General features: G+C 68.1%; 84 protein-coding genes, 1 tRNA gene and 1 other RNA gene (1 of these 86 cut by a window edge). 33 read left to right on the top strand and 53 right to left on the bottom strand.

The genetic code is table 11. The annotated features are described in order from the left end of the window. Positions 1-178: 178 nt before the first annotated feature. The 3 genes from ACFQ4H_RS11465 to ACFQ4H_RS11455 form a co-directional block, all read right to left on the bottom strand. On the bottom strand, positions 179-736 hold the full coding sequence (locus tag ACFQ4H_RS11465; protein ID WP_377569930.1) for a class IV adenylate cyclase: 558 nt from the start codon (positions 734-736) through the stop codon (positions 179-181). Between the two features lie 134 nt (positions 737-870). Continuing rightward, positions 871-2,376: a hypothetical protein gene (locus ACFQ4H_RS11460; protein ID WP_377569928.1), complete on the bottom strand. Its 1,506-nt coding sequence runs from the start codon at positions 2,374-2,376 to the stop codon at positions 871-873. Beyond that, positions 2,373-3,524, bottom strand: a complete 1,152-nt coding sequence (locus ACFQ4H_RS11455) for a hypothetical protein (RefSeq protein WP_377569926.1) — start codon at positions 3,522-3,524, stop codon at positions 2,373-2,375. Before ACFQ4H_RS11455 ends, ACFQ4H_RS11460 begins: the two co-directional genes overlap by 4 nt. 145 nt (positions 3,525-3,669) lie before the next feature. On the opposite strand from ACFQ4H_RS11455, the gene ACFQ4H_RS11450 reads away from it, so the two are divergent. Next, entirely contained in the window at positions 3,670-4,968 is a 1,299-nt protein-coding gene (locus ACFQ4H_RS11450; RefSeq protein ID WP_377569925.1) for a PucR family transcriptional regulator, read from the top strand. A 123-nt stretch (positions 4,969-5,091) separates the two neighbouring features. Further along, complete coding sequence (locus ACFQ4H_RS11445; protein WP_377569924.1) at positions 5,092-5,379, top strand: potassium transporter TrkA; 288 nt, start codon at positions 5,092-5,094, stop codon at positions 5,377-5,379. A 73-nt stretch (positions 5,380-5,452) separates the two neighbouring features. On the opposite strand, the gene ACFQ4H_RS11440 is transcribed toward ACFQ4H_RS11445, so the two are convergent. Then, positions 5,453-6,691: a globin domain-containing protein gene (locus ACFQ4H_RS11440; protein ID WP_377569923.1), complete on the bottom strand. Its 1,239-nt coding sequence runs from the start codon at positions 6,689-6,691 to the stop codon at positions 5,453-5,455. 548 nt (positions 6,692-7,239) lie between these two features. On the opposite strand from ACFQ4H_RS11440, the gene ACFQ4H_RS11435 reads away from it, so the two are divergent. The 3 genes from ACFQ4H_RS11435 to ACFQ4H_RS11425 all read left to right on the top strand — a co-directional run bounded on the left by ACFQ4H_RS11435 (position 7,240) and on the right by ACFQ4H_RS11425 (position 8,908). Beyond that, the gene (locus ACFQ4H_RS11435; RefSeq protein ID WP_377569943.1) at positions 7,240-7,593 is read left to right on the top strand and encodes a hypothetical protein; all 354 of its coding nucleotides are present in this window, start codon (positions 7,240-7,242) and stop codon (positions 7,591-7,593) included. After that, positions 7,590-8,090 (top strand): roadblock/LC7 domain-containing protein, encoded by a 501-nt coding sequence (locus ACFQ4H_RS11430; RefSeq protein ID WP_377569922.1) that lies wholly within the window; start codon positions 7,590-7,592, stop codon positions 8,088-8,090. The genes ACFQ4H_RS11435 and ACFQ4H_RS11430 overlap by 4 nt, the downstream gene beginning before the upstream one ends. A 104-nt stretch (positions 8,091-8,194) precedes the next feature. Further along, positions 8,195-8,908, top strand: a complete 714-nt coding sequence (locus ACFQ4H_RS11425) for an RICIN domain-containing protein (RefSeq protein ID WP_377569921.1) — start codon at positions 8,195-8,197, stop codon at positions 8,906-8,908. 82 nt (positions 8,909-8,990) lie between these two features. Here ACFQ4H_RS11425 and ACFQ4H_RS11420 read toward each other — a convergent pair whose 3' ends face one another. The 9 genes from ACFQ4H_RS11420 to ACFQ4H_RS11380 all read right to left on the bottom strand — a co-directional run bounded on the left by ACFQ4H_RS11420 (position 8,991) and on the right by ACFQ4H_RS11380 (position 17,466). Beyond that, positions 8,991-10,253: a PQQ-dependent sugar dehydrogenase gene (locus tag ACFQ4H_RS11420; protein WP_377569920.1), complete on the bottom strand. Its 1,263-nt coding sequence runs from the start codon at positions 10,251-10,253 to the stop codon at positions 8,991-8,993. Between the two features lie 82 nt (positions 10,254-10,335). After that, complete coding sequence (locus ACFQ4H_RS11415; RefSeq protein ID WP_377569919.1) at positions 10,336-10,806, bottom strand: hypothetical protein; 471 nt, start codon at positions 10,804-10,806, stop codon at positions 10,336-10,338. A 79-nt stretch (positions 10,807-10,885) separates the two neighbouring features. Beyond that, entirely contained in the window at positions 10,886-11,977 is a 1,092-nt protein-coding gene (locus ACFQ4H_RS11410) for a hypothetical protein (protein WP_377569917.1), read from the bottom strand. Between the two features lie 121 nt (positions 11,978-12,098). Continuing rightward, positions 12,099-12,752, bottom strand: a complete 654-nt coding sequence (locus ACFQ4H_RS11405; protein WP_377569915.1) for a response regulator transcription factor — start codon at positions 12,750-12,752, stop codon at positions 12,099-12,101. Next, complete coding sequence (locus ACFQ4H_RS11400) at positions 12,749-14,098, bottom strand: sensor histidine kinase (protein WP_377569913.1); 1,350 nt, start codon at positions 14,096-14,098, stop codon at positions 12,749-12,751. The genes ACFQ4H_RS11405 and ACFQ4H_RS11400 overlap by 4 nt, the downstream gene beginning before the upstream one ends. 171 nt (positions 14,099-14,269) lie before the next feature. Beyond that, positions 14,270-15,127: an RNA methyltransferase gene (locus ACFQ4H_RS11395; RefSeq protein WP_377569912.1), complete on the bottom strand. Its 858-nt coding sequence runs from the start codon at positions 15,125-15,127 to the stop codon at positions 14,270-14,272. Between the two features lie 54 nt (positions 15,128-15,181). Continuing rightward, entirely contained in the window at positions 15,182-15,586 is a 405-nt protein-coding gene (locus ACFQ4H_RS11390; RefSeq protein WP_377569910.1) for a hypothetical protein, read from the bottom strand. Continuing rightward, on the bottom strand, positions 15,583-16,047 hold the full coding sequence (locus ACFQ4H_RS11385) for a hypothetical protein (RefSeq protein WP_377569908.1): 465 nt from the start codon (positions 16,045-16,047) through the stop codon (positions 15,583-15,585). Before ACFQ4H_RS11385 ends, ACFQ4H_RS11390 begins: the two co-directional genes overlap by 4 nt. 363 nt (positions 16,048-16,410) lie before the next feature. Next, the gene (locus tag ACFQ4H_RS11380) at positions 16,411-17,466 is read right to left on the bottom strand and encodes a winged helix DNA-binding domain-containing protein (RefSeq protein WP_377569907.1); all 1,056 of its coding nucleotides are present in this window, start codon (positions 17,464-17,466) and stop codon (positions 16,411-16,413) included. Between the two features lie 180 nt (positions 17,467-17,646). Here ACFQ4H_RS11380 and ACFQ4H_RS11375 point away from each other — a divergent pair, with 180 nt between their 5' ends. Then, a complete protein-coding gene (locus ACFQ4H_RS11375) occupies positions 17,647-18,993 on the top strand; it encodes a glycoside hydrolase family 18 protein (RefSeq protein WP_377569905.1) in 1,347 nt (448 codons plus the stop codon). Between the two features lie 115 nt (positions 18,994-19,108). On the opposite strand, the gene ACFQ4H_RS11370 is transcribed toward ACFQ4H_RS11375, so the two are convergent. Next, positions 19,109-19,999, bottom strand: coding sequence for an aminoglycoside phosphotransferase family protein (locus tag ACFQ4H_RS11370; RefSeq protein WP_377569942.1), 891 nt, complete (start codon positions 19,997-19,999; stop codon positions 19,109-19,111). A 109-nt stretch (positions 20,000-20,108) separates the two neighbouring features. On the opposite strand from ACFQ4H_RS11370, the gene ACFQ4H_RS11365 reads away from it, so the two are divergent. From ACFQ4H_RS11365 to ACFQ4H_RS11345, 5 genes are all read left to right on the top strand, one after another. Further along, a complete protein-coding gene (locus tag ACFQ4H_RS11365) occupies positions 20,109-20,732 on the top strand; it encodes a TetR/AcrR family transcriptional regulator (RefSeq protein WP_377569903.1) in 624 nt (207 codons plus the stop codon). Then, the gene (locus ACFQ4H_RS11360) at positions 20,729-21,976 is read left to right on the top strand and encodes an NADH:flavin oxidoreductase (protein WP_377569902.1); all 1,248 of its coding nucleotides are present in this window, start codon (positions 20,729-20,731) and stop codon (positions 21,974-21,976) included. Before ACFQ4H_RS11365 ends, ACFQ4H_RS11360 begins: the two co-directional genes overlap by 4 nt. 143 nt (positions 21,977-22,119) lie before the next feature. Further along, positions 22,120-23,823: a 3-ketosteroid-delta-1-dehydrogenase gene (locus ACFQ4H_RS11355; protein WP_377569901.1), complete on the top strand. Its 1,704-nt coding sequence runs from the start codon at positions 22,120-22,122 to the stop codon at positions 23,821-23,823. Positions 23,824-23,845: 22 nt separating this feature from the next. Next, a complete protein-coding gene (locus ACFQ4H_RS11350; protein WP_377569900.1) occupies positions 23,846-24,637 on the top strand; it encodes an SDR family NAD(P)-dependent oxidoreductase in 792 nt (263 codons plus the stop codon). Positions 24,638-24,700: 63 nt separating this feature from the next. Then, complete coding sequence (locus ACFQ4H_RS11345; RefSeq protein WP_377569899.1) at positions 24,701-25,546, top strand: SDR family oxidoreductase; 846 nt, start codon at positions 24,701-24,703, stop codon at positions 25,544-25,546. A gap of 76 nt (positions 25,547-25,622) precedes the next feature. Here the strand turns inward: ACFQ4H_RS11345 and ACFQ4H_RS11340 are convergent, their stop codons facing one another. The 4 genes from ACFQ4H_RS11340 to ACFQ4H_RS11325 all read right to left on the bottom strand — a co-directional run bounded on the left by ACFQ4H_RS11340 (position 25,623) and on the right by ACFQ4H_RS11325 (position 28,991). After that, positions 25,623-26,225, bottom strand: coding sequence for a DUF3592 domain-containing protein (locus ACFQ4H_RS11340; RefSeq protein ID WP_377569897.1), 603 nt, complete (start codon positions 26,223-26,225; stop codon positions 25,623-25,625). Positions 26,226-26,350: 125 nt separating this feature from the next. Continuing rightward, complete coding sequence (locus tag ACFQ4H_RS11335) at positions 26,351-27,010, bottom strand: response regulator (protein ID WP_377569895.1); 660 nt, start codon at positions 27,008-27,010, stop codon at positions 26,351-26,353. After that, entirely contained in the window at positions 27,007-28,161 is a 1,155-nt protein-coding gene (locus tag ACFQ4H_RS11330; RefSeq protein ID WP_377569893.1) for a sensor histidine kinase, read from the bottom strand. Before ACFQ4H_RS11330 ends, ACFQ4H_RS11335 begins: the two co-directional genes overlap by 4 nt. Beyond that, complete coding sequence (locus tag ACFQ4H_RS11325; protein WP_377569891.1) at positions 28,158-28,991, bottom strand: CPBP family intramembrane glutamic endopeptidase; 834 nt, start codon at positions 28,989-28,991, stop codon at positions 28,158-28,160. Before ACFQ4H_RS11325 ends, ACFQ4H_RS11330 begins: the two co-directional genes overlap by 4 nt. Before the next feature lie 279 nt (positions 28,992-29,270). On the opposite strand from ACFQ4H_RS11325, the gene ACFQ4H_RS11320 reads away from it, so the two are divergent. Together ACFQ4H_RS11320 and ACFQ4H_RS11315 are read left to right on the top strand one after the other, a co-directional pair. Next, positions 29,271-29,432 (top strand): hypothetical protein, encoded by a 162-nt coding sequence (locus tag ACFQ4H_RS11320; RefSeq protein WP_377569890.1) that lies wholly within the window; start codon positions 29,271-29,273, stop codon positions 29,430-29,432. 219 nt (positions 29,433-29,651) lie between these two features. Continuing rightward, a complete protein-coding gene (locus ACFQ4H_RS11315; protein WP_377569888.1) occupies positions 29,652-30,497 on the top strand; it encodes an SDR family oxidoreductase in 846 nt (281 codons plus the stop codon). A 166-nt stretch (positions 30,498-30,663) separates the two neighbouring features. On the opposite strand, the gene ACFQ4H_RS11310 is transcribed toward ACFQ4H_RS11315, so the two are convergent. Both ACFQ4H_RS11310 and ACFQ4H_RS11305 read right to left on the bottom strand, forming a co-directional pair. Further along, positions 30,664-32,811 carry a DUF262 domain-containing protein gene (locus tag ACFQ4H_RS11310; protein WP_377569886.1) on the bottom strand — a complete coding sequence of 716 codons (2,148 nt, stop codon included), beginning with the start codon at positions 32,809-32,811 and terminating at the stop codon, positions 30,664-30,666. 30 nt (positions 32,812-32,841) lie between these two features. Beyond that, the gene (locus tag ACFQ4H_RS11305) at positions 32,842-34,992 is read right to left on the bottom strand and encodes a UvrD-helicase domain-containing protein (protein ID WP_377569884.1); all 2,151 of its coding nucleotides are present in this window, start codon (positions 34,990-34,992) and stop codon (positions 32,842-32,844) included. 167 nt (positions 34,993-35,159) lie between these two features. On the opposite strand from ACFQ4H_RS11305, the gene drmD reads away from it, so the two are divergent. From drmD to ACFQ4H_RS11275, 6 genes are all read left to right on the top strand, one after another. Continuing rightward, positions 35,160-38,366, top strand: coding sequence for a DISARM system SNF2-like helicase DrmD (gene drmD, locus ACFQ4H_RS11300; RefSeq protein WP_377569883.1), 3,207 nt, complete (start codon positions 35,160-35,162; stop codon positions 38,364-38,366). Then, a complete protein-coding gene (locus ACFQ4H_RS11295) occupies positions 38,366-42,520 on the top strand; it encodes an Eco57I restriction-modification methylase domain-containing protein (RefSeq protein WP_377569881.1) in 4,155 nt (1,384 codons plus the stop codon). Before drmD ends, ACFQ4H_RS11295 begins: the two co-directional genes overlap by 1 nt. A gap of 18 nt (positions 42,521-42,538) precedes the next feature. Then, a complete protein-coding gene (locus ACFQ4H_RS11290; RefSeq protein WP_377569880.1) occupies positions 42,539-43,261 on the top strand; it encodes a DddA-like double-stranded DNA deaminase toxin in 723 nt (240 codons plus the stop codon). Then, positions 43,258-43,680, top strand: coding sequence for an Imm1 family immunity protein (locus ACFQ4H_RS11285; RefSeq protein WP_377569878.1), 423 nt, complete (start codon positions 43,258-43,260; stop codon positions 43,678-43,680). Before ACFQ4H_RS11290 ends, ACFQ4H_RS11285 begins: the two co-directional genes overlap by 4 nt. Positions 43,681-43,958: 278 nt before the next feature. Further along, complete coding sequence (locus ACFQ4H_RS11280; protein WP_377569877.1) at positions 43,959-46,418, top strand: N-6 DNA methylase; 2,460 nt, start codon at positions 43,959-43,961, stop codon at positions 46,416-46,418. Continuing rightward, entirely contained in the window at positions 46,415-46,627 is a 213-nt protein-coding gene (locus ACFQ4H_RS11275) for a hypothetical protein (RefSeq protein WP_377569875.1), read from the top strand. The genes ACFQ4H_RS11280 and ACFQ4H_RS11275 overlap by 4 nt, the downstream gene beginning before the upstream one ends. Before the next feature lie 108 nt (positions 46,628-46,735). On the opposite strand, the gene ACFQ4H_RS11270 is transcribed toward ACFQ4H_RS11275, so the two are convergent. The 5 genes from ACFQ4H_RS11270 to ACFQ4H_RS11250 all read right to left on the bottom strand — a co-directional run bounded on the left by ACFQ4H_RS11270 (position 46,736) and on the right by ACFQ4H_RS11250 (position 49,781). Beyond that, positions 46,736-47,233 (bottom strand): hypothetical protein, encoded by a 498-nt coding sequence (locus tag ACFQ4H_RS11270; protein WP_377569874.1) that lies wholly within the window; start codon positions 47,231-47,233, stop codon positions 46,736-46,738. Between the two features lie 161 nt (positions 47,234-47,394). Further along, on the bottom strand, positions 47,395-48,033 hold the full coding sequence (locus ACFQ4H_RS11265) for a hypothetical protein (RefSeq protein ID WP_377569872.1): 639 nt from the start codon (positions 48,031-48,033) through the stop codon (positions 47,395-47,397). Positions 48,034-48,051: 18 nt separating this feature from the next. Then, positions 48,052-48,336: a hypothetical protein gene (locus ACFQ4H_RS11260; protein ID WP_377569870.1), complete on the bottom strand. Its 285-nt coding sequence runs from the start codon at positions 48,334-48,336 to the stop codon at positions 48,052-48,054. Between the two features lie 330 nt (positions 48,337-48,666). Next, a complete protein-coding gene (locus tag ACFQ4H_RS11255) occupies positions 48,667-48,876 on the bottom strand; it encodes a DUF397 domain-containing protein (protein WP_377569868.1) in 210 nt (69 codons plus the stop codon). Then, positions 48,873-49,781: a helix-turn-helix domain-containing protein gene (locus tag ACFQ4H_RS11250; RefSeq protein WP_377569866.1), complete on the bottom strand. Its 909-nt coding sequence runs from the start codon at positions 49,779-49,781 to the stop codon at positions 48,873-48,875. Before ACFQ4H_RS11250 ends, ACFQ4H_RS11255 begins: the two co-directional genes overlap by 4 nt. Before the next feature lie 301 nt (positions 49,782-50,082). Here ACFQ4H_RS11250 and ACFQ4H_RS11245 point away from each other — a divergent pair, with 301 nt between their 5' ends. From ACFQ4H_RS11245 to ACFQ4H_RS11235, 3 genes are all read left to right on the top strand, one after another. Next, positions 50,083-50,370 (top strand): hypothetical protein, encoded by a 288-nt coding sequence (locus ACFQ4H_RS11245; RefSeq protein ID WP_377569864.1) that lies wholly within the window; start codon positions 50,083-50,085, stop codon positions 50,368-50,370. After that, positions 50,367-52,475, top strand: a complete 2,109-nt coding sequence (locus ACFQ4H_RS11240) for a hypothetical protein (RefSeq protein WP_377569862.1) — start codon at positions 50,367-50,369, stop codon at positions 52,473-52,475. The genes ACFQ4H_RS11245 and ACFQ4H_RS11240 overlap by 4 nt, the downstream gene beginning before the upstream one ends. A gap of 138 nt (positions 52,476-52,613) precedes the next feature. Then, complete coding sequence (locus ACFQ4H_RS11235; RefSeq protein WP_377569861.1) at positions 52,614-52,880, top strand: hypothetical protein; 267 nt, start codon at positions 52,614-52,616, stop codon at positions 52,878-52,880. 453 nt (positions 52,881-53,333) lie between these two features. Here the strand turns inward: ACFQ4H_RS11235 and ACFQ4H_RS11230 are convergent, their stop codons facing one another. Beyond that, positions 53,334-53,612: a hypothetical protein gene (locus tag ACFQ4H_RS11230; protein ID WP_377569859.1), complete on the bottom strand. Its 279-nt coding sequence runs from the start codon at positions 53,610-53,612 to the stop codon at positions 53,334-53,336. 59 nt (positions 53,613-53,671) lie between these two features. Beyond that, positions 53,672-54,550, bottom strand: coding sequence for an ISAs1 family transposase (locus tag ACFQ4H_RS11225; RefSeq protein ID WP_377569857.1), 879 nt, complete (start codon positions 54,548-54,550; stop codon positions 53,672-53,674). A 384-nt stretch (positions 54,551-54,934) separates the two neighbouring features. Here ACFQ4H_RS11225 and ACFQ4H_RS11220 point away from each other — a divergent pair, with 384 nt between their 5' ends. Beyond that, a complete protein-coding gene (locus ACFQ4H_RS11220) occupies positions 54,935-55,579 on the top strand; it encodes a ricin-type beta-trefoil lectin domain protein (protein ID WP_377569856.1) in 645 nt (214 codons plus the stop codon). A gap of 108 nt (positions 55,580-55,687) precedes the next feature. Here the strand turns inward: ACFQ4H_RS11220 and ACFQ4H_RS11215 are convergent, their stop codons facing one another. Continuing rightward, the gene (locus ACFQ4H_RS11215) at positions 55,688-55,828 is read right to left on the bottom strand and encodes a hypothetical protein (RefSeq protein WP_377569855.1); all 141 of its coding nucleotides are present in this window, start codon (positions 55,826-55,828) and stop codon (positions 55,688-55,690) included. A 318-nt stretch (positions 55,829-56,146) separates the two neighbouring features. Here ACFQ4H_RS11215 and drmA point away from each other — a divergent pair, with 318 nt between their 5' ends. From drmA to drmC, 3 genes are read left to right on the top strand one after another with little or no spacing between them, the layout of a single operon-like run. Further along, the gene (gene drmA / locus ACFQ4H_RS11210; protein WP_377569854.1) at positions 56,147-59,695 is read left to right on the top strand and encodes a DISARM system helicase DrmA; all 3,549 of its coding nucleotides are present in this window, start codon (positions 56,147-56,149) and stop codon (positions 59,693-59,695) included. Positions 59,696-59,724: 29 nt separating this feature from the next. Continuing rightward, positions 59,725-61,524 (top strand): DrmB family protein, encoded by a 1,800-nt coding sequence (gene drmB / locus ACFQ4H_RS11205; RefSeq protein ID WP_377569853.1) that lies wholly within the window; start codon positions 59,725-59,727, stop codon positions 61,522-61,524. Continuing rightward, positions 61,521-62,321, top strand: coding sequence for a DISARM system phospholipase D-like protein DrmC (gene drmC / locus ACFQ4H_RS11200; RefSeq protein ID WP_377569852.1), 801 nt, complete (start codon positions 61,521-61,523; stop codon positions 62,319-62,321). The genes drmB and drmC overlap by 4 nt, the downstream gene beginning before the upstream one ends. A gap of 128 nt (positions 62,322-62,449) precedes the next feature. Here drmC and ACFQ4H_RS11195 read toward each other — a convergent pair whose 3' ends face one another. The 10 genes from ACFQ4H_RS11195 to ACFQ4H_RS11150 form a co-directional block, all read right to left on the bottom strand. Next, on the bottom strand, positions 62,450-63,055 hold the full coding sequence (locus tag ACFQ4H_RS11195) for a TlpA family protein disulfide reductase (RefSeq protein WP_377569851.1): 606 nt from the start codon (positions 63,053-63,055) through the stop codon (positions 62,450-62,452). A gap of 69 nt (positions 63,056-63,124) precedes the next feature. Beyond that, positions 63,125-64,027 carry a c-type cytochrome biogenesis protein CcsB gene (gene ccsB / locus ACFQ4H_RS11190; protein WP_377569850.1) on the bottom strand — a complete coding sequence of 301 codons (903 nt, stop codon included), beginning with the start codon at positions 64,025-64,027 and terminating at the stop codon, positions 63,125-63,127. Next, on the bottom strand, positions 64,020-65,534 hold the full coding sequence (gene resB, locus ACFQ4H_RS11185; RefSeq protein ID WP_377569849.1) for a cytochrome c biogenesis protein ResB: 1,515 nt from the start codon (positions 65,532-65,534) through the stop codon (positions 64,020-64,022). The genes ccsB and resB overlap by 8 nt, the downstream gene beginning before the upstream one ends. 11 nt (positions 65,535-65,545) lie before the next feature. Beyond that, positions 65,546-66,283 (bottom strand): cytochrome c biogenesis CcdA family protein, encoded by a 738-nt coding sequence (locus ACFQ4H_RS11180; protein ID WP_377569848.1) that lies wholly within the window; start codon positions 66,281-66,283, stop codon positions 65,546-65,548. Positions 66,284-66,287: 4 nt separating this feature from the next. Further along, positions 66,288-67,283: a tetratricopeptide repeat protein gene (locus ACFQ4H_RS11175; RefSeq protein WP_377569846.1), complete on the bottom strand. Its 996-nt coding sequence runs from the start codon at positions 67,281-67,283 to the stop codon at positions 66,288-66,290. A gap of 635 nt (positions 67,284-67,918) precedes the next feature. Beyond that, on the bottom strand, positions 67,919-69,325 hold the full coding sequence (locus tag ACFQ4H_RS11170) for an ammonia-forming cytochrome c nitrite reductase subunit c552 (RefSeq protein WP_377569845.1): 1,407 nt from the start codon (positions 69,323-69,325) through the stop codon (positions 67,919-67,921). Between the two features lie 9 nt (positions 69,326-69,334). Further along, a complete protein-coding gene (nrfH, locus tag ACFQ4H_RS11165; RefSeq protein ID WP_377569843.1) occupies positions 69,335-69,868 on the bottom strand; it encodes a cytochrome c nitrite reductase small subunit in 534 nt (177 codons plus the stop codon). Positions 69,869-70,129: 261 nt separating this feature from the next. After that, positions 70,130-70,501, bottom strand: coding sequence for a helix-turn-helix domain-containing protein (locus tag ACFQ4H_RS11160; protein ID WP_377569841.1), 372 nt, complete (start codon positions 70,499-70,501; stop codon positions 70,130-70,132). Between the two features lie 169 nt (positions 70,502-70,670). Next, positions 70,671-71,366 carry a response regulator gene (locus tag ACFQ4H_RS11155; protein ID WP_377569839.1) on the bottom strand — a complete coding sequence of 232 codons (696 nt, stop codon included), beginning with the start codon at positions 71,364-71,366 and terminating at the stop codon, positions 70,671-70,673. Then, positions 71,363-73,105 (bottom strand): sensor histidine kinase, encoded by a 1,743-nt coding sequence (locus tag ACFQ4H_RS11150; protein ID WP_377569837.1) that lies wholly within the window; start codon positions 73,103-73,105, stop codon positions 71,363-71,365. The genes ACFQ4H_RS11155 and ACFQ4H_RS11150 overlap by 4 nt, the downstream gene beginning before the upstream one ends. A 532-nt stretch (positions 73,106-73,637) precedes the next feature. On the opposite strand from ACFQ4H_RS11150, the gene ACFQ4H_RS11145 reads away from it, so the two are divergent. Next, positions 73,638-74,198: a putative immunity protein gene (locus tag ACFQ4H_RS11145; RefSeq protein ID WP_377569835.1), complete on the top strand. Its 561-nt coding sequence runs from the start codon at positions 73,638-73,640 to the stop codon at positions 74,196-74,198. Between the two features lie 249 nt (positions 74,199-74,447). Here the strand turns inward: ACFQ4H_RS11145 and ACFQ4H_RS11140 are convergent. The 3 genes from ACFQ4H_RS11140 to ACFQ4H_RS11130 all read right to left on the bottom strand — a co-directional run bounded on the left by ACFQ4H_RS11140 (position 74,448) and on the right by ACFQ4H_RS11130 (position 75,865). Further along, positions 74,448-74,520, bottom strand: a tRNA-Ala gene (locus tag ACFQ4H_RS11140). A gap of 385 nt (positions 74,521-74,905) precedes the next feature. Continuing rightward, positions 74,906-75,496 carry a YqgE/AlgH family protein gene (locus tag ACFQ4H_RS11135; protein WP_377569941.1) on the bottom strand — a complete coding sequence of 197 codons (591 nt, stop codon included), beginning with the start codon at positions 75,494-75,496 and terminating at the stop codon, positions 74,906-74,908. 12 nt (positions 75,497-75,508) lie between these two features. Further along, positions 75,509-75,865 (bottom strand): VOC family protein, encoded by a 357-nt coding sequence (locus ACFQ4H_RS11130; RefSeq protein ID WP_377569833.1) that lies wholly within the window; start codon positions 75,863-75,865, stop codon positions 75,509-75,511. A 79-nt stretch (positions 75,866-75,944) separates the two neighbouring features. Here ACFQ4H_RS11130 and ACFQ4H_RS11125 point away from each other — a divergent pair, with 79 nt between their 5' ends. Next, on the top strand, positions 75,945-76,748 hold the full coding sequence (locus ACFQ4H_RS11125; protein WP_377569831.1) for an S-methyl-5'-thioadenosine phosphorylase: 804 nt from the start codon (positions 75,945-75,947) through the stop codon (positions 76,746-76,748). 109 nt (positions 76,749-76,857) lie between these two features. Beyond that, the gene (mdlC, locus tag ACFQ4H_RS11120) at positions 76,858-78,483 is read left to right on the top strand and encodes a benzoylformate decarboxylase (protein ID WP_377569829.1); all 1,626 of its coding nucleotides are present in this window, start codon (positions 76,858-76,860) and stop codon (positions 78,481-78,483) included. 107 nt (positions 78,484-78,590) lie between these two features. On the opposite strand, the gene ACFQ4H_RS11115 is transcribed toward mdlC, so the two are convergent. From ACFQ4H_RS11115 to pruA, 9 genes are all read right to left on the bottom strand, one after another. Continuing rightward, positions 78,591-79,556 carry a hypothetical protein gene (locus ACFQ4H_RS11115; protein ID WP_377569828.1) on the bottom strand — a complete coding sequence of 322 codons (966 nt, stop codon included), beginning with the start codon at positions 79,554-79,556 and terminating at the stop codon, positions 78,591-78,593. Positions 79,557-79,622: 66 nt separating this feature from the next. After that, positions 79,623-80,126, bottom strand: coding sequence for a hypothetical protein (locus ACFQ4H_RS11110; RefSeq protein ID WP_377569826.1), 504 nt, complete (start codon positions 80,124-80,126; stop codon positions 79,623-79,625). A 175-nt stretch (positions 80,127-80,301) separates the two neighbouring features. Next, positions 80,302-80,677, bottom strand: a transfer-messenger RNA (tmRNA) gene (gene ssrA, locus ACFQ4H_RS11105). A gap of 140 nt (positions 80,678-80,817) precedes the next feature. After that, a complete protein-coding gene (smpB, locus tag ACFQ4H_RS11100) occupies positions 80,818-81,294 on the bottom strand; it encodes an SsrA-binding protein SmpB (RefSeq protein WP_377569824.1) in 477 nt (158 codons plus the stop codon). Positions 81,295-81,435: 141 nt separating this feature from the next. Continuing rightward, positions 81,436-82,311, bottom strand: coding sequence for a permease-like cell division protein FtsX (ftsX, locus tag ACFQ4H_RS11095; RefSeq protein WP_377569822.1), 876 nt, complete (start codon positions 82,309-82,311; stop codon positions 81,436-81,438). A gap of 140 nt (positions 82,312-82,451) precedes the next feature. Continuing rightward, complete coding sequence (ftsE, locus tag ACFQ4H_RS11090; protein ID WP_377569820.1) at positions 82,452-83,132, bottom strand: cell division ATP-binding protein FtsE; 681 nt, start codon at positions 83,130-83,132, stop codon at positions 82,452-82,454. A 143-nt stretch (positions 83,133-83,275) separates the two neighbouring features. Then, the gene (gene prfB / locus ACFQ4H_RS11085) at positions 83,276-84,397 is read right to left on the bottom strand and encodes a peptide chain release factor 2 (protein WP_377569819.1); all 1,122 of its coding nucleotides are present in this window, start codon (positions 84,395-84,397) and stop codon (positions 83,276-83,278) included. 131 nt (positions 84,398-84,528) lie between these two features. Next, positions 84,529-85,044, bottom strand: a complete 516-nt coding sequence (locus ACFQ4H_RS11080) for a PadR family transcriptional regulator (RefSeq protein WP_377569817.1) — start codon at positions 85,042-85,044, stop codon at positions 84,529-84,531. Positions 85,045-85,455: 411 nt separating this feature from the next. Continuing rightward, entirely contained in the window at positions 85,456-87,084 is a 1,629-nt protein-coding gene (gene pruA / locus ACFQ4H_RS11075) for an L-glutamate gamma-semialdehyde dehydrogenase (protein WP_377569939.1), read from the bottom strand. Between the two features lie 338 nt (positions 87,085-87,422). Between pruA and ACFQ4H_RS11070 the strand changes: the two genes are divergently transcribed. Beyond that, positions 87,423-88,667: a hypothetical protein gene (locus tag ACFQ4H_RS11070; RefSeq protein ID WP_377569815.1), complete on the top strand. Its 1,245-nt coding sequence runs from the start codon at positions 87,423-87,425 to the stop codon at positions 88,665-88,667. Positions 88,668-88,904: 237 nt separating this feature from the next. Here the strand turns inward: ACFQ4H_RS11070 and ACFQ4H_RS11065 are convergent, their stop codons facing one another. Together ACFQ4H_RS11065 and ACFQ4H_RS11060 are read right to left on the bottom strand one after the other, a co-directional pair. Then, a complete protein-coding gene (locus ACFQ4H_RS11065; protein ID WP_377569813.1) occupies positions 88,905-89,411 on the bottom strand; it encodes a DUF6912 family protein in 507 nt (168 codons plus the stop codon). A 130-nt stretch (positions 89,412-89,541) separates the two neighbouring features. Then, positions 89,542-90,084, bottom strand: coding sequence for a rhodanese-like domain-containing protein (locus ACFQ4H_RS11060; RefSeq protein ID WP_377569811.1), 543 nt, complete (start codon positions 90,082-90,084; stop codon positions 89,542-89,544). A gap of 92 nt (positions 90,085-90,176) precedes the next feature. On the opposite strand from ACFQ4H_RS11060, the gene ACFQ4H_RS11055 reads away from it, so the two are divergent. The 3 genes from ACFQ4H_RS11055 to ACFQ4H_RS11045 all read left to right on the top strand — a co-directional run bounded on the left by ACFQ4H_RS11055 (position 90,177) and on the right by ACFQ4H_RS11045 (position 91,681). Further along, entirely contained in the window at positions 90,177-90,656 is a 480-nt protein-coding gene (locus ACFQ4H_RS11055) for an Lrp/AsnC family transcriptional regulator (protein WP_377569808.1), read from the top strand. Positions 90,657-90,686: 30 nt separating this feature from the next. Next, positions 90,687-90,914, top strand: a complete 228-nt coding sequence (locus ACFQ4H_RS11050; RefSeq protein WP_377569806.1) for a helix-turn-helix domain-containing protein — start codon at positions 90,687-90,689, stop codon at positions 90,912-90,914. A 239-nt stretch (positions 90,915-91,153) separates the two neighbouring features. Continuing rightward, positions 91,154-91,681, top strand: a complete 528-nt coding sequence (locus tag ACFQ4H_RS11045; protein ID WP_377569804.1) for an Rv3235 family protein — start codon at positions 91,154-91,156, stop codon at positions 91,679-91,681. Positions 91,682-91,765: 84 nt separating this feature from the next. Here the strand turns inward: ACFQ4H_RS11045 and secA are convergent, their stop codons facing one another. Further along, on the bottom strand, positions 91,766-92,898 hold the 3' portion of the coding sequence (secA, locus tag ACFQ4H_RS11040) for a preprotein translocase subunit SecA (RefSeq protein ID WP_377569803.1). 1,720 nt of this gene lie beyond the right edge of the window; the window shows 1,133 of its 2,853 coding nt (coding positions 1,721-2,853); the start codon falls outside the window, past its right edge — the gene reads right to left on this strand; its stop codon occupies positions 91,766-91,768.

Genomic DNA, 92,898 nt, shown 5'->3' with positions numbered 1-92,898 from the left:
GGCCACGTGGCTACCCACAGTTCCGGCGGGCTCTGACCGTCGATGGGCGCGCAAGCGGGGCAGCTCGACAGGATGCTCAGGGCAGCAGGCCAAGGGTAGCCGCCACCTGTTCGGGCACTCAAAGCCGATCTTGAGAAAAGCGACAACGATTACGCGACACTAGTTGGTCGAAGTCCGTTCAGACGCCAACTGTCAGCGCAGCACGGATCAGGGAATCGTAGGTTTCCGTACACCGCTGCAGTCCGATACCGAGTGAACCGGCGAACCTGTCCAGGTCACGTTGCACATCGACTGCTAAGCGACCATCGCCGACCAGCATTTCGATTTCGAAGAACGTACCGAGGTGACGTACCTCGTCGAGACAGAGTGACATCCCATCCAGCCGTCCGGTACGGCGGGTCTTGATGATCCGTACCGTCGGCTGGAAGCCCATCGCCAGAATCGCCGCGTGCATCTGGTCCCGTTCAACGACCTCGGTCTCATGCTCGGCACAGGCGAGTTCGTTGTCGAGCGGCCGTTTGACGCAGAAGAGATGACGACCGTCCTGTGTACGGAGACGGGCAAAGGAATGACCAGCCTTGCTCTGCCCATACGTCCAGCCTGCCGGGGCGTACGCCTGGTCGTCCTGCCGTACCGGCGCGGATAACTCGACACCATGCTGCCGTAGTGCAGCGACGATGGTGTCCGGCTCGGTGACCCGGTACTTGACCTCGATCTCCCGGATGCCGTCACCCATCGTTTCCCCCCAAGAGCAGCGCCTGCCTACAGATCGGTGCAACCTATCTCGAAAGCCGGAAAATCACTGCGAAGACACACCAACATTCCCAGCCAGCCCACTGCCGACCCGGCTTGGTCAGCAGGAGAAGCAGATCAGCTCCACTCCTCGACGGCGTCCTCCTCGTCCGGGGTGCCGTCGTCCGGTGGGCCGCCGTGCGTCCAGGGAGTCTCCTCCCGGGTCGGGAACGAACCCGGCGGCACGAACCCCTCGGAGAGGGTGGTGTAGCAGAGTCGTTCGCCCACCTCGGGCACGCTGCCGGGCGGCGGGGTCAGCGACCGTCCCATCCCACCGGACAGTTCCAGCACCACCTCGGTCTTTGCCGGGTCACCGGTCGGGTTGACGAAGACGACCCGCGCCTTCTGCGTCGGCCGGGTCGGTGAATGCAGCGTCGCGCCCGGTACGACCAGCACCGGATCGGTGGTGTGCAGCATGATCCGGGGCCGCAGCACGGGTCGCTTGCCGGTGTCGTCGATCCGGGTCGGGTCGGCCAGCGTCACCTCACCGACGAACGCCTCACCGGTCAACCGGTGGTCGGCCATGACCAGCGGATCGTCGTACGCCCGCTGCACCGCGTACGTGGTGAGCGCTCGTTCCAGCCGATGCAGGCGTTGCGCCGCCGCCACCGCCCCATCGCGCCGGGGCTGTGGATACCCACCCTCGTCGACGTACGACGCGTAGTCGGTGAACGCGTCCCGGTCCCCGGCCCAGCGCCCGGCCACCCGGGCGCCGGCCGGCAGTGACCGCAGCAACTCCACCGCCTGCCACATCAGCCGCCACGTCGGCAGCAACTGGTCACGTAGCAACTGCTCGAGCGCGGTACGGGCCATCCGCTCGGCGACCGGATCCTCCTGCGCCGCCTGGTACGCGGCGATCGCCGGGGCCAGGTGCATGTTGTCGAACGCCGGATCGGTCGCCGGACCGGCCGGCGGCCAGACCGAGGGATCCTCGGCCGCCTCCGCCGCGACCGCGCCGGAGACCCCTTCCGGTGGTGCGATCCAGGCCAGTAGCGAAGCCAACTGGGCGTCCTCCAGCGCGCTCTGCCCGGTCGCCCAGTGCAGGGTGAGCGCGTCGGTCATCGCCACCAGCGCGGACGAGCCCGGGTGTTCGGCCCGCTCGGCGAGGAAGGTCAACCAGCGACCGAGCTGGGGCACCGACGCGTGGACCGGAAAGTCCCCGTCGGTACGACGGAACCGGGTGGATCGCCCGAGGAGCCGTACGAAGGTGATCCCGGCCGGGTTGGGCACCAGTAGTTGCGGCGCGTCCACGTACCGGTAGCGCACGTCCCTGCCCCGGTCGACCGGCACCGCCTCGGCCACCCCGCGATGGCTGTCCAGGTAGGGCAGGATGGTGGCGGCAAGCTCCGCGACGAACGCGAACCGCTGGTCACGGTTCCGTGGCTGCGGCACGATCAGCAGCCGCGCCGCATCGGGTGCCGTACCGACCATCGCCGCCAGTGGCGCGTTGGCCTCACCGGCCATGGCCAGCGGTACGAGGACCAGTGGACGCTCGGACAGGTGCAGATGCCGGACGGTGGCGATCGGTTGGGCCACCCCGGACGCCGCCGCCTGCGCGCGGGCCAGCGCGGTGAGCGTACTCATGCCGGGGTGCCCTGTCGCTCGCTCAGCACTTCAGCGCGCAGCCGGGCAGCGGCCTGGAGCAGCGCGGCGGCCTCGGTCTGGTCCTCGGCGGGCGTCAGCTCCCCGCTGGCCAGGGCCAGCACGGTGGTTACCCGGTCGATTCCGCCGAGCGCCTCGCGTACCGACTTGCCCAGCCCGGCCGTGTGTCCCCGCGCCTCGTGTCGGCAGAACCGCGCCAGTTCGCAGGCGGCCAGGCACTCCGGGGCGTAGCGGGCTTCGACCTCACGAAGCGCCCCTTCCAGCACCTGCTGGGGCCGGGTCGGCACGCCATCGGCATCGGCGGCAAGCTCGAAGGACAGGTCCGCCGGCAGCATCGCCAGCAGTTCGTCGACCCGCTCCATCCGGGCGAGCTGCCGCCGTAGCATCAGCAGCTGCTTGCGTACGTCGATCAGCGCGGCCATCGGCTCGTTGGAGAAGTCACGTGGGCAGACCAGCACCACGTCGGACGAGACGGTCTCCGGATCATGGCCGGCCTCGGCCAGCATCTCGCGCATGGCCAGCACGTACACGGCTGCCTGGATGGCGGCACCGGACACCTTGGTGGCGTCGGCCTGCCCGTCGACCACACCGAACGACTTGATCTCGACCACGTGGAACCGGCCGGCGACCTGGAACGCGATCAGGTCAGGTTCGAGGTAGACCCGCTGCCCGCCGACCGAGAGCTGGAGCAGCGGATGGTCGAAGAGGGCGCTGGATCCGGTGGACTCGGTCAGCAGATCGCGGGACCGGCTGTGCCGGGCGGCCTGCGCCGTCGGGCTCTGTGGTCCCAGCCGGTCCGTTTCGTCGGCTCGGCCAAGGTCCGTATAGGAGGCCTCGCTGATCGGCAGCCCCAGCAGCTCGCGCAGCAGCCGCAGCAGCTCGGCACAGCCGTCCGCTTTCACCTGCGCCTCGAACGTGTTACCCCGGGTGATCGCGAACTGCGACTGACCGAACTGCGCCGGAAAGCCCACGTGGGTGGCGATCCGTTGCTTGTCCACCCCGGCGCTGTCGAGGATGGCCCGCCGACGGCATCCCGGGTTGCTGGTCAGCGCGGCGATCGTACGGGCGTTGTGCCGGCACGGCGCGGCTTCGCCCCGGACCCGGTCAAGCCGCTGGTCGACGCTCGTCACACGTTCCCTTCGACTCACCCGGTTCCCTCCGACGTGCCACAGATCCTGTTACCTGTGCAAGGTACAAGCTTGCTTGTTGCCGATGGTCGGCAGCTGCCGGGGTATGTTGCGGGCGTGTGTTGTCCGGCCGATGGAGGTGTACGGGATGGCTGAGCAGCGTGGCCAGCCCGCTCGCGGTACCGGTCAACCTCCTCGCGGCACCGGTCAGCCCCCTCGCGACACGGGCCGGGGCGGCGGTGGACGGCGGTCCGGTCGGTCGACCGGCGACCTCTCTGCCGTGGCCCGGGCCGCCAGCCGCGACGCCGGCGGGGTGGCCGAGGAGCTGCTTGGTGACTTCCTGCCACAACTGGCGGAAGCGGCCACCTCCGGTCGCCGGCTGGATCGAGCCGCGCTGGACATGATCGGAACCGCCGGACGCCGCGCCGCCGAGCAGGGGGTCCCGGTCGGCCGGGCGGTGGAACTCTATGTCTCCGCCGCCTGGCGACTGTGGCGACTGCTACCCGTCGTGGCCGATGCGGGTGAGGCGGAGCAGGTACGGCTGGCCGGCGAAGCCGTACTCCGGGTGGTCAACGACGCACTGGCGGCGCTGGCCGACGGCTACCTGGCCGCCCGCCGGCTGATGGTACGGCGGGAGGAGGCTCTGCGCCGGGAGTTGATCGACGACCTGTTGCGTGGTGATCCGGACGTCGCCGGCATCGTCGAGCGGGCCGAACCGTTCGGGCTGGACCTCACCCGCGCCCACCAGGTGGCGCTGGCACTTCCCGGTCGCCGGCTGGCCGAGGTGACCGCGGCGACGAGCGGCCTGGAACGGGTGATCCTCGACCGGTTCGGTGACCGGGACGTGCTCGTCTCGGCGAAGGACGGCATGCTGGCGGTACTCGTACCGGGCACCGCCACCACACCGGAACTGCGTCCTCGACGCCAGCCCACGGGTGAGCTGGGTCAGGTAATGCACGCGACGTTGCAGGCGGTACCGTCCGGACGCCCGTGGCGGGTGGCGGTCGGTCGACCGTATCCGGGGGCGTTCGGCATCGCCCGTTCGTACGAAGAGGCGCGCGAGGCGCTCGACCTGGCCGGCAAGCTGGGCCTGCCCGACGAGGTGGCCCACGCCGAGGACCTGCTCGTCTACCGGATGCTGTTGCGGGACCAGGCCGCCATCGCCGACCTGGTCGAAGGGGTTCTCACCCCGTTGACCCTGGCCCGGGGCGGCGCGGAGCCGCTGCTGACCACCGTTGAGGCGTACTTCGCCACCGGTGGGGTGGCCACCCATGCCGCCCGTCGACTGCACCTGTCCGTACGGGCGGTCACCTATCGACTAGCCCGGGTGCACACGTTGACCGGATACGACCCGACGAACCCGGCCGACTGGTTCACCCTGCACGCCGCTGTGCTCGGTGCCCGGCTCCTGGGCTGGCCACAACGTCAACTGCCCCGTCCCACCTGACAGCCTGCCGGTGACCGGCAAGGACCGGCCTCCCGTATTGGCCGGCCGCACCCGGTGCGGTCGACGTACGGTTTGACGGACTCTGGAGCTTCCGCCCGCATTGCCGAGGTCGAAGGAGGCGGAATGCAAGTCGAGCACACCCCGCTGCCCGGTATCGGTCTGCGACAGGTGATCGTCACGGAGGACCGTCAACACGTCGGAGTGGTCTGCCACCACAACGGTCAGCGGGACCTGGTCGTCTACCGCCCGGACGACCCGGACGCCGCACTCAGCGTCACCCTGACCCGACGCGAGGCCAGCATCCTCGCCCAACTGTTGGGGATTCTCGAGGTCACCCCGGATTCCTGGCCGGGAGCGGCGGAATCCCAGGAAACCGCGAAGGTTCAGCGAACTGGCACGGCACACCGGTAGGACGAGGACGACAGGGCGCTGACCCGGAAAAAGGGGCACCGGCGGTCGACTGCCGTCCTCACCCGCGACGGGTTCAGTCGTGCCAGATCCGATCGGGTTGGACCCCGAGTTCCGCCAGCCGACCCTTCATCGCCGTGACCATGGCCGAGGGCCCGCACAGGTAGGCGTCGTGTCCGGCCCAACTGCCCCGCCGGGCGACGACATCCACGACCGTGCCCGATTCGTACGGGTAGGCGACGCCCTCGTCGATCGCCAGCACCAGTCGCAGCCACGGGTGACGGGCGTTGTACGCCTCCAGCGTCTCCAGGTCGTACAACTCCCCCCAGGTGCGGGCGCCGAAGAACAGCCAGGTTGGCGGCGGGCTCGGCCGGAGGGCCAACTCGCCCAGCAGCGCCCGGACGGCGGCCAGCCCGGTACCGCCCGCGATCAGCAGCACGCCGTTGCCGGGGGTCGGCGCGAGGGTCATCGAGCCCCGGGCCGGCCCGAGCCGCAGTTCGTCACCGACGTTGACCTTGTTTACGAGCACGTCGCTGAGCTGACCGGCACCGGTGGCCCGGACGTGGAACTCGAGCAGGCCGTCCTCGCTGGGCGGGTTGGCCATCGAGTAGCAGCGCCAGGTGTTCGGCAGGTACGGCGACTCCAGCGTGGCGTACTGACCGGCCTGGTAGGCGTACGGCTGCGCCGGGCGTACCCGCAGGATGGCCAGGTTCGACGAGATCTGCTGGTGGTGCACGACGGCGGCGGAGACGTACGCGGGTGTGGCGAGCGCGGCCTGTGCGGCGTTGCTCATGACCTGGGTGACGAACCGGTACGTCCGCTGCCAGGCCTGGTCGTGCTCGGTACGCCACGCGATGCCGCCCCGGGTGCGCAACGCTTCGAGGAGCGCGGCGCCGAAGGGCTCGAAGTGGATGGCCCGCACCCCGAGCCGGCGGTGGGCCTGCCCGAGCTGTTCCAGGAACGGCACGATGACTTCGGGCTTGTCCAAGTCCCCGATCAGCCGCAGCATCGACGAGACGAGGTGGTCGCGCTGGGCGACGAGCGAGCTGGGAAACAGGGGACGCAGGTGGGGGCCGTCCCGGAACAGGGTCGTGTACAGGTCCATGGCCGTGTCACTGAACGGTTCCACCAGGGCGAGGCTCTCCCGCAGCAGGCGCTGGTCTGTCAGCCGCTGCGGCCACGCGTCGAGTAGGGCCACGGCCTGTCCGTCCTGCGACTTGGGAACCGGACCACCCCGCATGCTGCGGCGCAGAAGCATCGAATGGTGCAGGTTGAGCAGGCTGTGATAGTCGTTGCGTACTCCGGGCTCCCTCATGCTGGGCATGATAGGGACCGGTCGGGCCGCCATGATCAGCACGGCCGAGCCAACCAACGAGCCGGCGTCGTGGCACGTTTTCCCAGCTCACAGCCTTCCCGACAGCGGACGATCACAGTTCCGCCCACCCCGACTCCACCGCTTTCCGAACGGCTCCGCTCCGGGAACGTCGGAAAGATCACGGCCGGCGGGCACCACACCGGAGGGCAGAAAGGTGACGCTACGTGAACTTCACCGACCCCGCGTACGACGACGTGCGGCCCACCGTTGCCGGCCGTGGCGGGCGTCGATCAGGGTCGTCGACCCGCCAGCGGAACCGACGCGGAACGATGTGACTGTCGGTGATTTCCTCGACGCGCTATCGATGCGTTTGGCCTGCGCAAATCAGCCCTACTGGCGGATTCCCTGCCGCTCAGAACCACAGTAAGTTAGCTGAACAGACAACAATTGACGCGCTGGAAGACCTGTATCCAGGCGACTGGAGTTCTTCCACAGCGGAGCACGGCACCAAGACAACGGAGGCAGTGTCAGTGGCGAACCTGGAAGTGATGCTGAAAGATGCGATGAGCATCGAGGGTGCGATCGGTGCAGCCCTGGTGGACTACACCAGCGGCATGACACTGGCCACCGCCGGTGGTTCCGCCGAACTGGACCTGACCGTCGCGGCAGCCGGCAACACCGACGTGGTCCGGGCCAAGCTCCGCACCATCGAGATGCTGAAGCTCCCCGACGGCATCGAGGACATGCTCATCACGCTGGACACCCAGTACCACCTGATCCGCCCGCTGCACTCCCGTGCTGGCGACGGACTCTTCGTCTACCTGGCGTTGAACAAGAGTCGGGCCAACCTGGCGCTCGCCCGGCACCGGCTGCGCATCATCGCAGAGAGCCTCGAACTGTGATCGAAGGCTACTCCACATCCGTCGATCCGCTGCCTCGTCGGGATCGCACGCCCCGGTTCGACAACGGCGCTCCGCCGATGCCGCCACCGCTGCTGGGAAGGCCGGCGGCGCCGAACGGCGACACCGATCACTCCATCCGGGTCCAACTGTCCGCGCTACGCCAGGCGCTGCCCGGCGTACGTGGCTGTGTGGTCGCCGGTGTCGACGGTCTGCTGATCTCCCATGACCTTCCCGGCGACCCCGAACCGCACGACCTTGCCGCGCTGGCCGCCACCACGTTCGGCCTGGGCCGGCAGGCCGGGCTCGCGCTTCGGCACGGTCCGTTCCGGGAAGCCACCGTTCACAGCCACCGCGGCTACTTCGCCGTGTACGCCGTGAGCGACACCACGCTGCTGGCCGTACTCGGCGACGACGGGCTCAACGTGGCCCGACTGCACCTCGAGGCCCGACCGCTCGCCGATCGGCTTGCTGACCTGCTGCACGTTCGCACCGCGTAGCAGCACGGGCTGTGGTCGGCACCGGGTCACCGGTGCCGACCACCGGCCCGGCCCAGCCGTACCCCGACTGGCCTTTGACCTGGCCCGTCGGTCACTATGCCTGAATGCCCATTCCTGATGAGCACAGCCGTCCGACGGGCGGCACGGTCTACGGTTCCACCGGTCCTCGGCTTCGGACGCTACTGCCGCAGGACCGGGTCATGCTGGTCGCGCTGGCGGTCGGCGTGGTGGGCGTACTGCTCGGGTTGTTACTGGCCGCCGGCGCTCTCTTCGGTGACAGTGGCTCATCCGCCCCGGCCAGCCCGGCGGCCACCGCCACTACCACCGCGGACGGTACGGCCGCCGGCGCGGACGCCCCCGCGCCGACCCCGACGGAAGTAGCCGAGAGCAGCAGCCCACCCACCAGTGGGCAGGTCTTCCGGTCGGTCAGTTCGTCGCTCTGTCTGGACATCGTCGGCACCGAAGAGCCGGAAGGGGCCGACGCACAGCAGGCCAACTGCACCGACGCACCGAGTCAGCGGTGGATCTCCACCCCGGCCGGTGACGGCGTGGTGACCATCGTCAACGCGGCCAGCGGCAAGTGTCTCGACGTGCACGAGAAGGGCGAGCACGACGGCGCGACGGTGCAGCAGTGGAGCTGCAACGGCGGCACCAACCAGCAGTGGCGGCTCACCGACTCCGGCGGCGGCAACGTAGCCCTGGTCAGCGTCAACAGCGGCAAGTGCCTGGACGTGCCGGATTCGGACACCACCCCGGGAGCAAAACTGCACCAGTGGACCTGCACCGGTAGCGCCAACCAACTGTGGACCACGGCCTAACGCCCGAACGGCCCGGCCACCGCCGGCCCGGGTCGGCTGATCCGGGCCGGCGGCATTGATCCGGTCCTCCGATGGCCCCGGCTCAGTTGACCGGTAGCGCCGCAAAGGAGATCCGGTACAGCTCACCCGGCCCGTCGGTGGCGACGTACAGCTCACCGGCGGAGTCCACCCCGAAGGTGCTCGGCCAGGCCGGCAACTGCCCGATAGCCCGGCTCTCGTACCCGCCGTTCCGGGTCGGCCGGACCGCGAACGCGGTGGCCGAACAGTAGTCGGTCGCCAGGTAGGTCCCGGACGCCAGCCGCGCGAACTGCCGTCCCCGGTACACGTGCCCACCGATCACCGCGCACCCGTCCACCCGGGTGCGGTAGTGGAACACCGGATCGACGTACCGGGCACCTTCCTGGCACCGGTCGGGGATGAGCACCACCGGTCCCTCCTTGCAGGACCAACCGAGGTTGGCACCGCCGGCACCGGCCCGCAGGTGGTTCACCTCCTCGTACGCCCCCTGGCCGACATCACCGATCCACAGCGAGCCGTTACGTGCGTCGAACGAGATCTTCCACGCGTTACGCAGCCCGTACGCCCAGATCTCCGGTCGGGCGTCGGGGCGGCCGACGAACGGGTTGTCCCGGGGCACGCAGTACGCCCTACCGGCGCACGAGCGGCCCACGTCCAACCGGAGGATCTTGCCGAGGAGGGTGCTCAGGTCCTGGCCGGTGTTCAGCGGGTCGTTGCCACCTCCACCGTCACCCAGGCTCCAGTAGAGATACCCGTCCCGACCGAACGCGAGGTCTCCGCCGTTGTGGTTGCTGAACTCGGCGTGCGGCTGGGTCAGCAGGATCTGCTCACCGGCCGCCGGGGCGGTACGGTCGAGTACGAACCGCGACAGGGTCAACGCACCGTCAGGCAGGCTGGTGTAGGCGACGTAGACGGCCCGGGTGTGGGCGAACCTGGGCGCGGTGACGATGCCGAGCAGCCCCCGCTCGTTGCCGACGGTGGAGACCCGGTCGGTGAGGTCCAGCAACGGCTCGGCCGCGAGACCGGTGTCGGGGTGATAGACGCGTACCCGGCCGGGTTTCTCCGCGACGAACAGCCGGCCGCTACGGTCGTCGGGCGTGGCTATCGCGGTCGGGCGCTGCAACCCGGTGGCGACCGGCGTGGCGCCGACCGTCAGCCGGTCCAGCGGGACCCGGTGCGGTGCGGTGCCGGCAGTCGGCGGCGCACCGGTGGCAGGGGGCGGGCCGACATCCGGGACCGCCCACGCGACGCTGGTCATGGTGATCGGGGCGACCACTGCGGCGGCCAGGGGAGCAATCAGTCTGCGGACCAGGTGACGAGGCAACATGTATCGACTCCCATCAGTTAATGGGAATCTACGGTGCCGCCGCGTCAATGACAACCGACGGTGTCAGGTCGGATCCGGGGCGTCACCGGGAGACCGGGCGCATCGAACGCAACTGCTCGGTGTGCACCGGTAGGTGCACCCGCCCGTGGATGTCGAGGGTACGGCCCCAGGGCAGTGGCTCGTCCACGCGAAGCTCGAAGCCCTCCCGAATGTGGGTCCACACCGGCGTCTCCGCCTTGACCCCGAGGTGCGCGGTCAACTCACACAGCTTCTGGCTGCTCTCCCGCAGCAACGTGGCCAGCCCGATCAGACCACCGTGCCGGGCGACCAGGGCGTCCAACTGCGGCCGGTGGATCGACTCGATGTCGTAGTAGGCCCACGGCGAGCCGGCGATCACCGCCTCGGTCGCCTCGGTGAGCAACTCGTCGTTGACGGCGAGGTGGGCCACCACCTGCTCGGCGGTCAACTCGCCCGCCGGGGGCGCCCCGAAGCCGCCGGCTTCCACCTCGGCCAGCAGTACGTCGTAGGCCCGACGCAGCTCCGCCGTCTCCATGGCCCCGAGTCTAGAGAGCCGGAGCAGACAAAAGTGGTCCCTTCACCACTAAATGGCGCGAAGGGACCACTCCTCCCGTTCAGTCGTCTCGACTGCAACGGCTGCAACCACCCCGGCGACGCAGGTGGTAGGCGAGGGCGGCGGCCCCCAGCGCGACGCCCCACAGCGGCCAGAGCAACGCCGGGCCGACGCTGAAGCTGAACGCCTCGAAGTCCCAGACCTCGGGCAGGCTGTACATGGCCAGCCCACCGGCGGTGACCGCGATCGCGACCAGCGTGGCTGGCACGACCGCCAGCATGATCGGCACCCGCCGACCGGACAGCCCGATCATCCAACGCGGGAACCGCTCACCCCAGCGTTGCACCAGGCCGAGCGTCAGGACCGCACCGACCACGGCGAACGCCGCAAGCCCGCCACCGGCCCAGACAAGCCCGGTGTCCCACATCTCCCGGAGAAATTCCGGGCTGACGCCCAACGGAATGTTGGCCAGCCAGGCGAACCGGGTGGCCGCGTAGAGCAGCGGGATGGCCGCCGCCAGGTAGGTGGCCCAGCGGCCCCAGCGGGCCGCCGACTCCGCCGAGGTCCAGGTCGGGCCATCGGCGCTGCGCCCGCAGGACAGGCACGCACCACCGGTACGGAACAGCCAGGTGAGCACGGTACGGGCCAGCAGAATCCCGCCGGCCATGGCCCACACCTTGTTGCCCAGGGACCAGGTGAACACCTCCGCGTAGTCCACCGGTGGCCAGCCGAACGGCGCACCGATGATCAGCATCGGCAGGTACCCCGCCGTGGTGAGAACCTGCACGTCCGGCACCACGACCAGCAGGAAGGCGACGACCGTCCCGCAGTAGGCGACCAGCAGCACCCGGGCGACACCCCGCAGCCGGACGGCCTGCGGCCCGGACATCGCCAGCGCCGCCACCGCAACGGTGATCGTCAGTCCGGCGAAGACCAGTGCGCCGACATCGGGCGGGAGGAAGCGCAACAGACTCGCCGTCCCCTGCGGATCGGCGGTGCCATACGGGTAACCGCTGCCGCTGATCGTCCAGACCAGGGCCAGTACCCCGGACAGCGCGGCCCAGGCGGCGGCAAGGTAACCGGCCCGGTTGGTCCACCATCGTCCCCGGGCCGGGACCGGGGACTGGCTCTGGGGCAGGGTATACGCGGACATCTCGGGTTCCTCTCGCCGATGGTGGCAGCCCGTCCACTGCCACCATCGCGAACAGCGCCGCGAGCCGACTCCCGTCCGAGGGTGAGCCCGCTCCCCCGGGCGAGGGAGTGAGCGGCCATAGTCAGCCGGCCGGGATGACGAAACCGGACTCGTAGGCGGCGATCACCGCCTGGGTGCGGTCCCGGGCCCCGAGCTTCGCCAGCACGTTGCCGACGTGGGTCTTCACCGTCTCCACCCCCACCACCAGATCCGCCGCGATCTCCGAATTGGACAGGCCGGCAGCCATCAGCCGGAGCACCTCCGCCTCCCGCTCGGTCAGCCGAGCCCGCCGCAACCTGTCTCCGCCGGACGAGGGGCCGTACGCGGTGGCGAGTCGGCGGATCGCGGCCGGGAAGAGCAGCGAGTCGCTGCGGGCCACCACCCGGACCGCCTCGACCACCTCGGCCGGCCGGGCCCGTTTGAGCAGGAAGCCGCTGGCTCCGGCGCGGAGCGCATCGTAGACGTACTCGTCGTTCTCGAACGTGGTGACGACCAGGACCCGGGGTGGCGTGGCCGAGGTCGCCATCAGGTGCCGGGTGGCCTGGATGCCGTCGATGGCCGGCATCCGCACGTCCATCAGCACCACGTCGGGGCGGAACCTGGCGACCAGGGGCGGCACCTCGGCCCCGTCAGCGGCCTCCCCGACCACGGTCAGGTCGGGCTGCGCGTCGATGATGGCGCGCAGCCCGATCCGGACCAGCTCGTCGTCGTCGATAATCAGGACGGTGGTGGTCACGGCAACTCCTCTGGGTCGTCGTCCGGTCGTACCGTCGGCAGGTGCGCGGACACCCGCCAGCACCCGTTGTCGGGGCCGGCGGCAAGCCGACCACCGAGCAGCAGGACCCGCTCGCGCATGCCGGTCAGGCCCCGGCCCTGCCGCCGGGGACCGGGCACCGTAGGCGGCTCGGGCACGGTGTTGACCAGGTCGATCTCCACCCCGGTGGCCCGTACGCCGATCCGTAGGGTCACCGACTGCCGGTCGCCGTGGCGGGCGGCATTGGTCAGTCCCTCCTGCACGATCCGGTAGCCCTCGCGGGAGACCACCCCCGGCAGGGTGTCGACGGCACCGGTCAGCTCGACCGTGACCGGCAGTCCGGCGGCTCTACCGGCGGCGACCAACTCGTCGAGATCAGCCAACGTACGCTGCGGGGCCCGGACGCCCGCGTCCCGTCCCGACGCCTCGTCGTCCCGTCCCGGCGCCTCGTCGCCCTGGCTCGACACCTCGTCGTCCCGTTCCGAGGCTTCGTCATCCCGTTCCCGCAGCAGGCCGAGTACGTGGTCCAGGTCCGCCGTGGCGCGCCGGCTGGTCTCCTCGATGGCCCGCAGGGCCCGGCGGACGAACTCCGGATCCTGGTCGAACAGTTCCCGGGCCGCCCCGGCCTGGAGCGTCGCCACGGTGAGGGCATGCCCGACCGAGTCGTGCAGCTCCCGGGCCAGCCGGTTCCGTTCGGCAAGCTGCGCCGCCCGCGCTTCGAGTACGGCGATCCGCTCGGTCTGCGACGGACCGAGCAGGGCCGGTGCCACCACCGCAGCCAGCGCGCCGAGTCCGGCGACCAGATAGCCGAGCGCCACCAGCAGTACAACGCCGATCAGGGTGAGCCAGCCCGTGTCGTGCTCGTCGAGCGGGCCGAGGCGCAGCCCGGCGATCGCCGTGGGGGCGACCCCGAACTGCTGCGCCACGAAGATCAGTGCCATCGGCACAGCGATCAGCAGCCCGAGGCCGACCACCCCACCGGTGACCAGGTGTACGACGAACCAGAGCGCGGCGCGCAGCCGCGTCTCCCGATCCATGCCATGACTGGCGGCCGGCACGGGCAGGTCGACGCCGAGCAGGGACCGCACCGCCGCGATCTCCAATGCCCGGGTACCGCCCAGGAAGGGGGGCACCCCGACGATCACGACCGACACCGCCATCATCAGCACCAGCGCCGGCCGGGGCAGCTGCGGGTCGGCGAACATGTTGACGAAGGCGACGACCAGCAGCGCGTACGGCAGCAGGATCACCCCGCCGAGCAGCAGGAAGACGCCCCGACGGTAGGTGTCCGCCCGGATCAGCGGGGTCAGGACCGATCGCCGGATCATCCGCCAATGATGCCGTCCGCTGCTCCGGCAGTCGGAGCCAGCCAGGCGCTCGGAGCCAGTAAGGCGCTCGGAGCCAGTAAGGCGGTCAAGGCCAGCCCCGTTCCCGGGCCTGCCAACCGAGTTGCAGCCGGGAACGGGAACCGGTGCGATCAGCGGTCCCGTTCGGTCGCCTCAGCCGGGGGCCGGGCGGGACCGCTGTCGGGCAGCCTCGTAGAGCACGACGGTGGCGGCGGTCGCGGCGTTCAGCGAACTGGCCGCACCGCCGATCGGAATGCGGACCATCCGGTCGCAGGCCTGTCGCCAGCCGGAGCTGAGACCGTTGGTCTCGTTGCCGATCAGGATGATCGTCGGCCCGGTGAGGTCGTGCTTCGCGACGTCGACCTCCCCGTGCTCATCGGTGCCGACTATCTCCACTGGACGGTCACGTTCGCCGAGCGAGGTCGCCCAGTCGACCACCTCGCGGTGGCTGGAGACCCGGACGACCGGCAGGGCGAAGAGGGAGCCGGTGCTGGCCCGTACGGCCTTCGGGTCGTACGGGTCAGCGGCATGTCCGGTGATGATCACGCCGGTTGCGCCGAACGCGTCGGCGGACCGGACGAGCGTGCCGATGTTCCCCGGCGTCGTCGGCCGGTCGAAGACGACCACCAGCAGACCGGATCCGTTGGTCGGGTTGGCTATCCGGTCCAGCCGGTCCGGCGGCAGTTCGACCACGGCCAGCAGTTCCGGCAGTTCACCGTCCTTGCCGCCGAGTTCGTGCAGTAGTTCGGGGGCCATCGCCACGCGGGTCGCGTCGACCCGGTCGAGCAGGTCCCGCCCCCACCTGGACAGTTGTCGACCCTCGGGATGGATCAGCGCACGGATGTGCCAGCCGTGCTCTGCGGCCAGGGTGATCGGCCGGACGCCCTGCACCAGGAACTCCCCGGCCCGCTGCCGTTTCGTGCGGTTGGTCAGTAGTGCCTGCCACTGCTGGAAGCTTGCGTTCCGGGTGGAAACTCTCAACGCCCTTGCCCGCCGTACCGTTCTGGACACCCAGTGTCACCGACCGAAGACCAGCGTGAAGCGTAACAGGCAGACGACATCGGATCAGGTCCACTGGTCTCCGGTATGCCACGGATCGCTGGTCGCGACGATCTGGCGGAGTTCCTCGACCGTCACGTTCGGCGCGAGAATGGCGGCCCGCCAGCGACGGATGATGACGGTCATCTCCTGTACGGCGACACGAAGCTCGCTGATCTCGTTGTTCGCCGCTATCGCCTGCTGGCGGGCACGGGCGGTCTCCGCTTCGAGGTCGGCCACCCGGGCCCGGAGTGGATCGATCAGGGTCAGGGCCGTGTCGGTCAGTACGTCGGCGGCGTCGGCCTTGAGCTTGCGGCGTTGCGTGAGCACCGTGACGACCGCCGTGATCCCGCCGGCACCACCGAGCACCGCGACGGCGGACAGGAGCGTCTGGACCCAGATCGGGCCGGAGGTGGGTTCTGCCGCAGTCATGGTTTCTCTCCTTCCTCAGGCAGCGGTGGTACGACCGGGATGTCGTCCTGCTGACTGGCCTCGATCAACCGGCGCAGGTCCAGCATCAACTGGGCCGATCGCCACAGCGATGCCACGGTGACCGCGCCGATGAACGAGCCGGCCACCAGAGCCGACCTGCCACTGATCGCGATGATGGCGATCGAGTACATGGCGGTGGTGGTGCCGAGCAGGACCAGCGCACCCAGTTCGATCCCGAGACCGGTGAGGACATGCCCGGGCCAGGTGACCCCGAGCAGGCCCGCGACCCCGACGACGACCAGACCCACCTGCCAGGTCGCCTGGACGACAACCGGCATGGCGATCACAACGGACGGTGGCCGGATGTCGGTGATCAGCAGAGCGATGCCGCAGGCCAGGGAGGTGGCCAACAGGGTCACCTCGAACGGATGTCGACCCGAAATAATCTGCACCGTACGCATCAGACCTGCTCCCCGTCACCGGAGGCGAGCCTGCGAGTCTGTTCCCGGTCCATCTCATCGTCCTCTCCGGCCAGCGCCGCTACGGCGTTGTTCCGGAGCTGGTCTCGCGGTTGAACCTGCAGCATCCACACGACGGCGTGGCTGAACCGCCTCGGTCGGCGCGCCGGTGCAATCCGTCCAAGTAGGGCTTCGACGCCGAAAGGCCGCCCACAACCGTGGTCGTCGGGCAGGGGACATCGACCATCAGATCGAGGACCGTTTCTGTCCCCAACTACAGTGTTAGCACTTCCGACAGCCGTCCGTCCACGCCTGACCATGCCAGATATTCCCTGTTCAGAGCACTGATCAGCGAACGCTGGCCAGCTACGGCAGGGCGGCGTACACCTGGGGCAGCGCCTGGGTGATCTCGTCGCTGAACCCGTCGAACGGCAGTGCGTCCAGGGTCCGCTTCGCGCCCCGGCCGGCATGCTTCCAGGTTCCGACGACCTGGCCCCGGCTGACGACGGTCGGCCGGAACACTCCGTTACCGCCCGGGACGATCCGGTCGGCATACTCGGCGGCCAGCACGGCACTGCGGTCGCCGTAGCCGAGGATGTACTCGTCGAACCCGGGAAGCAGAAAGACCCCGGTCACCTGCTCCCGTACGGCAGCCAGCAGGTCGGGCGTGGCCGGGTCCAGGTAGTGGTCGACGCCGTCGACCACTACACGGGCGAGTCCGGGTGCGGCGATCGCGAGCCCGGTACGGACATCGGCCATCCGGAGACTGGTCCACCGGGCGAAGTCCTTGACCGTGGCCGGGCCGTGACTGCGGAAGTAGCGCAGGGCCAGCTCGCCCAACGCCTCGTCCCGTTCCAACTGTCGTGGTTGCGGAATCCACTCGTCGATGAGGACGATCAACTGCTCGCCGTCGCGTACCGGCCCGAAGCACAGGGTTCCGGTCTGCGCCAGGTGCCACAGCATGTGGTAGCCGCGCTGCCCGTCGGTGCCCAGTCCCCCCTCGCGCCACACGGCCAACAGGTCGTCGCGCCGTAGCTGCCGGCCGCCGGTCAACGCGTCGACAGCCAACTCGCGGGCACGCTCGAAGATCGCGGTGTCCAGGCCGAGTTGGGCGCGCCGGGAGGCCGCGCCGGCTGTCACCCGGGGTGTCAGCAGGCTCAACAGCCAGGGCAGGTCCTCAGCCGGCACCAGGTGCAGCGTGCCCCGCATCGGCCAGGACTTGACAATCTCGCCGGCGGTGAGGGCGGCTTCGACGCCATCCCGGGTGCCGGATTCGGTGCGCAGCGCCACCGAGGTGAGGGCACCGGCGTGATCCTGCGCCTGAAGGGCGGTCAGCCAGCGTACGACCTCGGTCGCGCTGGGCAGACCGGGGCCGGCGATGCGCTGCGCCACCAGCCTGAGCAGAGCGATCTCGGCAACCATGCGGCCCCTTTCCCCGTGCCGTACGCCGCACAGCGTAGTGGGCCCCACCGACACCGGGCGCGGCTCGCGCCGCCGCAGGTCGCTCCGCCCTTGACCGTACGGCATAGACGCCCCTAAGTTGCTCCACAGGAAAGTTTCCTTACTGTTACGCCGTCGCTCCACCTTCCACCAGGAGTGCGCATGCGCAGATCAGTCCTTCGTCGACTCGCCGCGGCTGCTGCCGTGGGTGTCGTGCTGGCCGGCACCGTCACCGCCGTCCCCGCCTCGGCCACCACGACCGCCCCGGCCCCCCGTGACGGATACGTCAAGGTCGGCTACTTCACCCAGTGGGGCATCTACGGCCGGGCCTTCACCATCAAGAAGCTCAACGACTCGGGTGCCGCCGCCCGGCTGACCCACCTCAACTATGCCTTCGGCAACGTCAGCCCGGACGGCCGCTGCTACGTTGACGGCCCACCCGGTGAGGGCGACGCCTGGGCCGACTACCAGCGGCCGGTCCCGGCGGCGGAGAGCGTCGACGGTGTCGCCGACAACTGGGGCGAGCCGCTCAACGGCAACTTCGGCCAGTTGCAGAAGCTCAAGGCCATCCACCCCGACCTCAAGGTGCTGATCTCACTCGGCGGCTGGAGCTGGTCGACGCACTTCTCCAACGCGGCACTCACCGCAGAGTCGCGACGGAAACTCGTCAGCTCCTGCATCGACCTCTACCTCAGGGGCAACCTGCCCAACCCGGACGGCAGCGCCGGCGGACCAGGGTCGCTGGCAGGGGTCTTCGACGGCATCGACATCGACTGGGAGTGGCCGGGCTCACCGGGAGACGTCGACACGATCTACCGGCCCAAGGACAAGCAGAACTTCACCGCTCTCGTGGCCGAGTTCCGCCGGCAGCTCGACGAGTTCGGCCGGGCGAACCGCAAGCACTATGCGCTGACCGCCTTCGTACCGGCGAATCCGGCGGCGATCGACGCGGGCTTCGAGGTACGGAAGGTCTTCCGGAACCTCGACTTCGCCACCGTGCAGGGCTACGACTTCCACGGAGGCTGGGAGTTGGTCGCCAACCAGCAGTCCGCTCTCCGGGTGCCGGCCGGGGCCACCGAGCCCGACTTCTCGGTGGACCGCACCATCGACGCCTGGCTCGACCGGGGCGCGGCCCGACAGAAACTGGTCCTGGGCATCCCGTACTTCGGACGCGGCTGGACCGGCGTGACCGGTGGACGTAACGGCCTGTTCGGTACGGCCACCGGTCCGGCTCCGGCAACCTACGAGCCGGGCTACGAGGACTACAAGGTGCTCAGGACCAAGGTCGGCCAGAACGGCTACCGGGTCTACCGGGACCTGCGGGCCGGCACCGCCTGGCTCTACGACGGTACGACCTTCTGGACCTACGACGATCCGGCCGTCCTGCTCCAGAAGAGCCTCTACATCCGCTCGCAGCGACTCGGCGGCGCGATGATCTGGTCGCTCGACGGTGACGACGACCGGGCGACCCTGACCAGGACCCTCGACCTCGGCCTCCGTACCCGCTGACCCCCGTCGAGATCCCGATGATCAGGGAGTACGTCCCGCGTGCCGTGGGCGTGTCACGCAACGTACTCCCTGATCAGACGGATCAGGGGGCGGCTACCGCGTGGCCTCTTCCCCGTCAACCGTCGGCAAGGACGGCGTCCAGGGTGCGTCGGGCCGTATCCGCCATCACCGGATTGGTGTCGACGTAGTAGGGAAGAGCACCGATCGCCTGGACGATGGCCCATCCTCGCCCCCGCTCCCACGTGGCGTCGTCCACCCCGAGCGCGCGTCGATAGGTGTCCCGGGCACCGGAGGTCATCAGGTTCCACCCCGGCATGAGGTCGACCGCCGGGTCGCCGACATTCACCGCCCCGAGGTCGATGACGGCGGCCAGCCGGCCGTCCCGTACCAGCAGGTTGCCCGGCATGAGGTCGGCGTGGATCCACACGTCGGCGGCGGCATGGGGTGGCGTGTCCAGACAGCGTTCCCAGATCCGGGCCAGCCGGACCGTGTCGGTGAGGTGGCTGCTCCCGGCCAGGGCGGCGCGTACGTATTCGTCCCTGGTGTGCAGCGGACCGCCTCGACCCTGTCCGCCCCAGGTCCGCCCATCGGTGGCCATACGATGCAGGGAGCGGACGAATCCGGCCAGGTCCCGGGCGAACTCCGCAGAGGCACCGACGTCCAGTCCGTCCGCACTGTCGCCGGTGATCCATCGGTACGCCGTCCACGGGCCGGGGTAACCCTCGCCCGGCTCACCGAGGGCGATCGGCTCCGGCACCGCAACCGGTACGTGGGCAGCGATCCGGCGGGCGATCTCCTGCTCCCGCACCAGGGCGTCACGTAACTCCGGATCCAGGCTGGGTTGCAGCGGGAAACGCAGCACGATCTCCTCACCGACCCGGAACAGCGCGTTGACCGTGCCGTGCGAGACGACCGGGCGTACCGGATGGGCACGCCATCGGGGGAACTGGGCCGCTACGAGAGCGGCGACGACATCCGCGCTGACGTCGACCTGGTCGGCATGCATCCTCACGTAACGATCTTCACCCTCGGCCGGCCGGCGGGCCACCGCATTATCCGGGCCACCGGCAGCCCTGATTATTGACGGTTTCTGCCATAAATGCTTGACTGGTCTCATGGCCCCGGCAACCCCTCACCCGCCCGCACCCCGCCGACGTGGCCGCCCCACGGTGCTCGACCCCGAGGCGGTCGGCGCCACGGCGCTGGAACTGTGGGCGGAGCGCGGCTACGACGCCACCAACTGGGACGACATCGCCGCAGCCACCGGGATCAGCGTCCGCACCCTGATGCGACACTTCCCGTCCAAGGCCGCCCTCGCCTGGGTGGGCGTCCCGGCGGCCACCCGGCGGCTGACCGCAGCGTTCGACAGCCAGCCCCTCGACGTGCCGCTGCCGGTCGTCCTGCGTACGGCCGTGGCCGCATCGGTCTCCGACGACCCGCTGGTACGCCGTTCCGGTGGGCACTGGATGCGGGTCGTCGCAGCGGAACCTGAGCTGTCCACTGCTTCCGCACGCGCCTACGCGCCGTGGACCGACGCCCTCGCCGAGGAGATCGCCCGACGCCGGCCGGGCGCACCCGAGGCGATCTACCAGGCGATCGCCATCACATACCGCGAGGCCGCCCACGCCGCGCTCCGCGACTGGGCCCGCAACGGCGCTCACGAATCGCCCGCCCACGCCGTCGACGTCGTGCTGCGCTGGCTCGACATCCACATCACCACCCCCGAGGACACCCCGTGACCACCACGACCCCCACCCCTGACCCGCTCGCTCCGACCCCTGACCCGCTCGCCCCGGCCATGCTCGGCCCGGTGAGCCTGCGCAACCGCGTCATCAAGTCCGCCACGTTCGAGGGGGCGACCCCGGACGCCCTGGTCACCGACCGGCTGATCGAGTACCACACCGCCGTGGGCCGGGGCGGCGTCGGCATGACGACGGTCGCCTACATCGCCGTCGCACCGGAGGGGCGCACCGAACGCGGCCAGGTCTACTGGCGGCCCGAGGCGCTGCCCGGACTGCGCCGGCTGACCGACGCCGTACACGCCACCGGTGCCAAGGTCAGCGCCCAGATCGGGCACGCGGGACCGGTGGCGAACTCCCGCTCGAACGGCCTGCCGTCCATCTCGCCGTCGGTACGGTTCAACCCGATGGCGATGGCGTTCGACCGCGCCGCGACCCATGCCGACATCCGGCGGGTCGTGGACGCCCACGGCCAGGCTGCGGCATCCGCGCGTGAGGTCGGCTTCGACGCCGTCGAAGTGCACCTGGGCCACACCTACCTGGCCGGATCGTTCCTCTCGCCCAAGGTCAACCGGCGCAAGGACGAGTACGGCGGCTCGTTGACCAACCGCGCCGACTTCCCGCGCCGGATCCTGGCCGCCGTCAAGGAGGCCGTGGGCGACGACATCGCCGTCATCGCCAAACTGAACATGACCGACGGCGTACCCGGTGGGTTCGACCTCGAAGAGTCGATCCCGTTCGCCCAGATGCTGGAGGCCGACGGGCACCTGGACGCCCTCGAACTCACCGGCGGGTCCTCGCTGCTCAACCCGATGTACCTGTTCCGCGGCGACGTGCCGCTGTCCGCGATGGCCGACGCCCAGCCGCCGTTCCTACGGCTCGGCATGAAGATGTTCGGCCGGTTCCTCTTCCACCACTACCCCTACCAGCCGCTCTACTTCCGCGACCTGGCGCTCCAGTTCCGCCGCGAGCTGTCCATGCCGTTGATCCTGCTCGGCGGCGTCACCGACCTCGACGGCATGCAGACCGCCATGAGCGACGGCTTCGAGTACGTCGCGATGGCCCGCGCCCTGCTGCGGGAGCCCGACCTGATCAACCAGATCCAGCGGGACCACGCCACCCGGTCGGCCTGCACGCACTGCAACCTGTGCGCCGCCAGCATCTTCACCGGCACCCACTGCCCGCTCGATGCCGAAGGCACCACCGCACTCGTCAACGCCGGCACCCGGCCCGTCGCGGCCTAGCGGCGCCGCTGCCGAACAGGGTTGCTGCCCAGGAGGGTTGCTGCCCAGGAGGGTCGGCGCCCAGCAGGGCCGCTGCCGAACAGAGTCGCCGCCCAGCAGGGCCGCTGCCGAACAGAGTCGCTGCCCAGAAGAGGAGTCTGCACATGTCCGTCCCCCGGCACCCCCGGTCGACCACGGTCGACCTCGTCGTGGTCGGCTCCGGCACCGGTCTGGCCGCCGCCCTCAGCGCCCATGAGGCCGGGCTGTCCGTCGTGGTCGTGGAAAAGTCGCGCTGGGTCGGCGGTTCCACCGCCCGCTCCGGCGGTGCCTTCTGGATCCCCGCGAACCCGGTGCTGGCCGACGAAGGCTCCAACGACACGCACGAGCGCGGTGCCGCGTACCTGGAGGCCGTGGTGTCCGGTTCCGCGCCGGCGGAACGCTGGCGCAGCTTCCTCGACCACGGCACCGCCACCATCGAGATGCTCCGGCGGACCACCCCGATGCGGTTCTTCTGGGCCCGTGGCTACGCCGACTACCACCCCGAACTACCCGGTGGCACCGCCGTCGGACGCAGTTGCGAGTGCCGTCCACTGGACCTGAAGCTCCTCGGTGCCGACCGGGCGCGCCTGCGCCCCGCCGTCCTCTCCGCGCCCGTTCCCATGCCGGTCACCGGCGCGGACTACAAGTGGCTCAACCTGATGGCGAAGACACCCCGTCGCGCGATCCCCCGCATCGCGACCCGCCTCGTGCAGGGGGTCGGTGGCATGGTGCTGGGGCGCGAATACGCCGCCGGCGGGCAGGCCATCGCTGCGGGGATGTTCGCCGGTGTCCGCCGCGCCGGCATCCCGGTCTGGACCGAGACGTCGCTCGAACGGCTGCTGGTCGAGCAGGACCGCGTCGTCGGGGTCGAACTGCGTCACGGCGAAACGCCGCTCACCGTACGCGCCGAGCGCGGCGTCGTACTCGCCACCGGCGGCTTCGACCACGACCTTCCCCTACGGCACGCCCACCACCATCGGGACCTGCGGGACTGGAGCCTCGGCGCGGAGACCAACACCGGCGACGGAATACGCGCCGCCCAGGAGGCGGGTGCCGCCACCGACCTCATGGAACAGGCGTGGTGGTTCCCCGCTGTCGCACCGATCGGCGACGCCGCGCCACAGGTGCTCCTCGCCGAACGGTCCCTGCCGGGGTCGCTCATGGTGGACGACACCGGCCGTCGGTTCATCAACGAGTCCTGCGACTACATGACCTTCGGCCAGACGACGCTCGACCTCGCCCGCGAGCGCGGTTCGCTGCCGAGCATGTGGCTGGTCTTCGACCAGGCGTACCGCAACAGCTACGTCTTCGCCGGTGCGCAGTTCCCTCGGGCTCCGCTACCGAAGTCCTGGTACGAGGCGGGTATCGCCCACCGTGCCGGCAACCCCCGCGACCTCGCCCGGTCCATGGGCGTGGACGCCGACGCACTGCACGCCACTCTGATCCGGTTCAACCAGCTTGCCGCCGCCGGCGTCGACGACGACTTCCACCGTGGGGCCAGCGCGTACGACCGCTACTACGGCGACCCGACGGTGACCCCCAACCCGAACCTCAGGCCCCTGGCCGGCACCGTGTACGCCGTGAAGGTCGTGCTGTCCGACCTGGGCACGTGTGGCGGGATCCAGGCAGATGGCGTCGGCCGGGCGCTGTCCACGGCGGGGGTCCCCGTCCCCGGCCTGTACGCGATCGGCAACGCCGCCGCCAACGCCTTCGGCCGTACGTACCCGGGAGCCGGGGCGACCATCGGGCAGGGCCTCGTCTACGGCTACGTCGTCGGACGTCATGCGGCCGGCAAACTCCCCGCCCAGGCCCGGCCCGACGGCCACTGATCCCCGAAGAAGGAATCCCCCAATGCAGATCCCGGGCAGGGTGTTCGTCGTCACGGGCGGTGGCAACGGCATCGGGCGGCAGGTCGCCCTCCAACTGTTGAACAGCGGTGCCCGCGTCGCCGCTGTCGACCTCGACGTCACCCGCCTCGAAGAGACCTCCGCACTCGCGGGCGCGGCGGCGGCGAGGCTGTCCACGCATGCCGTGGACGTCACGGACCGGCACGCCGTCGACGCCGTCGTCGGTGCCGTACTCACCGCCCACGGCCAGGTCGACGGGGTCATCAACCTGGCCGGCATCGTTCACCGTTTCGTCCGGATCCCGGAGTTGACCCGTGACGAGATCGAACGGATCGTCAACGTGAACTTCTGGGGCACGGTCAACGTCTCGCTCGCGTTCCTGCCGGAACTGAGGACACGTCCAGCGGCCAGCCTGGTGAACGTCTCCAGCCTCTCCGGGCTCGTCTCCTTCGCCGGCCAGGCCTTCTACAGCGCGACCAAGGGTGCGGTCAAGCAGTTCACCGAGGGCCTCTACCAGGAACTCATCGACACCAACGTGGCGGTCACCGCCGTCTTCCCGGGCAACATCAGCACCAACATCAGCGGCAACTCCGGTGTGCAGATGATCGACACCGGCGGCCGGAAGGTCCGGGCCACCACCCCCGAGCGCACCGCACAGAAAATCGTACGGGCGGTGGAGAAGGGCCCGTTCCGCGTCGTCATCGGATCCGACGCCCGTCTGCTCGACGGGCTGTCCCGGATAGCACCCCGCCTGGCCGCGAACATCGTCGCCAAGCAGATGAAGTCCGTCCTCTGACCAACCCCAGGCAGGCAGCCAACGTGGCCGGCTGTCACAGCCGGCGGAGCGGGAAGGAAGAACATGGGTACGTACGCGGTGACCGGTGCCGCCTCCGGCATGGGCAGGGCCACAGCCGAGCGGCTGCGCAGCGACGGACACACCGTCATCGGCGTGGACCTGCGTGACGTCGAGGTCGTCGCCGACCTGTCCACGCCGCAGGGACGTACGGCAGCGGCGGCCGAGGTGCTGGACCGCGCCGGCGGTCGGCTCGACGGGGCGGTCTGTGCCGCCGGGCTCGGCGGTGTCGCGGGACGGGACAGGGCCATTCAGCAGGTCAACTACTTCGGTGTCGTGGACCTGCTCGAATCGTGGCGCCCCGCGCTGGCCGCAGCCGGCAACAGCAAGGCCGTCGTGTTCGGGTCGAACTCCGTCACGCTCACCCCGATGGTGCCGGAGAGGGCCGTACGGGCCCTACTCGACCGGGACCCCGAGAAGGCGCTGCGGGCGGTGGGTCGCTTCGGCAAACGCTCGGCACCCTTCGCGTACGCGAGCTCCAAGCTGGCCGTGACACGGTGGGCGCGTCGCAGCGCGATCTCGCCGCAGTGGGCCGGTGCCGGCATCCGGCTCAACGTCCTCGCCCCCGGCATCATCTCCACACCGCTACTCGAAGAGCAGATCGCCCACGGTGAGAAAGAGGCCGTCGAACAGTTGGCCGTACCGATCGGTGGGCGCGGTAAACCGGAGGACGTCGGCGAATGGGTGGAGTTCCTACTGTCACCGGCCGCAGACTTCCTCTGCGGCTCGGTGATCTTCCTGGACGGCGGTTCCGACGCCTACTTCCGCACCGACGACTGGCCCGTCTCGACCGGCCCGGCCGGGCTGATCCGCTACCTACGGCGCGCCAAGGCATGGCGCGAACGTCAGTGAGCTGGCCTCTTCGTGGGCCTGGGGCTCCACCTGCCAGGTGGCCCCGCCGAGGAGGCATATCTGCTGCTTCTGGGCATCATCTCTGACTCCGACGATTCGCTGACCGGCGCCTGCGATTCGCTGACGGGTGCCGACGCCGCGTCGGCGGATCCACCGGTGACCCGCCACCTGGCGTGGCTCGCCGGCCGGCGAGCCGCGCGGACATCAGCATGCCGGCACCGACAGCGGCTGCGACAAGGCCGTACGGGATTCCGCCGTTGGAGTTGAAGATGAACGCCGAATCATCGGTGCTGCCGTTGTTGGTAACGAACTCCGCTGGCTTGACCGGGTCCACCCGTACGACGATCTCCGGCGGGGGATTCCGGTCGCAACCGCTCGGTCCGTCGCAGAGAATCCGCTTCGTGTACGTCGTTCCCGCGTACGCGTAGCTGACCACGATCGTGTCCCGGCCGCCGCCCCGACCCATACTGTTACGACGTTCCAGCACCTGCGCGACGACCGGCACCCCCTCAGCTCGTAACCGTTCCGCCTTGCGGGCAAGGTGCCATTTGTACCCGCCGGTGACTGCCGCCAGCGCCAGCCCGAGCACCAGCACGACCAGCCCTCGGACGACGGCCCAGGTCCGGTCCTGCCGGTCGGCCTGCCGAACCCTGGAGGGCCTTACCCGCCTCTTGGCCATCTACCGCCATCTCCTGATCCACCCGTGGCCGGATCCCGGCGACGACAGGGTATGGGTAGCCGTCACCGTCCCTGGTCGACGTCGGCGGTGACCAGGAGCGCGAATGAGCGCGAGCGCACGATGTCTCAGGTCACCAGGCCACGGCGGTAGGCGTAGACCACCGCCTGCACGCGGTCGCGCAGATCGAGCTTGGTGAGGATGCGTGACACGTACGTCTTGACGGTCTCCTGGCTGATCACCAGCGTCGCCGCGATCTCACTGTTGGAGAGTCCGTCGGCGATCAGGCGAAGGACCTCCAGTTCGCGTGGGGCCAGTGGAATGTCGTCCGGTACGCCCTCGACGGGCCGGATGCGCGCGGCGTACCTGCCCACGAGCTGGCGCGTCACCTCGGGGGCCAGCAACGCCGCGCCGGTGGCGACGGTCCGGATTCCGTGCAGCAGTTGGGCGGGTGGTGCGTCCTTCAGCAGAAACCCGCTGGCGCCGGCACGCAGCGCCGCGTACACGTACTCGTCCAGGTTGAACGTGGTCACCACGAGAACCTTGATCGGATGCGCCACTCCGGTGCCGGCCAGCAGACGGGTGGCCTCGATGCCGTCGAGCACCGGCATCCGCACGTCCATCACCACCACGTCCGGGTTCAGCCGCCCGGCGAGGTCGACTGCGGCGCGCCCGTCGCCACACTCGCCGACTATCTCCATGTCGGGCTGGGCGTCGATGATGGTGGCGAATCCGGTACGGATGAGTGCCTGGTCGTCGCAGACCAGTACGCGGATCGGCGCGGTCACGACGCGCTTCCCGCAGGGATACGGGCCTGGACGACGAAGCCCCCGCCCGGCCGCCGGCCCGCGCTGAACTCGCCACCGAGCACGCCGACCCGTTCGCGGAGGCCGGCGAGGCCCCGGCCGCTCCCGCCGGGTGACGCGGCGCGCGAACCCGAGCCGTCGGTACTGACCTTCACCGTGATCTCCCTGCCGGTGTGCTGCACGTGGACTACGGTACGGCTGCCGTGGGCGTACTTGAGGGCGTTCGTCAGCGCCTCCTGCACGACCCGGTAGGCCGCGACCTCGGCGCTGCCGGCCGTCTCCTGGGGGCGGCCCTCCTCGGTGAACTCCACTGGCTGGCCAGCCTGCCGCGTCTGCTCGACGAGAGCGTGGAGTTCGCCAATGGTCTGCGGTCGCGGCGCGGTGCCATGGTCCGGGTTGAGCAGGTCGAGCAGGTGCCGCAGGTCGGTGATCGCCCGCCGGCCGGTGTCGGCGACCGCGGTCAGGGTCTGGTCGAGGCGGTCGGGCGCGGCGGTCAGGTAGCGTGCCGACTCGGCCTGGACGACCATGGCTGTCACGTGATGGGTCACGATGTCGTGGAGTTCACGTGCGATGCGGGTGCGTTCTGCGGCGCGGGTGGTCTCGGCGAGGTGCTGGCGGCGTTCGGCCTCGGCGACGCGGGACAACCGCAGCCACGACCCGGCACCCCACGCGATGGCCAGCACCAGATAGAACGTCGCGTACTCAGTCACTGTCTCGCCCGCCCCGAGGTGGTCGAGCGCGACTGCCAGCGGCACGTACGCCGCGGAGGCCAGGACAGCGACGGTCCGGCGGTGGCGTTCCAGATGAAGGCCCGTGCTCAGCAGCGCGATGGGCAACGCGATGCTCGCCACCGTGTAGTAACCGCGGAGCTGTTCGACGGCGAAGCCGAGGGACACCAGAGCGAGACAGACGGCCGGCCACCGCCGACGCACCGCGAGCGGAAGACACTCGAGGGCGACCGCTGCGAGGGCCAGCGCGTCGAACGGGCGGTTCGGCAGGTTGCCGAGCTGCGTTCCATGGCCGTTCAGCACCGGCAGGAGCGACACGACGGCGAGCAGCAGGGCAGCCGGAAGATCCCGGACCGTGACGTCACACCGCCGCCACCGGTCCGGGATGCTCCGGAGGTCAATCATTGGACGAGCGTAGTGGTCGTGTCGACGCGGGCGGCGCGGCGGCGAGGCACGATGCGATCGCGGCGGCGGGCCAGCCGCATGAACACGACGGTCAGCACCACGCCGGCCAGCACCGCGTACAGGCTCCCCTCCGGCCCGAATTTGCCGCCGCTGATCAGGGTCGAACCCGAGGTCACGGCGTCCAGCAGCCCCTTCGCCGTGTCATTGCCCGAAACCTCGGCGCCGAAGATACCGGCCAGGGCGAAGTTCCAGCCGAAGTGCAGTCCGATCGGCACCCACAGGTTGCGGGTGGCGGCGTAGCAGGCGCCGAGCATGAAGCCGGCCTCGACCGCGATGGCGATCGCACCCCACAGAGTGGCGTTTGGGTTGAACAGGTGCGACAGGCCGAAGACCGCGCCGGTCAGCAGCAGGGCGATCCAGGTGCCCGTACGTTCCTCAATGATGCGGAACAGGACACCGCGGAAGAGCAGCTCCTCCGTCACCGCGGCGGCGGCCATGAAGCCGATCAGCCCCAACATGCCCATCACCGACCCCAGGCCGTTGACGTGGTAGTCGCCGACGAGCGCAATGTTTACGATGACGACAACACACATCCCGACACCGATCAGCACGCCCCGGCGAGTCGCGGCGACGGCTTCGGCCCGGGCCACCTCCGTGGGCTCGCGCCGTTCCGTCCGCCGAACCACCCACGCGTAGGTGAGCACCGCGAGCACGGCGACCGCGATGCCGAGTGGCAGCGTAAGCAAAGGAAGCCCCTGCACGAGGGCGACGACCTGGCCGCCGACGAAGAAGACCGCAGCAACGGCCAAGAGCTGCTTCAAAAATCGCATTATGACTCTTTCGAGAGGTCTGCGGCCGGAGCGCCGCAGCTACCTAGACGCTAGGGATCCAGCGGCCTGACAGAGTCACCACACAGTGGACATCTGCCTGTAGCTCGCACGGGGGACAAGCGACGTGGACGCCCATCGTGCGTGACTCTGACACAGATTCCACAACGGTGCATCTCGATGTTTGTAGGCTGCTAATTCCTTGCAGAGGCACGCCCCACTGCTTTTGGGAGGGACGGATTCAATCGCCGTGAACTGGCCCGGCCCTTCTCGGGGCGGCCGGTGAGCATCCGCTACCACCTCGGCGGCTGTCACCTCTACGTCCACGAGTTCGGCGTCGTACGCCACCTGGCCAGCGCCCGTACCGTCCCGATCGCCCTGACCGCCCTCGGCCTCGGCCCCGGCCCCGGCCCCGGTCGAGGGCACGACCACGACCAGTCCTGATCGCTCGCCGGGCTCTGGTTTGGGAACGTTTGTTGTCGCTGGGGAACAACAAACGTTCCCAAACCAAACCGCCTACGGGACGGGGCAAAATGCCCTACCCGGACCCGGTCTGAGGGCCGATGATTTCGTAACAGGCATCCCCGTCCAGAGCTGAGCCGGACCAGACTTGCAGCCAAGATCGGCCGGCTGTCGCGACTGGCGGGACAGGAAGGAACCAACATGGGTACGTACGCGGTGACCGGTGCCGCCTCCGGCATGGGCAGGGCCACGGCCGAGCGGCTACGCGGCGACGGGCACACTGTCATCGGCGTGGACCTGCGTGACGTCGAGGTCGTCGCCGACCTGTCCACGCCGCAGGGACGTACGGCAGCGGCGGCCGAGGTGCTGGACCGGGTCGGCGGTCGGCTCGACGGGGCGGTCTGCGCCGCCGGGCTCGGCGGTATTCCCGGGCGCGAAGGAACCGTTCAGCAGGTCAACTACTTCGGTGTCGTGGACCTGCTCGAAGCGTGGCAGCCCGCGCTGGCCGCAGCCGGCAACAGCAAGGTCGTGGTGTTCGGGTCGAACTCCGTCACGCTCACCCCGATGGTGCCGGAAAGCGCCGTGCAGGCCCTGCTCGATCGAGACCCCGACAAGGCGCTACAGGTGGTGGAGGGCTTCGGCAAGGGCGCAGCGCCCTTCGCGTACGCGAGTTCCAAGCTGGCCGTGACACGGTGGGCGCGCCGCAGCGCGATCTCGCCGCAGTGGGCCGGTGTCGGCATCCGGCTCAACGTCCTCGCCCCCGGCATCATCTCCACACCGCTGCTCGAAGAGCAGATCGCCCGTGGTGAGAAGGAAGCGGTCGAACAGTTGCCCGTGCCGATCGGCGGGCGCGGCAACCCGGCGGACGTCGGCGAATGGGTCGCGTTCATGCTGTCGCCGGCCGCCGACTTCCTCTGCGGCTCGGTGATCTTCCTGGACGGCGGTTCCGACGCCTACTTCCGCACGGACGACTGGCCCGTCTCGACCGGCCCAGAAGGGGTGACCCGCTACCAGCAACGCGCCGAGGCATGGCGCGAACGTCACTGATCTGGCCTCTTCGTGGGCCCGGGGGCCTACCTGTTAGGAGGACCCGCCGAGGAGGCATATTCGCTGCTTACGGCATCGGTGCACCCCGACCCATCCTTGGTCGCGGGTGGGGCAGGAGTTCTTTGCTGGCCCTGCTACGTGCACCAGCGCGCCCGATTCGGCTCGGTCACTGCTTTCTGATCAGCACGACGTGCTCAGCCGTGAGGTTCACCCCGGTCGGCTTGAACCCACCCGCCGCGATCGCTCTACCAAGCGAGTTGTTGGTCGAATACCAGTACGGCGGATGGTTGCGGGCAGACGGCGGAAGAGGAAGGCCGAGGATGTCTTCCACGTCCTCGAAGGTCATCGGCAGCGAGTCTGCTGTCTGCGCTCGTAGCCAGTCGGTGAGCGGTCGATACTTGCCTCCGGTGTCCTCCGGACCGGACGGTTTCGCAGCAACCGGCAGGGCGTCCTTCTCGGCGGCGGCCAGCGACACCTGCACCGCCGCAATGCTGCTTGGTGCTGGCCAGATGTCGACGACCACCTGGGCCAACTCGTGGGTACGGGCGCGAATAAGATCGTCGTTCCACACCTCCGGCGCACCGACGACCAGATCGGCATTGATTTTCAGCGTGGTGTGTTTCAGCAGTTCGCTGCGCTTGCCAGTATCGCCAAGCCCGCGCGCCTGGGCTTCCTCGTCGGTCCAGGGCCGGTTGGACAGTGCCGGGTTGAGCTTCTTGTTGGCCAGGGTCAGATTTCCCAGCGTGTGGATCAACAGATCGCGCTCGGCTTCGGTAACCCCAACCACATCGGGCCAGTGTTCCCGCCAGGCTTGGGGCATGACGTGTTCGACGGTCAGGTTGCGCGGGCACGCGCTGTGCTCGCTCTTGTCCGTACGCCGCCGGTCCTCGATCGCTTCCAGCAACATGCGGAGCCGGGCCCGGAGCAGCGACTTGTAGATGGGCATGCCCTGAAGGGCGTCGATCACCTGGTTGTCGCTGGGCCAGAAGCGCGAGTCCGCCTTCTGCCCCGCCAGGAACCGCTCGGTCACGTCGCCGGCGAGGGCTGGACCGGACGAGTGCAGTTCGCGCAGCAGATCCAGCATCAGGCGATTGATGTCCTTGCTGGTCAGCCGGCATATCGCCCGCCGGACCAGCCAGCTTTCCAGGGCATCGAGGGCCTTATCCCGTTGGGCGGGTGGCAGTTGCGCTGCCGGCCAGCGCAACAACCAGAGCAGGATCGGGGTCACCACCGCCGAGTCCATCGCCTGAATGACGCGGTAGTGGAAGCGGCCGACCACCGTGTCCGCCGGCCAAGCGTCGAGTGAGGCGTAGTTGTCCGCGTCGCGGGACAGCTCCGCCAGCAGTGTCTCGATGTCCGGACGCTCGTCCATCAGGTGCTCACGGAACGCTACGAAAATCCGGTCGGCCGGCACCTCGGTCCGAAGCCGCTCGATCAGCCAATAGTTGACGAAGATGTCGATGCGTGGGACGTACTGCCGACCCCGGGAGAGCTTCTGCCGCCAGTAGTCGGTGTCCAGCTTTCGCCACTGTCGTCGGTAGAGGTCCACGACATCGAGCTTCTGCGCCTCGGCGACCTGAAAGACAAAGTTCTTGATCAAGTCCGCCGCCAATAGTGGCACGCCACGGTGGTTGAGCGTCTCGAAGATGACCTGGGCGTTGTCGCCGGGTTCGAGGTCGATGACGACGATCTTGAGATGGTCACGCAGGGTCTGGGTCAGGGCGGTGAGCCGAGCCGCCGCCTTGTCCGGGTCACCGGTGACCTCCGCCCAATCCTCGATCGCTGTCACGAAGAAGGCGTGGGCTCGGGCGACGGCGGCGTCGGCGAGCGCAGGCGGAACGGTCAGGGCGTTGTCCATGGCCGCCTGGAACGCTTCCTGGTCGCGGTCGGTCGGCCAGACCTTGAAGACCTCGTACGGCTGCGCCGCGATCTCGGGCTTGTTGCAGACCAGAGCTCGCAACGCCTGGGCGTCCATGGTCGTGCCACGCTGCTCCGTCACCCACTGGGCGGCGTCGAGCAGGAGTTGCAGGGTGGTGAGCCGCTGCTGACCATCGATCACGTTTCGCACCAGGATGTAGCCACTCTGAATGAGCGGCTGTTCGAGCACGATGGCCCCGAGAAAGTGCGGGACGACCTTCGGGGTTCCGTAACCCACGGGGGCTTCCAGCAACTGCTCGGCGACCCTACTGATGTCATCCCAGAGCGGGGCCCACTGATCCTCCTCGGTCCAGACGTAGGGCCGCTGGAAGAGCGGTATGACGTGCCGGACGTCAAGGCCGAAGATCTTGGCCGGGGTGAGCGTCTGTGCCTGCATGCTGTCCCTCTGCGGGTCGGGAGCCGGGGTCTACCTGGTTGCCAGAAAAGGGCTGGGGTTGCCCACGTACGAGACGTAGAGCGAGTCGCGAGCGCGGGTGCAGGCGACGAAGAGCAGACACCGCTCGCGTTGCAGGTCGTGCTGATGGGCGATCGGGTCTTCGCTGGCTGCGGTCACGGCGGCCTTGGCCGGCACGGTCGACGCGTCGACGCCGACTGCGGCGAGGCAACGGAACTCCAGGCCCTTCATGGCGTGCATGGTGCCGACGCGTACCGCGTTGGTCTTGCTGGCGGTGGTGGAGCTCACCGGGATGCCGGCCGCACCGAGCTTGTCCCGGATCGCACGTACGAGGTGGCCGTTGCGGGCCGCCACCCCGATGGCGTGCGGTTCCACCCCACCGTCGAGCCACCGGTTGATCTGTTCGGCGAGCTGCCCGTACTCGGTGTCTCGATCAGAGTGGGAGCGTACGGTCGGGCGGCGGCCGTGCATCGGTGACCGGTAGCCGGCCAGGCTGTCCGGCTGGTCGTCCAAGCCGGTAGGCGTGATCCCGGTGAGCAGCCGCACCGACCAGGCCAGGATCTCCTGGGTGGTGCGGTAGTTGATGGTCAGTTTCCGGCTGCGTCCCCGGACACCGACGCCGAGACTGCCCAGCGACACGTGGTTGTCGTAGATGCGCTGATGCGGGTCGGCCACGATGAACAGGTCGTCGGACCCGACGGCGACCGCCGCCCGGAGCAACCGCCACTGCGCCGGGTGCAGATCCTGCCCCTCGTCGACGATGACGTGCTGGTACGGCCGCTTCGTCCGTTCGGCGAGGAGGCGGGCCGCCTGGTCGGCGAGTTGTAGGTGGGTGTGCTGGTCACGCTGGCGCAGGCTGTCGGTGACCTGCCGGATCGCCTCCCACACCTGTTGTCGCTGCTCGGCGCGGAGTGGGCTGCCTCGGCCGTGCCGACGGGCGGCGAGGTATTCGGCCGGTGCCCGCAGCCCCTGGGCGAGGATGACGTGCTCCCATTCACGTTCGAGGAAGACCCCGGTGAACGCTCCGCCGGTGGCCTTGGCGGCGGTGTCCCAGAGCTGCCGTAACTCTCGCTGGTCGACCACGTTGGGTTGCCGGCCGAGCGCCTCGGCGACCACTCGATAGGCGAGCCGGTCGACGTTGAGCACCTCGATCCGCTCGCGGGTCGAAGGATCGTCGGTGAGAGTGCCGAGTTGCCGGTCCAGGGCGTCGGCAAGGTTGCGGGTGAAGGTCGTCAACAGAACGGACGGCTCGGCCGAGCCGGCAACGGTCGACGATTCAGGTGCGGTCGACGATTCGGGGGCGGTCCGCCGGGCGAGGAAGACGGCTCGGTGCAACGCGGTCACCGTCTTGCCGGTGCCGGCGCCACCGGTGACCAGCGCCGGTCCGGCGTACGACGGGCGGTGGGCGATCTCCCGCTGGGCCGGGTGCAGGAAGACCCGCCACGCGTCGAACGGATGGGCCAGGATCTGGGCCAACTCCTCCGGCCCGGAGACGAGCACGAACCGGTCGGGGGTACGCGCGACGGCGGCGGCAAGATCGTCGGTGTCGACTTCTTCTGGCGGGGTGCCGGTGGGCAAATAGGCGCTGACCTCGGCCCACACCTGTTCCGGGCTCATTCCGGCAGCCAGTCCGGTCAACGCGTCGTACTGCGGGGTGGGCAGCAGATTGGCCAGGGCTTCCAGATGCGCCTCGGTGGTCAGCAGTCGTACGAGCGGCAAAATGTCGGCGTCGATGCCGAGCCGGACCAGGGCGGCGTCCTTGACCTTGGCAAACAGCAGGCTCGGACTTTCCCTGGCGGCCTGACGCAGTGCGGGCTCGATGCCGTCGAGGGCCTGTTGGTTACGGACCTCCAGTACGCCGAGCGCCTGGTTGACGGTGAACCGGCGGCTGACCGCGTACGCGTTGGCGTCGTCGTGCGGCAGCACCGTGAGCAGCAGAAACTCGTCGCCACTGTCGGGCGCAAGAACGACTCCCCGATAGAACTGGTTGACCCGGATCGTACGAATCCGTGGGTCTTTCGCATTGGCCAACTTCTCAAGATGCAGGCCGGCGTGGGTGTGCTCACCGAATTTCTCAATCGCCGCATCGACAGCTTTCTGTACAGGCTTTTGCAGCTTGGCGTAATCGGCCAGAAAATCCTTGGCGATGCCAAGCTTCGGCATACCTGGTCTCCCTTGTAGACGGTGGACTACCCTTGCTCGTCTGCGCGTCGAACCATCTACATGTTATGTCAGCCAAATGATCTTTCGAATTGACCGATGACAGGTCGACGATGCGCCGATGACACCTGGAGGCACGCGCTGATGGAATGGCCCGATTGGACACTCCGATGACGACGAACGGAGCGAAGCAGGCCGACGTACCGGCCCCGGGCCAACTGGTCACCATCCGCAACCGCCGCTGGGTGGCCGCCGACGTGGTGCGCAGCGAGGTCGCCAGCGGTGACCCGCACGTGTTCACCGGCCAAGCCCCACACCTGATATCGCTGGTCAGCGTCGAGGACGACGCCCGCGACGAGGAACTGCGGGTGATCTGGGAGCTCGAACCCGGTCGGGTGGTGCACGACACCGCCACGCTCCCCGATCCGCGCGGCGGCTTCGACGCCCCGGGCCAACTGGCGGCGTTCCTCGACGCGGTGCGGTGGGGGGCGATCGCCTCGGCTGACCGTACGGCGCTCCAGGCACCGTTCCGCTCCGGCATCGAGATCGAGGACTACCAACTCGATCCGGTGGTCCGGGCACTGTCGATGCCGCGTACCAACCTGTTGATCGCCGACGACGTCGGCCTCGGTAAGACGATCGAGGCTGGGCTGGTCATGCAGGAGCTGATGCTGCGTCACCGCGCCCGAACCATGTTGATCGTCTGCCCGGCGGGCCTGACCCGGCAGTGGCGCGACGAGATGCGCGACAAGTTCGGCCTCGACTTCCGCATCGTCGACGCCGACCTGCTCAAGGAGCTACGCAGGTCACGCGGCCTCTACACCAACCCGTGGACGCACTACCCCCGGCTGATCGTCAGCGTCGACTGGTTGAAACGCGACCGGCCGCTGCGGCTGCTGCGCGAGGTGCTGCCGGCCACCCCGCGCTATCCCCGGGCGTTCGACCTGCTCGTGGTCGACGAGGTGCACACCTGCGCCCCGTCGGGGCGAGGCCGCTACGCGGTGGACTCGCACCGGACCCGGGCGATCCGGACGCTGGCCCCGCACTGCGAGCACCGACTGTTCCTGTCCGCGACGCCACACAACGGCTATCTGGAGTCGTTCACCGCGCTGCTGGAGTTGCTCGACGACCAGCGGTTCGCCCGGGGCATCAAGCCCACCGACGAGCAGTTGGCCCGGGTGATGGTCCGCCGGCTCAAAAGTGAACTGCCGGCGAAGTGGGACGGCAGCCCGCGCTTTCCGGTACGCCGCCTCGGCTATCTGGAAGTCGACTACTCCCCCGCCGAACGCAACGCCCACGAGCTGCTCTCCCGCTATGCCGCCAGCCGCCGGGAGGGTGCCCAGGGCCGGGCCGGTGAGATCGCCGCCGACTTCGTCACCACGCTGCTCAAGCGGCGACTCTTCTCCTCGCCGAAGGCGTTCGCGGAAACCGTCGACACGCACCTGGCGACCATGACCGCGCGGGACGCCGACTTCGTCGCCGCCGCCGGGAGCCGCATCGAGCAGGCGGCGGGCGAAAAGGTACTGCAACCGATGATCGAACGGTTGGCCGAGACCGCCGAGGACGACCAGGCGTACGGCGACGCCGAGGCGGACGCGCTGACCGCCGTACGACACTGTGCCGTGCCGCTCTCGACGCAGGAGCGTGCCCTGCTCGACGAGCTGCGCACCTGGGCACGGGGTGCGCAGGACCGGCCGGATGCCAAGTTCGCCGCGCTGCGGGCCTGGCTCGACCCGATCGTGCGCCCCGACGGCGACTGGTCGGGCGAGCGCGTCATCATCTTCACCGAGTACCGGGACACCCAACGCTGGCTGCACGAACGGCTGCTCACCACCGGCTATCCGAAGGAACGGATCGCCCTGCTCTACGGCGGGCAGGACACCGACGACCGGGAACACGTCAAGAACGTCTTCACCGAGCACCCCGACCTCGACCCGGTACGCATCCTGTTGGCGACCGACGCCGCCAGTGAGGGCATCAACCTGCAACGGCACTGCCATCGGCTGCTGCACTGGGAGATCCCGTGGAACCCGAACCGGCTCGAACAGCGCAACGGTCGAATCGACCGGCACGGCCAGCGGGCGGCCCGGGTGGAGGTGCTGCACTTCGTACCGGCCGGCTGGCAGCAGGTCGACTACACCGCCGGCTCGCTGGAGGACGAGCTGGCGTTCCTGCGCGTGGCCGTGGAGAAGGTGGAGGCGATCCGTACCGACCTGGGCAGCGCGGGCGAGGTGATCGCCGCCCAGGTCGAGCAGAAGATGACCGGCAAGCGGACCGACTGGCAGGTCACCGACGTCGAAATCGACCACCGGGCCAGCCGTGCCCGGTTGAAGGTAGAACGCGATCTCGCCCGTGAGCTGAACAAACTCACCGAAGCCCTGAAGGGCAGCCGGGCGGAGCTGAACCTCACCCCGGCCACTGTGGAACGGGTGGTCCGCACCGGGCTGCGGCTGGCCCACCGTCGTGACCTGATCGACGTGCCGACCCCGGCGGACGCGACCGGTGTCTGGTTCCGGCTGCCCGAGTTGCCCGGCGCGTGGGCCGCCGCGCGTAACGACGGGCTCCTGCACCCGGTCACCGGAGCCGAGCGTCCGGTCACCTTCGACCCGGACGCCGCCTCGGGGCGTACGGATGTGGTGCTGCTGCACCTCGGTCACCGGCTGGTCCAGATGTGTCTGCGACTGCTGCGGGCCGAGCTGTGGGCCCAGGCCAGAGGGGTCGGGGACGCTCGTTCGGGCTCGGCGGCGAAACTGAGCCGGGTCACGGCTCGGGTCGTACCCGGGGATCTGCTGCGCACCCCGGCGGTGATCGCCCACGGCCGGGTCGTCATCACCGGCGCGGAAGGCACCCGGCTGCACGAGGAAATCGTGATCGCCGGTGGGCCGATCGAGTCCGGTCGGCTGACCCGGGCCCGCCAGGAAGAGCTGGACCGTCTGCTGGCCGCCGCCACCGAACAGGTTCCGGCCGAGCGGGTACGCGAACACCTGGCCGAACTGTGGCCGGCGCTGGAGAAGGCGCTCGGCAAGGCACTGGCCAACCGGGCTGACCAGCGAACCCGCAGCCTGCACGGGCTGCTGGCCAAGCGCTGCGAGGAGGAGGTCGCCTCGATCGAGGCGGTGCTGGCCGAGTTGGCCGCCTCGATCCGGCACAAACTCGCCGACGAGCCGCACTGGGAGCAGCCGACCCTGTTCGCGATGGAACAGCAGCAGTTGCGGGCCGACCGGGACGCGCTACGTACCCGGCTCGACGGCATCCCGGCCCAGCGGGAACGGGAGGCCAACGCGCTGCGCCGCCGCTACGCCGACCCCACCGCCCGTTGGTTCCCCGCCGCCATCACCTTCCTGGTGCCCGCCGCCCTCGCCCGAGGTGACCGCTGATGCCCATCCCCGCCCCTCGCCGTCCCACCGGTGCCAGTCGGACCGGTGCCAGTCGTGCCGCCGGCACTGCCGCTGGCCGTGGCCCCGGCCGACCGGCCCGCCCGCATCAGCCGAGCACCGCCGAACAGCACGCCGAGTGGCTGGCGCTACTCGGCCCGGACGGGCCGTTCCTGACGGTTCCGGTGCTGGCCGAGACGCTCCCCCAGGGGTTGGACACCATCCCCGACACCGTCCGGGACCGTATCCGGCAGGGCTGGGGTGAGCTGCGCAACGCCCCGGACCTGCTCGGCCCGGCCTGGGTCGAACTGATCCTCGGTGAGCTGCTGCGCTATCCGCTGAGTGCCCGTACCGATGGCACCAGCCTGCCCGCCGACCTCGTCGCCGCCGGCTTCCGACCCGACCTGGTCATGTACGGCCCGCAGCCCGGCGGTGGCCGGGCCGCCCGGCTGCACTTCTACCGCTATCCGGCCGACACGGCGCTGACCAGGGCACGGGGTGACCGGCCAGCGCTGACCGAGCAGGCCGCGCAACTGTGCCGGGACACCCGTACGCCGTTGGCGCTGCTGACCAACGGGCAGCACTGGGCGCTGGTGCACGCCCGGCCCAGCGAACCCACCGGCACCGCCGTCTTCGACGCGGACCTGTGGCTGGAGGAGCCCGCGCTGCTGCGGGCCTTCGCCACCCTGCTGGCCGCACCCCGGGTGCTGACCCCGCCCACCGACGACAAGGGCAACGCCTCCACCAGCCTCGCCGGCCTGTTCGCCCGCAGTGCCGAGGCGCTCACCCAGGTCACCACCACCCTCGGCGACCAGGTACGCCAGGCGGTCGAACTCTTCGTCGCCGAACTCGCCCGTCTCGATCGGGAGTCCGGCGGCGAACTGCTGGCCGAAGCCAGTGACCGGGAGATCTACCAGGGGGCGCTGACCGTACTGATGCGCCTGGTCTTCCTGCTCTATGCCGAGGAGCAGCGCCTGCTGCCGATGACCGACCCGCTCTACGAGCAGGCGTACGCCGCCGCCACGCTCTACGGCCAGCTCCGCACGGTGCGCGACCTGTACGGCGACGAGGTCGGCGACCGGCGGACCGCCGCCTGGCCCCGCCTGCTGGCCCTCTTCGACGCGGTCCACGGCGGCTGCGAGCATCCTGACCTGCGTATCCCCGCCCACGGCGGTTCGCTGTTCGACCCAAGCCGGTTCACGTGGCTGAAGACTGCGGCGGTCACCGACCGGGTGGTCTACGAGATGCTGGACGCGCTGCTGATCCTGCGGCACCGGGGCAAGGCCGCCGAGCAGCTCAGCTATTCCAGCCTCGGTGTCGAGCAGATCGGCCACGTCTACGAGGGTCTGTTGGAGTTTGCCGTCGCCCGGGTGCAGACCCCGCACCTGGGGCTGATCGGCAAACGGGAGCCGGAACTGGCCCTGGCCGACCTGGAGGCGCATGCCGAGCAGGGCGAGGAGGCGCTGCGCGCCTGGCTGGCCGAGCGCTGCGACCTGACCGCCCGACAGCTCGACAAGGCCCGGTCTGCCCTGCCCGGCCCGCACGAGCTGGCCGCGCTGCACGCGGCCTGCGACAACGACGCCGAGCTGGCCGATCGGGTACGCCCGTACTGGGGGCTGCTCCGCACCGACCTGCGCGGCCTGCCCACGGTGTTCCCGGCCGGCTCGGTGCTGTTCACCCAGTTCGGCGATCGCCGCGCCACCGGCACCCACTACACCCCGCGTGAACTGGCCGAAGAGGTGGTACGCCACACGCTCGCCCCGCTCTGCTTCACCCCCGGCCCGGCCGAGGGCGTCGCCGACGAGGGCGTCTGGCGCGCCAAGACCGCCAACGAGATCTTGAAACTCAAGGTGCTCGACCCGGCGATGGGCTCCGGCGCGTTCCTCGTCTCGGCCTGCCGCTATCTGGCCGACGTGGTGGTACGCGCCTGGGAACGCGACGGCCTGCCGTCCGAGCTGGCCGAGCTGCCCGGCAGCAACCGGGACGACCTGCTGCTGCACGCCCGGCGGCTGGTCGCCGCCCGCTGCCTCTACGGTGTGGACCGCGACGACATGGCCGTTGAGCTGGCCAAACTGTCGCTGTGGCTGGTCACCCTGGCCAAGGGCAAGCCGTTCGGTTTCCTCGACCACGCCCTACGCTGCGGCGACTCACTGGTCGGCATCACCTCCCTCGACCAGCTCACCGCCTTCCACCTCGACCCGGCAACCGGCCGCTCGCTGCACGCCCGGCTCTACAACTCGGTCAGCGAACGTCTGCACGAGCTGGTCGACGAGATGACCGAACTGCGCGAGTCGATCGAGTCCACCGTGGTCGAAGACGCGCGGGACATCGCGGAAAAGGCCGCCAAGCTCGCCCAGGCCGACGCGCTCGGCCACACCGCACGGCTGGCCGCCGACGCCGTCGTGGGCGCGGCGCTTTCCACCGCCGTACGACCCCAGCGCCGCCCATGGGACCCGGAAGACTCCGAGGACGACGCCGAAATCAAGTACGACGACCGCCTGACCAGCATCAGCGACGACGTGTACGCCGTGTTGGACAGACTGCACGACTCGGAGCGGGAACAGCAGCTCGCCGCCACCATCGAGGACTGGCTGCGCGGCTCGCGGCCCGCCCCGATCCGGCCCCTGCACTGGCCGCTGGAGTTTCCCGAGGTGGTCAACCGAACCGGCTTCGACGCCGTCATCGGCAACCCGCCCTTCGTCGGCGGAAAGCGCGTCAGCGGCGCACTCGGCGTGGACCTGCGGGAATACCTCAAACAGCGAATCGCCCGCGACAAGCCCGGCAACGCTGACCTGTGCTCGTACTTCCTGCTGCGCAACCTGAGCGTGGCGCGACAGGGCCGGGTGGGCATCATCGCTACCAACACCATCGCCCAGGGCGACACCCGGGAGGTCGGGCTCGACCAAACCGTCGACATGGGTTGGACCATCTACCGAGCCAACAAGTCGCAACCATGGCCTGGCACCGCGTCTCTGGAGGTGTCCCTGCTCTGGCTCGGCCACTCCGGTACCGACGAGGAACGCATCCTCGATGGTCGCCGGGTACGCGCCATCACCCCGTCGCTGGACGCCCAGTCCCGGGTCACCGGCAACCCCCACCGCCTCGCCGCCAACGCCGGCCAGTCTCATATTGGCTCCCTAATCCTTGGAACCGGATTCTTGGTCTCCCCTGAACAGGCCCAGGAGTTAATTAGCAGACACGCATTCAATAAGGAGGTGCTGTTTCCCTATCTCAACGGGGAGGATCTCAACTCTCGCCTGGATTGCTCAGCCCGCCGCTGGGCAATCAACTTCCATGACTGGCCTCTAGAGAAGGCCCAGAAATACATTGATTGCCTCTCAATCGTTGAGCGCTCCGTAAAACCAGTCCGCGACGGGAACAAGAGGGCTACTTATAGGGAGAGGTGGTGGCGCTTCGGAGAACGACAGGCGGGAATGCTCGCGGCAATCGAAGGACTTGACCGCGTCATCGTCATCGCACTAGTCAGCAGGCTCGTCATGCCGGCCTTTGTGCCCGCTCGGCAGGTCCTTTCACACAAGTTGGGCGTCTTCGCCACGGACCAGTCAGCCCACCTATCCCTCTTTAGCAGTTCCTTCCATAGCTCTTGGGCCTGGAAGCACTCGTCAACGATGAAGGCAGACCTCAACTACTCCCCCTCAGACGTATACGAGACATTTCCTCACCCGAAGCTGACTGAGTGGATGGATCGAGTTGGCACGGAGTTGGATTCGTACCGGCGGTCGGTGATGTTGGGGCGGGGGCTGGGGCTGACGAAGCTCTACAACCTGGTCCACGACGAGGGCGTGGCCAGCGCGGACATCCGGCGGCTGCGGGAGATCCATGTCGAAATCGACCGGGCAGTAGCCGAGGCTTACGGCTGGTCTGACCTCATGCTCGGTCACGATTTCCACGAGACGCGGCAGGGAACCCGGTTCACCATCGATCCAGGCGTTCAGGTGGAAGTGCTGGACCGGCTGCTTGAACTCAACCACAAGCGTTATGCCGAGGAGCAGGCCAAGGGGCTGCACTCCGGTCCTCGCCGCAAGCCAAGCAAGAAGGCGAAGGCCGTACCTCGTCCTCGGTCTCCGGAAAGCGCGAGCCCGGCGGCAGCCGACCTGAACGACGGCCTGTTTCCCCTCCCCGACGCCCTCTTCTGACCGGCAAAGGGTTCAGCCGTGAACGTGGGAGAGGTCGGCGACGGCCTACGAAGGGTGCTTGACCAACTCGCCCGTACCGGCAAGCGGGCGGCGGCTTCCGCCGCTGCACTTGCTGCCCTCCAACGTCATCTTCTGGCCCTGACCAGGGGTAGCCACCATCCCCGTGTCGCCGAGGCCCTGGCCCGGCTCCAGGCATCTATCCAGCGTCTTCAGGAAAGCGCTGAACTCAGCTCAAAGGCGGGTGACGCGATCGGCGCCTACCTTGAGGCACTGGGTCCTGGCAGCACGCCCACACATCAACCGACCCCTGACGATGGCTCCCGAACTGAGGCTCTGATCGATCAGGTACGCGCCTCGCTGCCCCGGGGTGTCCACGGGTCACAGACCCGAGGGAAGTGGATAACGTCGAATGGCACAACGGAGGACCTGCGCAGCGGGGAGGGTGACGAATGGCATCGGAGAGCCAAGGAGTTCGCAGCGGGCTTCCCAGCCCGGCTCCGCGCCGCGTCAAGGCTGGCAGTACACGTCGAAGTAAAGTTCGCGATGCGCATGCGCTCCGAAGGGCGGTTACAAGAGACGATCGTTATTGACCGGACGGTATGCGGTCAGCGACCCACGGATAAGAACGCCCCCTTCACCTGCGACAAGTTCTTGAAATGGTTCCTACCAGCGGGTGCGAAGCTGACCGTCGTGGAACCTGACGGTACTCGGCGGGTCTACCAAGGAAAGAGCAAGGAATGAGCTTCATCGCAACCTGGACGATTTTGAAGCCGGAGGGTGAGGAATCCGGCGGCGAGATGACTGTCCACACGCCCGACGATGTCGACACGCTGATCGCAGCACTGGGCCAGCCCGGAGCTACTGCGGCGCTTGTCCAGCATCAGAAGCGGCCGATGGTCCACGACGAGGACCTCGGTGAGATTCCAGATCACGACATGACTATCGGGGTATGGCAGCGTTACGGCTACCTCAGCTTCGCTGATCTCGACCACGAATACATGTACCTGGACGGCGAGCCCAACTCACCTAGGTTTGCCGGAGACTACACCGAATATCCGACTGGTTCTGGAGTCAGCCTCGCAACCCTTCGCGTCGCGCTCGTAGAGTTCCTTGAGAGCGCTCAACGTCCCACCTGCGTCGCCTGGCAGGAGCCGCAGTAGCCTCGATCCCCATTGAGGGCGCTCGCCACCGAGGGCCCAGTCCGTCATGCGTGACGGCCAGCCGTGTCGCCCTTGCCACGAGCTGAGCCAGCCAAGGGCCGATCTTGGACCCGAAAAGTGGGTAACAGATTCAGATGGGACACTGGAAGGCCTACTGAATCCGTTAACACACCCGAGCGGAGCATTTGAGCAGCTCAGAGCTACTGGACTGCACGGCCTGCCTCTTCTCGCTAGCCCGCAAGTAGCCAACAAACGCGGTGAGCACCTAGCAATGCTCGTTGACGCGTGAGACCCGTACTCCTACGGTGGAAACCGCCGCAGAGATCGAGGAGCTTCGGGAGAGCCAGATGAGCAGTGAGTCCAACACCAACGATCGACTTGTCCCTCCCTCCGAGCTCGCCAGGCTCGTCGAGGTGCAACTGCCAGCGGTGATCAACTGGAGGAAGCGCTTCTCCAACTTTCCAAAACCGGTCCGTTCTGGGGAGTCCAAGTACTTCCGACTGTGGGAGGTCATGGCTTGGTGGGAAAACCGACGCATCCCGGCCAGCTCTCGCAACGAGGATGAGCCCGAGGGCACGACCTACGCAGACCGAGCACGCCGCAATTTAGCCGCTCGGACTGGCTCACTTGACGGCGGCGTAACACTTAGCCTTGCGGTTCAAGAGGACGACGCGAGCAGCCAGCAGCTCGTTGAAGATCTCCTCAAAATGATGAAGGCTCGGGTTCACGCTTCCGCGACATCTTCTACTGATTCGCTGGATCTGCTGTTCTCGCTCACGGTTTTGCGGACCACCGCCCCCGCTACCTGGTCCTCGCTCCAGCAGACGGTCATCCCCGAAGAGGGTTCAGCGGAAGCGGACAAACTCCTACGGCTAATCGGCGACTCTGTCGACATCCAGCTTCGCAACCGAGGACATGAACCGGGCATGCGAGTTGCACTGACCAGGCTTGAGTTCCACAATCCCCGAGACCTCATCGCTGTCATCCAAGCATCGGACCGACTAGGTCGCATTGCGTTTCGGCTGCTACTCGACGAACATGCGACGCAGGCCCGGCTGGAAAGCAATGAGTCACCCACTCCGGAAGGCCTCGTCCGACTGATGGCCGGCATCTTGGTATCCCCTGAGCGCCTGGTACGGCAGGTCTATGATCCAAACGTCCGAGGGGGTGAGACACTCGCCGCCCTCGTGGACCACTTCCCCGATCCCTCCCAGGTCATCGCCCACGGCGAGGGCTCGCATCGCGAAACGCTCCGACTCGCGGAAATGAATCTGGCCCTGCGTGGCCTACGTGCCCAACTGAAGCATGATCCGTCCCCGCCTTGGACACGACCGGACCGACCACAAATCACAGCAGATCTTGTTATTACCAACCCGCCCTTCAACCGGGGCAGGTTCACAGGCCAGCGGCGCGACGAAATCCGCTGGCCGTTTGGCCCGCTGCCGCAAGGAAACGACAACTTCGCCTGGCTCCAGCACGCCGTCGCATCACTGAACGTTGGCGGACGGGCAGCAGTGGTGCTGCCGAAGATCGCATGCATCTCTACAAATCGCCGGGAACGTAACATCCGACAGGCCATGGTTGAACGAGGGGCGGTGGAGTGCATCCTGACACTTCCCCCGCAACTGTTCCCCGGCACGCCCATCGCCGCGTCGGTGTGGTTCTTGAGATATCCGACGGACTCGCGCGACCAGGTGTTGTTCATCGACGCCGGGAAGCTGGGTGTGGTGGAGAACGGCCAACGTATCCTCACCGACGAGGATCAGCAAGTCATCAAGAGCGCATACCGATCGTTTCAGGCTGACCGGGATAGCGGCCAGACTCACGAAGGGACCGTTGGACTCAGCGCGGCTGTCCCGGTCGAGGTTATTCGCGACCACGGATATTCATTGAACCCAGCCGACTACCAGGATCTTGGCACGCGAGAGGAACCTTCCAAACTCCTTTTCGAGGCCGAAAGGGCCGTCCACGAGCTGGCCCTTTCACATGCCGAGGCACAGGAAGCCGAGGCGCTGGCGCACGAACTCATCGTTCCTCTCCTCAGGCCCCACCATCACGACGGAGATCTTCCGACCGACTGGCGGTACGTTCCACTACACGAGCTCTGTGACGTAAAGGCTGGGCCTTCCTACTCGCGGCTACCCGTCGAGACACGCTCGGCAGCAGGCGAGATACCGGTCGTACTTCCAAAAAACCTGCACAACGGCCGCGTCGACGGAACCAGTGAAGATCGAGTCTCCCAACGCCTCGCAGAGGACCTTGCCCGGTTCCGACTGGTGGCCGGGGACATCCTCTGTATCCGGTCGGGAACGATCGGACCCCCGGCGCTGGTTACGGATACCCAGACCGGCTGGCTGTTCGGCTCTAACCTCCTGCGGTTACGTCGGAAGAGGGCCGACACGATCGATGCTTACTACCTCTTGGGCTACCTTTCGCAGCCCAGAATCTTGGAGCGGATCAAAGGTCTCGCGTCCAACGCGATCGTCCCCTCGCTCAGCACCCAATCTCTCGGGCAGTTCCCGATCGCACTACCTCCGTTCGCAGAGCAGCGGCGCATCGGCGAGGCACTCAGAGCGCTCGATCACCAGATCACGGCGTACCGGTCGCTCGTATGGGCGGCCACTGAAGCCCGTACCAACCTGGTCGAGCATCTGCTCGGCGGTGCTCTGGTGCCGCGTCACAACCCGTACGTCTCTGCTGACCCCGTCCCCTATTTCGGAGAGGGAATCTTTTCGTGAACGACTCGACGTCGCCGATGCCGGGAAAGACGCGGCACCTATGGCTCGCGGTTGCCGGCCTGTTCTCCCTGGTCGTAGCGCTCCTGGCCGGCATCCTTGAGTCGAGCACGGGCGCTGGCCTCGCCGGAGCCGTGAAGTATGGCGGAACCGCGTTCGTCGCATCTTTGACCCTCTGGTTGGCGGTCCTTACCGCCCTAAAGCAGTTGTAGCGGTAGGTCGCAAATCTCCCAGGTCGTACGGCTGTCGTTGTGAACGGTTGTTGTCGCTCCCGCGACAACAACCGTTCACAACCTGTCCCTGGTAAGCAGGACGCAGGTTCAAACACCCATCAGGTAGCCGCGCAGGGCATCGTTCACGAGCCGCAGCTCGGTTTGCGAATCCTCGACGTGGGTGCGGGCGGTAGTGAGATCAGCATGGGTCTTCTGGACGACATCTGATCGGCCACCGGAAAGCACCATCATCACCTTGTCATGGGTCTTACCCATCGCCTTGGTGATGTCGTCCAGCGCATCATGCGCCCGCTCAAGCTGTTGAATGACATCGCCGATCCCAGAGATGATCTGCCCAGCCCCACCGATCGGGCCACTCCAGAAATGCGCCACCCTCGGAGTGCGGACCCGACCCCTGCCACTCCCCCGCCGCCAGCCTCGCCGACCACCAGCACGCGCCGCGCCGCCCTGGGAGCCGCCCTCCAACGCCCGCTGCTCGCGCCGCTCACGCAGATGGTCCAAGGCCGCCGCGACAACGACCTTGCCGCTGGAACCAGCCAGACCACCGATGATTGCACCACCGGTCGCAGCCACCGACGGATTCACCGGCAACCCGTGCCGCGTGGCAGCAACCCCGAGCAGCATTCCGAGGGCGGCCCCACCCCATTCAGCGAGCTTGCCGAGGCCCTCCTTCGCCCCCTCGTACCCCAACCGCCGCGCGAACGGCCGCTCCCTCCGCTGTCCGCGTCGCTGCTGCCGTCCGTATCTCATGACTCGACGACTGGGTCCAGGAAGGCGGTGCTGGTCGAGATCATCATCGGTAGGTTCAACGCAGTGTCACGAGCAACCTCTTCTGGCGTTAGGTTCAATAGCTCCTCGCCTTCCTCCGCGTCCTCCGACTCGTCGGCGTAGAACACGCAGGCTTCCCACAGATCGGCGTGAAGGTACGCATATGACCATTGCGTGAAGACCTGGATAGGAAGTGCGACGGCAGCCTTCCCGGCGAAGCCGATGCGGTGTAGGTGAGGTTCCTCGGGTGTGGACCCGAGGCCCTGACCAAGCGGCAGGAGCTTATGACGATGGAATACCGGCTCTAGGTCGCCATCCGGGTCAAACTCGACCAGCAGACCACGCTTGAGCAGGTCATCCACAATCTCGGCGGCTCGGCGCTCCGGTTTCGGCGCGGTCTCCAAAAGGCGGATCAACGATGCTCGGTTGACCGCCAACTTCGCGTGTGACTCCGGGTCGATGAAGGCTGCCGCCCACACCGCCGCCTCAGCTTCGGTCAACTCCACCAGGTCATCACCAAGATGGATCTCATAGCACTCCGGCGTGGGGTCCGGCGGTCGGACGTACCGGAAGCGTGGCCCCATGGAGAGTCCGACGGGAACGATGACGGACGACATGGCGTACCCCTTGCTCTCCTAGAAACCTGCGACGTAGCTTCTCGTCGCGTCGACCGCGCCCTGCGCGATCGACGCCGCCTCGTGCAGTTTCTGCTTAACCTGCTCCATTCGAGTCAACGCCTCAGCCACCCGAGGGTGGCTGGTGCCGCTGGTGACAGCTCGCAGCAACGCCACTGTCTGCTCCATCGACTCGGCCACCGCCCGAATTTGCGTCATCTGCTGAGCGGTCTGGTCGCCGAACTGGGCCACTCCCGCCTTGACCTGTTCCACGGACGCCATCGCCAGTCCCTCCCCAATGGACATCGAAGCTCCGAACCGACCGTACCCGAACAGGCACCATCCGTCAGCCCGCTTACCTGCCGATGCCGTTTCCTTTGCTCTACTTCCCCGACGGCAACACCGAAATCACTCAGCGTCATCAACAGGTAAAACGATCAGCCCCGTCCAGCACCCGTCAAGAACTCTCTACTCACAGCGACGATGTTGCCTATGGGGAAGCAGATCAAGGGAAGCCGCTGAGGGACAACGTCCTCAGAATCGTGATAACTGGAAGTCACACCCGGCGAAAAACATCGCGCCCGACGGCGCGGTGGCCGCCGGGCACGAGCCGGTGAGATCAGGAACGCGACGAGGTCAAGAAAGCCGAGTCGCGTCGGCCTTGAGGGTGGCGACGAAGCCGGACCAGGCGGCAACGCTGAAGGCGAGCGCCGGGCCGCCGCGGTCCTTGGAATCACGTACGCCCACAGCGTCATCGACGAACCGCACCTCGACGCAGTTGGCGTTGTCAGCGCTACGAGAGGACTTGAACCAGTCTCGGTCGGGTGCACTGTCGAGGGGAGTCACGTCATCTCCTTGGCGATCCGCCGGATCAGGTCGAGCGAGTCCTCCGAGCTTAACGCGAGTTCCCGTGTCTCGGCGAAGGTCACGACGTAGTCCGTCACCCGGATCGACTGGTCGATGATGTCGATGGAGGTCAGGATCTCCTCCCAGACCAGGTCGGGCAGCCGTGGCGATGCGAAGGAGAGGATCTGGAACGGACCACCGAAGGCGGGATGCGCCCCAGCGGTGAAGGGCATCACCCTGACTTCGATCTGCTCCGGCCGCTCGGTCATCAACTTGGCGAGGTGGTCGAGCTGGTCGCGCATCACCGCAGGCCCACCGACCTGCTGACGCAGCGCGGCCTCACTCAGCACCGCGCTGATCTGGATCGGCTGGTCGTCGGTAAGCCGAGCCTGTCGGGTCATCCGCGCGGCGACCCGACGATCCACCTCGGTGAGCCGGATGGTGGTGGTGCCGCCTCGGATTACTGCACGGGCGTAGTCCTCGGTTTGGAGCAGCCCCGGCACTACCTCGGTGGTGTAGCAGCGAATTCGCTCGGCACCGGCCTCGTAGCCGAGGAAGCGGATGAATTCGGCTGGGAATAGCTGGCTGTACTCGTGCCACCAGCCGCGCTGGGCGGCACCGGCACGCAGCGCCTCCAACTCGGCCGCGTCGTCGGGCTCCAGCTCGTAGATCTTGATGAGCTGTTCCAGCCGTTTGGCCGGGAGCTTGACCTTGCCCGTCTCCACGCCGGTCACGTACGCCTGAATGATGCCCGCTGCGCGACCGGCGGCGGTCGCGGTCAGACCGATCTCCTCGCGGCGCTGGCGCAGCCGTATGCCCAACTCCCACCCCTGGACGATGGGCGACGTCAGCACACCCGGGGACGACTCGTGCGAAGTGGACGGATCTGAGGCGCGTACAGCCACGACGACTCCTTCAACCAACGACACGTCGACATCGGACACAAACTAAACACGATGAGTGTTCGACTAGCAACCCTTGATATCAAAGTCAGACTTGTGCATCCTGTGGGAGGCACTACCCGGACCGCAGTCCGATGAGGAGCCGAAGACAGATGTATGTCCCGGCTGCGGTTCGTTGCTGTACGCGCTGCCATCCCCGTACCCCGGGATTCCCCGTTGGCGGCGTGGGCGGCCCGACCCGGCGGCAAGGCGTCGGGCCGCCCCCTTCATTCCCTCTGAGCTGCGGAAAGGGTGATCTTTTCTCGTGGGTGAGGTACGTGAGGTCGCGCCGGTCGACTCGGCGCGGTTCGTGGCACATCTACCGTTCACGGCAGCGGACATGAGTGCGGCGCTGATCTTCACGCGGACGCTGGTGCGGTCGCTGGCGTTCCTGGACAGGCTGGACGGCGGCGAAACCACCGTGTCGCTGGAGGACGAGCAGGGCCGCCACCAGCGGGTGTTCTGCGACCTGCTGATCGATGGCGGGCGGCGCTGTGACCGGCGACCCGGTCACGAGGGTGCGTGTCTGCCCCGAGGTGGTCGACGGTCGTGACATTGGGGATGTTCTCGCCGCCCGTGGTGGTGTGTGACCACTGCGAAGGGCGGACCCGCATGCTGCAACTGTGCCGCTGCGTACAGTGGGGCAACCGCTTCCTCGTCGACGCCGACGACGGCCAACTGGCGGACGGTCAGGCCTACCAGGGCTGCGAGCAGTGCGGTGGCAGCGGCTACGTGGCGTACGACTGCCACCCCTGCCGGCGTACCGGCCAGCGCCGCGCGCAGCTCGTACTCACCGTGGCCAACCTGGACACCGGCGCGGTGCGCTCGGCGAACGTCGTACCCGGTGGAATGGAACCGCGACGCAACGTCGGCGGGCGGTGGGAGCTGGCCCTGACCCCAATCATCGCCGCCCTCGCCGCCGAGGTGGGAGCCGTCGAATGCCGGGACGGGTACGGCCTGGGCAACATCGGCGACTATTCGATCCTGCTGCCCACCGACTGGCGGCCCGGCCTGCCACTGGCCGAACGGCAGCGCCTGGAGGGCGAGGCGATCGCCCGGCACACCTGGCATCCGTGGCGGCTCTACCACGGCCGGCTCACCCCGACACCGGCCCGGGACCTGGCCGCCGAACTGGGCCGGCTGTGCCACCTGGCGGACCTGCTCTGCCTGGACCTGGTGGTGGAGGTTCGGCGGGCCCGGCACGGCGGCCTGGCCTGGGACATCCGCTACGAACTCCCCGACGGCGGCGTGCCGACCGAGACCCGCCGCTGGTCCGATGACCTGCGCAAGGCGGTAGCCGCCGCCACCGTGCAGGACGCGATGCACGGCCTGGCCGACCGAGCCCGGACCGCCCCCGCGTACTACCTGCGCCCCAACCGGCCGCAGCGTCTCGGCCCCCCGACGGTCGACCTGGACCAGCTCGAACAACGTGTCCACGCTGACCTGGACGGTATCGCCGGCAGTGCGCCCGGCGCACAGGCGATCTGGCGGGACGGCCGCTGGCGGCACACCCGGCTCTGCCACGCCGACACCATCGAGGTGATGACGGAGCAGTCCACCGGGCAGGTCGTACGCCGTAGCGTGACCACGCTGGTCCGCGCCTGGGAGCCGCCGGCTCCGGGGTGGCAGGGCGAGCCCATCCCGTACGACCCCTGCCCGGACTGCGCACCCGAGCACCGGCTCCGGCCGTGCCTGTGCACCCTCGGCAACCAGTCACCCGACCCGGACTGCCCCGGCTGTTCCGGTGCCGGAGTCGCTCCCACCAGGATGCGGTGCCACACCTGTCGGGACAGTCATCGCAACTATCGGGGAGCGGTCGTCACCCTCACCGACCTGGGCGATGCCACCGTGCACCTCAACTGGCTGGTCCCGGAGGAGCCGACGGAAGTTCCGCAGGTCGGCAACCAGCCCGGCGGGAAACCGATCTTCCAGCTTCCCGTCTGCTACCAGCTCCGACACTGGGCCGAGATCATCGAGGCCCGAGCAGCGGACCTCACCTTTCTCGACGGTGACCACGACATCGGCCAGGACCTCCGCGAGGGTACGGTCACCGTCAACCAACTCGGGATCGACCCGGTGGCCCGCTACATCACCGAAGCCTGCGGCGGGCACCCCGCTGCCCGAATGCTGGTCAGCGCGGTTACGCCAGCCGGCATGCCGCTGACCGGCCTGATCCGCCTCGTGCTCGGCCTGCACCAGACCCTCGTACTCACCCTGGAGGACCACCGGTTCAACGAGGGCGACCCGGCCCTGATCCACGGCGAAGGCTGGAACGTCGAGATGACCCCGCCCGAACGAGCGATCCGACCCGATCTGATGCCGCTACAGCGCAGCCCCGAGGCCGCCGCCGCGTACTTCCTCGAATATCTCGAAAACGCCACCGACAACTCCGTACCCGAGGACCCTCAGCAGGGCATCCCCGTACCACAGACGCCGGAGCCTGCCCCGCTGGTCGAAGACCCGGTCCCGCTGATTCGGCGGCTCGCCCAACACCACGCCGGGCAACCGGTCAGCATCCGCTACCACCACACCGGCTGCCACCTGTACGTCCACGAGGCCGGCCTACCTGGCCAACCGCACAGCGGCAGCGTCCGACACCTCGTCAGCGCCCGTACGGCCGCCATCGCGCTCAACGCACTCGGCCTCGGCCGTCCCTGACCTGTTCCCCTTGGGCATAATCCGACAACCCGCCCATACTCGACGCCGCGTCGACCAGGTTGGCCAAACCACTCAGCCAAAACCATGCCCCCTGGTACTTTGGTACCTGGGTACCTTGAGCCACTGTAGGGAGAAGTCATGGCTGCCGCCGCCTCGCCAATCAAGGTAGACGCCCAGACAGACCAATTGATCTCGCATGCAGCACACTTCCTCAAGCGTTCCAAGAAGGAGGTGGTTGACATAGCGATACGCGAATACATCGAGAATCACCGCTCAGAGATTCAAACAGCGGTCAGTCAGGCCTTGCGGCAACTCGATGGCTCTACCGCAAGCTCCGTCGCCCTCCTAACCGGCATGTCTCGTGACGAGTTGGACGAGCTCGGCGGCTTCTCCAAGACAGATTGACCACCTTTTTACACATTCACATTTCACTCCACCGAGACACCGCTACTCGTAATTTCCCCCACTCGAACAGCCCCTCGACACAATGGGTCACCCTCTCGTATCCAAGGCACAGCAAGTACCAGAAGAGGTAGCGTCCCATGGAGCCGAGCGAATCATCGCGATCAAGGACCGCGTCTGGTTCAAGGCTAAAACTGGTGTGTTTCGAGGCGCTGTCGGCGAGCTGCACCATCTCACGGACTTCGAGGCAGAGATCAACGCAGCAAGGGCCTGGTGGTGGATCGGAGCCGCCGGCAAGCGTCAACAGGACAGCGAGACCGACTTCTACCGATCACTAACCGCAGAGGTTCAACGCGAAGGCAAGGGCACGGGCACCACCAGCTCGACCCATCTCCTACCCAACGAAACCGATTTCCGACGCCTAAGCTCAGGGCACTACTCACGGGCGTTTCAAGATCATGATGTGAGTCCGAGGATGGTGAAGGGTCTGGTCATGTTGCGGCTGGCCCAGCGGGTGGCTTCGGTGATGTCGCAGCGTCCGGCCAGGCGGAGGGCGTTGATGGCCAGGTTGGGCATGGAGGCCAGGACGCGGGGTCCGTTGCGGGTACGGACTCGGCTGGCGTCTTCGCGGTAGCAGGTGTCTCCGATCCAGTGCAGCGATTCGATGGCCCAGTGGCCCTGGTTGAAGGCGGCGATCTGGGCGGGCGTGGCCTGCTCGGGGGTGTGGCTGGCCACGCCGAGTTGGGCGGCGGCGCTGAGGTGCCGACCGGCGGCGTCGGTGACGTAGCGTTCGATCAGCCAGACCTGGTTGACGTGGGGAAACGGTAGGCCGGGCGGGCGGGCAGGACCTGGATCGTGCGTCGGGTGATCCGCCCGTGGCTGGTATCGATGCGACTGGCGGCGACCGGCACACTCGGCCAGGGCAGCGTGTTGAGGGCGTCGAACAGGGCCCGCCGGTTCTCCTTGACCGGGAACAGGAAATGGCCGCTGCGGGCGTGGATGAGTTCGGCGGTGGCCTTGACGGTGTGCGACGCGTCCGCGGTGACGGTCCTGCCGTCGAGGTCGAGGGTCTCGAGCAGGTCCCGGGCGCGGGCCGGCTCGTTGGTCTTGGCCCCGGCGACGTCGACCTGGCCGATCACCACCACCGGTGTACCGGGCTCGACGCCCCCGGCCAACGCCGCGAGCAGGTGTAGTTGTTGCCCGTCGGCGTCGACGGCGCCGCAGACGGTTTCGCCGTCCAAGCGGACCAGGTCAGCCGGTGCGGACTGCGGTGCCGGATCGTTCTCGGGCGAGGCCTCGGCGACCGGATCGAGACCCGATCGGCGGGCCGTCGTCCAGGCCCCGATCGCGGTGTCCAGGTCCTGCGGATCGGTATCGGTGCACACCCGCCACAGCGTTGACCGCGACGGCCGACCGGCCGGCAGCACACCGGCGCGTAGGTACAAGTCGGTCAACGCCGGTTGTGGCACGTCGGTCACCCAGCCCGCCATCGCCGTGTACCCGGTCATCCCCGCCACCGTCGCCGCCGCGACCAGCGCCAACACCACCGCCGCCGAATGATCCCGGCCCTGCGACGACCGGCCGTCGGACACCCCGGACAGCAACTCCAGCAGGTCAGCGCACGCCTGAGCTACCGGGACACCCGCAACCGACGCCACATCAGCGTCGGACATGACACACTGCACCACGACGAAGCTCCGTTGAAGACAAGATCCATGAGAAGACCTCGTCCTACCGGAGCTTCGTCCCTACCTCGCCACGCGACACGCCACTGTGGCCAGACTGCGACCAGTCACTCACACCATACTTATAATCTTGAAACGCCCGTGGGGCACTACTCGCCGACCGACTGCACAATCGCCCTGCTGGTTCATGTTGTCCGTTCCGTGTACAGTACTTCTACTGTAGATGTCCGGATTTTCGGTGAGGATTCTGTGAGGCCGTCACATAATAATCTTCCATCGTGTTCACCGAACTCCAGCGAGCCGCCTTCTGATAAGCCGCCGCAACGACGGAGGGAGCCCTGGACTCGCAAAGAAAAGATCGCCGCCGGCGCAGTGGCCGCCACCCTTTTGACAGCAGTTCCCGCAGTCATCACCCTAGTTTCCGGCTTCACGCCTAATGACGAGAGATCCAAAGGCTCGGCCGAAGCATCCAGAAAGCCTTCGGGGGAACCGTCTGAGACCCCGTCGAACACAGCGCCCAGCAAGCCGCTCACTGAACTCATCTCCCGCCACCTCATCACCGTTACCAACCCTAAAAACGGAACCACAATGTGTGTCGACGACAAGTTTAATCGGGGTCAAAATGGTGACGTCATCCAGTTGTGGCCCTGTGACTACTTCGGCGAAACAGAAGGTCAACTGTGGACGCTGCATTCAGACAACACAGTGCGCGTACTGGGAAAGTGCTTGGACATCGTCAATAACAGTACGGAGAAGCATGCAAGACTGCAGCTGTGGGACTGTAATGACGACGGCGGGAAGCGATGGATCTACACAGATGATAACCAATTGAAAAACCTGCAGTCCGGGCTCTGTCTGGACGTCCCCGAGGCGAAAATGGAGAAGGCTGCAGCCCTGGAAATATATGATTGTTTGTATCACTCACCGCAGGCGGCGGCGGACGCGGCAACCCCACCGACTGCGGGCCGGCCCTTCTGGACCCAGAAATGGCACTTCGTCAAGCCCTCAGGGAGGTGATCTCAGCAAGGAGTTGGGCGTGGTTCAGGATGACACGGACGTAAGTCCATAGCGGACAGTATGGGATAAGAGCGTGGAGCCATCGGTAGACAGGTTCTTGCGACGGAATCAGCCTCCGACCCCCGGGTACTTGAGATCGTTGCTCAGGACGTTGATGCCCATGCCGCCACCGGCTCCGGTCAATCCGGCGGCAAGCCGCCCTCGCCACCCCAGCCGGACCGGTTCCCCACCCGCACCATGCGTAGCCACCACCATCAGCATGACCAACACGATCGAGCACGGTCATCCCCAGGCTCACGTTCAGAACCCCACGCTGCGCGTGGAGCAAGCTAAAGCAAAAGTCAGACTTAGCTGAGAACACCTTGTACGGCAGCTCCGTCCAGCCGTCGGCCTCGGAAAGCCCTGTCCCGTCCCCTCGATCATCTGCTGTTCAGCGACGCCTCAGCGCAGTCAGCGCACCGTTACCCACCCCACTTACCTCACCGAGCCCCTTCCGGGCCGCCGCCAACCCGGTTGGATCGATTGGCCGAACGACGGCTGCCTGATCGACCCGCTACGGTGGCGGTCATGAATGGGGAGGGTGTGCTCGCCGTACCGGATGAGCGGGTGATTCGCGCGGAGCTGGAGCGGCTGGTCCGAGCCGACCTGCACGGCCCGCTCGGCGAGCCGGACGAGGAGTTCCGGGGGGAAGACCCGCTCGACCGGTACATCCTCGGCCGACTCGCGCCCAACGGCTCGTCGGTCGATCCGGACACGCAGGACGAGTATTCCGAGGCAGCGGCACCGGACATCCTGGAGGGTGAACCCGAGCCCAGCGCCCCCAACGTGCCCAGCCTCGCCCCCTCCGCACTCGGGTTCACCGCCTGCGTCGCTGGTGACGTGACCGCGCTGAAGGTCACCGCCGGCTGGGGGCGCTACGAAAAAATCACCTCGACGCGCGAGGAGCACGCCGGCAAGTCGGTCTGGTGCCGCCAGCAGCAGGGTGGCAGCGTCACGATCACGCTCACCGAGGGGCTGCTGCCGCCGACCGTGGTCGACCGGGGACAACCGGCCATCGTCGTACGTGGTCGAGCCCGCCGCCTCGACGGCCAGTGGCTGGTCTCCCTGTTCCTGGAGAATCGGCAACCCGCCCCACCCAAGCGGGACGCCACCCGTTGGATTTTTCAGGTCGAACTGGCAGCGACCGGTGTGGACGGACACCCGGTGTTCGTGCCGCGACCTGAACAGATCACCGGCGGTGACGCCTCTGACCAGGCGGAACGGCGTCGCCTGGCGATGGCCTACCGGTTCTGCCCCGAGTTCGCGGTCGGGCACGGTACGGCGGTACGCGCCGAGTCACCGGCCGACGATCCGCAACGGGCACACACCATCCGTACCACGACCGTGCCGGACCACGAGGTGCCCTTCACCGACGTACCCAACGTCGAGACCGACCCGGACCTGCCCGAGCTGGCCAATGTGGTGCTCGACATGAAACGGCTGGCCGAACTGGCCGACGACGGCCCAGTCGAAGCGCTCACGGCGGTGTTGCAGCCACTCGTCGACGGCTACCGCGCGTGGATCGACCGCAACGAGGCGGCCGTCGCCGACCCGGCCCGGCGGCTCGGCGACTACCGGTCGCAGGCCAGAGATGCGGTACGCGACGCCCGCCAGGCCGCCGACCGGATCGAAGCCGGGATCGCCCTGCTCACCACCGACCCGGTGGCCCGGCAGGCGTTCGGGTTCGCCAACCGGGCCATGTACCTGCAACGGGTGCACAGTGTGGTCGCCGCCCGCCGCCGCGAACATCCCGAGATCCCCCTCACCCAGGCCGTCACCGAGGCGGACCGGCCCATCAACCACCGTTGGCGCCCGTTCCAGTTGGCGTTCGTGCTGCTCAACCTGCCATCGCTGGCCGATCCCCGGCATCCCGAGCGCACCGAGGACCCCCGCCGGGCGGTCGCCGACCTGCTGTGGTTCCCGACCGGTGGTGGCAAGACCGAGGCCTACCTCGGCCTGACCGCGTTCACCATCGCCGTACGGCGACTGCAACCGGCGTACGGCGGCCTGACCGCCACCGACGGTCTGGCTGTGCTGATGCGTTACACCCTTCGCCTGCTGACCATCCAACAGTTCGAACGGGCCGCCACGCTGATCTGCGCCGCGGAGACCCTGCGCCGCGCCGACCAGGCGACCTGGGGCAGGCAGCCGATCCGGATCGGCCTGTGGGTCGGTGGACGGGTCACCCCGAACCGCACCGACGAGGTCGTGGAGTGGTCGGCCCGGCTGCGCGGAGCCCGGGGCATGGCAACCCGGGGTCAGGGCTCCCCGCACCAGCTCACCACCTGCCCGTGGTGCGGCACCGGCATCGAACCGGGTCGGGACATCTCGGTGAACTCGACGTATCGGCGCACGCTGGTGGTCTGTTCCGAGATGGAGTGCCCGTTCAGTGCGATGGGCGGGTACCTGCTGCCGGCCGGTGGGCAACTGCCGGAGGACGAGCAGGGCCTGCCGGTGCTGCTGGTCGACGAGGAGATCTACCGGCACCCGCCGGCACTGCTGATCGCCACCGTGGACAAGTTTGCCCAGCTTCCGTGGAAGGGCGAGACCGCCGCACTCTTCGGCCGGGTAATCCGACGGTGTGAGCGGCACGGCTACCTGACCGAGGACATCGAACGGGCCGACTGGGAGGCCCCCACCCACCGCCCCCGGGGCAACGCACCGGCCGCCCGGATCGTCGACTGCCCCCGGTTGCGTCCCCCTGACCTGGTCATCCAGGACGAGCTGCATCTGATCTCCGGTCCGCTCGGTTCGCTGGTCGGCCTCTACGAGACCGCCGTCGACCGGCTGGCGAGTTGGGAACCGGAGCCGGGGCACTGGTCCCGCCCCAAGGTGATCGCGTCCACCGCCACCGTACGTCGCGCCCATCGGCAGATCGACGCCCTGTTCCACCGGCACACCGAGGTCTTCCCGCCGCCGGGTTTGGACGCCTCGGACAGTTTCTTCGCCCGACAGCGTCCGCCCGCCGAGCGTCCCGGACGCCGGTACATAGGCATCTGCGCGCACGGCATCCGGCTCCGGTCGACCCTGATCCGGGTCTACGTCTCGGTGCTCGGTGCGGCGCAGAAGCTGCACGACACGTACGGCCGCAACCCGGTCACCGACCCGTACATGACGCTGGTCGGCTACTTCAACAGTTTGCGGGACCTGGGCGGGATGCGCCGCGTGGTGGAGGACGACGTCTCCACCCGACTCATCCGGGCCGACGAGCGAGGACTGGCCCGCCGATACGACCCGCTGTTGAAGGAGTTGACCTCGCGTATGCCGTCGGACGCCATCCGACCGCTGCTGGATCAGCTCGCCGTACGGTTCACCGGTACCCGCCCGAAGGGCAGCCCACCCCCGATCGACGTACTCCTGGCCACGAGCATGATCGCAGTCGGCGTGGACGTGTCCCGGCTCGGCGTGATGGTCGTCGCCAATCAGCCCAAGTCGACGGCCGAATACATCCAGGCCACCAGCCGGGTCGGTCGGGCCGCCCCGGGGCTGGTCTTCACCGTCTACCACTGGGCCCGGCCACGGGACCTGTCACACTACGAGAAGTTCGACCACTTTCACGCCAACGTCTACCGACACGTCGAGGCGTTGTCGGTGACTCCGTTCGCTGAGCGGGCCATCGACCGAGGGCTGACCGGCGTTCTGGTGGCGCTGGTACGCGACCTCGAAGCGGGCTACAACGGCAATCTGCGCGCCCAGGATTTCGACCGGCACAGCCAACTCGCCGACCACGTCGTACGGTTCCTCAAGCGGCGCAGCAGCGTGGCTGCCGACAACGCCACCCGCAACCGGGTCGAGGACGAACTCGAAGCACGCCTCGACCTGTGGGCCCGGGAACGTTCGGTGTCCGCCCGCCGTCTGGCCTACGACAAGCCGTACCGCAGTGACGACATCGTCGGTCTCCTGCATCGACCGGAGGAGGGCCGCTGGCGACAGACGACCTGTCCCAGCTCGCTGCGCGACGTCGAGCCCGGAATCCAGCTACAGCTGCACGTCAACGGCGTGGACGTTGACGATCCCCCGCCGTTCGTCTCCCGTGACAACAGCTCCGAAACCACCCCCGAGGCGGCAACCCGGTGACCGATCCGCAACATAACCTTCGCGTCGGGGTGTTGCGCCCCAATCAGCTCCTGCACACCTACGGCATCGGCTCCGTAGCCGACCTGCCCAGCCTGTCGATCATGCCGCTCGGCCTGGACCACTGGGATCTGTCCCAGTCCACCGTGATCAGCGAGGATCGTCTGTTGTCGGCGATGCGGGCCAAGGTCGGCGACCAGCTACAGTCGCTGCGCCTGCCGCCGCACCTACCCGAGACCTCGGACCCGTACGCCGAATGGGCCCGGGTCGGGGTGCCGGTCACCCTGTTTCCCGGCTGGCTGCGCTGCTCGGACATCCGGTGCAGCCGGCTGGCCCGAGCCGACAGCGGCATCTTCGAACTGCTTCGCTCCCACCTGCCGGACCGGGTCCGCTATGTGCACTCCTGTCGGGGCAACGGCGGGCGGCGGCCCACCGCCGTACCGGCGCGCTTCGTCCTGGCCTGCGGCAACGGGCATCTCGACGACTTTCCCTGGTCCTACTTCGTGCACCGGGACGGCGACCCCGGTGCGGGTCACACCCTGAAACTGCTCGAACGCGGCACCACGGGTGAGGCCGCCAACATCTTCGTCGCGTGCGAGTGCGAAAAGGCCCGGCCACTGTCCGAGGCACTCGGGGTGCAGGCCGAACAGACCCTACCCGCTTGCCGGGGGCGGCATCCGCACCTTGGCACATACGAACCGTGCGATGCCTCGACCCGTACCCTCGCCCTGGGCGCCACCAACAGCTGGTTCGCCATGTATCTGCCGGTATTCAGTCTCCCGCGCGCCGAACAACCGGTCGACCAGGTCGTCGCCGAGTTCTGGGACAAGCTGTTGGTGCTGTCCACACTAGATGAAGCAACCGCAAAGTTGATTCTGCCGACCCAGACCTGCTGGCCGGAGCTGGAGCCGTACGGCGTGGACCGAGTCTGGGCGGCGATCCAGCGCCGGGCACGTGCCGAACCCGACGACGACGATCGCGACAACGTCGACGTACGCCGGCCCGAATGGCGGGCGTTCACCACCAACACCAGGACCGAACTGCCCGACTTCACCACCCGTCCGGAGCCCGTACCGGCCCAGCATGCCGACTGGCTGCGTAACGTCGTCCTCGCCCCTCGGCTGCGTGAGGTGGCCGCCCTCTACGGCTTCACCCGCATCGACGCGCCCGAGTGGAATGTGCTCGATACCCCGGACCAGCGGCGAGCCCCCCTGTCCATCGACGCCCCCATCTGGCTGCCCTGCGCCGAGATGCGCGGTGAGGGAATCTTCCTGCGCTTCGAGGAGTCCCGGATCGTCGAGTGGGAACACCGCCCGGCGGTCAAACAGCGCGAGCAGTTGCTGATCCGGGCACACGACAAGTGGCGGGCACAGCGCCAACTGCCGCCGGGGCAGTGGCCCGGTCTGCGTTACCTACTGCTACACACCTTCTCCCATGTGTTGATCCGGGAACTCGCCCTCGAATGCGGCTACAGCGCCGCCGGCATCGGTGAGCGCGTCTATGCCTGGTCGGATGAGGACCCGGCCGCCGGCGTCCTGCTCTACACCGCAGCCCCGGACAGCGAGGGCACTCTCGGCGGCCTGGTCTCGCTCGGCCGTACCGACCGGCTCGGCCCGCTCATCGAGCGGGCCCTGGAGTCGGCCCGGCTGTGCAGCTCCGACCCGCTCTGCGCCGAACACGATCCCACCGTGCACGGCCGGCTCTCGGCAGCCGCCTGCCACGCGTGCCTCTTCGCCGCAGAAACCTCCTGTGATCGGGGTAACCAGTACCTGGACCGGGCGCTGCTGGTCGACACCCTCACCGACAACGGGTACGGGTTCTTCGCCCCATGACTCACGAGGCGCTCGCGGAGACCGTCGCCAGCCTCGCGGCGGAACTGCCCGCTGGGCACGTCGCGGCCTGGGCCGACGTGCTGTGTGCGGCGACGGTACCGGACCACTCCGTGGAGGCGGAGCTCATCGACGCCCGACCCGGATACGCAATCGCCGGTCACGCCCGACGGCTGCTGACCGCCTGGCGGGCCGAAGCACCCGAGCTGCCCGGCGCGGCGCTCGCTCTCGCACTGCGCAGCGCCGTCCATCTGCACCAGCGGGCCACGGCCGAGCGGACCGAGCTGGCCATCAGCGGCCCGACCAGCCCTTCCGTCCCGGTACGCCTGACCAGATCGGTCGTGGTCGGGCTGATCCGGGCGGCCCGAAGCAGCCTGCTCGTGGTGAGCTTCGCCGCGTACGGCGTCACCGAGGTGGTCACCGAACTGGTGACCGCTGCCAATCGAGGCGTACGCATCGATCTCGTCCTGGAGAGCTCGGCCGGCGACGGCGGTGCGTTGCGCGGACCTTCCGGGGCCACCGCCGCCTTCGCGGAGCTGCGGGACCGGGCCACCTTCTGGCACTGGCCGGCGCAGCAGCGGGCCGCCGCAGGTAGTCCTCGGGCTGCCCTACACGCGAAGCTGATCGCGGCCGACGGCCGGACCGCCCTGATCAGCAGCGCGAACCTCACCGATCGGGCGTTGTCGACCAACCTCGAAGTCGGCGTCGTCCTCCGCAGTCCGGAACTGGTACGACGGCTCGTCGCCCACTTCTCCGCCCTGATGAACCCCCGAACCGGCCCGCTGGAACGGCTGCCGTGAAGGTCCCGCCAATCGGATCACCTCCAGACGGCGGGGCCTGACATCGTTCTCTTCTGGCCCCGCCGCCTCGGTCGGCAACCCTCGCGCGGCTACCCGTCCGCGACCTCTTCAAAGGCGTACCGGTCCGCCTAACTGCTGATCTCCGCTAGCGCGGCGTCCATCCGGGCCCGGTTGAGCACACCCACCTTGATCGATTGCAGGTTGCCGGAGCGGTCGATGAAGTAGTGCGTCGGGATGCCCATCACCCGGTAGGCCGAGGCGATGCGGGTTTCCGGGTCGGCCACGTGCAGGTAGTCCAGCCCCAGCCGGATGGCGTAGTTCTGCACGTCCTTGGCGTCCTCGGAGAGGTAGACCGCGATCACCACAACACCGTTCGCCTTCGCCTTGTCGTACGCGGCCTGGATGTCCGGGGCCTCAGCCCGGCAGGGGGCGCACCAGGTGGCACCGAAGGTCAACCAGACGGGTTTCCCCTTGTGCTCACCCAGCGAGACCTGCCGACCGTCGACGGTGGTGGCGGTGAAGTCCTGGGCGGGTTTGCCCACCGCCGGCGGCGGTCCGGACGCGGCCCCGGTCAGCTCCACGGCGGTGACGCCGTCCGGGTCCGAATCCGGCCGGTCCACAAGGTACGCCGCACCCATCACGAGAGCCGTGGTCACGGCCAGCACCGCCAGTGTGCCGATGCGGCTCGTCCGGATCCGCGCGCGCCAACCGGCCGGGCGATCGGTTGTCGTCACCGACGTCATCGTGCACTCTCCTGTCTCGTCGCGATCGCCACTGGTCCCCACACCTACGCACGCGTTCCGCTAGACGTAGGCGTGCATTCCACCGAAGAACAGGTTGCCGAAGTAGGTGAACAGCACCGCGGCGAAGCCGAGCATGAGCAGCCAGGCCGACCGCCGGCCGCGCCAGCCCCGGACCACCCGGGCGTGCAGGTACGCGCCGTAGATCAGCCAGGTGACCAGTGACGCGGTCTCCTTCGGGTCCCAGCTCCAGTACGTGCCCCAGGCGATGTCGGCCCAGATCGCGCCGAGGATGATCATGATGGTCATCATCGGGAACGACACCACCACGGCGCGGTAGCCGATCTCGTCGAGCAGCGCCGGCTTGGGCAGACCGCGTCGACCGCTCTCCGGCTGGATCAGGTACAGCGCACCGGCCGCGCAGGCGACCGCGGCGGCACCGTAGGCGATGACCGCCGTAATGACGTGCAGGGTCAGCAGCAGGTTGTTCTGCAACGCCGGCACCAGCGGCGAGGCGGTGGCGTCGGCCGTCTCGGAGTAGAGCAGCATCGCCTCGGTGATCGGCAGCACCACCAGCGCAAGCATCCGCACCTGGTACTTCCACTCGAAGTAGATGTAGGCGGCGAGCATGCCCCAGGCGAACGACACGGCGAACTCGTACTGGTTGGAGAACGGTCCGTGTCCGGTTGCCACCGTCCGTGCCACGAGCGCGGCGGTGACGAACAGCAGGGCCAGGGCGGTGAGGCGGCTGCCGTACCAGACCAGGCCGGTCGGCTTGGTGGCCGCCCCGACACCCCGCGTGCCCTCCGGTGTCTCCGTGGCACCGCTGCCGCCGCCTGCCCCGGCGTGTGCCAGTGCCGGCTTACGGACCGTGCGCCGCATCGCGAGGACGACCACGTACGAGACCATCGCCAAGGCGACCAGGATGCTGCTGGCGATCAGGCAGTATTGGGAGAACTCAAGCATCTTTCGCTCCTACCTTCTCGTGGTGCCCGCCCGGCTTCCCGGCGAGCGCGTCGACATCGGCGACGAACTGGCGGAACCACGACTCGAATCCCGAGTCACGCCGCTCCATGGAGGCGAGGAGAACCTCACTCCCCTCGTCGGTGGACCGCACCCGTACCCAGATCCGCCGGTGCCGGAAGAAGAGGACGAGGGTCAGGCCGAGCATCATCAACGTCGAGCCGACCCACACCCAGAGCGCGCCCGGATCCCGAGAGACGATCAGACCGGTGAACTGCCGTTCCCGCTCGAAGGTGTAGGTGAGGCCGCCAACGGTGGTCGGTTTGCCCTGCGACAGCACCTCGGCCCCGATGGCCTGCTCGCTGTCCATCTGGAAGATCTCCAGCCGCATCTGCCCGGCGCTGATACTCGGATCCACCTGGCCCGACGCGGCGCTGACGACGTACACCATCAGGTTCTGGTCGGGCATCGTGAACTGGCCGATGGCGTTCTTTCCGTCGTCGGAGGTCCACGACAGCGGCACACCCCCGTCGAAGACGGTCCTGCCGCTGCTGTCCTTGACCTGCATCACCGCGGAGACACCGAAGTACGACTGGTAGAACGTGATCCCGTCCCAGCGCAGCGGCGAGTTGACCCGTACCTCCTGGCTGGCGAGTTCCTTGTCGCCTCGGTACAGCACCAGCTCGCTGACGTAGTCCTTCGGTCGGCCGTCCGCGTGGTAGGTGTCGGAGAAGGACTTCGCCTCGACCGTCAGGCCGGTGCCGTAGCCCACCTCCGCCCGCGTTCCGACGGTCACCGGAAACTGCGTGTTCTTGAAGCCGGTCGTGGCGCTGATCAGTACCGCGCCCAGGATCACCACGAAACCGAGGTGGGCAAGCACCGTGCCGAACGGGGTGTAGCGGAACCGGTCCGCGTAGAGGTTCAGACCTGGCCCCTTCGGGTCCGCGACGGTCCGGAACCGACGTCCGTTCAGCGCCGCGCGAACCTGCTCAAGCGCCTGTTCGGGTGGCAGGGGCAGGGTGAGCTTCGCGCGCAGACCGGCGTGGCTGAAGAATGCCTCGGCAACGTGGATACGCGGGTGCATCGCCCGTTTCCACAGTTGCGGCGTCCGGTGAATGGTGCAGGCGAGAATGCTGATCGCCAGCAGGATGGTGACCGACTTGAACCAGACGGACGAGAAGACCTCGAACATCCCGGCCATGTTCAGCGGGTTGGTCCAACCGCCGTACTTCGGCCGGACCGAGTCGAGCCAGCTGGCGTACGCCTGCGGGTCGTTGCGTACCCGGTCGGGTGCCTGTTCCAGCAGCGTGCCGACCAGGGAGAGCAGTCCCATGGCAAGGATCAGGATCAGGCCGGTCCGTTTGGAGATGAGAAACCGGTAGAGCCGGTCGGCCAGGTCCCACGGCGAGATCTCGATGCCCGAGTCGAGGTCGTCGCGTGCCAGGTTCGCCGGTTGCTCCCGGCCGCCGGTTGGGAATTCGTCGACATCGGTACGCGTTTTCTGGCTCATGCGATCCTCGCTCAGAGACCGAAGTTGGGCGCTAGGCCGGAGAGTTTGCCGAACATATTGGTGATCATCAGAAAGCCGGTCAGGATGAGCAGCACTCCGGACACGATCGACACTGCGGTGTGGTGCCGACGCAGCCAGCCCAGGCGGCGACTCACCTCGGTCGCGCCGATGGCGACCAGGATGAACGGGATGCCCAGCCCCAACGCGTACGCGACGAGCAGCGCCGTACCTTGGCCGACGCTGTCGGTGACCGAGGCCAGGCCGATGATTCCGCCGAGGATGGGGCCGATGCACGGCGTCCATCCCGCCCCGAAGGCGACCCCCATCAGTGCCGAGCGCCGGTAGCTGGGGGTGATCGCGGCCGGACTGGGTTCGCTGGCACTCGGGCCACCGGCCGCGCGTACGGGGACCCGGACCTCCCGGTACAGCGCCGAGATCTCGATCAGACCGGCTACGTGCAGACCCATCACGATCAGCACCGCGCCGCCGACGGTCCGCAGCACGTCGCGATAGTCACCGAGTACGTAGCCGATCAGCCCGATCGAGGCCCACAGCGCGACGAAGACCGCGGAGAATCCGAGGACGAAGACCAGCGCCTGGGAGAAGGCGACTCGGCGGGCGTGCGGCGAATCCTCGGGTGTGGCACCGACCATGTAGCTGACGAAGACCGGCACCATGGGCAGGCAGCAGGGCGAGGCGAACGACACGACCCCGGCGAGCACCGCGAGCGGCAGGGTAATCCCGGTCATGTCGTCACTTCCCGCCGCCGGACGAGGTGGTCGAGGGCGAGGGGGACGGGTCGACCAGGCTGTCCATGTGAGTGGAGACGGTCTTGGCGAGCTCGGAGTTGGGGTCGATCCTGATTACCTCTTCCCACGCCGCCTTCGCCTTCGCGTTGTCCGGTGGGTTCTTGCTCAGGTACAGGAAGCCCAGGTCATAGTGCGCTTCGGCCTGCTTCGGATCGAGTTCGACGACCTTCAACCAGTGCTGCTCCGCGCCCGCCGTGTCGCCGGTGTTGAAGAGGGCGACGCCAAGCGCCAGCCGGGCGTTGATGTCGTTCGGGTTGATGTCGAGGATCTTCTGCTGCCAGGTGGCGGCGGTCTTGTAGTCGGAGGCCTGGAAGTAGACGTCGCCGAGTGATCGCAGCGTCTCCACGTCCTTGGGGTTCGCCTGGAGCTTGCTCATCAGCTCGGCGACCTTGGCCTCGTCGAGCGGTTGCGCGGTGGGCGCAGCGGTTGCACTGGCGTTGGTTCCGGAGTTGGGCGGGGTTTCCGCCCCCGCCCGGTAGACCCCGTAGACCAGCCCGGCGACGACCAGCATCAGGGCGATCGGGAAGATCCGGGAGTTACGCAGCCGGCGTCGCAGCGTCGCCGGGGCGGACTGGCGTGGGTGGCTGCGGCTCGCCCGCTGCGCCGCCTGCTTCCCGGACTTCGCTGCCGTGCCACGGCTCGGACGGGTGCCGCCGGGCTGCTTGCCGGACGTGGCCTGGTCACGCTCGGTCCGGTCGCGCTCGGTCCGGTTACGCTCGGTCCGGTCACGCTCGGCCTGGTCGAGCTCGTCCTCGTCGAAGTCGTCCTCATCAAAGTCGTCCGCAATGAGGAGTTTCAGATTGAGGACGTCGTCGTCAGGCTCGTCCGCGTCGACCGCTTCGTCGTCACCATCCGCCGCAGGCGTCCGGTCGTCCCGCGCGGTCGCGCCAGTCGGATCCGACTCCCGGCCGGAGAGCACCGCATAGGCCGCACCCGCCATGGTGGCCTGCTGTCGTGCCCACGGTTGAAGACCGGGTGGCGCCGAATCCAGGAAGGATGCGAGGCGGTCGTGGGCGGCCTCGATGTCGTCCGGACTCGCATCGGGAGGAAGGCCGAGCCAATCCAGGAGCGTATGGGTGAACCCTGCTGAGTCTTCGGAACCCGCCACGGCCGTTCGACGCCGAGCCATCTGAGTCTCCCGGTACTGATCGCGTGGCGCGGTGTCCACGCCGCTGAGTGACACCTCAAACGATCGTCGCGAGGCTCCTCGGCAGCCATCCGTCGCCCGACACGTTTCCGATAGATCCGCAGCGTGGGGGTTATAGCCGTAGCCGTCGACGGCATAGTCCCGCCTGTACCGGTCGGGCTGGCGTCGGCAGCGCACCTCCGGCGACCGCGCCGGGCGGCCTTCCCGTGGCCTACGCAGTGCCGTGACCTGCCCGGACAGCCGGGTGGCGGGCGATTCCGGGATGCGTCACCGATGCGGAGCCGCTAGCGGGCAGAGGGTCGTGGTGGGTGCCGACGCCCGCAAAAACTCTGGGGAGGAGGCCCAATGGGCACTCCTCCCCAGAGCACTACCGCAGTGTGGTCACTGCCCGTCGCCGCACCGGAAGTACGGCTGACTGGCGTCGACTCTCACCGCGTTCCGGGCAACTGCGGGGGCATCACGCCACGGAGGGCGAGTTGACCTTGCCGAATGTAGTTGGTTGCATCGTTCAGAACGCGGAGCGTCTCACCGGGTGCGTGGAAGCCACTCGAATTCTCGGCCTCGACGTAGTCGATGAAGAACTGCGCTTTCCGTTGGAACTCGCGGGCAGCGTTCAGGTTCGCCTCGGGCGTACCGTTCTTCTGCGCTGCGGCGATGTCGTCGATCAGTTCGACGAGGGCGTTGAAGGCGACATCGCGGGAGTGCACGTAGCGGCCCTGGATCTCCTCTACGCGACCCTTCAGCTCCTCTTCCGAGGCCCGGTGACAGGTCTGGCAGGAGCGGTTTATGTTCAGCAGCGGACTGCGAAGCTGGTGGTCGCTGACCTTGGCTGCGCCTTCACGCTTGTACGGCATGTGACAGTCGGCGCAGGATACGCCGGCCTTGGCATGCACGCCCTGGTTGTACATCTCGAACTCGGGATGCTGCGCCTTGAGTACCTTGGCGCCGGATTCCTTGTGGACGAAGTCCGAGTGCCCGACCTTATCGTAGTAGGCGAGCGCGTCGTCCACCTTCAGGCCGTTCTGCCAGGGGAAGGTCAGGCGCTTTTCCGCGCCCTTGAAGTAATACTCCACGTGGCACTGACCGCACACGTAGGAACGCATCTCCTGCGCGGTGGCGTCGCGGTTGACGTCGAAGTCCTTGACGCCGATCGACGCCTTGTACGCCTTGATGCCCTCCATGAACGCGGGACGGGTGATCCGCAGTTTCATCGTCTTCGGATCGTGGCAGTCGATGCAGGCCACCGGATGCTCCGCCAGGGCGGAGGCATCGTGGTACGTCATCTGGTTCATCTTGTCGAAGCCCTTGAAGAGATCCCCGTCACCGAGGTTCTTCATCAGGACATAGGTGGAGGCGTGACAGTTGAGGCAGGTGCCCGGCTGTTTGAAGTCGAGCACCCGCTTGGTGTATTTCTGGTCCTCGAGCATGTAGGCATGGCCACGCTCTTCCCGGAAGTCGGTTGCGAACGGGTAGCCGGCCCACATCTTGACCAGGCGAGGGTCTTCCTTGAGCTTGTCCTGCGAGACGACGGTGCGCGGGTCGACCTGGGTGGGGCTTCGCCGCACCGCCTCCGAGCCGCCGTAGCGGGTCTTCTGCTGCTCCGACGTACGCTTGTAACTGTCGTACTGCAGGGGGAAGTTTCTGCCCCAGACCGCAGGATCGGTGGTGTTGTCGTCCAACTCGACCACCGGATAGTACGGAGTATGAGCTTCCTGCTTACGCTCGAAGATATTGACAAGGAAAGCGGTCAACCCCACCGTGGCGAACGCGCTCAGCACGACGGCTGAAAGCAGGACCAGTTTCCTGCGTCTTGGTGTTGCCTTGTTCGGTTTCATTCTCCTCACCTACATGTGCCCGACCGTGCGATGGCATTCGACGCACGATATCTTCTGGTCGTGAGAGCGAGTTGCCTGAATGCCGGTTACAACATCCTTGTGGCACGACAGGCAGGTGCCCTCGGTCACCTTCAGACTGCGTTTCGTGATCTGGATTTCGTCTGGGAATCGCTGCGTCGTGAAGGCAAGCGAATGGGAGAAACCGTTCTGTGCCTTGGTCACGTACTTGCCCACCAGATTGTGCGGCGTGTGGCAGTCGTTGCAAGTGGCCACCTTGCCGTGGCTGGACTTCAGATAGCTGTTGTAGTTCTCCTTCATGACATGGCAGTTGGCGCAGGTGGCGGGGTCGTCTCCCAGATATGACGCGCCATCGGCATAGCCGAACGTGAAGAGGCCGAGGCCCAGCGCCACACCCAACAGAACGGCCAGTACGGAGCGAACCGCGCCGCCGCGCTTTCTTGGACCATCGCGAGGGGCGTCCTCGTCCGGCGGGTCCGCAGACTTGTCCGGTCTGCGGACGATGTTGCGTAGTCGTCGGGTCAACGATCGACCCGAGAGCGAGACTGATAGGCGCTTCGAGATCACATTGCCACCCGACCCTCATCACGACTGCCCCAAGCCGCCGCGTCACATCCCGCGACGGCGGTGAGCCAGGCAGATAGAGTTTCCATCGCGACCATCGTCAGGCCAGGGCAGAGAAAAACCCATCTGTCGGCCGGTAGATATCCGATACAGGGTGGGGGTGTGTGACCCGCATACCGGCCGATAGGTCCAGCCGGTGTGACAGCGGACGCACCCGCCTCGTTACCGACCGGGCAGGGCTGGGCGCCCGGCACCGGCGACCTGCGGTGCCGCATCGCCGCCGCGCGCCGCCAGGATGATCCGGCCCAGGTCCGCGTTCGCCGTGGGCGCGTACGTGGCGGTGCTCATGGCCGATGTCACGTCGATGAGCACCGCCTTCGGCGCAAGCCGCCGGCAGTCCGGCTCACACCGGCTTCCCTCGAAGATCACGACATCGGGCTGGCGAGCCAGGACGGCCTCCACCACTCGCCCGTTCCCGGCCGGGGCCACCGCCACCTCGGCGTCGGTCTCGACCAGCAGTATTCGCGCAAGTCCCTCGCCGAGCAGCGGATGCTCGTAGAGGACCGCAACCAGACGCTGTACCCGTCCTGACACGGCTGGTCCTTCCGGTTGGCACCAATCGCTCCAACGCGATCACGGTAGCCACCGGCCAACCGGCTGAACCATCCCCGAAGCGACACAGGTTCGGGCCAGAAAGAGGCCTACCGGCTCTATCAGCAGGTAGATCTGTGCGGTGAAGTGATGGACCGGGTGAGGTGACCGGCTACTGGCGGCGCGGGTTGCCGAGACCCTGCCGCACGATGTAGGCCGCCGCCTGGATCCGGTTCTCCATCTGCAGCTTCTGTAGCGCGTTGTGGATGTGGTTCTTCACCGTGCCCTCGGTGATCGACAGCTTGCGTCCGATCTCCTTGTTGGTCAGTCCGTCCGCGACGAGTTGCAGGATCTCCAGTTCACGTCGACTGACGGCCGGCTCCGGCACGGCCGGCGACGGGCGGCGTCGGGGACCTTCCCGCAGTTCGGCGAGCAGTCGGCTGGCGAGTACGGGCGACACCGGCGTCTCGTTGCGCATCACCGAACGCAGCATGTCGTAGAGCTGTTCAGGCCGGAGGTCCTTGAGCAGGTAGCCGTGCACGCCGTTCCGAATCGCGTCGAACAGGTGATCGTCCTCCTCGGAGACGGTCAACATGATCACCTTGATCGCGGGCAGTTGCTCCCGGATCAGCCGAGCCGCCTCGACGCCGTTCATCACCGGCATCTCGACGTCCATCACCACCAGATCGGGGGTCAGGGCATGTGCCTTCTCCACGCCCTCCAGGCCGTTCACGGCCTCACCGACGACCGTCAGGTCGTCCTGCTCGTTGATCAGCGTCGCGATGGCGCGACGGAACAGCGGTTGATCGTCGACGAGCAGGATCCGGATCGGTACCGGCGCCTCGGCCGCCCCGTTGCCCGCCATCATGCCTCGACCGCCATCAGGGGAAGGGGCAGTACGCGGTGTGATCTGGGCACGCCGACGATGATGCGGGTTCCCCGTCCGGGCACCGAGTCGATCGTCAACCGGCCGTTGATCAGCTCTATCCGTTCGCGCATGGAATGCAGCCCGAACCCTTCCCGCTCAGCCGGCACGGTGCCCGGGTCGAAACCGTGCCCGTCGTCCTCCACCACAAACATCGTCAACTCCGGTGTCTCGCTGATTCGAACGACCGCCGACCGCGCACCGGAGTGTTTCCGGACGTTGGTCAGCGCCTCCTGGATCACCCGGATCACCTGCACCTCGCACTGCGGGGTGAGGACCAGCTCGCCGTCCAGCGTGCTGTCCAGCGTGGTCTCGATACGGCTCTGCCGGGAGAACTTCTCGGCATAGGCGCGCAGGCTCTCCAGCAGGGCGCGGTCGGTACGGCTCGACTCACGCAGGCCCAGGATCGCCTCACGGACGTCGTAGTAAGCCTCATGACAGACACCGATCAGATCCGTCAGTTCACCCTGGACCTCGGTCGCCCCCGTCAACTCGGGCCGCGAAATCAGCGCGCGTAGCCGTAGATGGGTCACCCCGAGCACCTGGGCCAGGCTGTCGTGCATTTCGCGGGCGATCCGCTCGCGCTCGGCGAGGATCGCGCCCTGGCGTTCGTTCTCCAGCATCCGAGCGTGGTTGAGGGCGACCACGGCCAGTTCGGAGAGGGTGACCAGGAACCCCTCGTCCCGGCGGCTGAACGGGCTGTCGGAGCGGCGGCCGACCCAGACCTCCCCCAACGATCCACCGGGACCCTGCAACGGCACCGACACGGTCGCCGGGTACCCGACCGGGGTGCGAATCGGGCACGTCACCGGGCGGAGTCCACACGCCTGGGCACCCTCGCCCGCGATACATGCCAGCCCGTCGGACGCCGCTCCGCAGGTCGTCGTGGTGTCGACCAGCACCAGGCCGGAGGTCGCCTGGTTGAGGCACAGCCCTGCCTCATCCGCGTCGAGCAGGTCGCGCGACGAGTTGACCACGGAGGCCAGGGTCGCCGTCGGCGAGCCCTGGCTGGAGATCTGCAGCAGTATCTGGTGGATGGCCTGGTCCTCGCGCTTACGTCGCTGAAGATCGGCGATGAGCTGCGCGCGCTGGATCGCACTGCCTATCTGCTGGCCGATGTGTTGGAGCGTGTCGGAGGTCAGCCGGCCGGGTTCGTCGCCGTCGACCAGGCGCAGGGACATCGCGCCCACGACTGCGGTACCCGCCAGCAACGGAAAATCGACGGTACGCGGCGCTGCTGCAGTAGGGTCGTCGACACCGTTCGGGCGGGCGTCGACGGTCGCGACTCGGTGCCAGGTGACCGCATCCTCGTTCAGCAGTCGGTCCGCCGGCACCGAGGCGGTCAGGGCCACCTCGATGGCTCCGGTCGACGACAGGACGCCCTCCAGCGCCGCGTCGATGATCTGGTCGACACCCAACTTGCCACGGACCGCCGTCGACACCGCGTTCACCACCGCCAACTGGTGGTTCTGCCGGAGTATGAGCCGGTATGCGCGGTCGATGAAGAAGAATATCGTGACCCCGAAGACGGTGGCCGCCAGAACGGTCAGCACGCCAAGGATCAGATGTCCCCGATGGGGCCATAGCCGATGGACGACGGGCAGCCGGATCAGTTCCAGCGCGACGATGAAGAGGACCGGCAGCGCGATGCCGATCAACCTGAGCCGTCGAAGCCGGATCACACCGCCTCGATCCTCACGCCCGCCGAGCAGACCGAGGGATCCGAACAGATCGAGGGACGACGTACGGAACAGGGACTCGCCGCCCGGTCAGCCCTCGGCTGCAACGCGAACACCGGACCCCTCCCCACTCGCCCGCGCACCACGGGCTGGCCCATTCGTGACAAGGGTACGGGGTGCAGTGCCGCCCTCCGTAACAAGGCCAGCGCACCGTAATCCACCCCACCCACCTCACCGGGAGGGCCTGCCGGCTGTCGAACAGCGCGTCGTCGAGTCTCGCGCGCCCCGGGTTCCCCGCCGGCCTCCGTCCCTGACCGCCCCGCCGGCCTCCATCCCTGACCGGTTGCTCTGGCCCAGGTCCGACACGCGCATCCGGTGACCACCGGTGCCGCAGCCGATCGCCTGTGCGGACAGGCCGTGCTCGGGTGCGAGGTCGAGCGGCCTGAGCAACCTTCTGTTTTGAAGGTTTCCCCTAGATGCTCCGCCAATATCCCGGACAAGTTTCAACCGTTGGTTCAGCGATAGCGTTGACTGCATGGCGACTGACGAGAATCTGATGATCGAACTCAGCATGGCTGAACTCCGGGACGTCGCCGGCTACGCGGTGGAGTGCGCGCGGCCCGCACTGGCCATCTTCGAACGTGCACGTCCTGACGATCGGCGCCCACGAGCCGCGATCGACGCTGCACAGGCGTTCGCGGAGGGAGCCAGGCGGACCAAGGCGATCCGGGACAGTGCGTGGGCGGCAAACCGGGCGTATCAGGAGACACGCGATTCAGGGCAGGCCGCGGCGAGCGATGCTGCGCGCGCGGCCGTCGCCACGGCCAGTGCGGCGTACCTGCACCCCCTGGCGAAAGCTACTCAGGTCAGGCACATCCTCGGGCCGGCGGCTCACGCGGCTCGAGCGTTCGAGCTCGATGCTGGTGACGACCGTGACGTTGGCACCGACTACATCGAGAAGGTCAGAGGTCTAGCTGGCCCCATCGTGGTGAGCGTACTGACGCGTTACCCAAACGCCCCGAGTGGTGGCGGCCGTCTCGGAGAGCTGCTGCGGAGACTGGACGCATCGTTACGCCGGATGGCATCCGACCGCTGACCGATGGTCACCCCCACGGCAATTTTCCGTGGACCAATGCCCGGGTCGAAGTGCGCCATGGTCCGGCCCCTGGGTCAGGCCCTAGCGCTAGGTTCTGCAGATCGACGGATACTCCACGGACCCCTTCGGCGAAGATGACCCGATCACGGCGTCCGCACTACGGGCGGCCCTGTCGCCCGTGAACGTCGAGCCTATAAACGTCGATGCCCTGGTCGGTCCGTTCGGACTGACCAGGGCATCGACCAAGGGTGGAGCCGAGGGGACTCGAACCCCTGACCCCCACACTGCCAGTGTGGTGCGCTACCAGCTGCGCCACGGCCCCTTGCGTGTTTCCCGATCTCTCGGGCACGCGGAGAATCTTACACACCCCCACCGGGCTCGTCATCTTGGAGGGGTGCCCGGTCGGTGACCCCGGTCGACCCGGGGCACTAAGTACCGATTCAACCAGTTCGAGGGTACGACCCCGGGCGCGGAGGCGGTCGGCGTCGGGTGCCTCGTAGCCGGCTGGCAGCCGCCCAGGCATCCCCACGCGCCTGTCGAACTGACATCACGAACGACTTCATCAGCCAGCCCGCCACACCCGCGTCAGCTGCCCAGGGCGGGCGGTAGCGCAAACGACTCAGCTCGACAGGCCCCGGCGACACCCATCCCGATCAGGAGATGCGACATCCGCCCTGTTCCGGCGACAAGGCGACAAACAGAACCGGCTAGTTGAGCGAGACGTCGGGCGGGAAATGGGCGACGGCGGCCATGATCCCGCCCTGCCGGCGCAGGACCATCGGCCAGAGATCGTCGGGGCGGTCCACGAACGCGTCACCGGGCAGCGCGTCCAGCACGAACCACGATCCGCCGGAGATCTCCGCCTCCAACTGGCCGGGAGACCAACCCGAATAACCCGCGAAGACCCTGATCCCGGAGATCCGCTCCCGTAGCCGCTCCGGATCCACGGACAGGTCGACCGTGCCGACCGCACCCGAGATCAGGTGAAAGCCCTTCACCCGCTCGACCGGGTTACGCATCCGGGCCAGGCAGATCGCCGATTCCGGCTGGACCGGCCCGCCCTCGAAGAGCACCGCCGGATCACGGGCCAACGCACCCCACTCCCCGAGTACGTCGGAGACGGGCACCTCGGTGGCCCGGTTGAGCACCACTCCGAGCGCGCCGCCGGCCTCGTGGGCGACGAGCAGCACGACGGTACGGTCGAAGTTCGGATCCTTGAGGGCAGGGGTGGCCACCAACAGTTGTCCGGTCATCGACTTCATGGACCGTCCCCCGATCGCCTGCCCCTCCCCGTACATGCCGGCCATCCGCTACCCGTGAGCCGCGGAGACGCAGAACTCGTTGCCTTCGGGGTCCGCAAGCACGGTCCACGCCAGCCCCGGCGTCACCTGCTCCTGGAGCACCGTTGCGCCGAGCCTGACCAGCCTTGCCACCTCTGCCTGCCGGTCGTCGGCCGACCAGTCGACATGCACCCGGTTCTTGCCGGCCCGGATCTCCGTCACCCGCTGCAGGCCGAGCGCCACTCCCTCACCCCATGCCGGAACGAGGATCACGAACTCGTTCTCGTGTTGCCATTTCAGCTCGTAGCCAGCCGCATCGGCCCAGAACTTCGCCAGCCGCTGCGGATCAGCGCAATCGATGGTCACCATGTGCGCAGTCAACGCCATGCATCGCACCCTACTTGTCCGACTGGCGGTGGTTAAGGTCTGGAGGCAACTAAGCGGATCAAGCCTGAAGGGCGGGCCTATGGGGCCAGCAGCAGAACTCGCCGTAATCGGAGGCTCCGGGCTCTACGCCCTGCTGGACGGGGCCGTCGAGCACACCGTCGAGACACCGTACGGAGCACCGTCCGACCCGATCACGATCGGCCGGGTCGACGGCCGCACGGTGGCGTTCCTGCCCCGACACGGAAAGGACCACCGCTACCCGCCGCACCTGATCCCGTACCGGGCCAACCTGTGGGCGCTGCGGTCCATCGGCGTACGGCAGATCCTCGCCCCCTGCGCGGTCGGCGGGCTACGGCCGGAGTTCGGCCCCGGCGCGTTCGTGGTGCCCGACCAGCTCATCGACCGGACGTCCGGCCGGGTGCAGACGTACTACGACCGGGGCGCGGTGCACGTGTCCTTCGCCGACCCGTACTGCCCCGTCGGGCGGCAGACACTGTTGGCGGCGGCCGACCGGCGGGGCGTTGACGCCACCGACGGTGGGACGGTTGTCGTCGTCGAGGGTCCGCGCTTCTCCACCCGGGCCGAGTCGCGCTGGTTCACCGCGATCGGTGGCACGGTGGTGAACATGACCGGGCATCCGGAGGCGGTGCTCGCCCGGGAACTGGCCATCTGCTACAGCTCCATCGCGCTGGTCACCGACCTCGACGCCGGGGTGGAGGGCGAGCACGGGGTGACCCAGGAGGAGGTGTTCCGCGTCTTCGGGGAGAACAGCGCCCGGCTGCGCGGGCTGCTGCTCGACGCGATCACCACACTGCCGGTCGACCGCGACTGTCCGTGCAGTCGGGCGCTGGACGGCATCGAGCTTCCGTTCACGCTGCCCTGACCGGGCTACGCCAACCCCCGCCCTGACCGGACTGCAACAAACCTCCGCAAAGCCCGATTAGGGTGAGATGCAACGCTGGCGTGGTTCGGTCGAACGGGCGGGGGCTGTCATGGCAACAGTGCGCGACGTCACCTACGACCTGCTGCGTGCCCTCGGGATGACCACCGTGTTCGGTAACCCCGGTTCGACCGAGGAACCGTTCCTCCAGGACTTTCCCGCCGACTTCACCTACGTACACGCGTTGCAGGAGGCGTCGGCCGTGGCGATGGCGGACGGCTACGCACAGGCGACCGGAAAGCCGGCACACGTCAACCTGCACACCGCCCCGGGCACCGGCAACGGGATGGGCAACCTGGTCACCGCCTGGCACAACAAGACCCCGCTGGTGGTGACCGCCGGGCAGCAGGCCCGCCCGATGCTGCTGCTCGAACCGCGACTGACCAGCCCACGGGCGACCGAGCTGGCCCAGCCGTACATGAAATGGAGTTACGAACCGGTCCGGGCCCAGGACATCCCGGCGGCGCTGATGCGGGCCTACGCCATGGCCGTACAACCGCCGGCCGGACCGGTCTTCCTGTCCCTGCCCCTGGACGACTGGCGCCAGCCCGCCGAGGGCACCCCCGTCGTACGGCAGGTCAGCACCCGGATCGCCCCCGATCCCCGACAGCTACGGCAGTTCGCCGACGTCGTCGCCGGCAGCGGTAGTCCGCTGCTGGTGTTGGGGGCCGCGGTGGACCGCAGTGGCGGCTGGCCGGCCGCCATCCGGCTGGCCGAGAAGCTCCGGGTGCCGGTGTGGTCCTCCCCCGCCCCGGAGCGGGCCGGTTTCCCCGAGAACCATCCACAGTTCCAGGGCGTCCTGCCGTACGCCATCGGGCCACTGGCGGAACGGCTACGCGGCCATGACACGGTGCTGGTGATCGGAGCCCCGGTCTTCCGCTACTACCCCTACGTGCCCGGCGACTACCTCCCGGCCGGCACCCGCCTGCTGCACGTCACCGACGACCCGGACGAGGCGGCCCGCGCACCGGTGGGTGACAGCCTGCTCGGCGATGCCGCCCTCGTCTGTACGGAACTGGCCGAGTTGCTACCCGACTCGGACCGCCCACTGCCCACGCGACGGCCAGCGGCTCCCGCCCCGGAAACCGGGACCCCGCTGTCGCCGGAGGCGCTGTTCGCCACCCTGGCACGGCACTGGCCGGCTGACGGCGTGCTGGTGCAGGAGACGCCGTCCAACCTCACCGCGTTGCGTCGACACCTGCCCGTCACCCGGCCCGCGTCCTACTTCACGATGGCCAGCGGCGGGCTGGGCTTCGGCGTACCGGCGGCGATCGGCATCGCCCTCGGCGAACGCGACACCGGTCGGGGACGGCCGGTGATCGCGGTGATCGGCGACGGATCCTTCCAGTACTCGATCCAGGCGCTGTGGACGGCGGCACAGCTGCGGCTGCCGGTGGTGTTCGTGGTGCCGATCAACCGGCAGTACGCGATCCTGAAGGCGTTCGCCGAGTTCAAGGAGACACCCGGCGTGCCCGGCCTGGACCTGCCGGACCTGGACATCCCCACCATCGCTACCGGCTTCGGCTGTCGGGCGGTGTCGGTCGAGACGCCCGACGCCATCGCCGATGCCCTCCGTACGGCGCTGGCCGGGGACAGACCGACGGTGCTGGCGGTGCCGATCAGCACCGAGGTGCCGCCGTTGTTGGAGGGTGCTGCCGGCAGCGGCGGCGGTCGGTAGGGCGGGCGGGCACGTGGGGTACGCCCGGCCAGCCGTGCGTGGACTTTCCGGCCTACCGTGGATTTCCGGCCTACCAGGGATTCCTCGGTCAGCCGTGGATTCCCCGGTCAGCGAACGGGGTCGGGAGTGAGGACCAGGGGTGCCCCGGTCGCCGCATCGAGCACCGGCCGGGCACCCAGCGGCGCGGCCAGGGTCACCGTCACCGGATGGATCACCAGTTGATCGGTGCACACCCCGGTGGAGGTGGCGACCCGGCCGGCGACCACGATTGCATCGTCCCGCTCGGCCACCAGCGGGGTGATGTCCGTATCGCACGCTCCGACACCCAGCCGGTAGGTCAGCTTGGCACCGTCGATGACGGCGAGGTTCTGCGCCCACGCGAAGCCCGTACCCTGCTCGGGCGGCACCACGGACGGCGAGGGTGCCGGCCCGACCGCCGACGGTGCGACGGCCAACCTGGCCACCGGAGCCGCCAACTCCTCGGTGGTGAACAGCCACGCCGGCACCTGGGCGGTACCCCGGCTGGTGTGTACGGGGACCGTGCCGAGTTCCACCGCCGTCACGGTCAACGGTAGACAGGCGCTGACGGCCGACGTACTGACCGGGGCGTCCGGCCCGAGCGTCGGGGAGGGCTGGACGGGTGGCTCGGACGGCCGCCCCGGGCACGGCGGTGGTTCGCCCTGGGCGATCTGCTGGTACGCCTCGACCGCACTGACCAGCGGCACGGTGAGGGTGCCGTCCGGGAAGCTGATGGATCCGTCGACCGGTCTGACCGTCGGCAGCTCCACCTGATGGCGATACCAGCCGGCCTGGAACGCCTGCCGCGTCTCGTCGGTGAACTTCGGGTCGGCCGTCAGCACGGTCGCGTGCTGCAACGGGACGTACCCGGTCCGCCAGGTCTCCTGACCGGGCGCAGCCTGCCAGGCGGCCACGACCACGGTCGCCCGCTGCTCGAATGCGGCCGACTGCTCGTCCGGCGTGTCACCGAGCCCGGGTACGTCGCCCGATTGCGCGCAGCCGACGAGGCTCAACATCAGCGGAAGGCCCACCAGGACCGGGAAGAAACGGCGCATGTCAGTCAGACGTGGCCGCGCCGGTCGGGGTTCCACCGTTGCGCGAACGGGCCGGCCGGACCAGGGTCAGGTCTCGCCCCCGATATCGGTCTGGTACGCCTGATAGACCAGGTCCGCGCCCCGCTGCCGGTGTCGTGACAGTTCGCGCAGCAGATCACCGGCCCAACGGCGCAACTCGTCGATCGGGACCTCGGGCAGTTCCACCCGGCGTTGCAGGGCCGACATGGCGGCAGCCACGACGGCGTGCTCGCGGATCAGCACATGTACGCCCCGGGCCAGCCTCGGCGCGTGATCGAGCAGTTCGGCGTAGAGCCCCTCGGGGCCCTCCGTGACCACCATGTGCTCGAAGAACGCGCCGCGCAGGCCACCGAGCCGGGCGCTGACCCTGGGCCGCCAACCCGGGTCACCCGCCGGGGCGGCGATGGCCCGCTCGAAGAGGTGGATGTCCTGCGACAGCGCGGCCCGCTGCCGGCGGGCCGTCCGTGGCACCCTCCCGTCCGTGGCCGCAGCCATCCGGGCCGCCCCTGGTTGGTCGGCTGTCATCGGATGCCGCACCGGCTCGCTGGCCATGGCCCACCTCCGGCAGTGGGTGCGTCTGTCACATGCATCGATGGTGTACCCGCAGGCAAGCCACTGTCCAGGGCAGCGGTGACTCGACCAACCACGACGAAGCGCCCCGGACCGGTGGTCCGGGGCGCTTCGTCACTCTGTCGAGGGATCTCCGTGTGTTCCACGGAGATCCCGGTCGTGGAGGTGCCGGGAATCGAACCCGGGTCCTTCGGCGCCTTGTCAGGGCTTCTCCGAGCGCAGCTCGCTGTGCCTCTACTCGGCCCCACCGATCACGCGAGCGAGTCGGTGTGACGGGCCCAGTCGCTGATTTGTCTCGCCGCACGATCCCCGCGACCGGGTTCGATTGGCCAGCCCTCTAGCTGATGCCGGCTAACTGGGCCGAAGGCACTCCCAGGCCGACAGACTTGCTACTCGCCTCAGGCGGCGAGAGCGAAGTCAGCGCGATTTTGCTTGGCGCTTATTGGTTTCCGACGAACGATTCTCGAGACGACGTCGGCTTCCTCGGCTCGCTTCCCCTGCCGCAACGAACGAAGTCGAAACCAGTCACCCCCTTGGTAGCTGCACTGTCGCAGCCACTAAAGCCTAACGCCTCCGGCCGGCGATCTCATCCCGGATATCGCCGGTGAGCTGGCCGCGCCACCAGGGAATCCGACAAGTGTGACGTACGTCTCATCCGGGTCGGGACAAGACCTCAGTCCATCCCCTTGCCGCGCCGGCCGACAGCCCGCCGGATCTCCCGGTCCGCGTCCCGCTTGGCCAGGTCCTGGCGCTTGTCGTACGACTTCTTACCCTTGGCCAGACCAATTTCGATCTTGGCCCATCCGTCCGAGAAGTAGACCGACAGCGGGACCAGGGTGAGGCCGCTCTCCTGGAGCTTGCCGATCAGCCGGTTGATCTCCATCCGGTTGAGCAGCAACTTACGGGTACGCCGGGGCTCGTGGTTGGTCCAGGTGCCCTGGGCGTACTCGGGGATGTGCATCCCGTGCAGAAAGAGCTCGCCGTCCCGTTCCTGGGCGAACGCGTCGACCAGGGACGCCCGGCCGGCCCGCAGCGACTTGACCTCTGTGCCGGTCAACGCCATGCCCGCTTCGTACGTGTCGAGGATGGCGTAGTCGTGGCGCGCCTTCCGGTTGGAGGCGACGACCTTACGCCCCTTCTCCCGTGGCATCTGCGCACACACCCCTCTCCACGTGTCCTCCGAGCCGGCATCAGCGACGCCGGACAAGCCGCGCAATGCTACCCCGAAAGACCGGGCCCCCTGTTATCGCTTTTCGCGCAGACAGGGGGCCCGGTGTCACATTCGAGCCGACTAGACGCGCAGGTAGAACCGCAGGGTGACCCAGGCGGTGATCGCGCTGAACAGACCACCGACACCGGCCATCAGCGGGAACATCAGCAGCACGCTGCTCCAGTCGACCGGCGTCAGCAGGCTGGTGAGGTCCTGCAACGACCCGTCGAGCAGGAACAACTTCGCCAGCACCAGGGCGACGAAGCCGATGATCGAGCCGAGCAGGCCCGCCACCACCGCCTCCAGCACGAACGGCGCCTGGATGAACCAGTTGGAAGCGCCGACCAGCTTCATGACCGCCACCTCGCGGCGCTTGCTGTAGGCCGCAACCTGGATCGTGTTACCGACCAGCAGCAATGCGGCAATCGCCATGACCACCGCCGCTGCCAGGGCCACGTTCTGCACTGCCCCGAGGATGCTGAAGACCTTGTCCAGCACCTTGCGCTGATCGATGATCTCCTCGATGCCGTCCTTGTCCTTGAACTTGTCGGCGATCTGCTGATATTGCCGGGGGTCCTTCAGCTTGACCCGGAACGACTCGGGAAGCTGCTCCGGCTTGACCGCACCCACCAGGTCCGGAGCGTCGTGGAACAGCTCCTTGAACTGCTGGTGCGCCTCGTCCTTGGAGATGTAGCGCACCTCGGCCACGAGCGGATCGGCCTTGAGCTGCGAGTCCAGGTCCGCACGCTGTGCCTCGGCGATCTCGGTGTCGAGGAAGATCGCGACCTCGAACTTGTCGAAGTAGTACTCCTTCATGCTGCTGACCTGTAGATACATCAGGCCACTCGCACCCAGCATGGTCAACGACACGGCCATCGTGATGATCATCGCGATGGTCATGGTCACGTTGCGCCACAGTCCGACCAGCACCTCGGACAGGACGTATTTCACACGCATCGGGGGTTCCTTCCGGATCTCCGCAGAAAGTCGTTCGTCGTCAGGGACCGAGATTCGGCCTCCGTACCGCCATGCGGCGCTCCGGACCGAAAGAAGGTCGGGTCAGTGCCGGCCGGGCGGCGGCGCAGTGGGTTTCCGGCTCACCCGTAGACGCCGCGAGCCTGGTCGCGCACGATCCGGCCGCTCTCGATCTCGATGACGCGACGGCGCATCTGGTTGACGATGTTGGAGTCGTGCGTGACCATCACGACGGTCGTACCGGTGCGGTTAATCCGGTCCAGTAGGCGCATGATCTCGATCGAGGTGTCGGGGTCGAGGTTTCCGGTCGGCTCGTCGGCCAGCAGGATCAGCGGCCGGTTGACGAACGCCCGGGCCACCGCGACACGCTGCTGCTCACCACCGGAAAGCTCGTGCGGGTAGCGGTGCTCCTTACCGCCGAGCCCGACCAGTTCCAGCACCTCGGGCACGACCCGACGGGCGACCGCCTTGGTCTTGCCGATGACCTCCAGGGCGAACGCCACGTTCTCGTAGGCCGTGCGGTTCGGCAGCAGCCGGAAGTCCTGGAACACGCAGCCGATGGAGCGGCGGAACTGCGGCCGCTTCCAGGAACGCATCGCGGTGACATCGCGGCTGTTCACGATGACCCGTCCCTTGTTGGGGGTCACCTCGTGCAGCAGCAGCTTGATGATCGTGGACTTACCGGATCCGGAGGGACCGATGAAGAAGACGAACTCGCCCTTCTCGATCGCCACCGACACGTTGTCGAGCGATGGCCGGGACGCTTTCGGGTACGTCTTCGTCACTTGCTCAAGCTGAATCACGGGTGGTGAGTCTACGCGTTGTGACGAAAACGCCAAGCCCGACGTCCACCCTTCACGCCTGGATTGTCAGGAAAAGTGGCAATCTGCTGGTGGCGAGAGCAAAGGTGCTGGTGGCGGCCCGATGGCTCCCGCCCCGGTCGGGGCTACCCCGCCTCTGCCCCGAGCTGCCGCTGCTTCCGCCAGCGGATTCCCGCCTCGATGAAGCCGTCCAGGTCACCGTCGAAGACCGAGGTCGGATTGCCGGTCTCCTGCTCGGTACGCAGATCCTTCACCATCTGATACGGGTGCAGGACGTACGACCGCATCTGGTCGCCCCACGAACCAGCCACGTCGACCTTCAGGCCGTCGAGTTTGGCCTGCTCCTCCTGGCGCTTGCGCTCCAGCAGCCGGGCCTGGAGCACCCGCATCGCCGACGCCTTGTTCTGAAGTTGCGACTTCTCGTTCTGGCAGGTGACCACGATGCCGGTCGGGATGTGGGTGATCCGGACCGCGGAGTCGGTCGTGTTCACGCTCTGTCCACCTGGCCCCGACGACCGGTACACGTCGATCCGCATCTCGTTTTCCGGAATGTCGATATGGTCGGTCTGCTCGGTCACCGGCAGCACCTCGACCCCGGCGAAGCTGGTCTGCCGCCGCCCCTGGTTGTCGAAGGGGCTGATCCGCACCAGGCGGTGCGTGCCCGACTCGACACTCAGCGTGCCGTAGGCGTACGGCGTCTTCACGGCGAAGGTGGCCGACTTGAGGCCGGCCTCTTCGGCGTACGACGTCTCGTAGACCTCGGTCGGGTAGCCGTGCCGCTCGGCCCAGCGCAGGTACATCCGCAGCAGCATCTCGGCGAAGTCCGCCGCGTCGACGCCCCCCGCCCCGGCCCGGATCGCGACCAGCGCCTCACGGGAGTCGTACTCCCCGGACAGGAGGGTACGGACCTCCATCTCCTGGATGGCCTTGCCCAGTCCGGCGATCTCCGTCTCGACCTCGCTCAGCGTGCCGGAGTCTCCCTCGTCCTCGGCGAGTTCGAGCAGCACGTGCGCGTCGTCGAGCCGGGACCTGAGGCTCTCCAGCTTGCCGATCTCACCGTTGACGTAGGAGAGCTTGGAGGTCACCTGCTGGGCACGGGCCTGGTCGTCCCACAGGTCCGGCGCGGAGGCGGCCTCTTCGAGCTTCACCTTGTCCTGGCGCAGCCGGTCAAGATCGAGGACTGCCTCGATGTTGCGCAGCGTGGCGTCGAGGTCCTTGAGCTGTTCGGCGTAATCGGCAGCGGTCACGACAGTCAAGAGTACGTGGCCGTCCGCGGGACTAGGGCACCTGCCACGGCCATTGGCTCGTGTGGCCTCCGCAACCGGGTCGGGCGACGCCGCGACCGGGCCCAGCGGGGCCTCCCACGGCCGGCTGACGATCAACCGGCCGGGGCCGCCTTGAGCCAGGACAGCGCCGCCTTGTGGTAGGCAACCGCGAATTCCAGCGCGGCCGCGCCGTAGGCGTCGCCGGCCTTCTTCGCGTCCTTGGCCTGCTCGCGGGCACTGGCCAGCGCGGCAGTGTGGTACTCGTTCGCCCCGGTGTAGAGGTTGCGCAGTTGGTTCCCGGAATGCTGCTCGCCGAAGGCGACCCGCAACGCGACCGGATTACGTATCGTGTCCCGCCCGGGGGTCTCGATCAGCCAGCGGGAAAAGATCCGTTTTCCAGCGGCGGTGATCGCGTACGGCTGACTGGACCGGGGTCCAGGCTTGCCCAGGCGCACATAGCCCTGCTCGGCCAACGCCGGCAACTCGCGGTAAACCTGACTACGGGTCATCGACCAGTACGGCGCCAGACGGCGCTCAGCGGCGGCCATTAATTGGCCACCTGTCATAGGTCCTTCATGGAGCAGCCCAAGGAGTGCGGCTGCAGTCGGGTTGATTCCAGAATCCGCCATGCCCTCTACGCTGCCACTTTGCAGACCCCGCGTCTAGGATTTGACACAATCGCCACTATCTCGTGTTCCTATGTGCACTGTCTGCGACAGACAGTCCGTTGAGGACGATCAATGTGTTACGATGACCGACTTCGATGGAATACGGACGGTGACGGCGGTCGACCCCGACACCCGGGCGAACGACCACGCCCGGACCGGACGGACCCGGCGGTCACCCCCGGCGACACGGCCTTCACCCTGGCGTCAGCCACCCACGACATCGACTGTCGAGACCCGGGACGCGGTTTCAGGGGGACCGCGCCAAGCGTTTCCGGCGACTGCGCCAGTCAGGCTAGGCGGACCAAACATATATTGCACGTAGTTCGGGCGGGTTTGCCCCAATTAGGGTAAACCCGCCCGAACCTGTCGTAATCAGCCCATGTGCGGGTAGCGGTGGTCCGTCGGCGGCACGAACGTCTCCTTGATGGTGCGCGGCGACATCCAGCGCACCAGGTTGTGCCAGGAACCGGCCTTGTCGTTGGTGCCGCTCGCCCGGGCCCCACCGAACGGCTGCTGCCCCACGACCGCCCCGGTGGGCTTGTCGTTGACATAGAAGTTGCCGGCCGCGTACCGCAGCGCCCCGCTGGCCCAGTCGATCACCCGCCGGTCGGTCGCGAAGATCGAACCGGTCAACGCGTACGGTGCCGCCGCCTCTGCCTGCGTCACCACCTGCTCGAACCGTGCGTCGTCGTAGACGTGTACGGCGAGGATGGGCCCGAAGTACTCGGTGGTGAACGACTCGTGGGTCGGGTCGTCGCACTCGAACAGGGTCGGGCGGACGAAGTAACCGACCGAGTCGTCGGCGGTGCCGCCAGCCAGGATACGGCAGCTCGCGTCACTGTTGATCATGTCGAGTGCGGCGGTGTGCCGGGCGAACGCCCGCGCGTCGATCACCGCTCCGCCGAAGTTGCCGAAGTCGGTGACGTCGCCGTACCTCAGCGAGTCCGCGGTCGCCGCCAGCCGGTCCCGCAGGCCGCCTTCCCACAGCGAACGCGGCACGTACGCGCGGGAGGCGGCGGAGCACTTCTGCCCCTGGTACTCGTAGGCCCCCCGGATCAGCGCGGTGTGCAGCGCGTCCACGTCGGCGCTGGCGTGCGCGACGACGAAGTCCTTGCCGCCGGTCTCACCGACCAGTCGCGGGTAGCTCCGGTAGCGGGAGATGTTCTCCCCGACCGTCCGCCAGAGGTGCTGGAACACCCGGGTCGAGCCGGTGAAGTGGATGCCGGCCAGTTCCGGGTCGGCCAGCGCCGCCTCCGAGACCGCGATGCCGTCACCGGTGACCATGTTGATCACGCCCGGCGGCAGGCCGGCCGCCTCGAACAGCCGCATCGTGAAGTGGGCGGCGAACTGCTGGGTCGGTGCCGGCTTCCACACCACGGTGTTACCCACCAGTGCCGGGGCGGCAGGCAGGTTGGCCGCGATCGCGGTGAAGTTGAACGGGGTGATCGCGTAGACGAAGCCCTCCAGCGGCCGGTGGTCGAAGCGGTTCCACACGCCGGACGAGGAGGCCGGCTGCTCGGCCAGCAGCTTCCGGGCAAAGGCGACATTGAACCGCAAGAAGTCGATCAGTTCGCAAGCCGAGTCGATCTCAGCCTGGATGGCCGTCTTCGACTGTCCCAGCATGGTCGCGGCGTTGAGGGTGTCCCGCCAGGGACCGGCCAGCAGATCGGCCGCCCGCAGAAATACCGCAGCACGCTCCTCGAAGGACAAATCCCGCCACATCGGGGCAGCTTGCTTGGCGGCCGTCACCGCCGCCAGCGCATCCGCGTTGGTTGCGTTATGGGTGACCCCCAATACGTGCTGATGCCGGTGTGGCTGCACCACCTCGATCGCCGCGCCACCGCCCATCCGCTGCTGGCCACCGATGGTCATCGGAAGCGAAAGCTGCTCGGCGGCGAGTTCCCCGAGCCGCCGTTGCAGGCTGTCCCGCTCGGCGCTACCCGGGGCGTAGTCGCGGACCGGCTCGTTGCGCGGCTCCGGTACGGAAAAGACGGCGTCCATCACATGCTCCTGGTCGATCTCGACAGCAATGGCGAAACCGGACCCGCTGGTGCCGGCGGGTTCGCCGGTCACCGTGAGACGCGTCCCAGTGGTGGTCGCAGACGCGGCGGGACCGCGTCCAATCCTCCCACGATCAGCAGCTGGGGCCGATCGCGCCATGGCCGGGTGCGGGCGGATCCATGGACCGGGAGCGGTACGCCCGACCACCAGGCACCACCGGCACCGCGCGGGGGACGACCGGAGCGCGCGTACCCTGAACAGCTGGCGGCCCGCAAGCGCCGTGCCACCTGCCTCCGCCGCACCGCCGGCCTGGCCGGGCACCCGTTGAAGGGGAGATGATGACGAAGAAGTCCGGCGCCACTGAGGCACCGAGCCTGAACGGCTCGGTCGAGGCCGAGCCGACTGCGGCTGCTGACGTCGTGGCTACTGATGTCGTGACTGCCGCCCCGACCGACCGCGAGGACGAACAGCTCGGGGACGACGTCCTCAAGGACGTGGACCTCGGGGACGAGGGCAAGACCGGCAGCGAGGTCGACGACGAGGCCGAGGCGTACGACACCGGCGAGGACCCCGACGAGGAGTCGGCCGGAACCGACGGTGCCGGGGTGACGAATGCTCCGGGTGCCGTCGTCTTCGCGCTCCTGGCCGTCGCCTGGCTGGCCGCGATGCTCTGGGCCGCGCAACGGTCCATCGTCCTCTCCGTCGGCGAGGCAATCGCGATCACCAATACCGCGTTCGCCCTCCCGGGTGTGATCTCGGCCAGTCTGATCGCCGGTGCCTCGGTCAGCCTCACCATGACCGGTCTGCTGACCCGGTGGGGCATGACCAGCGCCACTCCCCGGTTCGCCGGCGCAGTCGGCGGTGGCCTCCTCACCGGCCTGCTGGCCGCTCTCGCGGTGACGCTCAGCTACGGCGACGGCCCGTCCATCATGGTTCTCGCCGGCACCACCGCTGCGGCGGCCACCATCGGCGGCATCGCGGGCGGGGTCCGCAACACCACCCCGGTCGGCGCGGTCGCCATCGCCTCGCTGGCCGTCCTCGCGGTCGCCCAGGCCCTGAACTCCTTCAACGAGCCGATCAAGAAGCTCTTCGGCTCCAGCGAGACGGTGGAGTCGCAGGTCACCGCCCTGGCCTGGTACTCACGTACGGGCTGGATCCTGGGCGGTCTGGCCGCCGGGCTGGTCGCGTTCGGCTATCTACGCTGGGCCCGGCGTCGGGCCGCTGCCCAGGGCAGCCCGCACCCGACCCTGCGCTGGCCCGGCTACCTGGTCGCGGGTGCCGGACCCGGCCTGCTCCTGTTGGCCGCCGAGCTGCTCACCCGTACCGCAGGTGCGCAGGTGCTCAAGCTGGCCGGGGCGCTCAGCGAGGCCGACCAGGCCGCACAGAGCATGCTGAGCGGCTCACGGGTCGACTACGGCCTCGGCGTGCTCTTCCTCGGCGGGTTCACCGCGCTCATCGCCTTCGGTCGTACCCTGCGTCCGAACGGGGAGGCGACCGACCCGGCGGCGGCGGACGGCGGGCCAGCCGACGACGCTGCCGACCGGCAGTCGGTGGTCGGCGCCGGCCAGCCGGTACGGGACTAGGCTGGCCACCCGGTACGGGACCAGGGTCGCGTGCCGCAGGCCGGTCGTCGGTAGACCACTGCCGGCCCGGCTGTCGAGCTGACAGCACTAACGACTCAGGGCTGGTCGCCCGGCGACCCCGGGCGGATCACCGGGCCTGGAGACGGTCGACGGCCAGGCCAAGCCCGGCCCAGTGACCGCTGCGGCCTGGACGGTCGACGGCCAGGCCCGGCGCGGTGACCGCCGAGGCCTGGCCGGTCACTGGGCCAGCAGCGTGTCCAGCTCGGACACGTCGTACCACTCCAGCTCGTGATCCTCGGTGCCGTCGACGGTGAACTGCGCGTCCGGGTCGCCGGCCAACGCCTGGTCGACCACGGCCACGGCCGCCGCGACATCCTCGACGGCCTCCGCCCCGTCCACGTGGATCGCGGCGATGGCGGCCCTGCTGATCGGCGCGTCGACCCGTACCGTGCTGGTGCCGAGTTCAGTGGCGGTACGGTGCACCGCCTGGGCGGGCAGGTCGGCCGAGACCACCACCCGACGCCGGGGGGTCGTCGGATCCGAGCTGAGCAGTTGCAGCGCATCCTGCGCGGCACGGGTGAAGGCGACGTACTCCAACTCCTCCTCGTCGCCCTCGGCGTACCACTCGCGCAGCGTGGGCGTGACGGCGTGGCCCTCCGCGACGGTGAGCGTGCCCAGCCGCCGAAGGTCGGCCAGCAGCGCGATGGTGGCCGGGACGTACACCCGGACCGGTTGGCCTGTCACCACTGGAGGACTCCCCCGTTCGATGCTGCATGCGGAGCAGCCGCCGCACGCGGCGCCGCACGCTAGCAGCGCCGCCCCCTGTCCTACACCCGGCGGGCCCGCCCGCCAAACTCATCGGCTTCCGGTGTGTTCAGCACCGCTCGGTGCCCGGTCGCCCGACCGACGCGGTCGGTGGGTCGGAGAGCCCTTCGACCGGTGCCGTCAGCGGGTCAGCCGGCCCCTCGACCGGTGCCGTCAGCGGGTCGGCCGGCCGGGTCGACACCCCCGCTGCGGTCCGTACCGGAAAGCCCTCACGGATCCAGTATTCGATGCCACCGATCATCTCCTTGACCCGGTAGCCCCGCCGGGCCAGCGCGAGAGCCGCCCTGGCCGCCCCGTCACAGCCCGGCCCCCAGCAGTACGTGACCACGGGCAGGTCCGGGTCGAGCCGCCGCGCCGCCCGGAGCGCGATCATGCGGGTCGGCAGATGGATCGCCCCGGGAATGTGGCCCTGCCGCCAGGCGGCCAGCGCCCGGGTGTCGATCAGCGTAAAGCCGGGTCGACCGGTGGCCAGCGCGGCGTGGACGTCGGAGACGTCCGTCTGCACGGCGAGCCGGGCAGCGAACCAGGCGGCGGCCTGCTCCGGCGTGGCCGGCGGGGTGGCCAGTACCGGATTCCCAGTGGTAGTCGTCATGCCCAGAAGGTATGCCGATCCGCCCGACCCGGGAACATCCGATCAACGGCCTACTCGCTGGACTGCCATTGATTCAGCGCTAGATTTAGCGCATGGCAGCGGATCCCACAGTTCTGGACGCGATCGACTGGCGGATCCTCGCCGAGCTACAGCGCTGCGGGCGGGCCAGCTTCGCGGAGTTGGCCCGGACCGTGGCCATGTCGCCGAGCGCGGTGGCCGAACGGGTCCGCCGGTTGGAGGAGACCGGGGTCATCTCCGGCTACCGGGCGGTCGTGCCCGCCGAGCGGGTCGGTCTGGCCATCCTCGCCTTCGTCCGGCTCCGCTATCCGACCGGCAACTACCGGCCCTTCCACGCCCTGCTCGATACGACGCCGGAGATCGTGGAGGCGCATCACGTCACGGGTGAGGACTGCTTCGTGATGAAGGTGGTCGCCCGGTCCATGCGCCATCTGGAGGAGGTGACCGGGCGGATCGGGGGTCTGGGCGCGGTCACCACCAGCGTGGTCTATTCGAGCCCGCTTCCCGGCCGGAGTCTCGCCGTCGAGGCGACCCGGCAGTCGATGGCAGACTGAGGCAACCGTCCACTACCAACGGGAGTTCGCGTGACGCCCAGGTTCCTGCAACTGTCCGATGTGGCCGCGGAGCTGAACGTGTCGGACTCGCAGGTCTACCACATGGTGCGCAGTGGCGAACTGCCCGCGATCAAGATAGGTGGACGCGGCCAGTGGCGGGTCGAACGGGCCCGCCTGGAGGAGTACATCCAGCAGAAGTACGCGGAGACCGCCGACTGGGTGCGTAGCAACCCACTGGTCGACCGCGAGCCGGACTGATTTCGCGACCGGCAGGACGGCCGGCAGCAGGCCGACCGACGGTGGATCAGCCAATCCCCGCAGCACCGGATCGTCGGATTCCGGTCGGTTGGTCCGACGACCACCCTCCCATGCATTGACGCACGACACATCGTTGACTACAAATAGAGCCTGTCGGAGGCAAACGAAAGCAAACGCAAGATCGACGAGGGGGTCGTCAGATGCGCGCCGTCCGGACCAGACCGCCGAACCGTCCCAGGGTGCGGCTGCGCGCCATCCCGCCACTCGATCCGCCGTTCGACGACGAGTCGAGCCCGTCGGTCTGGCCCCCCGTGCCGTACGGGCAGCTGATGTTCGAACTGACGCCGGGGCGTGGACGGAACGACCGGACCCGTCCGCCCGGTCGCCCACCCGCGCTGCCCCCCGGCGGGCTGGTCACCGCCTCCCCGGAGGCCAAGCGGGCGATGCACCGCTTCCTCAACACCTGTCTGGAGATCTTGAACGGCTATCGACCGGCGGCCCAGATCCGGCCACTGACCAGCCCCGTCAACACCAAGGAGATCGTCGCCCAACTCGCCGCCGGCATCGAACGGCTCACCCCTGCCCGGCGCACCACCGGCCGGCCCGCTGACCCGGTACGGATCCGCCGGGTACGCCTCTGTGAGCCGCGGACCGGGGTAGTCGAGGCTGCGGCCGTACTCGACACACCGGCCAGGAGCTGGGCGATGGCCTTCCGCCTCGAACGCCTCGGCGGCAACTGGGTCGGTACGGTGGCGCAACTGCTGTAGAAGGCCAGGACCCGGGCCAGCGAATGCTGGTCCGGGTCCTGGTGGTGCTCCGCCTACCTGCTCAAACCGGCGCAGGTCACCGGATCAGGCGCCGCCGGGCGCTCCGTGGCAACGCTTGTACTTCCGGCCGGAGCCGCACGGGCAGGGCGCGTTGCGGGATGGGCCGTTGCCGCCGGACACCTGGGCTGCCGAGGGACGACGGGCACCCGGCGGTACGGGGGCCGGCTTCCCGACACCGAGTGCCGGGGCCTGGGCCTCCTGCCGCTGGACCGTCACCCCGCCGGAACCCGCCTCACCGTCGATGGTGGGGGCCGAGTACTGCAGGCCCCGGGGCTGCTGCGCGGAACGCCCGAGGCCCTTGGCCCGGATCTCCACCGGCGGCTGGTTGAGCACCACCGGGGTCTCCTCGGCCGGCTCCGGCTGGGCCTCCTCGACCTGGACCTCCAGGTTGTAGAGGAAGCCGACCGTCTCCTCCTTGATGCCGTCCATCATCGTGGCGAACATGTCGAAGCCCTCGCGCTGGTATTCCACCAGCGGGTCCCGCTGGGCGTACGCCCGCAGGCCGACACCCTCCTGCAGGTAGTCCATCTCGTAGAGGTGCTCACGCCACTTCCGGTCGATGACCTGGAGCAGCACCATCCGCTCAAGCTGGCGCAACGCCTCGGCGCCCAGTTGTTCCTCGCGCCGGTCGTACGCCTCGTTCGCGTCCTCCTTGAGCCGGGCCAGCAGGAAGTCGGCGTCGAGGCTGTTGCGCTCCCCGCCGGCCTCCTCCTCCAGGTCCTCGATGGTGACGCCGACCGGGTAGAGCTGCTTCAGGCTGGACCAGAGCTGCTCAAGATCCCAGTCCTCGGCGTACCCCTCGGAGGTCGCTCCCGTCACGTACGCGGTGACCACGTCGTCGATCATGTTCCGGACCTGGTCGTGCAGATCCTCACCGTTGAGCACCCGGAGGCGCTCGGCGTAGACCACCTGGCGCTGCTTGTTGAGCACCTCGTCGTACTTGAGGACGTTCTTGCGGATCTCGGCGTTCTGGCCCTCGATCTGGCTCTGCGCGCTCTTGATCTGCCGGGTGACCATCTTCGACTCGATGGGCACGTCCTCGGGGATGTTGAAGCGCTCCATCACGGCCTCTACCGCGCCCGCCCGGAACCGCTTCATCAGCTCGTCCTGGAGCGACAGGTAGAAGCGCGACTCACCCGGGTCACCCTGCCGACCGG

It is taken from the genome of Micromonospora sonneratiae (genome assembly GCF_042679305.1).
In the GTDB taxonomy this organism is placed as follows: domain Bacteria; phylum Actinomycetota; class Actinomycetes; order Mycobacteriales; family Micromonosporaceae; genus Micromonospora_H; species Micromonospora_H sonneratiae.
Note: the sequence above shows the minus strand (reverse complement) of the source record. Positions and strands in the feature narration are given on the sequence as shown.

Bases quoted from the DNA above. Each gene is read 5' to 3' on its own strand.
- ACFQ4H_RS11180 (WP_377569848.1), bottom strand. From the start codon at position 66,283: ATGACCGGGATTACCCTGCCGCTCGCGGTGCTCGCCGGGGTCGTGTCG.
- ACFQ4H_RS11305 (WP_377569884.1), bottom strand. From the start codon at position 34,992: ATGCCGAAGCTTGGCATCGCCAAGGATTTTCTGGCCGATTACGCCAAG.
- resB (WP_377569849.1), bottom strand. From the start codon at position 65,534: ATGAGCCAGAAAACGCGTACCGATGTCGACGAATTCCCAACCGGCGGC.
- ACFQ4H_RS11460 (WP_377569928.1), bottom strand. From the start codon at position 2,376: ATGAGTACGCTCACCGCGCTGGCCCGCGCGCAGGCGGCGGCGTCCGGG.
- ACFQ4H_RS11060 (WP_377569811.1), bottom strand. From the start codon at position 90,084: ATGACGACTACCACTGGGAATCCGGTACTGGCCACCCCGCCGGCCACG.
- ACFQ4H_RS11340 (WP_377569897.1), bottom strand. From the start codon at position 26,225: ATGGCCAAGAGGCGGGTAAGGCCCTCCAGGGTTCGGCAGGCCGACCGG.
- ACFQ4H_RS11265 (WP_377569872.1), bottom strand. From the start codon at position 48,033: ATGTCGTCCGTCATCGTTCCCGTCGGACTCTCCATGGGGCCACGCTTC.
- drmC (WP_377569852.1), top strand. From the start codon at position 61,521: ATGACTCACGAGGCGCTCGCGGAGACCGTCGCCAGCCTCGCGGCGGAA.
- drmD (WP_377569883.1), top strand. From the start codon at position 35,160: ATGACGACGAACGGAGCGAAGCAGGCCGACGTACCGGCCCCGGGCCAA.
- ACFQ4H_RS11425 (WP_377569921.1), top strand. From the start codon at position 8,195: ATGCCCATTCCTGATGAGCACAGCCGTCCGACGGGCGGCACGGTCTAC.
- ACFQ4H_RS11145 (WP_377569835.1), top strand. From the start codon at position 73,638: ATGGCGACTGACGAGAATCTGATGATCGAACTCAGCATGGCTGAACTC.
- ACFQ4H_RS11115 (WP_377569828.1), bottom strand. From the start codon at position 79,556: ATGCGCCGTTTCTTCCCGGTCCTGGTGGGCCTTCCGCTGATGTTGAGC.
- ACFQ4H_RS11465 (WP_377569930.1), bottom strand. From the start codon at position 736: ATGGGTGACGGCATCCGGGAGATCGAGGTCAAGTACCGGGTCACCGAG.
- drmA (WP_377569854.1), top strand. From the start codon at position 56,147: ATGAATGGGGAGGGTGTGCTCGCCGTACCGGATGAGCGGGTGATTCGC.
- ACFQ4H_RS11390 (WP_377569910.1), bottom strand. From the start codon at position 15,586: ATGACTGCGGCAGAACCCACCTCCGGCCCGATCTGGGTCCAGACGCTC.
- ACFQ4H_RS11285 (WP_377569878.1), top strand. From the start codon at position 43,258: ATGAGCTTCATCGCAACCTGGACGATTTTGAAGCCGGAGGGTGAGGAA.
- ACFQ4H_RS11385 (WP_377569908.1), bottom strand. From the start codon at position 16,047: ATGCGTACGGTGCAGATTATTTCGGGTCGACATCCGTTCGAGGTGACC.
- ACFQ4H_RS11410 (WP_377569917.1), bottom strand. From the start codon at position 11,977: ATGTCCGCGTATACCCTGCCCCAGAGCCAGTCCCCGGTCCCGGCCCGG.
- ACFQ4H_RS11400 (WP_377569913.1), bottom strand. From the start codon at position 14,098: ATGATCCGGCGATCGGTCCTGACCCCGCTGATCCGGGCGGACACCTAC.
- ACFQ4H_RS11365 (WP_377569903.1), top strand. From the start codon at position 20,109: ATGGCCCCGGCAACCCCTCACCCGCCCGCACCCCGCCGACGTGGCCGC.
- ACFQ4H_RS11310 (WP_377569886.1), bottom strand. From the start codon at position 32,811: ATGCAGGCACAGACGCTCACCCCGGCCAAGATCTTCGGCCTTGACGTC.
- ACFQ4H_RS11170 (WP_377569845.1), bottom strand. From the start codon at position 69,325: ATGAAACCGAACAAGGCAACACCAAGACGCAGGAAACTGGTCCTGCTT.
- ccsB (WP_377569850.1), bottom strand. From the start codon at position 64,027: ATGCTTGAGTTCTCCCAATACTGCCTGATCGCCAGCAGCATCCTGGTC.
- ACFQ4H_RS11135 (WP_377569941.1), bottom strand. From the start codon at position 75,496: ATGTACGGGGAGGGGCAGGCGATCGGGGGACGGTCCATGAAGTCGATG.
- ACFQ4H_RS11420 (WP_377569920.1), bottom strand. From the start codon at position 10,253: ATGTTGCCTCGTCACCTGGTCCGCAGACTGATTGCTCCCCTGGCCGCC.
- ACFQ4H_RS11125 (WP_377569831.1), top strand. From the start codon at position 75,945: ATGGGGCCAGCAGCAGAACTCGCCGTAATCGGAGGCTCCGGGCTCTAC.
- smpB (WP_377569824.1), bottom strand. From the start codon at position 81,294: ATGCCACGGGAGAAGGGGCGTAAGGTCGTCGCCTCCAACCGGAAGGCG.
- ACFQ4H_RS11110 (WP_377569826.1), bottom strand. From the start codon at position 80,126: ATGGCCAGCGAGCCGGTGCGGCATCCGATGACAGCCGACCAACCAGGG.
- ftsX (WP_377569822.1), bottom strand. From the start codon at position 82,311: ATGCGTGTGAAATACGTCCTGTCCGAGGTGCTGGTCGGACTGTGGCGC.
- ACFQ4H_RS11370 (WP_377569942.1), bottom strand. From the start codon at position 19,999: ATGCATGCCGACCAGGTCGACGTCAGCGCGGATGTCGTCGCCGCTCTC.
- ACFQ4H_RS11225 (WP_377569857.1), bottom strand. From the start codon at position 54,550: ATGTCCGACGCTGATGTGGCGTCGGTTGCGGGTGTCCCGGTAGCTCAG.
- ACFQ4H_RS11080 (WP_377569817.1), bottom strand. From the start codon at position 85,044: ATGGCGGATTCTGGAATCAACCCGACTGCAGCCGCACTCCTTGGGCTG.
- ACFQ4H_RS11315 (WP_377569888.1), top strand. From the start codon at position 29,652: ATGGGTACGTACGCGGTGACCGGTGCCGCCTCCGGCATGGGCAGGGCC.
- ACFQ4H_RS11295 (WP_377569881.1), top strand. From the start codon at position 38,366: ATGCCCATCCCCGCCCCTCGCCGTCCCACCGGTGCCAGTCGGACCGGT.
- mdlC (WP_377569829.1), top strand. From the start codon at position 76,858: ATGGCAACAGTGCGCGACGTCACCTACGACCTGCTGCGTGCCCTCGGG.
- ACFQ4H_RS11440 (WP_377569923.1), bottom strand. From the start codon at position 6,691: ATGAGGGAGCCCGGAGTACGCAACGACTATCACAGCCTGCTCAACCTG.
- ACFQ4H_RS11415 (WP_377569919.1), bottom strand. From the start codon at position 10,806: ATGGAGACGGCGGAGCTGCGTCGGGCCTACGACGTACTGCTGGCCGAG.
- ACFQ4H_RS11345 (WP_377569899.1), top strand. From the start codon at position 24,701: ATGGGTACGTACGCGGTGACCGGTGCCGCCTCCGGCATGGGCAGGGCC.
- ACFQ4H_RS11450 (WP_377569925.1), top strand. From the start codon at position 3,670: ATGGCTGAGCAGCGTGGCCAGCCCGCTCGCGGTACCGGTCAACCTCCT.
- ACFQ4H_RS11350 (WP_377569900.1), top strand. From the start codon at position 23,846: ATGCAGATCCCGGGCAGGGTGTTCGTCGTCACGGGCGGTGGCAACGGC.
- ACFQ4H_RS11355 (WP_377569901.1), top strand. From the start codon at position 22,120: ATGTCCGTCCCCCGGCACCCCCGGTCGACCACGGTCGACCTCGTCGTG.
- ACFQ4H_RS11435 (WP_377569943.1), top strand. From the start codon at position 7,240: ATGCTGAAAGATGCGATGAGCATCGAGGGTGCGATCGGTGCAGCCCTG.
- ACFQ4H_RS11375 (WP_377569905.1), top strand. From the start codon at position 17,647: ATGCGCAGATCAGTCCTTCGTCGACTCGCCGCGGCTGCTGCCGTGGGT.
- ACFQ4H_RS11260 (WP_377569870.1), bottom strand. From the start codon at position 48,336: ATGTCCATTGGGGAGGGACTGGCGATGGCGTCCGTGGAACAGGTCAAG.
- ACFQ4H_RS11055 (WP_377569808.1), top strand. From the start codon at position 90,177: ATGGCAGCGGATCCCACAGTTCTGGACGCGATCGACTGGCGGATCCTC.
- ACFQ4H_RS11155 (WP_377569839.1), bottom strand. From the start codon at position 71,366: ATGATGGCGGGCAACGGGGCGGCCGAGGCGCCGGTACCGATCCGGATC.
- pruA (WP_377569939.1), bottom strand. From the start codon at position 87,084: ATGGACGCCGTCTTTTCCGTACCGGAGCCGCGCAACGAGCCGGTCCGC.
- ACFQ4H_RS11070 (WP_377569815.1), top strand. From the start codon at position 87,423: ATGACGAAGAAGTCCGGCGCCACTGAGGCACCGAGCCTGAACGGCTCG.
- ACFQ4H_RS11380 (WP_377569907.1), bottom strand. From the start codon at position 17,466: ATGGTTGCCGAGATCGCTCTGCTCAGGCTGGTGGCGCAGCGCATCGCC.
- ACFQ4H_RS11175 (WP_377569846.1), bottom strand. From the start codon at position 67,283: ATGGCGGGTGCGGCCTATGCGGTGCTCTCCGGCCGGGAGTCGGATCCG.
- ACFQ4H_RS11325 (WP_377569891.1), bottom strand. From the start codon at position 28,991: ATGCGATTTTTGAAGCAGCTCTTGGCCGTTGCTGCGGTCTTCTTCGTC.
- ACFQ4H_RS11235 (WP_377569861.1), top strand. From the start codon at position 52,614: ATGGCTGCCGCCGCCTCGCCAATCAAGGTAGACGCCCAGACAGACCAA.
- ACFQ4H_RS11330 (WP_377569893.1), bottom strand. From the start codon at position 28,161: ATGATTGACCTCCGGAGCATCCCGGACCGGTGGCGGCGGTGTGACGTC.
- ACFQ4H_RS11445 (WP_377569924.1), top strand. From the start codon at position 5,092: ATGCAAGTCGAGCACACCCCGCTGCCCGGTATCGGTCTGCGACAGGTG.
- ACFQ4H_RS11130 (WP_377569833.1), bottom strand. From the start codon at position 75,865: ATGGCGTTGACTGCGCACATGGTGACCATCGATTGCGCTGATCCGCAG.